This window comes from Microbispora sp. H10836, from assembly GCF_012999525.1.
Lineage (GTDB): Bacteria > Actinomycetota > Actinomycetes > Streptosporangiales > Streptosporangiaceae > Microbispora.
The window spans coordinates 513,228-626,434 of record NZ_JABBWU010000001.1; the positions used below are offsets into that span (position 1 = coordinate 513,228).

Annotated in this window: 102 protein-coding genes, 1 tRNA gene and 1 riboswitch (2 of these 104 cut by a window edge); of the genes, 51 read left to right on the top strand and 52 right to left on the bottom strand. The window is 71.2% G+C overall.

The genetic code is table 11. The features are described 5' to 3' along the window. Positions 1-1,137 carry the 5' portion of a PLP-dependent aspartate aminotransferase family protein gene (locus tag HHX30_RS02385; protein WP_169978844.1) on the bottom strand. Its footprint begins 42 nt before the window's first position, so only the first 1,137 of its 1,179 coding nucleotides appear in the window; its start codon is at positions 1,135-1,137; the stop codon falls past the left edge of the window. A 113-nt stretch (positions 1,138-1,250) separates the two neighbouring features. Between HHX30_RS02385 and HHX30_RS02390 the strand changes: the two genes are divergently transcribed. Continuing rightward, positions 1,251-1,931 carry an alpha/beta hydrolase gene (locus HHX30_RS02390; protein ID WP_169978846.1) on the top strand — a complete coding sequence of 227 codons (681 nt, stop codon included), beginning with the start codon at positions 1,251-1,253 and terminating at the stop codon, positions 1,929-1,931. A 3-nt stretch (positions 1,932-1,934) separates the two neighbouring features. Here HHX30_RS02390 and npdG read toward each other — a convergent pair whose 3' ends face one another. The 6 genes from npdG to HHX30_RS02420 all read right to left on the bottom strand — a co-directional run bounded on the left by npdG (position 1,935) and on the right by HHX30_RS02420 (position 8,356). Then, positions 1,935-2,606: an NADPH-dependent F420 reductase gene (npdG, locus tag HHX30_RS02395; protein WP_169978848.1), complete on the bottom strand. Its 672-nt coding sequence runs from the start codon at positions 2,604-2,606 to the stop codon at positions 1,935-1,937. Positions 2,607-2,738: 132 nt separating this feature from the next. Further along, complete coding sequence (locus tag HHX30_RS02400) at positions 2,739-3,527, bottom strand: twin-arginine translocation signal domain-containing protein (protein ID WP_169978850.1); 789 nt, start codon at positions 3,525-3,527, stop codon at positions 2,739-2,741. Between the two features lie 46 nt (positions 3,528-3,573). Then, positions 3,574-4,272 (bottom strand): hypothetical protein, encoded by a 699-nt coding sequence (locus HHX30_RS02405; RefSeq protein ID WP_169978852.1) that lies wholly within the window; start codon positions 4,270-4,272, stop codon positions 3,574-3,576. Beyond that, the gene (locus tag HHX30_RS02410) at positions 4,269-5,024 is read right to left on the bottom strand and encodes an ATP-binding cassette domain-containing protein (protein WP_169978854.1); all 756 of its coding nucleotides are present in this window, start codon (positions 5,022-5,024) and stop codon (positions 4,269-4,271) included. The genes HHX30_RS02405 and HHX30_RS02410 overlap by 4 nt, the downstream gene beginning before the upstream one ends. A 66-nt stretch (positions 5,025-5,090) precedes the next feature. After that, positions 5,091-8,048, bottom strand: a complete 2,958-nt coding sequence (locus tag HHX30_RS02415; RefSeq protein WP_169978856.1) for a type 2 lanthipeptide synthetase LanM family protein — start codon at positions 8,046-8,048, stop codon at positions 5,091-5,093. Between the two features lie 95 nt (positions 8,049-8,143). Beyond that, the gene (locus HHX30_RS02420; protein ID WP_169978858.1) at positions 8,144-8,356 is read right to left on the bottom strand and encodes a mersacidin/lichenicidin family type 2 lantibiotic; all 213 of its coding nucleotides are present in this window, start codon (positions 8,354-8,356) and stop codon (positions 8,144-8,146) included. Between the two features lie 310 nt (positions 8,357-8,666). On the opposite strand from HHX30_RS02420, the gene HHX30_RS02425 reads away from it, so the two are divergent. Together HHX30_RS02425 and HHX30_RS02430 are read left to right on the top strand one after the other, a co-directional pair. Next, a complete protein-coding gene (locus tag HHX30_RS02425) occupies positions 8,667-9,569 on the top strand; it encodes a hypothetical protein (protein WP_211591438.1) in 903 nt (300 codons plus the stop codon). Continuing rightward, positions 9,566-11,461 carry an ABC transporter ATP-binding protein gene (locus HHX30_RS02430; RefSeq protein WP_169978862.1) on the top strand — a complete coding sequence of 632 codons (1,896 nt, stop codon included), beginning with the start codon at positions 9,566-9,568 and terminating at the stop codon, positions 11,459-11,461. The genes HHX30_RS02425 and HHX30_RS02430 overlap by 4 nt, the downstream gene beginning before the upstream one ends. An 88-nt stretch (positions 11,462-11,549) precedes the next feature. Here HHX30_RS02430 and HHX30_RS02435 read toward each other — a convergent pair whose 3' ends face one another. The 4 genes from HHX30_RS02435 to HHX30_RS02450 form a co-directional block, all read right to left on the bottom strand. After that, positions 11,550-12,215, bottom strand: coding sequence for an LmbU family transcriptional regulator (locus HHX30_RS02435; protein ID WP_169978863.1), 666 nt, complete (start codon positions 12,213-12,215; stop codon positions 11,550-11,552). A 451-nt stretch (positions 12,216-12,666) separates the two neighbouring features. Further along, the gene (locus tag HHX30_RS02440) at positions 12,667-13,437 is read right to left on the bottom strand and encodes an ABC transporter permease (protein WP_169978865.1); all 771 of its coding nucleotides are present in this window, start codon (positions 13,435-13,437) and stop codon (positions 12,667-12,669) included. Further along, complete coding sequence (locus tag HHX30_RS02445; protein WP_169978867.1) at positions 13,434-14,198, bottom strand: ABC transporter permease; 765 nt, start codon at positions 14,196-14,198, stop codon at positions 13,434-13,436. Before HHX30_RS02445 ends, HHX30_RS02440 begins: the two co-directional genes overlap by 4 nt. Continuing rightward, positions 14,195-14,899, bottom strand: a complete 705-nt coding sequence (locus HHX30_RS02450; RefSeq protein ID WP_169978869.1) for an ABC transporter ATP-binding protein — start codon at positions 14,897-14,899, stop codon at positions 14,195-14,197. The genes HHX30_RS02445 and HHX30_RS02450 overlap by 4 nt, the downstream gene beginning before the upstream one ends. A 132-nt stretch (positions 14,900-15,031) precedes the next feature. Here HHX30_RS02450 and HHX30_RS02455 point away from each other — a divergent pair, with 132 nt between their 5' ends. Both HHX30_RS02455 and HHX30_RS02460 read left to right on the top strand, forming a co-directional pair. Continuing rightward, a complete protein-coding gene (locus HHX30_RS02455) occupies positions 15,032-15,886 on the top strand; it encodes a sensor histidine kinase (protein ID WP_169978871.1) in 855 nt (284 codons plus the stop codon). Next, complete coding sequence (locus HHX30_RS02460; protein WP_169978873.1) at positions 15,883-16,557, top strand: response regulator transcription factor; 675 nt, start codon at positions 15,883-15,885, stop codon at positions 16,555-16,557. The genes HHX30_RS02455 and HHX30_RS02460 overlap by 4 nt, the downstream gene beginning before the upstream one ends. Positions 16,558-16,618: 61 nt before the next feature. On the opposite strand, the gene HHX30_RS02465 is transcribed toward HHX30_RS02460, so the two are convergent. After that, positions 16,619-18,388 carry an ABC transporter ATP-binding protein gene (locus tag HHX30_RS02465; RefSeq protein ID WP_169978875.1) on the bottom strand — a complete coding sequence of 590 codons (1,770 nt, stop codon included), beginning with the start codon at positions 18,386-18,388 and terminating at the stop codon, positions 16,619-16,621. Between the two features lie 551 nt (positions 18,389-18,939). On the opposite strand from HHX30_RS02465, the gene HHX30_RS02470 reads away from it, so the two are divergent. The 4 genes from HHX30_RS02470 (at position 18,940) to HHX30_RS02485 (ending at position 21,688) form a co-directional block, all read left to right on the top strand. Next, positions 18,940-19,065: a keywimysin-related RiPP gene (locus HHX30_RS02470; protein WP_169978877.1), complete on the top strand. Its 126-nt coding sequence runs from the start codon at positions 18,940-18,942 to the stop codon at positions 19,063-19,065. A 102-nt stretch (positions 19,066-19,167) separates the two neighbouring features. After that, positions 19,168-20,958 carry an asparagine synthase-related protein gene (locus HHX30_RS02475; protein WP_169978879.1) on the top strand — a complete coding sequence of 597 codons (1,791 nt, stop codon included), beginning with the start codon at positions 19,168-19,170 and terminating at the stop codon, positions 20,956-20,958. A gap of 38 nt (positions 20,959-20,996) precedes the next feature. Continuing rightward, positions 20,997-21,269, top strand: a complete 273-nt coding sequence (locus tag HHX30_RS42455) for a PqqD family peptide modification chaperone (protein ID WP_169978881.1) — start codon at positions 20,997-20,999, stop codon at positions 21,267-21,269. A gap of 5 nt (positions 21,270-21,274) precedes the next feature. Further along, positions 21,275-21,688 (top strand): lasso peptide biosynthesis B2 protein, encoded by a 414-nt coding sequence (locus HHX30_RS02485; RefSeq protein WP_283246660.1) that lies wholly within the window; start codon positions 21,275-21,277, stop codon positions 21,686-21,688. A 202-nt stretch (positions 21,689-21,890) separates the two neighbouring features. On the opposite strand, the gene HHX30_RS02490 is transcribed toward HHX30_RS02485, so the two are convergent. After that, positions 21,891-23,039, bottom strand: coding sequence for a lipase family protein (locus HHX30_RS02490; protein ID WP_211591439.1), 1,149 nt, complete (start codon positions 23,037-23,039; stop codon positions 21,891-21,893). Between the two features lie 131 nt (positions 23,040-23,170). Between HHX30_RS02490 and HHX30_RS02495 the strand changes: the two genes are divergently transcribed. Further along, complete coding sequence (locus tag HHX30_RS02495; protein ID WP_169978883.1) at positions 23,171-23,749, top strand: hypothetical protein; 579 nt, start codon at positions 23,171-23,173, stop codon at positions 23,747-23,749. Between the two features lie 36 nt (positions 23,750-23,785). Here the strand turns inward: HHX30_RS02495 and HHX30_RS02500 are convergent, their stop codons facing one another. Continuing rightward, complete coding sequence (locus tag HHX30_RS02500; RefSeq protein ID WP_169978885.1) at positions 23,786-24,745, bottom strand: LysR family transcriptional regulator; 960 nt, start codon at positions 24,743-24,745, stop codon at positions 23,786-23,788. 104 nt (positions 24,746-24,849) lie between these two features. On the opposite strand from HHX30_RS02500, the gene HHX30_RS40485 reads away from it, so the two are divergent. Continuing rightward, positions 24,850-25,245, top strand: coding sequence for a hypothetical protein (locus HHX30_RS40485; protein ID WP_211591440.1), 396 nt, complete (start codon positions 24,850-24,852; stop codon positions 25,243-25,245). A 118-nt stretch (positions 25,246-25,363) separates the two neighbouring features. On the opposite strand, the gene HHX30_RS02515 is transcribed toward HHX30_RS40485, so the two are convergent. Beyond that, complete coding sequence (locus HHX30_RS02515) at positions 25,364-25,540, bottom strand: hypothetical protein (protein ID WP_169978886.1); 177 nt, start codon at positions 25,538-25,540, stop codon at positions 25,364-25,366. Between the two features lie 42 nt (positions 25,541-25,582). Between HHX30_RS02515 and map the strand changes: the two genes are divergently transcribed. Beyond that, on the top strand, positions 25,583-26,431 hold the full coding sequence (map, locus tag HHX30_RS02520) for a type I methionyl aminopeptidase (RefSeq protein ID WP_169978888.1): 849 nt from the start codon (positions 25,583-25,585) through the stop codon (positions 26,429-26,431). An 80-nt stretch (positions 26,432-26,511) separates the two neighbouring features. On the opposite strand, the gene HHX30_RS02525 is transcribed toward map, so the two are convergent. From HHX30_RS02525 to HHX30_RS02535, 3 genes are all read right to left on the bottom strand, one after another. Continuing rightward, positions 26,512-28,506, bottom strand: coding sequence for a cytochrome c oxidase assembly protein (locus HHX30_RS02525; protein ID WP_311922046.1), 1,995 nt, complete (start codon positions 28,504-28,506; stop codon positions 26,512-26,514). Beyond that, positions 28,503-29,069 (bottom strand): copper resistance CopC family protein, encoded by a 567-nt coding sequence (locus tag HHX30_RS02530; protein ID WP_169978890.1) that lies wholly within the window; start codon positions 29,067-29,069, stop codon positions 28,503-28,505. Before HHX30_RS02530 ends, HHX30_RS02525 begins: the two co-directional genes overlap by 4 nt. A gap of 185 nt (positions 29,070-29,254) precedes the next feature. Then, positions 29,255-30,547, bottom strand: coding sequence for a helix-turn-helix domain-containing protein (locus tag HHX30_RS02535; RefSeq protein WP_169978892.1), 1,293 nt, complete (start codon positions 30,545-30,547; stop codon positions 29,255-29,257). A 1,359-nt stretch (positions 30,548-31,906) separates the two neighbouring features. On the opposite strand from HHX30_RS02535, the gene HHX30_RS02540 reads away from it, so the two are divergent. Both HHX30_RS02540 and HHX30_RS02545 read left to right on the top strand, forming a co-directional pair. Next, the gene (locus HHX30_RS02540; RefSeq protein WP_169978894.1) at positions 31,907-34,792 is read left to right on the top strand and encodes an AfsR/SARP family transcriptional regulator; all 2,886 of its coding nucleotides are present in this window, start codon (positions 31,907-31,909) and stop codon (positions 34,790-34,792) included. Positions 34,793-34,818: 26 nt separating this feature from the next. Beyond that, the gene (locus HHX30_RS02545; protein ID WP_169978896.1) at positions 34,819-37,722 is read left to right on the top strand and encodes a BTAD domain-containing putative transcriptional regulator; all 2,904 of its coding nucleotides are present in this window, start codon (positions 34,819-34,821) and stop codon (positions 37,720-37,722) included. On the opposite strand, the gene HHX30_RS02550 is transcribed toward HHX30_RS02545, so the two are convergent. Beyond that, positions 37,719-39,242: a PucR family transcriptional regulator gene (locus tag HHX30_RS02550; protein WP_169978898.1), complete on the bottom strand. Its 1,524-nt coding sequence runs from the start codon at positions 39,240-39,242 to the stop codon at positions 37,719-37,721. The two genes, HHX30_RS02545 and HHX30_RS02550, sit on opposite strands and share 4 nt — an antisense overlap. Before the next feature lie 106 nt (positions 39,243-39,348). Between HHX30_RS02550 and HHX30_RS02555 the strand changes: the two genes are divergently transcribed. After that, positions 39,349-41,622 (top strand): molybdopterin cofactor-binding domain-containing protein, encoded by a 2,274-nt coding sequence (locus HHX30_RS02555; RefSeq protein ID WP_169978901.1) that lies wholly within the window; start codon positions 39,349-39,351, stop codon positions 41,620-41,622. Here the strand turns inward: HHX30_RS02555 and HHX30_RS02560 are convergent. Both HHX30_RS02560 and HHX30_RS02565 read right to left on the bottom strand, forming a co-directional pair. Continuing rightward, the gene (locus HHX30_RS02560) at positions 41,607-42,269 is read right to left on the bottom strand and encodes a hypothetical protein (protein ID WP_169978903.1); all 663 of its coding nucleotides are present in this window, start codon (positions 42,267-42,269) and stop codon (positions 41,607-41,609) included. The two genes, HHX30_RS02555 and HHX30_RS02560, sit on opposite strands and share 16 nt — an antisense overlap. 132 nt (positions 42,270-42,401) lie before the next feature. After that, positions 42,402-43,829: a SecDF P1 head subdomain-containing protein gene (locus tag HHX30_RS02565; protein WP_396703279.1), complete on the bottom strand. Its 1,428-nt coding sequence runs from the start codon at positions 43,827-43,829 to the stop codon at positions 42,402-42,404. Positions 43,830-44,005: 176 nt separating this feature from the next. Between HHX30_RS02565 and ald the strand changes: the two genes are divergently transcribed. Continuing rightward, complete coding sequence (ald, locus tag HHX30_RS02570) at positions 44,006-45,124, top strand: alanine dehydrogenase (protein ID WP_169978907.1); 1,119 nt, start codon at positions 44,006-44,008, stop codon at positions 45,122-45,124. A gap of 16 nt (positions 45,125-45,140) precedes the next feature. Here ald and HHX30_RS02575 read toward each other — a convergent pair whose 3' ends face one another. After that, positions 45,141-45,824, bottom strand: a complete 684-nt coding sequence (locus tag HHX30_RS02575) for a DUF3105 domain-containing protein (protein WP_169978909.1) — start codon at positions 45,822-45,824, stop codon at positions 45,141-45,143. 106 nt (positions 45,825-45,930) lie between these two features. Between HHX30_RS02575 and HHX30_RS02580 the strand changes: the two genes are divergently transcribed. Beyond that, positions 45,931-46,599 carry a DUF305 domain-containing protein gene (locus HHX30_RS02580; RefSeq protein ID WP_169978911.1) on the top strand — a complete coding sequence of 223 codons (669 nt, stop codon included), beginning with the start codon at positions 45,931-45,933 and terminating at the stop codon, positions 46,597-46,599. A gap of 48 nt (positions 46,600-46,647) precedes the next feature. On the opposite strand, the gene HHX30_RS02585 is transcribed toward HHX30_RS02580, so the two are convergent. Further along, positions 46,648-47,496, bottom strand: coding sequence for an alpha/beta fold hydrolase (locus tag HHX30_RS02585; RefSeq protein ID WP_169978913.1), 849 nt, complete (start codon positions 47,494-47,496; stop codon positions 46,648-46,650). A gap of 89 nt (positions 47,497-47,585) precedes the next feature. Here HHX30_RS02585 and HHX30_RS02590 point away from each other — a divergent pair, with 89 nt between their 5' ends. Next, positions 47,586-48,479: an AraC family transcriptional regulator gene (locus tag HHX30_RS02590; protein ID WP_169978915.1), complete on the top strand. Its 894-nt coding sequence runs from the start codon at positions 47,586-47,588 to the stop codon at positions 48,477-48,479. Between the two features lie 26 nt (positions 48,480-48,505). Here HHX30_RS02590 and HHX30_RS02595 read toward each other — a convergent pair whose 3' ends face one another. From HHX30_RS02595 to HHX30_RS02605, 3 genes are all read right to left on the bottom strand, one after another. Further along, the gene (locus HHX30_RS02595; RefSeq protein ID WP_311922047.1) at positions 48,506-49,579 is read right to left on the bottom strand and encodes a low specificity L-threonine aldolase; all 1,074 of its coding nucleotides are present in this window, start codon (positions 49,577-49,579) and stop codon (positions 48,506-48,508) included. Between the two features lie 78 nt (positions 49,580-49,657). Then, the gene (locus HHX30_RS02600; RefSeq protein WP_169978917.1) at positions 49,658-50,311 is read right to left on the bottom strand and encodes an SDR family NAD(P)-dependent oxidoreductase; all 654 of its coding nucleotides are present in this window, start codon (positions 50,309-50,311) and stop codon (positions 49,658-49,660) included. A gap of 23 nt (positions 50,312-50,334) precedes the next feature. Next, on the bottom strand, positions 50,335-52,425 hold the full coding sequence (locus HHX30_RS02605) for a DUF6421 family protein (RefSeq protein ID WP_169978919.1): 2,091 nt from the start codon (positions 52,423-52,425) through the stop codon (positions 50,335-50,337). A 177-nt stretch (positions 52,426-52,602) separates the two neighbouring features. Between HHX30_RS02605 and HHX30_RS02610 the strand changes: the two genes are divergently transcribed. Beyond that, a complete protein-coding gene (locus HHX30_RS02610) occupies positions 52,603-53,313 on the top strand; it encodes a hypothetical protein (protein WP_169978921.1) in 711 nt (236 codons plus the stop codon). On the opposite strand, the gene HHX30_RS02615 is transcribed toward HHX30_RS02610, so the two are convergent. After that, the gene (locus HHX30_RS02615; protein WP_169978923.1) at positions 53,253-53,915 is read right to left on the bottom strand and encodes a response regulator transcription factor; all 663 of its coding nucleotides are present in this window, start codon (positions 53,913-53,915) and stop codon (positions 53,253-53,255) included. The genes HHX30_RS02610 and HHX30_RS02615 overlap by 61 nt on opposite strands. Continuing rightward, complete coding sequence (locus HHX30_RS02620) at positions 53,912-55,096, bottom strand: sensor histidine kinase (RefSeq protein WP_169978925.1); 1,185 nt, start codon at positions 55,094-55,096, stop codon at positions 53,912-53,914. Before HHX30_RS02620 ends, HHX30_RS02615 begins: the two co-directional genes overlap by 4 nt. A 195-nt stretch (positions 55,097-55,291) precedes the next feature. Between HHX30_RS02620 and HHX30_RS02625 the strand changes: the two genes are divergently transcribed. Both HHX30_RS02625 and HHX30_RS40490 read left to right on the top strand, forming a co-directional pair. After that, positions 55,292-56,956, top strand: coding sequence for a zinc ribbon domain-containing protein (locus HHX30_RS02625; protein WP_169978927.1), 1,665 nt, complete (start codon positions 55,292-55,294; stop codon positions 56,954-56,956). Positions 56,957-56,999: 43 nt separating this feature from the next. Next, a complete protein-coding gene (locus HHX30_RS40490; RefSeq protein ID WP_211591442.1) occupies positions 57,000-58,889 on the top strand; it encodes a serine/threonine-protein kinase in 1,890 nt (629 codons plus the stop codon). Here the strand turns inward: HHX30_RS40490 and HHX30_RS02635 are convergent. From HHX30_RS02635 to HHX30_RS02650, 4 genes are read right to left on the bottom strand one after another with little or no spacing between them, the layout of a single operon-like run. After that, positions 58,882-59,664: an adenosylcobinamide amidohydrolase gene (locus HHX30_RS02635; RefSeq protein ID WP_396703127.1), complete on the bottom strand. Its 783-nt coding sequence runs from the start codon at positions 59,662-59,664 to the stop codon at positions 58,882-58,884. The genes HHX30_RS40490 and HHX30_RS02635 overlap by 8 nt on opposite strands. Then, entirely contained in the window at positions 59,661-60,482 is an 822-nt protein-coding gene (locus tag HHX30_RS02640) for an ABC transporter ATP-binding protein (RefSeq protein ID WP_311922048.1), read from the bottom strand. The genes HHX30_RS02635 and HHX30_RS02640 overlap by 4 nt, the downstream gene beginning before the upstream one ends. Next, the gene (locus HHX30_RS02645; RefSeq protein WP_169978929.1) at positions 60,479-61,519 is read right to left on the bottom strand and encodes an iron ABC transporter permease; all 1,041 of its coding nucleotides are present in this window, start codon (positions 61,517-61,519) and stop codon (positions 60,479-60,481) included. The genes HHX30_RS02640 and HHX30_RS02645 overlap by 4 nt, the downstream gene beginning before the upstream one ends. A gap of 45 nt (positions 61,520-61,564) precedes the next feature. Beyond that, positions 61,565-62,530 (bottom strand): ABC transporter substrate-binding protein, encoded by a 966-nt coding sequence (locus tag HHX30_RS02650; RefSeq protein WP_169978931.1) that lies wholly within the window; start codon positions 62,528-62,530, stop codon positions 61,565-61,567. A gap of 78 nt (positions 62,531-62,608) precedes the next feature. Continuing rightward, positions 62,609-62,745, bottom strand: a riboswitch (cobalamin riboswitch). A gap of 498 nt (positions 62,746-63,243) precedes the next feature. Between HHX30_RS02650 and HHX30_RS02655 the strand changes: the two genes are divergently transcribed. Beyond that, positions 63,244-64,539: an acyltransferase gene (locus HHX30_RS02655; RefSeq protein WP_249349524.1), complete on the top strand. Its 1,296-nt coding sequence runs from the start codon at positions 63,244-63,246 to the stop codon at positions 64,537-64,539. On the opposite strand, the gene HHX30_RS02660 is transcribed toward HHX30_RS02655, so the two are convergent. Beyond that, on the bottom strand, positions 64,502-65,374 hold the full coding sequence (locus HHX30_RS02660; protein ID WP_169978933.1) for a Gfo/Idh/MocA family protein: 873 nt from the start codon (positions 65,372-65,374) through the stop codon (positions 64,502-64,504). The genes HHX30_RS02655 and HHX30_RS02660 overlap by 38 nt on opposite strands. A 99-nt stretch (positions 65,375-65,473) precedes the next feature. On the opposite strand from HHX30_RS02660, the gene HHX30_RS02665 reads away from it, so the two are divergent. Next, on the top strand, positions 65,474-66,055 hold the full coding sequence (locus HHX30_RS02665) for a histidine phosphatase family protein (RefSeq protein WP_169978935.1): 582 nt from the start codon (positions 65,474-65,476) through the stop codon (positions 66,053-66,055). Between the two features lie 56 nt (positions 66,056-66,111). Here HHX30_RS02665 and HHX30_RS02670 read toward each other — a convergent pair whose 3' ends face one another. The 3 genes from HHX30_RS02670 to HHX30_RS02680 form a co-directional block, all read right to left on the bottom strand. Further along, positions 66,112-66,387: a hypothetical protein gene (locus HHX30_RS02670; RefSeq protein WP_169978938.1), complete on the bottom strand. Its 276-nt coding sequence runs from the start codon at positions 66,385-66,387 to the stop codon at positions 66,112-66,114. Positions 66,388-66,531: 144 nt separating this feature from the next. Continuing rightward, positions 66,532-66,765, bottom strand: coding sequence for a DUF397 domain-containing protein (locus HHX30_RS02675; protein ID WP_169978940.1), 234 nt, complete (start codon positions 66,763-66,765; stop codon positions 66,532-66,534). Further along, the gene (locus HHX30_RS02680; RefSeq protein WP_169978942.1) at positions 66,766-67,587 is read right to left on the bottom strand and encodes a helix-turn-helix transcriptional regulator; all 822 of its coding nucleotides are present in this window, start codon (positions 67,585-67,587) and stop codon (positions 66,766-66,768) included. A 200-nt stretch (positions 67,588-67,787) separates the two neighbouring features. On the opposite strand from HHX30_RS02680, the gene HHX30_RS02685 reads away from it, so the two are divergent. Both HHX30_RS02685 and HHX30_RS02690 read left to right on the top strand, forming a co-directional pair. After that, complete coding sequence (locus tag HHX30_RS02685) at positions 67,788-68,297, top strand: ATP-binding protein (protein ID WP_310741720.1); 510 nt, start codon at positions 67,788-67,790, stop codon at positions 68,295-68,297. 421 nt (positions 68,298-68,718) lie between these two features. Next, entirely contained in the window at positions 68,719-71,106 is a 2,388-nt protein-coding gene (locus HHX30_RS02690; RefSeq protein ID WP_169978946.1) for a helicase-associated domain-containing protein, read from the top strand. Between the two features lie 7 nt (positions 71,107-71,113). Here HHX30_RS02690 and HHX30_RS02695 read toward each other — a convergent pair whose 3' ends face one another. Then, positions 71,114-72,364, bottom strand: coding sequence for an ArgE/DapE family deacylase (locus tag HHX30_RS02695; protein WP_169978948.1), 1,251 nt, complete (start codon positions 72,362-72,364; stop codon positions 71,114-71,116). Positions 72,365-72,460: 96 nt separating this feature from the next. On the opposite strand from HHX30_RS02695, the gene HHX30_RS02700 reads away from it, so the two are divergent. Next, positions 72,461-73,492, top strand: a complete 1,032-nt coding sequence (locus HHX30_RS02700) for an endonuclease/exonuclease/phosphatase family protein (RefSeq protein ID WP_169978950.1) — start codon at positions 72,461-72,463, stop codon at positions 73,490-73,492. A 96-nt stretch (positions 73,493-73,588) separates the two neighbouring features. Here the strand turns inward: HHX30_RS02700 and HHX30_RS02705 are convergent, their stop codons facing one another. Beyond that, entirely contained in the window at positions 73,589-74,137 is a 549-nt protein-coding gene (locus tag HHX30_RS02705) for a DUF1349 domain-containing protein (RefSeq protein ID WP_169978952.1), read from the bottom strand. 345 nt (positions 74,138-74,482) lie between these two features. Here HHX30_RS02705 and HHX30_RS02710 point away from each other — a divergent pair, with 345 nt between their 5' ends. From HHX30_RS02710 to HHX30_RS02720, 3 genes are all read left to right on the top strand, one after another. Beyond that, positions 74,483-75,079 carry a hypothetical protein gene (locus HHX30_RS02710; RefSeq protein ID WP_169978953.1) on the top strand — a complete coding sequence of 199 codons (597 nt, stop codon included), beginning with the start codon at positions 74,483-74,485 and terminating at the stop codon, positions 75,077-75,079. A 61-nt stretch (positions 75,080-75,140) separates the two neighbouring features. Beyond that, positions 75,141-75,461: a co-chaperone GroES gene (locus HHX30_RS02715; protein ID WP_142556424.1), complete on the top strand. Its 321-nt coding sequence runs from the start codon at positions 75,141-75,143 to the stop codon at positions 75,459-75,461. A 28-nt stretch (positions 75,462-75,489) separates the two neighbouring features. Further along, positions 75,490-76,662 carry a M20 family metallopeptidase gene (locus HHX30_RS02720; protein ID WP_169978955.1) on the top strand — a complete coding sequence of 391 codons (1,173 nt, stop codon included), beginning with the start codon at positions 75,490-75,492 and terminating at the stop codon, positions 76,660-76,662. Positions 76,663-76,665: 3 nt separating this feature from the next. On the opposite strand, the gene HHX30_RS02725 is transcribed toward HHX30_RS02720, so the two are convergent. The 5 genes from HHX30_RS02725 to HHX30_RS02745 all read right to left on the bottom strand — a co-directional run bounded on the left by HHX30_RS02725 (position 76,666) and on the right by HHX30_RS02745 (position 84,247). Then, positions 76,666-77,088, bottom strand: coding sequence for a TIGR02611 family protein (locus HHX30_RS02725; RefSeq protein WP_311922049.1), 423 nt, complete (start codon positions 77,086-77,088; stop codon positions 76,666-76,668). A 63-nt stretch (positions 77,089-77,151) separates the two neighbouring features. Next, a complete protein-coding gene (locus HHX30_RS02730; protein ID WP_169978959.1) occupies positions 77,152-78,330 on the bottom strand; it encodes an acetate/propionate family kinase in 1,179 nt (392 codons plus the stop codon). A 148-nt stretch (positions 78,331-78,478) separates the two neighbouring features. Further along, entirely contained in the window at positions 78,479-80,536 is a 2,058-nt protein-coding gene (gene pta / locus HHX30_RS02735) for a phosphate acetyltransferase (RefSeq protein ID WP_169978961.1), read from the bottom strand. Between the two features lie 220 nt (positions 80,537-80,756). Next, a complete protein-coding gene (locus tag HHX30_RS02740; RefSeq protein ID WP_249349525.1) occupies positions 80,757-81,377 on the bottom strand; it encodes a hypothetical protein in 621 nt (206 codons plus the stop codon). Between the two features lie 131 nt (positions 81,378-81,508). Further along, positions 81,509-84,247, bottom strand: coding sequence for a cellulose-binding domain-containing protein (locus HHX30_RS02745; protein ID WP_169978965.1), 2,739 nt, complete (start codon positions 84,245-84,247; stop codon positions 81,509-81,511). A gap of 202 nt (positions 84,248-84,449) precedes the next feature. On the opposite strand from HHX30_RS02745, the gene HHX30_RS02750 reads away from it, so the two are divergent. Beyond that, positions 84,450-85,274, top strand: a complete 825-nt coding sequence (locus HHX30_RS02750) for a patatin-like phospholipase family protein (protein ID WP_169978967.1) — start codon at positions 84,450-84,452, stop codon at positions 85,272-85,274. A gap of 151 nt (positions 85,275-85,425) precedes the next feature. Here HHX30_RS02750 and HHX30_RS02755 read toward each other — a convergent pair whose 3' ends face one another. Then, positions 85,426-85,623 carry a DUF2795 domain-containing protein gene (locus HHX30_RS02755; protein WP_169978969.1) on the bottom strand — a complete coding sequence of 66 codons (198 nt, stop codon included), beginning with the start codon at positions 85,621-85,623 and terminating at the stop codon, positions 85,426-85,428. Between the two features lie 173 nt (positions 85,624-85,796). Then, positions 85,797-86,576: a L,D-transpeptidase gene (locus HHX30_RS02760; protein WP_311922050.1), complete on the bottom strand. Its 780-nt coding sequence runs from the start codon at positions 86,574-86,576 to the stop codon at positions 85,797-85,799. A gap of 215 nt (positions 86,577-86,791) precedes the next feature. Here HHX30_RS02760 and HHX30_RS02765 point away from each other — a divergent pair, with 215 nt between their 5' ends. The 5 genes from HHX30_RS02765 (at position 86,792) to HHX30_RS02785 (ending at position 91,493) form a co-directional block, all read left to right on the top strand. Next, positions 86,792-87,520 (top strand): hypothetical protein, encoded by a 729-nt coding sequence (locus tag HHX30_RS02765; RefSeq protein ID WP_169978973.1) that lies wholly within the window; start codon positions 86,792-86,794, stop codon positions 87,518-87,520. Between the two features lie 243 nt (positions 87,521-87,763). Further along, on the top strand, positions 87,764-89,437 hold the full coding sequence (locus tag HHX30_RS02770; RefSeq protein ID WP_311922051.1) for a sodium:solute symporter family protein: 1,674 nt from the start codon (positions 87,764-87,766) through the stop codon (positions 89,435-89,437). 9 nt (positions 89,438-89,446) lie between these two features. Beyond that, positions 89,447-89,686, top strand: a complete 240-nt coding sequence (locus HHX30_RS02775; RefSeq protein ID WP_169978975.1) for a hypothetical protein — start codon at positions 89,447-89,449, stop codon at positions 89,684-89,686. Positions 89,687-89,810: 124 nt separating this feature from the next. Continuing rightward, positions 89,811-90,710 carry an SDR family NAD(P)-dependent oxidoreductase gene (locus HHX30_RS02780; protein ID WP_169978977.1) on the top strand — a complete coding sequence of 300 codons (900 nt, stop codon included), beginning with the start codon at positions 89,811-89,813 and terminating at the stop codon, positions 90,708-90,710. A 189-nt stretch (positions 90,711-90,899) separates the two neighbouring features. Continuing rightward, on the top strand, positions 90,900-91,493 hold the full coding sequence (locus tag HHX30_RS02785) for a TetR/AcrR family transcriptional regulator (RefSeq protein ID WP_169978979.1): 594 nt from the start codon (positions 90,900-90,902) through the stop codon (positions 91,491-91,493). A gap of 168 nt (positions 91,494-91,661) precedes the next feature. Here HHX30_RS02785 and HHX30_RS02790 read toward each other — a convergent pair whose 3' ends face one another. Next, the gene (locus tag HHX30_RS02790; protein ID WP_169978981.1) at positions 91,662-92,660 is read right to left on the bottom strand and encodes a substrate-binding domain-containing protein; all 999 of its coding nucleotides are present in this window, start codon (positions 92,658-92,660) and stop codon (positions 91,662-91,664) included. 231 nt (positions 92,661-92,891) lie between these two features. On the opposite strand from HHX30_RS02790, the gene HHX30_RS02795 reads away from it, so the two are divergent. Beyond that, positions 92,892-92,968: transfer RNA gene (locus HHX30_RS02795), tRNA-Ile, on the top strand. Positions 92,969-93,174: 206 nt separating this feature from the next. Here the strand turns inward: HHX30_RS02795 and HHX30_RS02800 are convergent. After that, the gene (locus HHX30_RS02800; RefSeq protein ID WP_169978983.1) at positions 93,175-93,657 is read right to left on the bottom strand and encodes a hypothetical protein; all 483 of its coding nucleotides are present in this window, start codon (positions 93,655-93,657) and stop codon (positions 93,175-93,177) included. A gap of 249 nt (positions 93,658-93,906) precedes the next feature. Between HHX30_RS02800 and HHX30_RS02805 the strand changes: the two genes are divergently transcribed. Further along, a complete protein-coding gene (locus tag HHX30_RS02805; protein ID WP_169978985.1) occupies positions 93,907-94,851 on the top strand; it encodes an acyltransferase domain-containing protein in 945 nt (314 codons plus the stop codon). A 144-nt stretch (positions 94,852-94,995) separates the two neighbouring features. Here the strand turns inward: HHX30_RS02805 and HHX30_RS02810 are convergent, their stop codons facing one another. Then, positions 94,996-95,856, bottom strand: a complete 861-nt coding sequence (locus tag HHX30_RS02810; RefSeq protein WP_169978987.1) for a hypothetical protein — start codon at positions 95,854-95,856, stop codon at positions 94,996-94,998. Between the two features lie 157 nt (positions 95,857-96,013). Continuing rightward, positions 96,014-96,739 (bottom strand): alpha/beta hydrolase, encoded by a 726-nt coding sequence (locus tag HHX30_RS02815; RefSeq protein ID WP_211591443.1) that lies wholly within the window; start codon positions 96,737-96,739, stop codon positions 96,014-96,016. A gap of 669 nt (positions 96,740-97,408) precedes the next feature. Between HHX30_RS02815 and HHX30_RS02820 the strand changes: the two genes are divergently transcribed. After that, complete coding sequence (locus HHX30_RS02820) at positions 97,409-97,753, top strand: hypothetical protein (RefSeq protein ID WP_169978990.1); 345 nt, start codon at positions 97,409-97,411, stop codon at positions 97,751-97,753. 141 nt (positions 97,754-97,894) lie between these two features. On the opposite strand, the gene HHX30_RS02825 is transcribed toward HHX30_RS02820, so the two are convergent. Continuing rightward, positions 97,895-98,656: a class I SAM-dependent methyltransferase gene (locus HHX30_RS02825; RefSeq protein ID WP_169978992.1), complete on the bottom strand. Its 762-nt coding sequence runs from the start codon at positions 98,654-98,656 to the stop codon at positions 97,895-97,897. 138 nt (positions 98,657-98,794) lie between these two features. Here HHX30_RS02825 and HHX30_RS02830 point away from each other — a divergent pair, with 138 nt between their 5' ends. Together HHX30_RS02830 and HHX30_RS02835 are read left to right on the top strand one after the other, a co-directional pair. Then, entirely contained in the window at positions 98,795-99,118 is a 324-nt protein-coding gene (locus HHX30_RS02830; RefSeq protein WP_211591444.1) for a helix-turn-helix transcriptional regulator, read from the top strand. 102 nt (positions 99,119-99,220) lie between these two features. After that, positions 99,221-99,817, top strand: coding sequence for a TIGR03086 family metal-binding protein (locus tag HHX30_RS02835; protein WP_169978994.1), 597 nt, complete (start codon positions 99,221-99,223; stop codon positions 99,815-99,817). A gap of 108 nt (positions 99,818-99,925) precedes the next feature. Here the strand turns inward: HHX30_RS02835 and HHX30_RS02840 are convergent, their stop codons facing one another. Continuing rightward, positions 99,926-101,221 carry an MFS transporter gene (locus tag HHX30_RS02840; protein WP_211591445.1) on the bottom strand — a complete coding sequence of 432 codons (1,296 nt, stop codon included), beginning with the start codon at positions 101,219-101,221 and terminating at the stop codon, positions 99,926-99,928. A gap of 204 nt (positions 101,222-101,425) precedes the next feature. Between HHX30_RS02840 and HHX30_RS40495 the strand changes: the two genes are divergently transcribed. Beyond that, the gene (locus HHX30_RS40495) at positions 101,426-102,673 is read left to right on the top strand and encodes a hypothetical protein (RefSeq protein WP_211591446.1); all 1,248 of its coding nucleotides are present in this window, start codon (positions 101,426-101,428) and stop codon (positions 102,671-102,673) included. 163 nt (positions 102,674-102,836) lie between these two features. Beyond that, positions 102,837-104,792, top strand: coding sequence for a Xaa-Pro dipeptidyl-peptidase (locus HHX30_RS02850; RefSeq protein ID WP_169978996.1), 1,956 nt, complete (start codon positions 102,837-102,839; stop codon positions 104,790-104,792). A gap of 65 nt (positions 104,793-104,857) precedes the next feature. Here the strand turns inward: HHX30_RS02850 and HHX30_RS02855 are convergent, their stop codons facing one another. Further along, positions 104,858-106,039 carry a transcriptional regulator gene (locus HHX30_RS02855; protein WP_169978998.1) on the bottom strand — a complete coding sequence of 394 codons (1,182 nt, stop codon included), beginning with the start codon at positions 106,037-106,039 and terminating at the stop codon, positions 104,858-104,860. Positions 106,040-106,219: 180 nt separating this feature from the next. On the opposite strand from HHX30_RS02855, the gene HHX30_RS02860 reads away from it, so the two are divergent. The 9 genes from HHX30_RS02860 to HHX30_RS02900 all read left to right on the top strand — a co-directional run. Then, complete coding sequence (locus HHX30_RS02860; protein ID WP_169979001.1) at positions 106,220-106,939, top strand: FMN-dependent NADH-azoreductase; 720 nt, start codon at positions 106,220-106,222, stop codon at positions 106,937-106,939. 92 nt (positions 106,940-107,031) lie between these two features. After that, complete coding sequence (locus HHX30_RS02865; RefSeq protein ID WP_169979003.1) at positions 107,032-107,979, top strand: sigma-70 family RNA polymerase sigma factor; 948 nt, start codon at positions 107,032-107,034, stop codon at positions 107,977-107,979. Positions 107,980-108,101: 122 nt separating this feature from the next. Further along, positions 108,102-108,863, top strand: a complete 762-nt coding sequence (locus HHX30_RS02870; RefSeq protein WP_169979005.1) for a DeoR/GlpR family DNA-binding transcription regulator — start codon at positions 108,102-108,104, stop codon at positions 108,861-108,863. Next, positions 108,860-109,825: a 1-phosphofructokinase family hexose kinase gene (locus tag HHX30_RS02875; RefSeq protein ID WP_169979007.1), complete on the top strand. Its 966-nt coding sequence runs from the start codon at positions 108,860-108,862 to the stop codon at positions 109,823-109,825. The genes HHX30_RS02870 and HHX30_RS02875 overlap by 4 nt, the downstream gene beginning before the upstream one ends. Positions 109,826-110,120: 295 nt before the next feature. Continuing rightward, a complete protein-coding gene (mtlA, locus tag HHX30_RS02880; RefSeq protein ID WP_169979009.1) occupies positions 110,121-111,296 on the top strand; it encodes a PTS mannitol transporter subunit IICB in 1,176 nt (391 codons plus the stop codon). A 4-nt stretch (positions 111,297-111,300) separates the two neighbouring features. Next, positions 111,301-111,609 (top strand): PTS lactose transporter subunit IIB, encoded by a 309-nt coding sequence (locus HHX30_RS02885; protein ID WP_169979011.1) that lies wholly within the window; start codon positions 111,301-111,303, stop codon positions 111,607-111,609. Beyond that, positions 111,602-112,069, top strand: a complete 468-nt coding sequence (locus HHX30_RS02890) for a PTS sugar transporter subunit IIA (protein ID WP_169979013.1) — start codon at positions 111,602-111,604, stop codon at positions 112,067-112,069. Before HHX30_RS02885 ends, HHX30_RS02890 begins: the two co-directional genes overlap by 8 nt. Next, positions 112,066-113,106: a zinc-dependent dehydrogenase gene (locus HHX30_RS02895; protein ID WP_169979015.1), complete on the top strand. Its 1,041-nt coding sequence runs from the start codon at positions 112,066-112,068 to the stop codon at positions 113,104-113,106. Before HHX30_RS02890 ends, HHX30_RS02895 begins: the two co-directional genes overlap by 4 nt. Before the next feature lie 16 nt (positions 113,107-113,122). Further along, positions 113,123-113,207: the beginning of an HPr family phosphocarrier protein gene (locus tag HHX30_RS02900; RefSeq protein ID WP_169979017.1), read on the top strand. Its footprint extends 248 nt past the window's final position; the window shows 85 of its 333 coding nt (coding positions 1-85); it begins with the start codon at positions 113,123-113,125; its stop codon lies beyond the right edge, outside the window.

Here is a 113,207-nt window from a genome sequence, read left to right on the forward strand (position 1 = left end):
CTCGGCGTGCTCGATGCCCACGGCCACCCGGACCGTCCCCTCACCGATGCCCGCGGCGGCCAGGCCCGCGGCGCTCACCGTACGGTGCGACGTCGTGGCCGGGTGGAGGATCAGCGTCTCCACGCCGCCGAGCGAGGGCGCGAGCAGCGCGAGCCGGACGTTGCGCATGAACGCCTCACCTGCCTGACGTCCTCCGGCGAGATCGAAGGAGAACACGCCGCCGAAGTCGGGCAGGAGCTTGGCGGCCAGCTCGTGCGACGGGTGGGACGGCAGGCCCGGCCAGTGGACGGCGGCCACGGCCGGGTGCCCGGCGAGCCGCGTCGCGAGCACGCGGGCGTTGGCGCAGTGGCGCTCCATCCGCAGTGGCAGCGTCTGCATCCCCCGCAGGGTCAGCCACGCGGCGAACGGGTCGGCCGTGGCGCCGAGCTCCACCGCGTACGACCACACCCTGCGATGCAGGTCCTCCGAGGCGAACACGGCGATCCCGCCGACGACGTCGGTGTGCCCGGACAGGTACTTGGTCACCGAATGCACCACGATGTCCGCGCCGTGCTCGATGGGGCGGCACAGAATCGGCGAGGCGAAGGTGTTGTCGACCACGGTGAGGATCCCGGCCTCGCGCGCCGCCGCGCACATCCCCGGCAGGTCGGCCACCTGCGTCATCGGGTTGGCGATGGTTTCGAGGTACAGCAGCTTCGTCGTGGGCCGCACGGCGCCCCGTACGGCGGCGGGGTCGTCCTGCGGCACGTGGGTGACCTCGACGCCGAAGCGCTCCGCGAGGCCGTTCAGCGCCTGCGCGGTGGCGCCGTACAGCGCCGACTGGGCGATCACGTGGTCGCCCGACCGCAGCAGGCCGAGCAGCACGGCGTTGATCGCGCCCATGCCCGAACCGGTGGCCACGGCGGCCACGCCGCCCTCCAGCCCGGCGACCGCCTCCTCCATCGCACGGACGGTGGGATTGGAGAGCCGGCCGTACACGTACGCCCCGTCGGGCCGCCCCATGCCGTCGGCGAAGACGGCCGGGTCGTCGAACACGAACCCCGAGGTCTGGTAGATCGGCATGGCGATCGGCCTGCTGCCCTCCGGCGTGGGCCGGGGCAGGTGGACGACGCGCGTTTCCGGATGCAGGGAGCTCATGCCGTCCAGAATGACCCAGAAAAGCCGCTCTTGTCAGATTGGTCGACTGGCGATCGGTTACGCGGCGAGCGGAGGAGGGTTCCGTCTCCGCCGCGCAGGGTGAGGATGAGGAGGTGGATGTCAGCTTCCTCCTCGTGCACAGTCCCTCCGTCGGCCCCTCGACCTGGACCCCGGTCGCCGAGACCCTGCGGGCGCGCGGGCACACCGCCGTGGTGCCCCCGCTGACCGACGTGACGACGGGCCCGCCGCCGTACTGGCCGAGGGTGGTGAGCGAGGTGGCGGCGAGCGCGCCGCGCGGGCCACTGGCCGTCGTGGCGCACAGCAACGCCGGGCTGTTCGTGCCGCTGATCGCGCAGGCCCTCGCCGGGCAGGTCGCCGCCTGCCTGTTCGTCGACGCCGCCCTGCCGCCCCGCACGGGCGCCTGCCGCGCGGCCGAGCCGGAGCACCTCGCCTTCCTGCGCGGCCTCGCCGACGACTCGGGCGTCCTGCCCCGCTGGACCGACTGGTGGCCCGAGGACGACGTCGCCGCCCTCCTGCCCGACCCGGTGGTCCGGCAGGTGGTCGTCGCCGAGCAGGCGCGGCTGCCCCTCGCGTACTACCTGGAGGACATCCCGGTGCCGGCCCGATGGGACCATCTCAAGGGCGGCTACCTGTGGTTCGCGGACGCGTACGCCGCCCTGGCCCACGAGGCCGGGGAGCGGGGCTGGCCGGTCGCCCGCGTCCCCGGCGAGCACCTGCACCAGCTCGTCGCTCCCGACGTGGTGGCCGACTGGCTCATCGCCACCGCCGTGTGAGGCTCAGACGTCGGTGACCCGGATGCCCGCGTGGGCCTTGTAGCGGCGGTTGATCGAGATGAGATTCGCCGTCAGCGCCTCGACCTGGTGCGCGTTGCGCAGCCGGCCCGCGTAGACGCCGCGCGCGCCGGGGATGCGGCCGGCGAGCGCGCGCACCACGTCGGTGGCCTCGCGGTCGTCGCCGAGCACGAGCACGTCGAGGTCGATCTCCGCCACCGAGGGGTCGAGCAGCAGCACCGCCGACACGTGGTGGAAGGCCGCGACCACCCGGCTGCCGGTCAGCACCGCCGCCGCCTGCTGCGCCGCGCTCCCCTCCTCCACGGGCAGCGCGTACGCCCCCTGCTTGTCGAAGCCGAGCGGGTTGACGCAGTCCACCACGATCTTGCCGGTGAGCGGCTCGCGCAGGGACTCCAGCAGGGCCTTGTGCCCCTCCCAGGGCACCGCGACGATCACGATGTCCGCCTCGGCCGCCACCTCGGCGTTGGCGGCCCCGCGTACGCCGATCTCACGCGCCGCGTCCTGGGCGCGCTCGGCGCTGCGCGAGCCGATCAGCACGGTGTGCCCGGCCAGCGAGAACCGGCGGGCCAGCCCTTTGCCCTGGTCGCCGGTCCCGCCCAGGATGCCGATGGTCAGCGCGGAGACGTCGGGGAGATCTACGGTGGTGTGCTCAGCCATGGCTCAGATCATGCCAGGTCGCCACCGAGAGCCGCCCGGGGAGTCCCGCCGGGGACGCGAACTGTCAGCCGCAGTCCCGCGCGGCCTTCACCCGCCCGCGGACGGGTGAAGGGCCCACGCCCGGCGCCGGTGTCAGGAGACGCCCGGGGGGTAGGGGAAGTTGTCGAACATGTCGTCCATCCTCGCCGGGGGCATGTGGCGCCACGTCTTCACCACGTTGTGGACGCTCTTCTTGTCCAGGTAGGGATTGTCGGCCCCGGCGCGCGGCTTGGTGATGGACTGGATCGTCCAGCCGATCCCGACGAGGCGGTTGAGCTCGATCCATCGCATGACGTCGATCCCGAGGAACACCGTGGCCCTGATGATCGGGTGCCACGCATGCCAGTTCTGCGGCGGCTCGCCGGGCTTGACGTTCATCATGTGAGTACGCGATCCGTACGGCATGCGCGGATCGAAAAGGACTCCCTCGCCGAACCAGACGAACGCCGCCGTCAATCCATTCCTGTCATGCCGGTAGAAGCGGTCGTAGATGTCGAGCTGTAAGCGAGAGAGATATTCGAGCGCGTCCTTGGCCGGAGCCATCTGGGCGATGAATCCGTGGGGATAGGTGCCCGCCTGGCGGTGCTGCTGATAGAGGGGATAGAGCCGCTCGGGCGATCCGCCCGCGACCGCGCCGATGGCGGTGTAGGCGTCGATTATCTCGGCGGTCGCCTGATACTGGAAGACATTCTCGTAGGTGTACCACAGCTCGTTCGCCCGCCGGTCCCCGCGCATTCCCTCGACGTCCGGAAATTCCGGGTCCTGCGGGGCGGGATTGTAGTCGGCGGCGAACGCGGGACCGCTTAACGGAATTCCCGCTCCGATCGCTCCGAGCGTCACCACGGAAGCCTTCAGGACGCTACGACGGCTGGGCTGGCGCATGGGGGACCTCATTCTCCACTGGAAGGACAGGAACCGGCGACGACTGTCACTCGCGGCGCCTCCGCAAAAACGCGTACACGGCGATTCCGGTGGCCGTCCACGCCAGGGCGCGCGACGCCACGCCGGGCAGGGCTGCGAGCAGGGCGTCCAGCCCTTCGTTGGCCGCACCGACCCCCGACACGATCGGCGGGCCCGGCCAGAACCCGGTGCGGGCGTCCAGGAGCGCGGCCACGAGGAGCCCTCCCAGGAACAACAGGGTGGATCCGCCGGTGGACGGGACCAGTGCGCGACTGGTCAGGATGCCGAAGACGAGAGCGACAGCCGGTTCGACCACCAGGAGCACCGCCCCGGAGAGCAGCGCCCGCATGCCCGCCCCCGACTGCACGGTCATCCACAGGGGCGGCAGCAGGGCGATCGCTGAAAGCACCAGACTCACCGCGTAGCAGGCCAGCAGACGCCCGGTCAGCAGCCTGGGACGGGAGCTCACCATCGTGGCCGACACGAGCCGATGGGTGTCCGGTTCTGTGTCGAGGACCTGGCGAGACGCCCACGCCCACACCGGAATCATGAAAACACTGAGGTACCCCAGCGTCTCCAGCACCGCGGCCTGGGCCGCGCCCGGCGTGCCCGGCGGCGCGCCGGAAAGGATCGCCAGCAGCACCAGCGTGGGGACGAGCGGCTGGATGAACCGATAGGAGTTTCCGTATGCCTTGATGTAGAACCAGCTCAGGGCCGCGACGTTCACTTCCGGACCTCCGCCGGGCCGCCGATCTCCACGTCATAGCCCAGCTCGCGCAGGTGCTCGACGGCGACGCCCGCGCTGCGTTCCTCCACCCGCACGCGCAGGACCACGGTCTGCTTCTCCTCCCGCGGCTTGGGCGAGGCGGGCAGCACGGACACCGTGCCCCCGCCGACTTCCCACCGCTGTCGCAGGTCGACGTCGCCGAGGTAGTTCTGGTGGTCGCTCACGACGACGCTGCCGCCGTGCGCCGCCACCTCGCCCACGGCGGCGGAGACGGCGTTCATGGCCGCCACGTCGAGCCCGGCGAAAGGCTCATCGAGCACGAGAAGTTCCGGCTTGGCCAGGAACGCCTGGATCAGCCCGACCTTCTGGGCACTGCCCTTGGAGAGATCACGGATTCGGGTCGCGGCCAGGTGCCGGCACCGCAGCCTCTCCGTCCAATGGCCGATCACGGCCTGCCGGTCGGCCCCGCGCACCCCGCGGATACGACATACGTGCTCAAGATATTCCTGCACCGTGAAGGGAAGGGCGGAGGGAAAACGCTCGGGCGCATATCCCACGATTCGCGGCCGGTGCTCGACGTGACCCGCCGACGGCCGGGCCAGTCCTGCGACGAGCCGCAGCAGCGTCGATTTACCGGCACCATTCGCTCCGGTCACCTCGGTTATCCGGCCCGGCGCCACCTCGACGTCGACGCCACGAAGAACCCAGGGACCTTTGCGCCGGTAACGATAGGAGACGTTCCGGAGGCGCACTCGCCGCCCTCCCTCTGCGATAGGTTTCCAGCCGAATCTGTGATCGTATCCTCGATGCGGGCCATATCACGGGTTACCGGCCGGAGCGTCGAGTGTGAGAAGGCAGGGCACCCGGGCGGGATCGGCGATGCGCAGATAGCCGAGCCCTATACCGGCAAGTCCGAGCATTGCACCGGGAGTACGAAGCCCGCGCGGCACCCCGCAGATCCAACCATAATCCCCCTGCGCGGCCAGCACAGCCGTCGTGAGGTTTTCCGCCAGGCGGAGCAGGTCACCCTCGCCTGCCCTGCGGGCGGCCGACCAGAGAAAATCCAGGTTCCCCAGCTCGCCGTGGCAAAGCGATAGATTGCGTACCGGATAATGTTCCTTTGCCGCTTCGTAATAGTCGGCGGTCATGCGCGCCGCGAGCTCGATGTCGGCGGCCAGGAACGTGTCGTCGCCGAGCGTTTCCGCCAGTGCCAGCCGGGCGAGACCGGCTCCCGGCGCGCCGTGACACCAGGCGATCATCGTCTCCCAGGGAACGTTCGGCCGCAGGTCCGGCCAGGCTTCGCCGTTTTCGCCGTGCAGCGATCTCTCGAAGCGCAGCGCGGCCCTGGCGGTCTCGAGGTGCGCGTCGTCGCCGGTCACCCGCGCCGCCCTGGCCAGGGCCAGCGCCATGCCGGACGCGCCATGCGCGAATCCGCCCAGCGCCAGCCCGTCGAACTGCGCGGCCGGCCAGCTGATCTGGTCGCCGGTGCGGACCCCGCGTGCGGTCAGGTGCGTGCTCATCTTCCCGATCAGCCCCACGAGCCCGTCGGACGGGACGACCCGCCAGGCCGCGCAGAGAGCGAGGACGTGACCGGCGGCGCCGCCGACGACATCGAGGGTCTCGTCCGCGTCACAGATCTCCTCCATCCCCGGCGCGATGTCGTCGATCAACCGGGCGAGTGGAACGGTGTCCGCGGTGAGGGCCGCCCAGTGCGTCAGAAAGTAGACGGCGCCCGTCAAGCCGCCCGACATGCCGAGGGCCAGAAGTGCGTTCTGCCGGCCCTCTCGACGCCAGAACGAGATCGCGCGTTCCATCCGGCGCACGACGCCGTACGAGATGTCCCGTGCCAGCTCATGAAACCTGTCCTGGCCGGACACTCGAGCCAGGTAGGCGAGGAACAGGCCGATGCCGCTGTTGCCGGAGTAGAGGTCCAGCCCGGTCGGTAGGAGTTGCCACCCTCCTCCGCCCACCGAGGCCAGGCCGAGCCAGCCGACCTCCCCCTCGTGGCGTAGCGCGGACCGAATCAGCTCGTCCCCGATCTCGACGGCGTGACCGACGACAGTCAGGGCGTCGGGAGCCTCCTTCGAGCCGGACCGCCGGTGCACCGGCCTGTCGTCCCTGGGCACCCGGAAGACCGGTGCGCCGTCGAGATCCGCAGCAACGGCCGTGGCCGCGGCGGACTCCACCATCCACCGCTGACGCCGAAGATCGTCGTCACCGAATGCCGCGATCCGCTCACGCACGGCGCTCAGCCCGTCCCGAACCAGCGCGCCGGGGATCACCCGTCCGTCTCCGCCGACAAGGCAGGTGCCGTCCGCCTCCGCAGTGAAGAGAGGAATGTCGCCGGTGGCGAGCTGCGCGCGTTCGCTGGCCGAGATCTCCGCCCCCAGCGCGAGTCCCCTGTGACGGGACAGCGCACGGTCGAGGTACTTGTCGCGTTGCTCGGCCGCACCCAGGAGGTGCGGGTGGCAGCTCGCCCAGAGGAAGGCGTTGTACGTCTGCGTCGCCCCGAGGATGTGACGGGCCCGGGCGCCTCGGAAGGTCTCCAGGAGGCCGCCTTCGGCGAGCAGCTCGCCGGCGTGCGCCCGGATGAGCTCGTACATGCGCTCGAACCCCGCCAGGAAGACGTCCCGGTACTCGTCGAACCGTCGCACCTCGCCACCGAGGCGCGGCAGATTCGCCGACGCGGGGAGGGGTGCCCGGGCATGCTCCAGCCGCATCGTGTCCGTGCCCGCGTCCACCCATCGGGGCAGCGCGTCCGCGCTCAACCGCGTGTCGCCGCCGCCGTTGAGCCCGCTGACGTCGCCGCTCGCCTGCCTGCCCGCCGCGTCCGTCCGCGGCCGGGAGAAGGGCAGCATCCCCACGGCGAGCACGGTCGAGTCGAACAGGCCGCGCATCAGGGCCTCGTCTCCGGCGGAGTCGGCCTGCGAGGGGTTCAACTCTCCGGTGAACAGGCATTCGAGATCGACGAGGAAGGGGTGCTCACCGGCCGCGATGACGTTGTCCATGTGCAGGTCCCGCGCCCGGAGCGCGTGAAGCAGAGCCAGATGGCCGCCCTGCCGCCGGTAGAACCGCTCGACGGCGGCGGAGGTGTCGCACTCGCCGCCGCGGACGTGCTCCAGCCATCCGTGGTCGCCGCGGTCGAGGACGCGCACGGTGCGCAACCGCGGCTCGAACCCCTTGGCGTTCGCCCAGTCCACCAGCGCCTGGAACCGCGCCTCCATCGACACCGCTCTGGGCTTGTACACGACGCTCTGCCCGCGGCCGAGATGGACGATCACCACAGACCGGCCGCCTTCGTGGCTGTCGCCGGCGTCGAAGGAGATCTCGTCGATCTCCCGTAGGTCCGCGTGGACGCCGAGCCCGCGCAGCAGCTCGAGGTCGGCCGCCAGGTGCTCGGCGAACGCACAGCGCGCACTCACCCAGTGGGCGAGCAGCCGGCGGCACTCCGCGAGCATCAGCGGATAGTCACGCCATATTCGCCGCGCGAAGTCCGGGTCCGACAACCGCCCGGAAAAGAAGTCGAAGCGCTCGGCGGGCGTGGCGCCGCGCAAGAGGCCTTCGACCCGCTGCACGTTGAGTTCCAGTACGAGAATCCTGAGAACGATCCTGGCGAGCCCGGCGCGGGGCGGCGCCGCTGTCAGGTGATGGAGAAGCGACTCGGCCGCGAGCGATCCGAGGCGTTCCCTCACTCTCTCGGTGAGATCAGCGGCGGCGGCGTCGACGATGGGCTTCGAGAATTGGAGCAGTGAATCGATTGCGTGCTCAGGCGCCATTCTGACCCCGTATTTCGACGACTCGGCTCGGCAGCGACACGGGGGTGCGGGCGCCCGCGCGGAGCGGACGCCCGACCTCCTCTCGCCACGCCACGTCAGTAGGCGCAGCACTCCGTGTCGCTGCTCCAGGTGACCCAGCACGGGAGCCAGGACATCATGATCGGCTGGACCTCGCTCTCGACGGCGAAGTCGGCGATGTCGACGAGGTCGCCGGCCGGGTTCGCGGGGAGCGCGGACAGCTGGTCGGCGCTGAGGGTGGCGCTGAAAGCGGGATCCTTCCACGCCTTGGTCAGATCTGTCATCTGCATTCTTTTCTCCTCTCCGAAGCGGTCGTTTCGGAATATCACACCGGACCGGAACTCCCGACAATGTGAGCAATCTCTCACCGGACCAGGCTTCCGGAGAGAACGTTTTTCTATTAGGACGTGACGCGGTTGACCGGGCGAGGTCGCCGAAGTATCCTCCGGCATTTTCGCGCCAAGTTCCATGTGCCTTTCAGTCCGGCGCGGGCCGTGGTATTGCTGTAAGGCGGTATGAGGAGGGAAATTCATGGCCCGTGCTCCAAGAGTCGTCGTGGTGTCGCCTCCCAAAGCGGGCACTCACCTCGTCAAGGAATTGATGCTCGCTCTCGGATACGGCCTCCAGGGAGAGGTGAAGACGTCACCGGGCGAACGCGTGACTCTTGACGAGGACGCCTCGTGGAACCTCGTCTCACAGGTCTACGACCACGACGAGCTGCTCCGGATGCGGGTCGCGGACGACCCCGAGCGCTTCGCGCGGCTGGTCGACGTGGCCCGGACCGCGGTGATGTGGGCCTGGCTCCACCGATTGGGCGTCCCGCTGGCCTCCCGGTATCCGCACGAGACGATGCGGAGCGAACTCGTCCAGAAAGCCCTGTGGCGCACCGCCACCGGCACCTTCTCCGACACTCCCGCGAACACCTGCTGGTTCGTGCACGAGATGGACCTCGCGCAGGTGTACGGCAAGTTCATCCACGAATGGCGCACGGGCGGTGAGCCACGCATTCTGTTCCTGCACCGCGACCCGCGCGACAGCCTTCTGTCGATGGTGCGTTTCCTCACCGACACGCGGCCGCAGGGCATCGGCAAGCTGGTCCGCTTCGGCCTCTACAGCGACATACTCCGTTCCCTTGCCCACCTCGACGAACAAATCGCCTACGCCCTGGAGGACGAGCAGTTCCCCGGGCTCTCGGAACTGCGGAGCAGTCGCTGGCTGGCCGCGCATCCGGCCGTGTGCAGGGTCTCCTTCGAGGAACTGGTAGGCCCCGACGGGGGCGGAACCCTCGAGCTCCAGGAGGCGGCGGTCGAGCGGGTCGTCGCGTTCCTGGGCGCCGAGGCGGATCCGGCGACGCTGGCGAAGTCGCTGTTCAACCGAGCGTCCTTCACCTTCCGTGACGGCCGGTCGGGCGCTTGGCGGGCCGCGTTCTCCGAGGCCGCCGTCCGCGCCTTCGAGCACCGCCACGGGCACCTGCTGGACCTGCTCGGGTACGAACGCCGATGAAGGGCTCTCCAGCGAGCCCCGCGGAGCAGGGGGAGACCGCCGGCCCGGCGATGAAGGAGGCGATGAGCCGTTCCGGCACCGCCGCCACCGTCATGGCCGCCCTCAGGCTGAGCAGGCAGGCGGACGCGACGCTGTTCTGGACAGGGGTGATCCTCCTGCCTGCCGTCGAGGGGCTGCTCGGCGTCGGTCTGCTGCTGCTGTTCCGCGGCAGCGTAGGGGTCTTCCTCGAGTCCTCCGACGGCCCCGCGCAGGCGACCAGGACGCTCATCCCGTGGCTTGCGGGAGCGGTCCTGCTCACCCTGGTCACGCTCATTCTCGGCAACCTGCGTCATACGCTGAACGAGCTGCTCGTGGACCGGGTGCGTCAGTTCAGCAGCCGCCGCATGCACGCCGCCATCGCGAAGCTCGACCTCGCCGACTTCGACTACGCGGTCGTGCACGACCGGATCAGCCGGGCGGAGGAGACCGCCGACGGCAAACCGCGGCAGGTGGTAAGGGGCGTCAACGGCCTGCTGGCCTCCGCCTTCCAGGTAGCCGCTTTCACCGTGCTGCTCATCGTGCTGGAGCCATGGCTGCTGCCGGTGATGGCGCTCACCGCGGCCCCGATCGCGGTCGTCAGCTCCAAGCTCGCCGGCGACCGATTCGCCTTCTTCACCAGGATGACCCCGCTTGAGCGGATGCGCAGGTACGTCGGCATGCTGATCACCGGCCGGCAGGCCGCCGCGGAAGTGCGCTCCTTCCGGCTGTCGGAGCACTTCGCCGAGAGATACGACCTCCTGACCCGCAGGCGGTACGCGGAACTGCGCGAAACCCTGCGCGGGCAGTGGCGCAGGCAGTTGCTGGGAGTGCTGGCGTTCGGCCTGATCCTGTGCGTGGTCGTGACCGTGCTCACCTGGTTCTACGCCGTCGGGGCCATGGACACCTCGACGGTGCTCACCACCGTGCTCAGCTTGAGCAGGCTGGCGACGGCGATGGCCGGTCTGGGCGGTCCGCTGGCCGAGTTGTCCGAGGCGGGGCTGTTCCTCGACGACCAGCACGCCTTCTACGCTCAGCTCATGCGAAGGAGCCTGGTCAGCCGTCAGGGCGCGCAGCCGGGACCGCTGCGCGAGCTGTGCGTGCGCGACCTCACCTTCGTCTATCCCGAAGCCGCCCGGCCGGCGCTGCGCAACGTCGACCTGACCATCCGAGCCGGCCAGATAGTCGCGTTCGTCGGCCAGAACGGCTCGGGCAAGACCACACTGGCGAAGATCCTGGCCTTCCTGTACGAGCCCTCGTCGGGCGCCGTGCTCTGGAACGGTGCGGACACTGCCGAGCTCTCCCGTGAGGGGTTGCGCGACCAGGTGACGACCGTCTTCCAGGACCACATGACCTACCACTTCTCCGTCGCCGAGAACGTGGCACTTGGGGACACGACGCGGCCGGACGGGCAGACGGCCGTCCGCACGGCCGTCGACGAGGCGGGCGCGCGGGAATTCGTCGACAGATTGCCGGGCGGGTACGAGACCCCGCTCGGCCCCGAGTTCGGCGGCGGCACCGCGCTGTCCGGAGGCGAGCGACAGCGCCTGGCCATCGCCCGCGCCTTCTACCGGGGCCGGGACCTGGTGATCATGGACGAGCCGACGTCGGCGTTGGACGCGCAGGCCGACCACGCGCTGCTGGAGAACCTGCGGAAGCTGTTGCGCGGTCGCACCGCGATCGTCATCTCACACCGTTTCTCCAACGTCCGGCACGCCGACAAGATCTTCGTGCTCAAGGATGGGCGCATCCTGGAGCGCGGGACGCACGACAGCCTCATGGCGGACAACGGTTTGTACGCCGAGATGTACACGCTCCAGGCTGCCGCCTACATGACTTCCGGCTCCCCGAGCGCGACGGCGCAGAGCCCGGGTTGAACGCGACTGGAACCACCGGAGGATCGGACCGGCCGGCGACGGGTATCGGGAGCCACGTCCTCGTTCACCCGTCGCCGGCTGCCGAGAGCTATCTCGTATCGCGGTCCCGAACAGCGGCTCGGTCGAGTGTCGCGGCGATCCACTCGGGCAAGGGGACGGACGCGACCTGCGCCGCCGCCTTCCATCGCTCCTCCTGCTCCGACGAGACCTCGACGGAGATGGTCACCGTCACCGTGTCCGCGTCCTGGCCGCGGCCACGGCTTGCTTGTATCTCCTTGCGCAGCCTGCTCAGCGGCCAGCCTTCCTTCTCCGCCCGCGTGAGCCACGACTCCTGCTCGTCTTCGGGGAGGGCGGCCACCTCCGCGTGGTGCTGGAGGCTCAGTGTGTCCCGTCGACGGGACATTGGGAACTTACGGGCCACCCATGCATAGTTACGGAGGGTCTTGTACGACAAGGACGTCTCTGCGATAGCCATCCGGTACCGGTCACTGAAGAACTCCTCACCGTAGACAAGCCAGTCGCCCAGCCACCAGGTGGAGGAGTTCGCGATGACGCATAACTGATTGCCGATCCTCTGCCAGGACTCGAATGTCAGGTCCGCTGGAAGACGCAGCCCAAGCCTCCCCGCTCGCACTGACGCGTCGAGCCCCAGCCTCTCCTGTTGAGAATGCCTTCTCGTGTCGCTGACTCCCCGGCGGGCAGTCCCGCGCTCTTCTTCCTTCTTCGGGACAGGATCGAGAAGTGGCATCGCCATTGGGCATCATCCCCTGGTTTTGAAACCCCGTAGAGAGCCAAGGCGGTTCTGGCCTCGACTCCGCCTCTGATGCATGAGGGCCGGTTTTCCCCGGCCGGCTCCTCAATCTCAGGGTGCGAGAGAGCGGTACCTCCCTTACCCATGTCGTCATGGAGCTGGTCGGCCGCACTCCTCGGCAGCGATTTGTGCGAAGCAAGGAGGAACGCGGACACGCGGCAGCACCCCTGAGCACGCTTTCCGCTAATGAAGGCCGCCGAGAACATCTGCATGATTTCCGCCATTGTCTTGCAATGTCAACCACGCTGTTGACACGGGGGGCGCGATGGGCGACTCCCCCAACTCCGCGGTGCCCGGATCATCCCCAGCGCCTTTGCACTCCAGCCGCGAATCGTGATCACGCTCGTCGGCGGCACCGACCGGCCACCTGACCAGTGGTTCTGAGGACTGCGCTTCACATATCCCAGCGGCGATACCCGAATACGACGACGACGATCAGGGCGACAGTCCAAGCCGTGAGGAGCAGGGCGCCTTGCGCCGGTGTCACCGCACTCGCGTCGTCCGCTACCGGGAACCACATGGCGAATCCGGCACTGTCCGGGAGGTACTTCGCCGCAGGGGTGTGATCACGCAGGAGCGGTCCGACGATGAAGAAGTACCCCAGCAGGACGACGACTGCCGCAAGAGTCCGGCGCACGAGCGCACCGACGGCGGCGCTGATCAACGCTGTGAGCGCGAGATACGCGGTCACACCGCTCAGCGCCCCCGCGACGCGACCTGAGGTCACCGGCGCAGCGGTGTCGCCGAGCACACCAGCCGTGAGCGCGACTCCGGACGCAGCGGTGATCGCCGCTGCGGGAAACACGACTATCGCCAACGCGAGGTGCTTGGCGGTGAACTGAAGGGCGCGGCGGGGCATCGCGGTCAGCGTGGTGCGGATCTGCCCGCCGGTGTACTCGGAGCAGGCTGCCAGGACGCCGAGGATGACGAAGCCGGCTTGCGCGTAGCTGATCGAAGCCAGTCCGATGTCGATGGCGCTCTTGGTGCCGGTGGAACCCTGGAGGCCGGCGATCGTGAACGCGATCGCGAGGATCAGATTCACCACCAGAGTGCCTCCGAGCGTCAGCCAGGTCGCCGGAAGAGACACGAGTTTCGACATTTCCGCCGCGAGCGCCTGAGCGGCTTCCCGGCCACGGGTGCGAGTCGCCGTCGTAGGGGCGGTCATGCGTCCCTCCGCGTGAACGCGACGGCGGCGATCACGAGCAGCACCGCCACCCAGGCGGTCATCACCAGTCCTCCGGTGAGCGGGCTGATCTCGACGGTGTTGTCGGCGAGCCTCCGGATGAACATGCGGACCCCGGCCATGTCGGGCAGGTAATTCGCCAGCGGAGTGATCTTGGTCAGCAGATAGGTGACGGTGACGACCGAGGTGTTCGCGATGAGCACCGCGAGCGGAATGACCCCGTGGCGGGTGAGCACGGTGATCCCGAAGGCGAGGAGCGCGGTGTACACCCAGTAGCAGACGACACCGGCCAGCCGCGGAACGTCGTCCGCTCCCATTGCCGGGGCGTGCTCGCCGAGCACCACGTGGATGACGCCCATGGTGGTCCCTGACGCGATGATCGCGAGTACCGCGCCGGTGATCGCGACCGCGGAGATTTTCGCGAGCAGGAACCGGAGGCGGGCGGGAACGGCGGTCAGGCTGGTGGTGATCTGACGCCCGCCTCCGGATTCCGCGCTCTCCGTGAAGTACTCGCTGCTGATGGCGACGACACCGAGGATGATCGCACCAACCACGCCGAATGCCAGTTCCTGATATCCGGTGTCGGCCCCGGCGATGGTCGCGGCGCCGCGGGTGATCGCGCCGCGGGTCGACGACGCGGTGATCGCGGCGATCACGCTCGGCACGAGCACCCCGGTGGCCATCGCGATCCACACCGTCGGCAACGAGGCGAGCTTCGACGCCTCCGCCGCGAGCGCCCTCATGGCGCACCACCCGTGGTGAGGGCGAAGAACGCGTCCTCGAGAGTGCGGTAAGAGCCGGTGATCTCGTCGAGGGTGCCATCCGCCACGACCTTGCCCTCGTTGATGACCACGACGTCATCCACTGTTTCCGCGAGCTCCCCCATGAGGTGGCTGGAGAGCAGCACGGTACGGCCGGACGCGGCGTGTTCGCGGAGGAAGGTCCTGATCCACCGGATCCCGTCCGGGTCCAGCCCGTTCACCGGCTCGTCCAGGATCAGGATCTCCGGGTCTCCGAGCAGCGCCGCCGCCAGCCCGAGGCGACGCCCCATGCCCAGGGAGTAGCTGCCGACCCGCTTCGATGCGGCGTTCGCCAGGCCCACGATGTCAAGCACCTCGTCGACGCGCGCACGCGGCAGTCCCGCGGAGCGAGCCACCCACCGCAGGTGTGCCCGGCCCGTCCGCGCCCGATGCGCGCCGGAGCCGTCCAGCATGGCCCCGACCGTGGCAAGCGGATCACGAAGCTGTACGAACGGGACAGAACCAATGAGTGCCGTGCCGGAGGTCGCTCGATCCAGGCCCAGCAGAATCCGCAGCGTGGAGCTCTTGCCCGCTCCATTAGGGCCGAGGAAACCGGTCACTCTTCCGGGGCGGGCCTGGAAGCTGATGCCGCTCAGAATTTCCTTGGAACCGCGCCGCTTGACGAGGCTGTCGATCGTAATCATGTTCACATGTGAACCCGGAGCATGACCTCCAGTCATCGGGCCGAAGACCGGACATCGTCTCGCGGCTCGGACCTGGGCCCCTCGGACCCAGGACTGATGCTTCATCCACAAGCGAGTCCTTAGACTTGGGGGATGGGGCCGGGTCAGGCACTTCCGAAACGCAGTCGGCGAGTCTGGCCACTGGCCATCGCCGTCCACGTCGTGCTCCTGCTTGCTCTTCTCGCGGTCGGCCGCGGAGGTACCGCCGCGGTCGTCCTCCCGGTCGTCATCGCCGCGCTGGCGTTGACGGTCACCGTGTGGGCGCTGTTTCAGGCACGCCGGCAGCGGATCGCGTACGAAGCGCGCCTGACAGCATGGGCCGGCGAACGCGCGGCACAGGCCGAACGACTCCGCATCGCTCGCGAGTTGCACGACATCGTCTCCCACGGCCTTGGCCTGATCACTGTCCGGGCGAGCGCGGCACGCTATCCCGGCGCGGGGGATGACAGCTCCGCGGCGCTGTCGGACATCGAGCGCATCGGACGGCAGACCACGACGGAGCTACGCCGGATGCTCAACGTGCTGCGTGACTCGACCGGCACGACCGCACCTCTGCGGCCCGCGGAATCCCTTCACGACCTGCCGGCCATCATCGAGGATGCCGAGAGGGCGGGCCCAACCGTCACTCTCAGGCTCGGCGAGATCGATGACATCAGCTCCGGGGCACAACTCACGGTCTGCTCCATCGTGCGTGAGGCCCTGACGAACACCGCTCGGCATGCCGGACCCACGAGCGCGAACGTGCACGTGCGTCGCGACGGCGACTGGGTCGTCACGAGCGTATGGGACGAAGGCCCTGTGGACGGATGGACACCTCACCCGGGAGCCGGGCATGGGATCGAGGGGCTCAGGGAGCGCGTCGCCGCCATCGGCGGGACCTTTCGAGCCGAGCACGTCGAGAACGGGTTTCGCGTCACCGCCCGTATACCCGAGGCTCGGACGTCATGAGTGACCGCGAGACCCCGATTCGCGTCGTCATCGCCGATGACCAGCCGTTGCTGCGTCACAGCCTAGCCGTCGTGATCAACGCCAATCATGACATGACGGTGGTCGGCGAGGCGGGCACAGGCGATGAGGTGGTCGAGTTCACCGCTGAGCTCCATCCCGACGTCGTGCTGATGGACATCCGAATGCCGGGCACTGATGGAATCGCAGCCACCCGCCGCATAATGGCCGACCCGGGCACTGAATCGGTGAAGGTCATCGTTCTCACGATGTTCGAGCTCGACGAGTACGTCCGCGCCGCCCTGCAAGCCGGCGCCAGCGGCTTTCTCCTCAAGGATTCCCACCCGGACGAACTCCTCGACGCGATCCGCCGAACGCACCGGGGCGAGTCACTGTTCGCCCCGAGAGTCCTTACACGCCTTATCGAGGCCTACATCGCCCAGCCGGCAGTCGCGAAGCCGGGGAGCCTGGACGGTCTCACCGAACGGGAGACCGAGGTCCTCACCCTGGTCGGCCACGGGCTCTCCAACGACGAGATCGCGGCGAGGCTCACGATCTCGATCAAAACCGTCAAGACCCACATCGGCAACCTGCTGAGCAAGCTCCAGGCACGAGATCGCGCGCACCTCGTCATCGCGGCCTACGAGAGCAACCTCGTCCAGTCGACACGTTGAATCCGCGCCTGGGCCTCTTGTGATCGAACACGTGCGGCGACCAGCGACCCGGCGCACGCGTTCAGTCGACAAGGAGCTGGTTATGCGCGAGCTCCCGGTACAGCGGGCTCTCCTTCATCAGGTCGTCATGGCTGCCTTGCGCCGACACACGGCCCTCGTCCAAGACGATGATGGAATCAGCGTCTCGCACGGTCGCGAGGCGGTGAGCCACGATCACGAGAGTGCAGTTGTCCGCCGCCGACGCGATCGCCCGGCGGACGAGCATCTCGGTTCGTCCGTCGAGATTCGCCGTCGACTCGTCGAGGAGGAGGAGCCGGGGCCGTGCGAGAAGCGCGCGTCCGACGGCAAGCCGTTGACGCTCTCCACCCGACAGGGTCGCGCCGAACTCCCCGACCGGAGTGTCCAATCTCGTGGTCGAGACCCGAATCCTCTCCCCGAGCTCCAGGGCGTCCAGGACACTCCAGCAGTCGGCGTCCGTCGCCTTCGGCGCGATGAGCGTGAGATTCTCGCGAATCGTCCCCGGTAATACGGGCGAGTCCTGCTCGACGTACGCAACGCGGTCACGCACGAGTTCGTGAGGAAGACCTGCGATGTCCACGCCGTCGATGAGGATTTGACCGGAGGTCGCGTCGTAGAAGCGCACGATCAAGCTGAGGGCGGTGGTCTTGCCCGCTCCCGAAGGGCCGACCAGAGCGACTCGCTGACCGGGATCGATATGAAAGGACACATCCGAGAGCGCGCCCCGCCGCGAGGAGCCGTTCAAGGCCGCGGCCCGATAATCGAAGGTGACGTTCCTGAACGTGACGCTCGCCGCTCCTGCGCGCCCCTTGGACGTGCACGTGACCCGGTGATCGCCGGACTCGCTCGGCAGCTCGGTGATCTCCCGAATGCGATCGATCGCACCTATCGAGGAGCCGAGGGACCCCAAGGCGGAAAAGATCTGTCCAAGCGGGGCGATCAGCAGGAAAACGTACATGAGAAACGACACCATGTCGCCGATGGCGAGTTGACCGGCCGCGACCCTGAGGCCGCCGACTCCCAGCACCATCAGGACGGCGGCCTGCATGGTCAGAAGCGACATCGGTTCCAGGAGCGCTGTGATCCTTGCGACCTTCAGCCCCGCCTTGCGCGCGTCATCTGCGGTGCGGATGATGGCCCGCTCTTCGGAACCGGTCACATTCCCGGCACGAATCGTCCTGATACCGACAATCGCCCTGCTCAGCGCCGATGTGAGCTGACCGACGCTTTCCTGCAGTTCGCGGCTCGCCTTCTTGACGCCCAGCGACATCCCAGTCGTGAGTATCGCGAAAACCGCGGCTATGCCCAGCGTCAGCCCGAAGAGTAAGGCATCGAGCAGCAGCAGTGCGGCCAGCGCTCCTACCATGGTGACGATTCCGCCGGCACTCGCGAGAACGCCTTGGGTCAATGCCAGGCGAATGACTGTCGTGTCGTTGGAGACGCGAGACACCAAGTCGCCGCTTCGGCGCTCGTCAAACTCACGGATCGGCAGCCGCAGCAACGAACGGATCAGCTTCCGCCGGGCGTTGAAAACAATGCCCTCCCCCATGCGGTAGAGGAGATACTGCTGTAGCGCGCTGAGAAGTCCTACGGTCAGGAGGAGTGCGCAGGCCAGCAGAACATGCGGGATCAGAGACGTCCCGCCGGCGCCGCCGACCTCCTTCACCAGGCGGTTCACGACAACGGGAAGCAGCAACGACGCGGCTGCTCCCAGCAGGCTGACGACGATCCCGGCTGCGAGAAGTCCGCCATTGCCCCTCAGCAGGCCCAGCAGCGCACGGAGCGACGAACGGGCTCCATCGCCACGTCGCATGTCACACCATCCAATCACGATTCAATGTCCGAGCGGAAGAACAAGATCACGGGCGGTCGCGCGACATTCGGAGGTCTACAACCTCGATCTTTCGGCCCGATCGCATGGAAGACCCAGCATGACATGAGGCGCCAAGAGGCCGGCGGAAGAGCGATTTCGGACTATCACAGGGAGTCTGCCGCAGACAATGTGACCGATCTCTCATCGCCAGGCGGATCGAGAAAGACACATACCGTTATCAGAACCGCCGTCGCATCATGCCGATAAGCGCTCCGCTCCGAGTCAAAGGGGATGACAGATAGTGAAGCGCATGGTATTCGCGCACACATCCTCATTCTTCGAGGGCCCGGTCCGTCGAAATCAGAGAAATATCGAGGCCGTCATCGGACATCTCAACGCGAATCTGGCCGCTCCTCCGCCGGCGTGTTAGCGTGACCTCACGGCCCGCAAGCTTGGGGCAGAGAACAACAACTGCCGCCTATTGCGGGGGTCAGTAGGCGCTGACGCGCCTATCTATTGGTACCCGTTCCATTAGGAAGGAGGTGAGAGACATGGCTAAGCAGGCTTACGTCGCTCCGGTCCTGGAGAAGATTGGCGGGTTCCGTGAAGTGACAAACGGCTACCCCTGGTGGGACTACCGCGACATCTTCGGTGGGCGCACGTTCATCTCACCGTGAGTCCGGTGTGCGGGTGAGGTGATTCATTTCCCCTCACCCGCACATTTGCTTGGCCGACTCGCCGACGACGCAACTGGAACTCCAATGGTTGGGTGACGTCACGTGAAGTTTCTGGCTTTACCGGACCGAGATCTCGATCACCGCATCGCCGGCCGTCTCGGCTGGGATGTCGAGCCGGGGGTCGTCCGGCATCCTTCGGGAAGGCCCTGGATCCTCACGGACGATCTGCCGGACTGGGCGGTCCGGGACCTGGCGGACGGGACGAGGATCGCCGTTCCCGGAGCGAACAGCGACCCTGTCGTCGCGGCCGAGGTCGACGACCTCTCGACGAGCGCACGCGTCGACGACATCGCGAAGAGCCTCACCCTACACAGCTTCCTCCTTGTCTCGGCCAACGGGCAGCAGCGTCTGCAAGGCTCGTTGAGCACGCAGAGGCAGCTGTTCTGGGGCATCGTTCACGGTGTCGCGCTCGCCTCGAACAGCCCGCGTGTGCTGAGGGAGATGACACAGCCCCAGGTCGATGAGACGTGGCTTGCACTCTCCCTGGTGAAGGCACTGCCCATCCACGCGTTCGCTCCGCGGACACCGTGGCTTGGTCTGTGCTCGCTGGGCATCGGCGAGTGGTTGCGGATCGACGCGCGGGGGTCGGCTCGGCCAGTTCGATGGTGGGCTCCTCCGGCTTCGGGCGAAGACTTCGCGTCATCGGCCGACGCTGTGCGCGCGTCCCTGCGTGAAGTGGTCGGCGGAGCGATCCACAGCGGCGCCAGGCGCGTCAGTGCGGACCTGTCCGGCGGCCTGGACTCGACGAGCCTGTGTTTCCTGCTCGCGGACCTGGGCGCGGAATTCACGACCTACAGAACGTCGTCCATGAGCCCATGGAATGACGAGACGACCCGTGCCCGCGAGGTTGCCCGAGACCTCCGGCTGCCCCTGCACGAGTTCCCGCCGCTGGCCGAACAGAGCACGGCGTTCGACCTGGATCCCGACCCGAGTCCGGCCTCCGTCGCCGAAGGTCCTCTTGTCTGGGCCGCCTCCCGCGGCTACCTCGACCTCCTGGCGGACGAGGTCTGCCGGACCGGGGCTCACATTCACTTCACCGGCCTCGGTGGCGACGAGCTCTTCGACGTGGTTCCTGGCTTGTTCCGGGCTCTGTGGCGCGAGAATCCCGTGGCAGCCTTACGGCGTATGCGCAGATTCCAACTCACGCAGAAGCAGCGTCTTGTTCCGCTTCTCAGGGGCGCGTCATCCCAGGAGAGCTATCAGAGCTATTTTCTGCGTGTCGCTGCCTCGATCGGGCGCGATGTCCCCTCACGGCCCGAGGACGCGTACTCCTGGTTTCCGCCGGTGGTTCTCCCCCGTTGGATCACGACCAAGGCGAGAAACCTTATCGTTCAGGCGTTCTCCGATGCGGCCACGTCGATGCCGGAGCCCCTGGGCCGCGACCCGCTCGCACACCAGACCGTGGAGTCGGTCGCTTTTCAAGGCAAGATACTCCGGCAGTTCTCCGAGGTGTACCGCCAGTACGACATTCGCTGGTGCGCGCCCTTCACCGACAGCCGCGTCGTGCGCGCGGTGCTCCGCGCTCCGGCATCCGCCCGGATCAGCGACTCTGTCGACAAGCCATTGCTGGCGGCCACGATGAATGGAATCGCGCCAAGCGGATTCTACGACAAGAGAGGCCGGGGAGACTTCACCTCGGATATTTACGCCGAGCATCGAGCCCGCCGGGACAAGCTCCTCGTCGAGTTCAAGGACAGCCGTCTGGTGGAGCGCGACCTCGTTCAGCGAGATTTGATCGAGCCGATTCTGGCTGAACCAGCGGCATCCGACATCGGGCTACTTGAACTTGAGAAGTTGGTCACCGCGGAGCGATGGCTGCGTGGAGTCGATTGATCACCCGTCTCCATCTTCACGACAAATAAGGAAATATCGTGGCTATCCAATTGAACAAGGGCATTGTGCTCCAGGAAGTCGACGGGCAAGCGGTCCTGGTCGGGACCGGACGTAAAGCCGCGTACTGGCGCATCAACGGCACCGCACTCTTGATGCTGAAACGCCTGCTCGACGGCGACACAGCCACCGAAGTGGTCGAGTCGATCGCTCAAACTCATGACATCGATCGCGTGCGGGTGAAGGCCGACATCGACCAGTTGGTCGCGGCTCTTGTCGAGGCGCGCCTCATTCGCACCGACTCTCCGGACTGATCACGTTGGCAACGGTCTATCCGGTCAAGTACCGGGCTCAAGCGCGCCTGGCCATCACCGTCGCACGGGTGTTGATCCTGCTTTCCCCAGATCGTCTTGCCGCCGTGCTGACGCGCCTTTGCCGAGGCGTCGCTCACGCGTCGGCGACGGACGCCGGCGAAGCGCGGAACGTGGTGTGCGCGCTGAGCCCGCGCTGCGCCGGACAGGGATGCCTCCAGCGTTCTGTGGCCGTCGTGATCTTGTGCCGCCTCCGGGGAAGCGCCCCCGATTGGCGTGCCGGATTCGCGATGCACCCGTTCACCGCGCACGCCTGGGTGGAGGTGGATGGCCGGCCGGTGGGCGAGCCTGAGAAGGTATCGGCCTACACGGTCGTTCACGCGTCCCGCGTCCGGCCTCGTCAGGCGAGGTCCCGGTCGTGACGTGAGGGGCCAGGACATCCTCGACGCTCCGGCTCAGGGTCTCCCTGACGACTCATGACCGTGCCCACGATCGGACCCGCCGGCGCCGGCATCGCGACGGCCGGGCTGCGCGCCGGCGTCGTCGTCCCCGGCGGCCGTCGGGCTTGGCCGCCGGGGACGACGAGCACCACGCTCGGCCGGCTCGCGTCGCTTCCCGTCGTCGTCAGCAGTTCGGGATCGCGGGGAGACCGGCGACGCGGGTGGCGAGCCAGGCGACCGCCAGCGGGCCGCCCTCGACCGCGCCGAGCACGTGGCTGCCGGCCGGCAGGCCGGTCCACAGGACGTTCACGCCCCGCGCGCAGTACTCCTTGCGCAGGGTCCTGCCCACCTCGTACGGGATGATCTCGTCGCCCTTGGCGTGGTAGAGGAACAGCGGCACCCGCGGCGCGGACGCGCCGAGGCGGTTCTCGGCGAGGCGGGCCCGCCAGTCCGGCAGGTTCATGACGTCGGCGGTGGTGAAGTCCGCCAGGCGCCGTCCGTCGAACCTGGCGCGCAGGTCGCTCACGCAGTCGTCGCGCGCGTCCCCGAACAGGGCCGCGCCCTCGGGGGTCAGGTAGCTCTCGAGGTTCAGCCCCGGGTAGGCGGCGTCGAGCCCGATGCCGGCGGCCGCGGCGAGCCCGAAGTCGCCCGTGCCGTCCAGGTGATCGGCCACCGCCCGCAGGTCGGCGGGGACGCCGCCCGCCGCGACGCCCTTGAGCCGCAGCTCGGGCGCGTACGACGGCTGGAGCTGGGCGGCCCAGGCCGCCGACGACCCGCCCTGCGAATAGCCCATGACCACGACGGGGGCCGTGGCGGACAGGTTCGCGTCCGGCACCCGCGCCGCCGCCCTGATGGAGTCGAGCACGGCGCGCCCCTGGGACAGGCCCGCCATGTACGTGTGGTCGCCGGGCATGCCGAGCCCCTCGTAGTCGGTCACCGCGACGGCCCAGCCCTTGAGCAGCATCAGGCTCATGATGGCGAGCTCGGCCTCGGTGCCGTTCGCCATGGCGGCCGACGGCGCGCACCGGTCGCCCATGCCGTGCGTCCCGACGGCGTACCCGGCGATGGGCCGCTTGCCGAGGAGATACGGGGCGTCGGGGACGAGCAGGGTGCCCGAGACGACGTTCGGCTCCCCGGTGGCAGACGTGGACCGGTAGCGGAGATGCCATGCCTTCACCGGCACCTCCAGCAGCTTGCCGGGCACGAGATACACGGTCGTGCGGCCGGCTTCGACGACGTCCCCGGCGGAGGTCGCGCGTGCGGTGCCGGTGAGCGCGGGCAGCAGGAGGAGAGCCCCGATCATGGACAGGGTGGCGCGAACGCGAAGGTTCATAGAGCCGCCTTCCGGCTGTTGGATCACATTCCAAAATCGGCGCCGTGGGCTGATCGTTACCCGGCGGTAACGGTGTGTCAAGGACCCAATTGGCGGGACTTCACGCGCTTGTGTCAGGCACCATGGCGGTCATGGACGCCGCATCGGTGAACCTGCTGCGCGAAGTGCTCGCCTCCACCGGATGGGTCGAACGCACCCGGGAGCTCGGCCTGGCCCTGCGGGCCACCCGGTCGGCCGGGGGGCTCCTCGTCGTCGGCACCCCCGAGGACGAGCCGTGGCACGTCACCGCCCATCTCGCGGACGAGGCCCGGCTGTCGGGGCTCGCCCAGCTCTCCCCCACGCTCGTCCGCTGGGCGCCGCCGCCCGGCGCGCCCGCCCACCTGCGGGTCGGGATGGAGCGCCTGCGCGGCACCGGCAGGGGCGAGACGCTCTTCGTGGTCGCCGAGCAACGGGCGCCCGTGCCCCTGCTGGAGCGGGTGGACGACGCCCGCCGCAGCGGCGCCACGATTCTCGCCGTCGACGGCGGCGACCCCGAGCTGGAGTCGCTGGCCCACGACGCGATCGCCGTACCGGCCGGGGAGGCCGTCCTGAGTTTCGACGCGGCGCAGCACCTGGTGAGCAGCGCCGCCGGAGAGCTGCGGCGGCTCGGCCTGCGGGAGCGCCTCGCCCGCCTGGCCGACCGGATCACCGGCCCCCAGGTGAGCGACTGAGGTGAGCGACTGAGGTGCCCGGCGCCCGGCGGCGGGTCAGGACGCGGGCGGACCGAGCGGGGCACGGCTGAGCTCGCCCACCCGCCGGTCCACCGCCTCGGCCGCCTCGCGCAGCACCTCGATCACCACGGCCTGCATGGGGTCGGGCTCCCCCGACGTCGTGCGGCTCACCCTGGTCAGCGCCTCGATCCTGCGGCTGCCCACGCCGCGGATGCCGGTGACGACCACCTCGCCCGGTGGCACGTCGAGCAGCGCCAGCGACGGCACGATCGCCACGCCGTGCCCCGCCGAGACCAGCCCGAGCACGGGCGGGAACTCCGCGATCAGGTGCACGCGGCGCGGGACGAACCCGTGGAGTTGGGCGAGCCGTTCGAGCGCCTGCCCGCACGCCTGGTCGGGCACGCCGGCGACCCACGGCAGGTCGACGAGGTCGGCGACCGTGGCGGGCACCCTGTCCCACGACGGCGGGGCGACGATGCGGTACTCGTCGTCGTGGAGGCGGTGCCGGGACATCGACTGCAGGGACGCGGCGGGCTGGCTCATGTCCCGTTCCGTCACCACCAGGTCCACGCCGCCGAGGCGTAGCTCCTGCACCGCGCCCGGCCCGAACAACTCGTGGATCACGGGGGTGATCCGCGGGTGCCGTACGGCCAGCTCGCGCAGGGCGGGGACGAGCAGATGCCGGATCACGGTGGGGAACGCCGCGATCGTGACCGGCCCGGACAGCCTCTCGGCGAAGCGGTTGAGCTCATGCCTGGCCTCGGCGAGCTGCTCCTCGATGCGTTCGGCGTACGCCGCCAGCACCCGGCCCGCGGGAGTCAGCGTGACCCTGCGCTGTGATCGGTCGAACAGCGCGAGGCCGACCTCCCGTTCCAGCTGGGCGAGCTGCTGGGAGACGGCCGAGGGCGTGAGGTGCAGCGCCTGGGCGGCCTTCATGACGCCGCCCCTGCGGGACACCTCGTGCAGGATCCGCAGCCGCCGCGGGTCGATATCCATACAGCGGATCTTATGTGTGGATTAAGAATCCTTCACTTGCTCTTCACTCTTCATGGGCAGGATCATCGCAGCATGACCACTTCCGTGGACGGCGAGCCGTCCTGATGTCCACGTTCATCACGATCATCGGCACCGCGGGCGCCGTCGTCCTGCTGCTCGCGTACGCGATGGTGTCGTCCGGCAGGATGTCCGGGGACGGCCTGCCCTACCAGCTGCTCAACTTCGGCGGGGCGGTCACCCTGATGATCAACAGCGCGTACCACTCCGCCTGGCCCTCGGCGATCCTCAACCTGGTGTGGAGCGGCATCGGCGTGTGGACCCTCGGCCGGTTCGTCGCCCGCCGAGCGGCAGCCCGCCGGCACGCGGCCGAGTCCGCAGGCGCCGCGACACCGGCCGCAGGCACTGCGACACCGGCCGCAGGCGCCTGGGCCGCCGCCCAGGAGGGCACGACGGACGGCACCGGCCGGCCCGGCGAGCACGGCATAGCCGCGATCGGCTGAGCCCCCGGTCACGCCTCACAGGCGCCGCGCGCGTCCCCGGCCCGGCCCCGGGAGACAGAGCGGATCGGAGCCGGGGAGAAGACGACGGAAGCGCCGGTCCGGGGAGGGGGTCAGGGGATCAGTCGTCCCATTCCTTGTCCTGCTCGCTCCAGCGCTTGTTGCGCTCGGCCGCCGTCTGCAGGGCCTGGGCGGCGGCGTCGCGGGAGTCGTAGGGGCCGAGCCGGTCCTTGTTCGGGCAGCCCTTCTCGGGCTCGACGGTCATGTGCTTCAGGCAGAACCACCATTGATCGCTCACGCCATAATCGTGCCCCCCTGACGCGCAACTAGACTTGGCGGCATGACCACGCTGCTCCGCCCCGGGCGGATCTCGCCCACCCGTAAGGTTCCCGCCCACATCCCCCGCCCCGAGTACGTGGGGAAGGCCGAGCCCAAGAAGGGCGACAGCGACGTCAAAACCCCCGAGACCATCGAGAAGATGCGGATCGCGGGCCGGATCGCCGCGCAGGCGCTGGAGGAGGTCGGCAAGCACGTCGCCCCCGGCGTGACCACCGACGAACTCGACCGGATCGGCCACGAGTTCCTCTGCGACCACGCCGCCTACCCCTCGACGCTCGGCTACCGCGGCTACCCGAAGTCGCTGTGCACGTCGATCAACGAGGTGATCTGTCACGGGATCCCGGACGACACCGTGCTGCGCGACGGTGACATCGTCAACGTGGACATCACCGCCTACATCGGCGGCGTGCACGGCGACACCGACGCCACCTTCCTGGTCGGGGAGGTCGACGAGGAGTCCCGCCTGCTGGTCGAGCGGACCCGCGAGGCGATGATGCGGGCGATCAAGGCGGTCGTGCCGGGCCGGCAGCTCAACATCGTCGGCCGGGTCATCGAGGCGTACGCCAAGCGCTTCGGCTACGGCGTCGTCCGCGACTTCACCGGCCACGGCATCGGGACCTCGTTCCACTCCGGGCTCATCGTCCCCCACTACGACGATCCCTCGCTGTCGGTGACCCTCGTGCCGGGGATGACGTTCACGATCGAGCCCATGCTCACGCTCGGCACGATCGACTACGAGATCTGGCCGGACAGGTGGACCGCGGTGACCAAGGACCGCAAGCGCACCGCCCAGTTCGAGCACACGATCGTGGTGACCGAGACGGGGCACGAGATCCTGACCCTGCCCTAGCGTGGCGGCGCCTCGCCTGTCCCGGCGTGGCGCCGCGCGGCTCATCGCGCACCGATCGCCGCCGGCGGAGCCGGCGGGGCCTACTCCGCGGCCCTGTCCCGCTTGTTCAGCTTCGCCAGATAGTCGTTGTAGGCGTCCAGCTCCGAGTCCCCGGTGCCGCCGGACTTGGCCGCGGCGGCGTCGGCGCGGCGGTCCGTCCGGCGCGCGACGCGCTCGTCGTCGCGCCACCACTGGTAGCCGAGCGCGAGCAGCACGATCAGCGTGGGGATCTCACCGAACGCCCAGGCGATCGCGCCGCCGGACTGCTGGTCCGTCAGCGAGGAGGCGCCCCAGGTGCGCCCGAGCTGGTCGTAGTAGGACGACGCGAGCACCGTGCCCATGCTCATCAGGGCGATCCCGAAGAACGCGTGGAACGGCATGGTCACCATGAGCAGCAGCAGCCGCCCGTAGTGGGGCAGCTTGTGCGGCGCGGGGTCCACCCCGATGATCACCCAGAAGAACAGGGAGCCGCTGAGCAGGAAGTGCACGGTCATCGCGATGTGACCGAGGTGCTCCTCCATCGCGGCGGCGAACAGCGGGGTGAAGTACAGGGCGAACGTCGACACCACGAAGATCGCGGTGGCGATCGCGGGATGGCTGACGAACTTCACGACCCTGCTGTGCAGGATCACCGTGATCCACTCGCGCGGTCCCCGGTCGCCCCGGCGGGCGGCGGGCTTGAGCGCGCGCAGCGCCAGCGTCACCGGCGCGCCGAGCACCAGGAAGATCGGGACCAGCATCGACAGGACCATGTGCTCGGTCATGTGCACGCTGAACAGCACCGGCGCGTAGCGCGCCACACCGGTCTGCGTGCTGAGCACGAGGATGACCACGCCGAGATACCAGCTGACCGTGCGGCCCACGGGCCACCGGTCGCCCCGGCGGGCCAGCCGGACGACCCCCGCGCCGTACAGACCGGCCATGACGGCGGCGAGGACGGCGAAGAACAGGTCGAACCACCACAGCGTCACCAGGTTGCCGAGCGAGATCGGCGGCGGCACGAGGTAACCGAGCAGCTCGAACGCACGGTCGACCGGGGTGTCGACTGGCGGCGGGGCGGTCCGGGACAGCGCCACGGCGAGGCCGATCGTCGCCCCCATCAGCACTACCTCGCCGAGGGCGAGGCGGAGGAAGGCGTGCGGCTCCCCCGCCGACAGCCGCGGCAGCGTACGGCCGCGGTGGCGCCAGCCGAAGAACCCGAGCACGGCGAACGCGACGATCTTGGCCAGCAGGAGCAGGCCGTAGTTCGAGGTGAACAGCTCGCCGACCGAGGTGAGGCGCGAGGCGGCGGCGGCGAGCCCGGAGACGCCGACCCCGGCGAAGCACCACAGAGCCATGCGGGAGAAGCGCGCGGCGGCGACGTCCAGGAGCGGCTGCCGGCGCAGCGCGTGGATGCAGACCACCCCGAGGCCGCCCACCCACAGCGCCAGGAAGAGCAGGTGCATCGCCACCGAAGTGGTGGCCAGCCCGTGGTTGGGCGAGGAGGAGGAGTGCCCGGTGAGCGCGGGCGGCAGCAGCGTCGCCAGCGCGAAGACCAGCAGCCCCGCGGCGGCACCGGCGGTGATCGCGCCGCGGGCGAACAACGCGATGGCGACGGCGAACAGCACGACCAGGGTCAGCGCGATGCCCTGCGGCACCTGGCTGGCGTAGCTGGTGAGCTCGTTCCCGGCGAGGACCTCCCCCACCGGCATGCCGAGCGTCTCCGACAGGCTGAAGACCAGCGCCACCGCCGCGGCCACCGCCCAGGCCAGCGCGGACCACGACGCGCCCTTGACGTAGCTCTGCGCGGACTTGCCGAGCAGGCCCTTGTCGCTGGGCAGGAACGCCGCGGCCGCGGCGAGCAGCCCGACGGTCAGCACGCCGGAGACGTCCATCGCGAGCTTGGACAGCGGCAGCATCCAGCGGGTGAGGGTACCCTCGTCGGGCAGGCCGGGGATGATCCGCGGCGTCGCGGCGCCGCCGAGCACCATGGCGATGACGAGCGCGCCCACGGCCGCGCAGAGCGCGGCGGCGGTCAGGCGCACCGCCCTGCTCACGGCTTCTTCCGCAGGCTCAGGAACATCCCTATGCCGACGCCGGCGATCCCGAAGATCACCGCCCAGATCCAGCCGGGCACACCCGTCCGCCCGGCGCTTCCGGCCTCGGTGGCCCGCGCCGTCGCGGCCGTGGAGGGCGCCGCCGCGGAGGCGGGCTCCCCGGGAGCGGCGGCCGAGGTCGCCGTGCCGAGCGACTGGTCGCCGATCACGGTGAACGGGATCTCGCCCTCCAGCGGGTGGCCGTCGGGCGAGACCACTCGCCACGCGATCGTGTAGCGGCCAGGGGGCACGGGCTCGGTCACCGCCTGGGCGACCTTGGGCCCGTCCACGGCCGGCGCGCCTTGCTCGTAGCGCCTGCCGTCCTCGCCGCGGACGACCACGACCGGGAACTGAACGGAGTCCGCGAATTCGAGCGTGACCTTCTGCAAGGTCTTGACCTGGGCGTTCTTCTGCGGGTCGCTACTCTTGAGCGAGGTGTGCGCCTGAGCCGGCAGGACCGGCGCGGCACACAGCAGGAGAGCCGCCAAGAGCGCGGCGAAGGCGGCGAGGAAGGGTCTCTTCATGACACCCCCAGGCTACCGACGCGGGGCTCCGGTCCGTACCCCAGACCTCCGGTACAGCACGATCACGGACCGAGGGGAACCCCGGCGGCCGTGGGGCTCGGGAGAACGCCGGTCTTCCGCGAGCCCGCGGGGAGGCGGCCCGGCCGCGCCTCCCCCGGCTCCGGTACGAGCGGGCGCGATCGCGCCTACAGCCCGGCGCAGGCGAGGGCGCGCTGATAGGCGGCCACGCTCTGCGAGTCATCGCCGATGCGCCGCCGCATCTCCGCCACGTTCATCCAGTCCTCGGCGGCCTTCAGGGTCTGCGGCGCATCCTCCAGCCAACCGGTGACCAGGTCGAGCGCCGCGGCGGCGTCCCCGTCCTGGTGGAGCAGGAAGTGCGCCTGGCCGAGCAGAAGGTTGGCGCCGGCCAGGAGGCCGCTCTTGGTGTGCTGCACGTGCGCCAGCGCGTCCCTGAGGTGGTCGACGGCCCCGTCCGGGCGGTCGAGGACGATCTCCGCCCAGGCGAGGACGCAGGCGGTCCGCGCCCGGTCGAAGGCGCTGGTGGCGGAGGCCTCGTGCTCCCGCTGTGCCCGCAGGAGCAGCTCCCGTGCCCGCTCCGCCTCCTCGGGACGCACCCGCAGCATCATGGAGGCGTAGGCTTGGCGCAGCCGGGCGAGGTTGCGGGGTTCGCCGTTCTCGGACTGGAAGGCGAGCGCTCGTTCGAGGAGCGTCATGCCCTCCTCGCCCCTGCCGATCTTCTCCAGCACCTGCGCCGCGTTCCAGGACGACGCCACCGTCGCCCGGGACGTGCCGAGGGTCTCGGCGGCCGCCAGCAGTTCGTTCGCGAAGTGGCCCGCGCGCAGCATGTCCCCGCGCACCATGTACGCCAGCAGGAGGGTGGCGCCGAGCTCGACCAGTTCGTCGGTCCAGCCGCTGCGCGCGAAGGCGGCGAGCGTCTGCTCGCCCACGTGCACGGCGGCGGAGAAGTCACCCCGCTCACGGTGGCACCGGCACAGCGCCAACGCCACGGCGATCTTGCGCTCCTGCGGCATCGCCTCCGCCTCGGAGCCGTTGAGCTCGTTGAGGACCGAGATCGCCTCGCCGAGCTCGCCGCACGCCTCCAGGGCCAGGGCGTACCCGTAGCGGGCCTCCACCCGGAGCGCGGTAAGACCCAGCAGGTTGTTGTCCGCGAGCAGTTCGGCGTACCTGCGGCGGGCCTCGGCGACCTCGCCGTTCTCGAGCGCCATCCGCGCGAAGCTGAGACCGACCTCGAGGTCCTCCATCTGCTCGGCCGTCACGCCGTTGACGAGGTAGGTGAGCGAGCAGTCGAGCTTCTGCGCGAGCAGTTCGAGAACGGCCGGCGTCGGCGTCCTCTTGCCGCTCTCGATGAGTGATACGTAACTGTCGGAAAGTTCAGGATGGGCCAACTGCGCTTGCGAGAGCCCGCGCTGCCGCCGTATCGCCTTGATGCGCTGTCCGACCAGATCTTGCGCGGCCATTGGCAACTCCTGAAATATTGTAGGCCTGGCAGTCCGAGTTGATGGGAGATCCACCGTGCGCCGCCCAACCTCGTATCTACTTACCGCCCTGATTTTGGCCCTTGTGACCGTTGGTGGCAATGCTACGGCCAACAGTGCCGCCCCGTCTCCTCTGCAGCGATACGCGTTCGACAACGGCTGCTGCTGAACCACGTAGCTGCTGCTTGAGCGGGACGGGCCGTCCCCGGCGGACGACCCTGCCGCCGGGGAACTACTGTCCACCCGGTCGCCCGGCGGCGGACGATTGATCAGCGGGGAACCGAGCCGGCGTTCTTGACAGGCTCCGCTCACAGTCCGGGTCAGAATTTCCGACAAGGGCGGCCCCCGAAGTCGAATCCCGTAACGACATCGGCACCTTTCCTGTTTCGGAGGAAATTCGCTCAACGGCTGCGATTTCAAACGTCCGATCCAGGCGGGGCGCCGATCAGAAGGAATCCGTTGACTTTTATCGGCCACCGTGATTCCCATGTGCGGCTGCCTTGTGAAAGCCGCGCAACGAGCGCGAATGTCCGCGGGGACGCGCGCCCGGATCGCGCAGAGGGCGTGATGCCGCGGCGCGTGCCCGGCCTCTCCCGCGCCGGCCTTCACGAGAACAGTGGAGGCGGCCGCCGGCCCAATCTTCGACGGCGTTCGGCAGGCCGGTCCGCGATCCCCGAGAAAGCATCCCTACACGTCAGCCCCTCACAGGGGCCGCCTGTGCGGAGCCCTCCGCCCGCGCTCGCGTCCGTACGACCGGCGGCGTCCGTCCCGCGACCGGCGGGCACGACGAACGACCGGCCGGTCCGGAACAGAGGCAGGTCAGCGCCGGATCCGGGCACCTGGGGCGGCATTCGACGCGGCGAATGCGATCTACGGCGGGACGGCCTTCGCCGGTGTCACTCGCCACGGCACCGGGCCTCCCCGCACCGCCACCTGTAAGCCTCCGGACATCCGGGCAGGTCAAAAGGATGCGACAGGCGGGCTTACCCGCGAGTAGGAAATTCCGGGCCAACTGGAACCCGCGGATTATCCGGCGCGTCTAGACAATATCTAGATGGGAGATGGCATATTTGATGCTCTGCCGGAACAGGCCCGACGGCGTGCCCGATGACCGGCGAACACGGGGATGCCATCGCGAAGCCGCCGTTTTGGGGGGAACCGCCGGGGTGCAGTTGCGACGAGTGCAGCGGCGACTCATGGCGTGTACCGGGCACGGGAGCGGCATTTCGCCCGATCGCGGTCATCCACAGGTTGCATCTACGCCGTTACCAGGTGGAGTTCATACGTATGGATAGCGCGAATGAGCGTAAAACGTCCGCGTACTCACCCTGCCGCCTGCGGATGCTCGGGCCCCTGGCCGCGTGGCGCGACGAACGGAGCGTCGACCTCGGACCTCCTCTGCAGCGCGCGGCCCTGTGCGTGCTCGCCGCGCAGATGGGGCAGGTCGTGACCAAGGAGGCCCTGATCGGCGGGCTCTGGGGGGAGCGCCCGCCGAACACCGCCGAGCAGAGCGTCTACACCTATGTCGCCGGGCTGCGGCGGGTACTGGAGCCGAAGGGGGGCCGGCGAGGTTCCTACTCGGTCCTGCTGTCCCGGTCGGGCGGCTACGTCCTGGCCCGCGGGCCGGTCGAGGTGGACGTCGAGGACTTCGGGCGCCGTCTGGCCGAGGCCCGCCGGTTGGACGGCGACGGCGACCTGCGCGGCTGCCTTCGCGCGCTGGACGCCGCCGTGGGGTGCTGGTCGGGCCCCGCCCTGTGCGGCGTACCGGGTCCGTTCGCCGAGGCGGAGCGGGCACGCCTCGAGGAGTTGCGCCTGGCGGCGCGGGAGGATCGCGCCGACGCGCTGCTCCGCCTGAACCTGCACCAGGAGGCGGCGGCCGCCCTGACCGAACTGGTCGGCGAGGCTCCCCTTCGGGAGCGCGCCCGTGACCTGCTCATGCTCGCGCTCTACCGGTGCGGCAGGCAGGCGGACGCCCTGCACACGTACATGGACGTCAAGCGGCTCCTGGCGGAGCGGCTCGGGGTCGATCCCGGCGAGACGCTGCGGGAACGGTACGAGCTGATCCTGCGGGCCGATCCCTCGCTCAGGCAGGCGGGTCCCTCGCCCACGCCGGCGGGCGAGCGGGCGGCCGGCGCCGATGCCCCGCCCCCGCGCCCTCCGCGCCAATTGCCCCGCGCGGTGAACTGCTTCGTCGGCCGGCCGGAGGAGAGGGTGCGCCTGCGATCGCTGCTCGCCCCCTGGGACGGCGCGCCCCCGCAGGCGGTGGTCGCCGTCACCGGCGCCCCGGGAGCGGGAAAGTCCGCCCTGGCGGTCCACGCCGCGCACGCCGCCGTCGACGCGTTCCCGGACGGCCAGCTCTATGTGAATCTCCTGGGGTCGACTCCAGGTGTGGAGCGGCTCAAGCCGATCGACGTGCTCGGCAGGCTCCTGCGCGCCCTGGGACTGCCCGGCGAGGCCGTACCGTCCGATGTGGACGAGGCCGCCGCCATGCTGCGCGACCGGTTGGAGGGCCGCAGGACCCTCATCCTGCTCGACGACGCGGCGGGGCCCGAGCAGGTACGCGCTCTCCTGGGTCTACCGGCCGGCACCAGCGTGCTGATCACGAGCCGGGAGTCGTTCGCGGTGACCGACGACTGCGTCCAGCTCGTCCTCGGCAGCATGCTGCGGTCGGAGGCCGTCACCATGCTCGCGAAGCTCGTGGGGGCCGAGCGGATCGCGGCCGACCCGGCTGCGGGCCGGCTGGCCGACCTGTGCGGCGGGCTGCCGCTGGCTCTCCGCCTGGCCGCCGCACGGCTCGTGGACCGGCCGGAGTGGACGCCCGCGGAGCTGGTCGACCGGCTTGAGGACCGGCGGCGGACACTGCACGAACTGGAGGCGGGCAAGACCGCCGTGCGCTCCAGCCTCGAACTCAGCTACGAGAGCCTCGCCCACGGCAAGGCCGTCCTCGACCGGCTGGCGGCGCGGGTCCTGTGCCATCTCGGCCTTCTCCATGTGGCGGATGTGACGGCGCACGTCGTGGCCGCCCTCGTGGACGAGCCCGCCGACGCCGCGGAGCGCGCGCTCGACCGCCTGGTACGCGCGCATCTGCTGGAGGCCGCGGGCACCGGCCGGTTCCGCATGCACGACCTCGTGCGCCTCTACACGATCGAGCTGGCGGAAACCCGCCTCGCGCCCGAGGCCCGCGCGGGCGCCCTCCTGCGAGCGCTTGGGTTCTACGGCGCGACAGCATGGCGGGCCAGCACCGTGCTGGACCCGCACCGCGTGCAGCTCCCCTGGCCCGCCGTGCCGCAGCGCCCCCTCGCGCTCGCCTCTCCCGGCGAGGCCAGGAACTGGCTGGAGGAGGAGCTGGCGAACGCCGTGGCGGCCGCGTCGCAGGCGCTGGTGAGCGAGGACGACGACATCGCGCGCAGGGGGGCTTACGTCGGGTTCGCCCTGTACTGGCAGCTGTCGAGGAGCGCGTACCGCCGAGAGCACCTCGACCTGAGCAGACAGGCGCTGGCTGTGGGCGAGCGAGTCGGCGACCTGGAGTTGATGTCCCTGGCGCACGGTCAGCTCGCCGCCGCCCTGCTTCACACCGGCCAGGCCTCCGACGCCATGCCGCACCAGTGGGCCGAGCTGGAACTGAGACGCATGCTGATGGACCGGTTCGGCGAGATGCGAGCGCTGGGCAACCTGGCTGTCACTTACCTGACTCTCAAGCAGTACGCGCAGGCACGCGAGTGCACCGAGACACAGCGGACGATCGCCAGGGAGATCGGCTCCGACGTCGGTGAGCGTCATTCGCTGCTGATCGGAGGAAGGGCCTGCGAGGAGCTGGGGGACTCGGCCGAGGCCATGGACCTGATCGGCGAAGGGCTCGCGCTCGCCCACGCCGCAGGGGATCGCTACCAGGAGAGCGCGGCTCTGGTGATGCTCGCCAAGCTGCACCTGGACCGCGACGACGCACTCACGGCGAGGTCCCACCTGGAGCGCGGCCTGCGATGTGCGATCGAGATCGGCCACCGGGTCTACGAGTGCCGGTCCCTCACCCTGCTCGCCAGAGCACACCGCCTCCTCGGCGAACCGGAGCAGGCCCTGGCCTGCACCCGGAAGGCGCTGCCGATCGCACAGTCATCCGGGGACGAGGAACTCCGTGAGGTGGAGGCCGAACTGCGGGCCATCCGTGCGGCCTTCCCCCGTTCGGACTCCGCCCAGCCCCCTCCGGCTCACCTCACGTCGATCCGCTGACGCCACGCCACGAAGGAGGGACGCTCATGGCGAGAGACGGATTCGGTGCGCGGCAGGCCGGTCTCCGCCTCCGGGTCCTCGGACCGGTGGTCGCGTGGCTGGACGACCGGCAGGTGAACCTGGGGCCGCCGTTGCAGCGGGCCGCCCTGTGCGTGCTCGCCGCCAGGGCCGGGCGGATCGTCCCGAAGGAACAGCTCATCGACGATCTGTGGGGCGGCGCCGCCCCGAAGACGGCCGAGCAGAGCGTCTACACGTACGTGGCCGGGCTGAGGAGGCTACTCGAACCGGACCAAGGCAGGCGTGGGCCGTTCAGGCTGCTCACCCACTCCGCGAGCGGCTACAGCCTGGCACGCTCCGCGTGCCGTACCGACGCCGAGGAGTTCGAGCAGCGCCTAGCGGAGGCTCGCCGCTACCAGGGCAAGGAGGACCTCGGCGATTGGCTGCGCGAACTGCAGGCCGCGCTGGGACTGTGGGCGGGCCCCGCCCTGGGCGGCCTTCCCGGCCCTTTCTGCGAGGCGGAGCAGGCCCGGCTGGAGGGCATGCGGCTGACGGCCCGGGAGGACCAGGCCGACGCGCTGCTGCGGCTGGGCCGGCGCCAGGAGTCGCTCGACGCTCTCGTCGGGCTGACCGCGGAGGCCCCGCTGCGGGAGCGGGCCCGGGAACTGCAGATGCTCGCGCTCTACCGCTGCGGACGGCAGGCGGAGTCGCTGGAGGTCTTCCACGACGCCAGGCGTCTGCTCGCCGAACGGCTCGGCGTCGATCCGGGCGAGTCCCTGCGGCGGGCGTACGAGCTGATTCTGCGCGCGGACCCCTCTCTCGATGCGTCGCCGTCCCCCACGCCTGTCGCCGCTCCCGCGGAGGTCGTCCGGCCGCGTCAGCTCCCGCGCGATCCGCAGGTCTTCGTGGGGCGGACGGACACGGTGGTGCGCCTGCGCGCGCTGCTCGCGCCCTGGGACGGAAGCGACCCGCAGGCGGTGGTGGCCGTCACCGGCACGGCGGGAGCGGGGAAGTCGACCCTCGCCGTACGCGCCGCCCACACGGTGAGCGATCACTATCCGGACGGCCAGCTGTACCTGAACATGCTCGGGGCGACGCCGGGAGTCGTACGGCTCAACCCCCTCGACCTGCTCGGGAGGCTGCTGCGGAGCCTCGGCGTGCACCCGGAGGCGGTCCCGTCCGACCCGGACGAGGCCGCGACCATGCTCAGGGACCGCCTGGTGGGCCGGCACACGCTGATCGTGCTGGACGACGCGTCCGGCCCGGAGCAGGTCCGCCCTCTGCTGGGCCTGCCGGCCGGGAACGCCCTGCTCGTCACGAGCCGGGAGTCGTTCGCTGTGGCCGACGACTGTGTGCAGCTCGTCCTCGGCAGGATGCAGAGGTCGGAGTCGGTCGCCATGCTGGCGAAACTGATCGGCGCCGAGCGGGTCGCCGCCGACCCTGCCGCCGCCACCGAGCTCGTGGACCTCTGCGGCGGGCTGCCCCTCGCCCTCCGCCTGGCGGCCGCGCGCCTCTCGGAGAGCCGCTACACGCCTGTGTCCGATCTCAACTCGCGGCTGCGGGACGAACGGCGGGCGCTGCACGAGCTGGAGTCGGGCGACCTCGCCGTGCGCGCCAGCCTCCAGCTCAGTCACGACGTGCTGGCGGGGAGCGGGCACGAGCTCGACCGGGCGGCGGCCGCGGCCCTGTGTCATCTGGGCGTCCTGCGCACACCGGACGCCACAGCCGAGGTCGTGGCGGCCCTTCTCGACACGCCGCGGGACGCGGCGGAGCGAGCCGTGGCCCGCCTGATGCGGGCGAATCTGGCCGAACCCGGTGAGCAGGGCCGGTTCCGCCTCCATGACCTGGTGCGGCTCTTCGCCATGGAACTGGCCGAGCGGCGCCTGAGCGAGCGTGACCGTGACGACGCGCTCGACCGCGTGCTCGGCCTGTACGGCACGACCGCGCGCCTCACGATGAAACTGATCGACCCTCATCGGGTGCATCCCCCGCACGAGTTCGCCGAGCGTGAGCCGTTCGCTCTGACCGACGGCGCGGACGCGTCCGCGTGGCTGGAGCGTGAACGCCCCAACATCCTCGCCGTGGCGGCCCAGGCGACGGCGTCGCGCAATCCCTCCCTCGCGCGCTCCGGCGCCCATCTCGGCTTCTCCTGTCAATGGCCCTTCACCTTCATCGGACACCGCAACGACATCCAGCCCCTCGGCCGTCAGGCACTCGAAGTAGGTGAGCGCCTCGCGGACCCGGAGATCTCGGCCCTCGCGCACGGATACATCGCCATGGGGCTGGGCCCGGCGGGACGCAACGAGGAGGCGCTCGTCCACCAGCGTGCCGAGGTGGACCTTCGCCGCACCGCCGGGGATTCCTTCGCGCGCATGAGGGCCCTGGGCAATCTCTGTGTGGTGCTCAACGCACTGCACCGGTACGAAGAAGCCCTGGCGTCGGCGTGGGAGCAGCTTCGCATCGCCAGGAAGATCGGGGCGGCGGTGGGCGAACGGCATGCTCTCACGGGCATCGGCACGGCGCAGCTCGGTCTCGGCCACGTGGCGGAGGCCAGAGCGACGTGGCGCGAGCTCGATGGCCTCGCGAAACAGGCAGGGGACCCCATGCACATGGGAGAGGCGCTGCTCGGCCTGGCCGAGGTGCACGAGAAGCAGAACGACCCCTGGTCCGCGGCGATCGTCTACCGGAAGGCTCTCACCCTGAGCAGGGAGAGACATCACCGCGTCATGGAGCTGCGGTGCCTGGCCCCCTTGGGGCGCGCCGAGCGGCTCAAAGGCGCCTTCGACAAGGCCCGCGAGTACCTGCTGGAGGCCCTCGCCGTGGCGGAGAAGTATGGCGCCGCCTACACGATGGGCTTCGCCCGCGAGGAGCTGGCCCTGCTCGACGCGGGCACGCCGCCGCCGGAGACGGCTGACCTGGGCGGGAGTGGCTAGCCGGCGCGCAGGGCGAGGAACAGGTCGACCCGATCGGCCATGGACGACAGGTCCTTGCCCGTCAGCTCCTCCACGCGCCTGATCCGGTAGCGCACCGTGTTGACGTGGACGTGCAGCCGTTCCGCGCAGGCGTTCCACGAACCTGTGCAGTCGAGGAAGGCGCCGAGCGTGCGCACCAGCTCGGCGCCGTGCCGCCGGTCGTAGTCGAACAGCGGTCCCAGCAGCCGCCCGGCGAACGAGGAGCGCACGTCGCCGGGCACGGTCGCCAGCAGCAGCGCGTGCGTGTAGATCTCGTCGCTGGTGACCACTCCCCCGCCGCGCGCCTCGGCCATCCGCAGGGCGTGGCCCGCCTCATCCACCCCGCCCCGGATGGCCTGCGGCCCGGTCAGCGCGCCGCTCACCCCGGCCGACACCCGGATTCCCGGCAGCCCGCCGGCGAGCACCGCCGTACGGGCGCGCAGCAGCGCCGCGAGCGCGTCGCGGTCGCCCCAGAGGGTGTCGTCGCGCAGCGGGACCAGCGCCACCGACGCGTCGGCGCCCGCCGCGGCCACCACCCGGCGGTCCAGCAGTTCCTCCGTCACCTGCCCGCCCAGCAGGGCGGGGTCCGGGCCGTCCGTCGCCCCGCGCCTGCTCGCCGTGACGGTCACCACGGCGTACGGCTCGGCCGGGTCGATGCCGCAGGTCCGCAGCCGGGCCGACAGCTCGGCGAGGTCGCCGCCCGCGCAGGCCAGCGCGATGAGCTGCTCGGCCAGCCGGCGCTCCACCCGGCGGCCCTCCTCCGCCCGGGTCCGCTCCATGGCGACGCACGCCGCCAGCTCGTAGCCGATCTCCACGTCGATCTCGCCCCGGCAGACCAGGGCCCAGCCGGCGGCCCGGTGCGAGCGGTCCACGGCGAACACCGTGAACGGCCCGCCGCGGTCGACGACGACGGGCAGGCGGACGGCGGCCAGGTAGTCGCGCGCCAGCCGTACGGCCCGCTCCTCGGGCAGGGCGCCCGCGACGACGGTGCCGCAGGCGGAGACGACGGCGGCCGTGACGCCGAGCTCGGCCTCGACCAAGGCGAACAGCTCGCCGAGCCCGGCCCCTTCGGCCACGGCCGCGACGATCCTGCGGTGCCGCCCGAGCGCGCCCCGCAGGTCACCCGCCTGGGCGGCGGCGACGCGCCTGCCGACGAGCTCGGTGACCGCCCCGAACGACACCTCGACGGGCACTGCGAACAGCGGCAGCCCGTGCGCGCGGCAGGCGTCCACCAAGTCGTCCGGCACCATGCCGAGCCGCGCGTCGCCGGCGCCGAGCGCGGCCACTCCGGCCTCGGCCAGGGCCTCCACGAACCGGGCGGAGTCGGCGGGCGACTGGCGCCACATCAGGCCGGTCAGCACCAGCTCGCCGCCCGACAGGTACCGCCGGGGATCGGGCAGGTCGGTGATGAGCACGCCCTTGATCTCGCGGTCCAGCCGCTCGTCGCCCGTGAGCAGGGCGAGCCGCAGTTCCGGGGCGGCGAGCAGATCTTGCAACAGCACGACAGAAGCGTATTTGGAGATATATACAAGCATCGACCCCGGCCGTCGCCGGGTTTCATCGCCGCGCCGATAGGCCCCGCCCGTGCCCGGTTGCTGTACTACGACGATGGAGCGGCGCGCGACGACTGAGACGGCGACGGGGAGCGGGCGGCTTTCGGGCCTCGGCGAGAGCGTGCCGCGCCCCGACGGCACGCTGAAAGTGGCCGGAGAGTTCGCCTACTCCTCGGACCTGTGGCTGGAGGGCATGCTCTGGGGCGCGACGCTGCGCAGCCCGCACCCGTCCGCGGTGATCCGCTCGATCGACACCGGCCCCGCGCTCGCGATGCCCGGCGTCTTCGCCGTGCTGACCCACGAGGACGTGCCCGGCGAGAAGTTCTACGGGCTGGAGCTCCGCGACCAGCCGGTGCTCGCCGTCGACCAGGTCCGCTACCAGGGCGAGCCCGTGGCGATCGTGGCCGCCGACCATCCGGAGACCGCCCGCCGCGCCGCCGCCGCGATCGTCGTGGACTACGAGGAGCGCGAAGCGGTGACCGATCCCCGCCGGGCCGCCTTCGACCCCTCCTGCCCCGCCGTCCATCCGGGTGGCAACCTCGTACGGCACCAGCCGGTCAGGGTGGGGGGCACCTTCGAGGCCGAGGTGGTCGTCACCGGCGAGTACGAGGTCGGCATGCAGGACCAGGCGTTCCTCGGGCCCGAGTCGGGCCTTGCCGTGCCCGCCGAGGACGGCGGCGTGGACCTGTTCGTCGCCACCCAGTGGCTGCACGTCGACCAGGACCAGGTGGCGCCGTGCCTGGGCCTGCCGAAGGACAAGGTGCGGCTGACTCTCGCCGGGGTCGGCGGCGCGTTCGGCGCCAGGGAGGATCTGTCTATGCAGGTCCACGCCTCGATGCTGGCGCTGCGGACGGGCCGCCCGGTCAAGATGGTGTACGGCCGGGAGGAGTCGTTCTTCGGCCACGTCCACCGGCATCCCGCCCGCATGCGCTACGAGCACGGCGCGACGGCCGACGGACGGCTCGTCTACGTGAAGGCCGAGATCCTGCTCGACGGCGGCGCCTACTGCTCGACCACCCCCGCCGTGGTCGGCAACGCCGCCTCGCTGGGCGTCGGGCCGTACGAGGTGGGCAACGTGTGGATCGACGCGTACGGCGTCTACACGAACAACCCGCCCTGCGGGGCGATGCGAGGGTTCGGGGCGGTGCAGGCCTGCTACGCCTACGAGTCCCAGATGGACCGCCTGGCCGCGGCCTGCGGGCTGTCGCCGGTCGAGATCCGCGTCCGCAACGCGGTGTCGCAGGGGTCGCGCCTGGCCACCGGGCAGGTCGTCGACAGCCCGGCGCCGCTGGCGGACATGCTCGCGGAACTGGCCGCGATGCCCCTGCCCGCGGGCCCGCGCGGCGAGCCCGACCTGCGCCTCCTGCCGGGCGGCGTCGCGCAGACGACGCACGGCGAGGGCGTGCGGCGCGGCGTGGGCTACGGCGTCGGCATCAAGAACATCTGTTTCTCCGAGGGTTTCGACGACTACTCGACGGCACGGGTGCGCGTCGAGCTCGCCGGGGACGAGCCGCACGTGCTCGTGCACACCGCCGCCGCCGAGGTGGGCCAGGGGCTCGTCACCGTCCAGGCCCAGATCGCGCGTACGGAGCTCGGGATCGGCAGGGTCACGGTCGCCCCGGCCGACACCGCGGTCGGCTCCGCCGGGTCCTCCTCGGCATCCCGCCAGTCGTACGTCACCGGCGGGGCGGTCAAGACGGCGTGCGAGGCGGTGCGGGCGCGGCTCGACGCACTGCGGGCGGCCCATCCGGACCTGTCCCTGGAGGAGGTGCTGGAGCGGTTCGGGCCGGTCGAGGAGACACGGGAGTACCGTCACCGGCCCACGTTCCCGATGGACCCGGTCACGGGCCAGGGCGACTCCCACACGCAGCTCGCGCTGTGCGTGCACCGGGCGGTGGTCGATGTCGACGCCGAGCTGGGCCTGGTCAAGGTCGTCGAGCTGGCCGCCGTGCAGGACGTCGGGAAGATCCTCAACCCCCTGGCCCTGGAGGGGCAGATCCACGGCGGCTCCGCGCAGGGCCTGGGCCTGGCGCTGATGGAGGAGATCCAGGTCAGGGACGGGCGGGTGCTCAACCCCTCGTTCACCGACTATCTGATCCCCACCATCCTCGACATGCCGCCGATGCGCTTGTCGGTCCTGGAGAACCCCGACCCCCACGCGCCGTACGGCCTGCGGGGCGCGGGCGAGCCGCCCACGCTCTCGTCGACCCCCGCGGTGGCCGCGGCGGTCAGGGCCGCGACCGGGCTGGATCTCCCCCGTGTCCCGATCCGGCCCGAGGACATCGCGCTCGCGCCGACCGCCGCGGCCGGCGCTCAGTCGGCGACGTAGCCGATGGAGGTCACCTCGTAGCCGCGGCTCTTCGAGCCGCGTACGTGCATGAACATGGCGCCGCCCTCGTAGGAGTAGGCGCAGCTGTGGCCCTTGGGCTCCGAGCTGCAGCCCTGGAAGAAGTACTTCACGCCCTTCGGGTCGTACTTGGCCCGGAAGAGCGTCCTGACGGCCGTGGTCGAGGCGATCTCCAGGCCTCGGTTGCGGTCGTGCTTGCGCCAGGCGTCGAACAGGTACCCGGCGGCGGCTGACGGCTTCACGAGGTGGCGCGACTCGTACACCTTCGTGACCTTCGCGCCGGACACGATCATCAGGAGGCCGCCGAGCCCGCCCGGTACGCGCACGCTGGTGTGGACGAACCGGCAGGAGTTGCCCGAACAGCCCGCGAACTCGTCCGGGGCCCGGTAGGGATAGGAGAAGAGCGTGGAGACCGCGCCAGCGGTGGCGACCCGGGAGGCCGCGTGGCGGTCGGCGCGCAGCCAGGCGCGGAACAACTGCTTGGCGACCGTCGCCGGTGCGGGCTTGGCCTGGGTGGGGGCCTGGGCGCCGTGCGCGAGCGCCGGGGCCGCGGCGAGCAGGGAGGCGGGGAGCAGGAACGCGGCGGTCACGGCCGTGGCGGCCGCGCCTCGCAACCATGGTGCTGACACACGCCGTACGTTAGAGGAATCTCCTTGCACCCGGATTGCCCCCTGCTTGCACGCGGGCTTCCACTCCGGCTTCCGCTCCGGCTGGTCGCCCGAAGCGCCGCCCCCGGGGGAGCCGGTCCCCCAGGGGTGAACTCACTGGAACTGCTCGATGCTGGGCTGGCCCCCGCCCTGCTGCGTGCCACCGGGCTGCGTGCCGCCCTGCTGGGTGCCATCCGGCTGGGTCCCGCCCTGCTGGGTGCCATCCGGTTGGGTCCCGCCACCGGGCTGCGTACCGCCCTGCTGGGTGCCGTCCGGCTGTGTGCCACCCGGCTGCCCGGCGTCGGCGGCGGAGGGCGAGGCGGCCGGGTTCGGCTGCTGTCCCGCGGGGGCGGAGCCGGTCAGCAGCGCCATGATCGCGTCGGCCTGCGCCTTGTCGAAGCCCGAGATGCCGAGGCTGTCCTGGGTGATCTCCTGGGCGACCCGCGGGGCGGCCACCACCTTCTCCCCCACCACGACGGCGAGTTGCTGCTTGACCGTCTCGCGGGTGAGCGCGGCGATCTGCTCCTGGCTGGAGGGGGACAGCACGAGCCGGATCGAGTAGGTGCCGTCGTTCTCCGGCACCTCCTCGATCTTCTGCACGGTCGTGACCGTGACCCCCGGGTCGAGCTGGTAGCAGGAACCGCCCTTGTCGTCCGGGATCGCGTCCGTCCCGGTGCACGGCGCAGGACCCACCCCGGTGACCGGAGCGAAGTGCACGGGCGTCAGCAGGGTGCGTACGGATGTCTGCTTGAGCGGCGGGGCGTCCGGGTTGCGGGTCATCATCACGGCGACGGCGCCGAGGGCGCCGGACATGACGACCACCAGCACGAGGGCGACGACGAGGGCGATCGTGGTCCCCCTGGCCGCCCTCGGCTCCGCAGGGCCGGCCGGGGCGGGAGGCACGTCAACCGCCCCGTCAACCGGCCCTTCCGTCCCGTCCACGGCCGGGGCGCCGGGCACTCCGGGCATGTCGGGCGCGACAGGCTCCACCGGCTCACCGGCCAGAGCGGGAGCGGGCGGGGCCCCGGGAACGCCATCGGGTCCGGGCAGGCCGAGCGGGTCGTCGAACCGGCCGGCGCCGTCAGGCTCACCCGGCACACCTCCGGGCCCGGGCAGCGGGTGACGAAGCGGGTCATCGGGCACGCCGAGGGGATTGACCGGCTCGACGGGCACACCGCCCACGCCCAGGGGATCGACGGACTCATAAGGCACAGGAGGCACGCCGAGCGGGTCGTCGAACCGGCCGGCGCCACTAGGGTCACCCGGCACACCTCCGGCCCCGGGCAGCGGGTCACGGAGCGGGTCACCGGGCACGCGGACGGGCCCGGTCAGCGTGTCGTCCTGTCCCCCACCATCGGCGGCGGGCAGGACGGACGTCTCTCCCGTGGCCCCGGGGCCGCCGAACCAGTCGTACTCGCCGGGCGCGCCGCCGCGGGCCTCGGGGCCGACCGGCTTCGGCATGGGTGCCGTCTCGGCTCCCGATGTCAGGCCGCCGGGCCACGGGCCGGGCTCCTCGTTCCCCGGCACGGGCGCGTTGTGCATTCCCACCTCGATCCCTTACACCGCTCGCAGAGCCTACCGAGGTCTGTCAACCGCGGGTAACCGACCGGCCGTGGAACGCTAAACCCGCTCTCTTACTGACAATTTGTCACCAATACCCGCCAAATGGTTGCCCGTTGCCCGATGCCATGCGAAGGCCGAGAGCAGACAGTGAAGACATGAAGGTGGGAGTTCCCCGAGAGATCAAGACGCACGAATACCGGGTCGCGCTCACACCCGCGGGGGTCAACGAGTTCGTCCGCAAGGGTCACCGGGTCTTCGTCGAGAAGGGCGCGGGACAGGGGTCGGCGATCCCCGACGAGGACTTCGCCGCCGCCGGGGCCGTCATCCTCGGCACGGCGGACGAGGTGTGGGGCGAGGGCGACCTGATCCTGAAGGTCAAGGAACCGGTGCAGGACGAGTATCACCGGATGCGCAAGGGCCAGGTGCTGTTCACCTATCTCCACCTGGCCGCCTCGGAGCCGTGCACCCGGGCCATGCTGGACTCGGGCGTGACCGGCATCGCGTACGAGACGGTGCAGAAACCCGACCGCACGCTGCCGCTGCTCGCTCCCATGTCGGAGGTCGCCGGACGGCTCGCGCCGCAGGTGGGCGCCTACCATCTCATGCGCCAGGGCGGCGGCCGCGGAGTGCTGATGAGCGGCGTCCCCGGCACCTACCCGGCCAAGGTGGCGGTGATCGGCGCCGGCGTGTCGGGCATGAACGCCGCCGCGGTCGCCATGGGCATGCGGGCCCAGGTGCTGCTGCTGGACCGCGACGTCGACCGGTTGCGCCACGCCGACCTCCTCTACCGGGGCGGCTGCCAGACCGTGGCGTCCAACGCGTACGAGATCGAGCGGGCGGTGGTGGACGCGGACATGGTGATCGGCGCGGTGCTCGTGCCGGGCGCCAAGGCGCCGACCCTGGTGAGCAACGACCTCGTCTCCCGGATGAAGCCGGGGTCGGTGCTCGTGGACATCTCCATCGACCAGGGCGGCTGCTTCGAGGACTCACGCCCGACCACGCACGCCGACCCGGTCTACCGCGTGCACGGCTCGGTGTTCTACTGCGTGGCCAACATGCCGGGGGCGGTGCCGCACACCTCGACGTACGCGCTGACCAACGTCACCCTGCCGTACGCGCTGGCGATCGCGGACATGGGCTGGCGCGAGGCGCTGACCGCCGACCCCGCGCTCGCCCTCGGGCTGAGCACTCACCAGGGCCATCTCACGAGCCGTCCGGTGGCCGAGGCCCACGGGCTTGAAGCCGTGCCCGTGGACCGCGTGCTGGTCCCCTGACGTCTGCCGGGGGACCTCAGTTGGAAGGCGCCGCGCTCGGCATCGGCTCCTGCGGGTTGCCCGACGCCGACGGCTCCGGCGGGAGCGGCTGCTCCGAGGTGGTGCCGATGCCGCCCGTGCAGGACGCGCCGTACTCGGGGGTGCTGGTCGGGTTCTGCTTGTACTTCTTCACGAACTGCGTGAGGCGGGGGTCGTCCGCGGAGTCCAGCGTGACCTGGTGGTTCCAGGAGCTGGCCGCGATCTTGGACGGCAGGCCCGGGTAGGGGCTCAGCAGCATGTAGTCCGCGGAGGCGATGGTCTTCAGCTTGTCCACCTCGGCCTTGGGCAGGTCGGGGCTGTAGGTGATCCACACCGCGCCGTGCTCCAGGGAGTGGACACCATGCTCGTTGTGGATCGGCTTGTCGTAGATGCCGCAGTTCTGCCAGTAGTAGTTGTGCGGGCCGCCGACGGGCGGGTTCTCCTTGTAGGAGACCTTGGTCCACGAGTGGTCGGAACCCTTGTAGGTGTAGGTCTTCACCGCGTCGAGCGACTTGGCCGAGCGGTCCTTGACCACGTACACGGCGACGAGGGCGACAAGGACGACGATCACGAGGCCGCCTATACCCCACATGAGAAGCGCGGCGCGCCGCTCCTTGCGCTTCTGCTCGGCGCGCATACGGGCGAGGTGCTCACGCCTCGCCTGCGTCTTCTCCTTGGTCATCGCTCCTCCATCCGCAGATCACTTACACCCCCGCTGCGTATGGAGAATAGTGGCTAAAGGTATCGCTTCGGGCAGAGCGAGGGCGGCGGCGAGTAGCCTGTGGGCGATGAGCACTGACATCGACGCTCCGGTGGAGACCGCTCCCCCGGTCCGGCGTTCCCTTTCCGCCCTCGGGCTGGTCGCCGTCCTCCTCGCGGTGGCGGCGCTCGTGGTGTTCCTCACCAGGTCCGGAACGCCGGGGGACACCTCCCCCGAGGCCGGTTTCGCCAGGGACATGGGAGTCCACCACGCCCAGGCGGTGGAGATGTCCTTCGTCCTCAGGGACAAGACCTCCGACGAGCCGCTGCGCAGCCTGGCGTACGACATCATCACGACGCAGAGCACGCAGCGTGGAATTTTCATGGGCTGGCTCCAGCAGTGGGACCTGGACCAGAGCTCCGGCCGCCCCGCGATGGCCTGGATGGCCGGCCACGGGCACGGCGGGGCGGCCTCCTCCGCCACCACGCCGGCCGGGACGATGCCCGGCATGGCGACGGAGGAGGAGATGAACCGGCTCCGCCAGGCCACGGGCAGGGACGCCGAGGTCCTCTTCCTCCAGCTCATGATCCGCCACCACCAGGGCGGCGTGGAGATGGCCGAGGGCCTGCTCAGGTTGTCGGACCGCGACGAGGTGCGCGCGCTCGCCCAGCACGTCGTGGACGGCCAGAACGCCGAGATCCGCACGATGAAGGACCTGCTGGCCAAGCGGGGAGCCCAGCCGCTCCCCGCGCCGTGACCCTCCGCGTCCGGTCCGCCGTCGGCGGGGGTGACGAAGACCGGGTTGTCAGTCCCGCGCGGCGTGGATCGCGGTGAAGGCCAGCAGGCAGGCCGCGGTCCGCGGCGGGTCCTCGAGTATGGGCGAGTGCCCGAGACCGGGCAGCATCTCGATCTTCGCACCCGGAACCGTACGGTAGTCGGCGGCGGACGAGGATCGCCATCTGCGGTCGTCCTCACCGAAGATCACCAGTAGCGGCTTGCCGAGGGCCTTCAGCCGATCCGGGAGCGCCTGTCGCTCCAGGTAGTCGCGGGTGGCCCCCATCGTCGCGGTGAGCGTGTGGTAGGTCATGAGGCGCACCTCGTCCAGAAGCTCCTGTGGGATCTCGTAGCCCTCGCGGCTGAAGCCGGAGCTCGCGAACCGGCGGATCCGCTCGTCGTCCGGCGGCCATTGCGACGGTGCGATCGCGGCTGACTCCGGTGCGATGAAGGCGTCCATGCCGGGTCCGGTGTTGATGAGCGCGAGCGCGGTCACCAGGTCGGGCCGCTGCTCGGCGACAGCGGTGGCGACCGCGCCCCCGCTGGAATGACCGGCCACGATCGCGCGCTCGACGCCGAGCCGGTCCAGTGCCACGCCGACCCGGCGCCCCTGGTCCGGGAGCGCGTAGCTCGGGCCGGCCGGTTTGGCCGACCGGCCGTGCCCGAGCAGGTCGATCCGGATGACGCGATGCGATCCGGTCAGCAGCGGGACCAAAGAGTCCCACGAGCGGGTCGAGGAGGCGGACCCGTGGATCAGCAGGAGTGCCGGGGCGTGGCGGGGGCCGTCCTGGCACACATGGATGTCGCCGTCGTCCAGGGACAGCGTCGAACTCGCGGTGGTCTCGTCTTCCACATGCCGGTTGCCGTCGGAAACAGTCATGCGCCACTGTCGCCGCCGCCGGACGCCGGCGTCTTGGACGAATGTTCCCCGCCCGCATATCGGTTCGGTGCTCGCATAGCCTGGCGGCCGTGTCGACATTCGTGCACGGTGAGGCCGTGTGGGACGTCGCCTGCCCGCGACGGCCCAGCCGGGTGGCCGGTGTCACCATGGCCGGGTTCCGCGTCGGCGACCTGGACGCGCTCCGGATGGTCCCGCACCCCGCCGTGACGCTGCTGCTGGAGTTCGGCGCCGGTTCGCCCGTCGTGGACTACGCCGGCGGGCGGCGGCAGCGGGGAAGTCTCGTCGCCGGGCCCGGACTCGGGTCAGGAGGCGCGGCCTGGGCACGGGGTGAGAACGTCGAGTGCGTGCAGGTGCGCCTGTCTCCGGTCATCGCACGCGCGATTTTGGGCATCTCCCCCGGTGACCTCGACGGCGCCGTGGTGGCCCTCGGCGACCTGTGGGGCCGGGAGGCGGCACAGATCCGTGAGCGGCTGGCCGATGTCTCCTCCTGGGAGGACCGCTTCGCGTTGACCGGCGCGCTGCTCGCCCGCTGGCATGCGGCGGGGCCGCCGGCGGACCCGGAGGTGGCCTGGGCCTGGAGCCGAATCGTCGCAGGCCGCGGCCTGGTCCGGGTGGACCGGCTGGCCGCTGAACTCGGCTGGAGCCGTAAGCGCCTGTGGTCCCGATTCCACTCGCAGATCGGCCTGCCGCCCAAGCGCGCGGCGAAGCTGGTCCGCTTCGACCACGCCGCCCACCGCCTGGTCGGGGGTGGCAGCGCGGCCCGAGTCGCGGTGGAGGCCGGCTACGCCGACCAGTCCCACCTGCATCGAGACGTCATGGAGTTCATCGGGGTGACCCCGGGATGCGTGGCGGGCGAGCCGTTTCTCGCGGTCGACGACATCGCATGGCCCGGCAGGGAGGCTCCCTCCGGGAAGCAGCACAGGGTGCGGCCGCCGTCGATCACCGTGAGTCGTCCGGGCTGACGACGGGACGACGGCCGCGGGTCGAGCTAGGCGCGCAGTTCCTCGGCCAGCGCCGCGGCGAACGCGTCCACGTCGGCCTCGGTGGTGTCGAAGGCGCACATCCACCGAACCTCGACCATTCCCCCGCCGACCTGCTCGTTCCAGTTGTAGAACCGGAACCGCTTGCGCAGCCGGTCGGCCACGTCGGCCGGCAGGACCGCGAAGACCGCGTTGGCCTCGACCGGGCGGGGCACGCTCACCCCGGGCAGGTCCCGTACGGCGTCCGCGAGCCGCCGGGCCATGGCGTTGGCCTGGCGGGCGTTGCGCAGCCACAGGTCGCCCCCGAGCAGGGCCTCGAACTGCACCGACACGAAGCGCATCTTGGAGGCGAGCTGCATGCTCGTCTTGCGCAGGTACGGCAGGCCCCGCGACGCCGCCGGGTTCAGCACGACGACGGCCTCGCCCAGCAGCAGCCCGATCTTGGTGCCGCCGAACGACAGCACGTCGACCCCCGCGTCCGTGGTCAGGGCGCGCAGCGGCACGTCGAGCGCGGCGGCGGCGTTGGTGATCCGCGACCCGTCGAGGTGGACGAACATCCCCAGCTCGTGGGCGTGGTCGCAGATCGCCCTGATCTCGGCCGGCGTGTACAGCGTGCCGAGCTCGGTCGCGTTGGAGATCGACACCACCCGCGGCTGCGCGCGGTGCACGTCGCCGAAGCCCCAGGCCTGCCGGTCGATCAGGTCCGGCGTGAGCTTGCCGTCCGGGGTGGCGACCGGCAGCAGCTTCAGGCCGCCGGTGACCTCGGGGGCGCCGCCCTCGTCGGTGTTGATGTGCGCGGTCTCGGGGCAGACCACGGCCTCCCAGTGGGCGCACATCGAGCGCAGCGACACGACGTTGGCCGCCGTGCCGTTGAACACGGGGAAGATCTCGGCCTGCTCGCCGAAGTGCCCGCGGAAGACGCCACGGACCGCCTCGGTGTAGACGTCGTCGCCGTAGGAAATCTGGTGTCCCCCGTTGGCGAGGGCGATCGCCTCCAGGATCTCGGGGTGCACCCCCGCGTAGTTGTCGCTGGCGAACGTCCGGCTCGCCGGGTCATGCCGCCGTACGGCATCGGTTGTCACGAGATGTCTCCCCAGTCGCGGTTCGGACCCGCGGCCGGCTCCACAGGGCCGGCCGCGGGTCCGGATCAGCAGCGTAGATCAGGGTGTGAGGTCGATCCTGCGGCCGTTGACCGCCGCCGGCTCCTCATCCCACAGGCCCGCGACCGCCGCCGCCAGGTCCTTCACGTCGGTGAAGGTCCGGTATGGCTTGTCGGGGTTCGCGGCCCTCATCTCATCGTGCACCAGCGCGTTGACCACCAGGACCACCGCGGCGGCGGAGGTGTCCTTCAGCGCGTCGGCCAGCGACAGCGTCCACGCCTCGGCGGCGGCCTTGGCGGCGGCGTACGCCGCGCCGCCCTGCGTGGGCCTCTGGGCCGCCCGCGCCGAGACGATCACGAAGCGCCCGTTCCCGCTCGCCCGCAGCAGCGGCTCGAACTCCAGCGACACGTTCTGCAGGGTCCTGATCAGCAGGTCGTGCAGCAGGTCCCAGTCGCCGAGCGAGGTGTCGGCGAAGGTCTTCGACCCCCGCCAGCCGCCGACCAGGTGGACGACGCCGTCCACCCGGCCGTGCTCGGCCCGCACCCGCTCGGCCAGGCCGCGCACCGCGTCCCGGTCGAGCAGGTCGACGGCCAGACACCCCTCGGCGCCGGACTTGTCCACGCCGATGACCGTGTCCCCGAGCTCGGCGAACTTCCCGGCGACGGCGCGGCCGGCCGGGCCGCCCGCCCCCGTGACCACGATCACCCTGCTCATCGCACGTCCCTCCAGATCCGCGCTCACGCCCGGATGCCCCGGGTCGACTCCACCACGTCGGTGAGCTTACGGCGCAGGGCCTCGTAGAACATGCTCAGGGGGAACTCGTCGGGCAGCACGGCGTCGACCATGGCCTTCTGCTCCGTGGGCAGCGCCTGGACGCCCTGCTTCCACGCCGAAGCCGGGTCGGGCTCGACGTAGGTCGCGACCAGCTCGTGCGCGGCGAGCCAGTGCGCGCGCTTGGACCGGTCGATGCCGTCGCGGTAGAGCTTCTCCACCTCGCCGCGCAGGTCGGCGACGCCGTCGGCGACCCGCGACCAGTCGATCGTGAGCCGGTTGTCGGTCCACCGCACGATGCCCTGCCGGTGCAGGTAGGCGAACAGCAGCTGGCCGCCGAGCCCGTCGTAGTTGCGCACCCGGTCACCGGTGATCGGGAAGCGGAACAGGCGGTCGAACAGGATGGCGTACTGCACGTACCGCGCGTGCGGCACGCCCGCCGCCTCCAGCTTCACGGCCTCGCCGTACGCCGTGAGGTCGCAGCGCAGCTCCTCCAGGCTGTAGAGCCAGTACGGCATGCGCTGCTTGATCATGAACGGGTCGAACGGCAGGTCGCCGTGGCTGTGCGTGCGGTCGTGGACGAGGTCCCACAGCACGAACGTGTCCTGGGCGAGGTCCTGGGACGCCAGCAGCCGCGCGGCGTCCGGCGGGAGCTCCAGCTTCAGCGTGGCCGCGGCGGCCTCGCTGACCCGGCGGAACCGGGCCGCCTCGCGGTCGCAGAAGATGCCGCCCCAGGTGAAGCGCGGCGGGGTCTGGCGGACGACCACGGTCTCGGGGAACAGCACGGCCGAGTTGGTGTCGTAGCCGGAGGTGAAGTCGACGAACGTGATCGGCACGAACATCGGGTTGTCGTAGCCGCCCGCCTCCAGCGCGGCGAGCCACTCGGGCCACACGACCCGGATCCAGACCGCCTCGACGTTGCGGTCGGGGTTGCCGTTCTGCGTGTACATCGGGAAGACGACCAGGTGCTCCAGTCCGTCGATCCGCTGGGCGTCGGGGTGGAAGACGTTCAGCGAGTCGAGGAAGTCCGGCTTGCCGAGCCCGGCCGCCACCCACGCGCGGAAATCCCTCATGACCGCGTCGAGATACTCGGCGTCGTGCGGGAAGTGCGGCGCGAGCCGGGCGATGCCGTCGACGATCTCGCTGATGCACGCCACGGCCTCGTCGTGGTCGCCGGTGACGGAGCCGTCCTTGGCCTGGAGCGGGCGCAGCCGCTCGACGGCGGCCTTCAGCCGGGCGAACTCCTCCGCCACCTCGGGGCGGGACGCCTGGGCGGCGCCGGACGCCTCGGGCACGCGGGCGGCCCAGGTGACCAGGTTGCCCCACAGCTTCTCGTGGTCGTAGTCGCGGATCGAGTCGTCGCCGAACAGGTCGGAGTCGGCCAGGACGACCACGCGCCCCCTGCCGTGCCGTACGGCGGCGACGAGCGGGGCGGACGCGGGGTCGGCGGACGCGGAGGTCTCGAACAGGACGCTCGCCCCGGCCGGCACGCCGAGCGCGCCCGCGCGGTAGAAACACGCCCGGCGCACCTGCGCCAGCAGGTCCTGGGCCACGCCGCCCTGCCCGGGCACGGCCTGCGCCGAGGGGACGCCGAGGACCCAAGTGGCCACCGTGTTGTGGCAGTTTCCCGGGTCCTGCACGGTGGTGTGCTCCACCGTGACCCCGAACCGGGCGAGCAGGCCGGCCAGGTTGCTGCCGTACTTGTCCTGCTCGTGCTCGGCCAGCACGATCAGCCCGCCGCCGTCCGCGACGTACGCCTCGACGGCGTCGATCTCCTCGGCGGTGAAGACGGGGCTGCCGACCCCGGTGGTGCGCTCCCAGCGCCCGGCCGAGGGGTGCGCGATCACGAAGACGTCACACCCGGCCAGCACGTCCGGGGTGACCGGGCCCTCGGTGTGCGCGCGCACCGTGTGACCGAGCCGCCGCAGCGCCTCGGCCGCCTCGGCGTAGCTGTTGTCGTCGGGATGGGCGGGATTCATGGCCTCGGCGACCTCTCGCCGGATCGTCCACGCCTCGCTGTGCGCCTCGTCGAACAAGACCGCCGGGAACGCCTTCATGAAAAATCTCCCGTAGTGTTAGCCATCTTCAGGAAAATATACACATACCTCGCTCTGTGGCGATAAGTCGCCCTAGCGGATGACGAGACATCACCCGAGCGGAGGACGAGTCCCCGCGGGTCGCCCACCTACCGTCACCGGCCGTAGGGAGACAGACCCGAGCAAGGGGAAAGATCGATGTTCAAACTGTCCGACTCGGTGGCCTTCCGGCGAAGCGTCACCGGAGTCCTGCTGTTCGTCGCGCCGCTGCTGCAGTTCGTCGCGCTCCTCGTCGACCCCGGCACCTGGGGCGACGACCGCGAGATTCTCAGCTACAGCGACAACCCGGCCCTGGCCCAGCTGGAGTCGGCGCTCTACCACTGGAGCTGGCTGCTCGTCCCGATCGCGGCCTTCGGCCTGCTGCACCTGGTGCGCAAGAGGTCCGTCGTCCTCGGGCACATCGCCGGCGGCATGACCATCGTCGGCTACATCAGCCAGTCGGCGCTGCTCATGATGGACCCCGTGGAGTGGTGGTTCGGGCAGCACTACCCGGTCGAGCAGGGCCAGAAGATGTTCGACGAGGTGTTCAACCTGCCCGGCACCATCTTCGGCTTCGTGATGCCGTGGCTCTACCTCGGCATGGTCGGCCTGCCGCTGCTCCTGCTGGCCGTCTGGCGCACCGGCTTCGTCCACTGGTGGGTGCCGGTCGTCGTCGCCGCCGGCTACCTGGGCTCGCTCGCGGTGCCGTACAGCCCGGTGATGATCCCGTTCTGGGGCGCCCCGGTCATCGCCCTGGGCTACCTCGGCCTCAAGGTGCTGCGCATGACGAACGCCGAATGGGCGTCGTACTACCCGAGCGCCGACCCCGGCGTCACCACGCCCGACTCGTACGCGAACACGACCGCCTGAGCGCGGTCGCGCAGGTTCAGCTTCATGAGCACGCGGGCGACGTGGGTCTTGACCGTGGCCTCGCCGACGAAGAGCTCCTTGGCGATCTCGGCGTTGGTGAGGCCGCGGGCGAGCATCCGCAGCACCTCGAGCTCACGCGGGGTGAGCTCGGCGAGCTGCGGCGGCCGCACCGGCTCGTGCCGGCCGGCGAAGGAGGCGATCACCCGCGTGGTGACGGCGGGGTCGAGCAGGCCGTCACCCGCGGCGACGACCCTGATCGCCTCCACGAGCTGCTCCGGCGGCGACACCTTCAGCAGGAAGCCGCTGGTCCCCGCGCGCAGCGCGGCGTACAGGTTCTCGTCGGTGTCGAACGTCGTCAGCATGACGACCTTCGGCGGATGCGGCGCGTCGAGCAGCTGCCGGGCCGCGGTGAGGCCGTCCATGCGCGGCATCGAGATGTCCATCAGCACGACGTCGGGCTGGACCCGGCGGGCCAGGGCGACCGCCTCCACGCCGTCGGCGGCCTCGCCCACGATCTCCATGCCGGGCTCGCTCTCGACCACCATGCGCAGACCGGCCCGGATCATCGCCTGGTCGTCCGCGAGGACGATGCGGATCGTCAATTCGTCGCCTCGCTCATCGGCACTCCCTGGGAGATCGGCAGCGTCGCGCGGACCCGGAAGCCCCCCTCCGGCAGCGGCCCCGCGTCGAGGGAGCCGCCGAACAGCTCGGCCCGCTCGCGCATGCCGATGAGCCCGTTGCCGGTGGACAGCGCCGGTCCTGCGCCCCCGCCATTATCGGCGACCTCCAGCTCCAGCCGGTCACGGCGGTAGGCGAGCCGGATCCGGACGTCGGCGTTCCCGGCGTACTTCACCGCGTTGGTGAGGGCCTCCTGCACGATCCGGTAGGCCGACAGGTCGAGACCCGGCGCGAGGTGAACGGGCTCGCCCTCCGTCTCCAGCGTGACGCGAAGCCCCGAGGACCCGACGGTGGAGATGAGGTTGGGCACCATGTCGAGCCCCGGCTGGGGCAGCGCCTCGTCCTGCGGCATCCGCAGCGCGCCGAGCATGATCCGCAGTTCCTCGACCGCCTCCCGGCCCGCCTGCTCGATGCCGGACAGGATCGTGGTCTCCGGGGAGTGCTCGCCCTCCTGCGACGCGCCCATCCGGCGGCGCAGCGCGCCGGCCTGCATGACCATCATGCTGACGCTGTGGGCCACCACGTCGTGCAGTTCCCTGGCGATCCGGCTCCGCTCCGCGGCGACGGCCTCGGCGGCCCGGCGTTCCCGCTCCATCTCCAGTCGCGCCGCCCGCTCGCTCATCCGGTGCGCGCGCAGCAGGTAGCCGCGCAGGGCCAGGCCCGTGGCGTACGCCGAGCCGAACATCACCGTCAGGTAGATGACCTCCTCGAACGGCAGGAAGCGGTGGTCGACGGCCCCCGAGTCGAAGATCAGGATGCCCGCGAGCGCCCAGGCGCCGCCGTGCTTCATGCGCAGGTGGGCGCCGATCGTGTGGAAGACGATGAGCAGCGCGGCGAGCTGCCAGACCGGGCACTGCTCGTGGCCCTGCCGGTGCCAGGCGTACTGTGCGAGGATCATCAGGATGAACACCGCCACCGGCGCCTTGCGGCGATACCAGACCAGCACTCCGGTGACCAGCGCCTGCCCGACCCACCACAGCTGGGGATTGCGGGCCGCGCCGTACTCGGTGGCGACCGTGAACGCCTCGAGGGTGCCCAGCGCCATGATGGCCAGGCCGATCAGAAGGTCGACGCGGGGAACCGAGCGGAGGGGGGACACGCGCATGACGCGCAGAGTAACCCCTATCCGGCAGAGCGCGCAGCAGGGAACAGGCGTCCCGCAATCAGCCTGCAAGTCATCGTCAAGTGACCGCGCGATCATCGCCCTGTATCAAGTGGGTGTCGGTCACGATACTCATCTTGTCGAGCACTGTCCGCGCTGAGACGCTTGAAGCGATCCGAACACGCCTAGGAGACGCAGATGCCCCGCCTGCACTCCCTCATAGCGGGGCTGGGCGCGTTCGCCGCGTTCGCGGCGCCCATGCTCCACCCGCACCCCAGCGGCTCCACCGACCGCGTCACTCCCGGCGGCGTACGTGTGGAGTCCTCCTCGCACGTCCGCATCACGCTGCTGGACGACCGCGGCGTGATCAAACAGATGATCCGCGACTACGACGTCGACCTGGCGAAGGGCAGCGGCTTCACGGTCACGCCCGACGGTGTGGTCGTGACCGCGACCCAGGTCGTGCAGGCCGCCGACGACCCCCGGGTGTACGCCGCCAACCGGGTCTTCGCCGAGTACTTCAAGGTGAAGATCCCGGCCGACTTCAAGCGGCACTCGCTGGACGACCCCGACCTCGACCGGCGGCTCAAGGCGTGCTACCCGCCGCAGCAGACCGACTCGACCTGCATCGCGGACGTCACGACGAACGTCACCGTGCACCCCTACCTCGACCCGCCGCCGCCCGGGGGCCTGCCCGCGCAGATCCTGACCACCGGCGCGTCCCCGGCGGCCCCGGCCGTGCTCAAGGTCACCAAGGGCGGCGAGAAGCAGACGCTGCCCACGGTGCCGCTGGGCACGGTGATCGGCGGCGCGGTCGAGTCGCTCGACGTGATGACGCTGACCGGCAGGCCCTCGGCGAAGGTGGCGCCCAAGCTCGACACCGCGCACCTCGACCCCCCGGGCAGCCGGACCTTCAAGGAGCGCGACAAGGTCCGCAAGCTGCTCGACGACGGCGCGGCCGGAGCGGCCCTCATCGACGACGGCAAGAGCGAGGTGATCGGGTTCATCTCCGGCGGCGGTGACCAGCCCATGGCCATCACCCCCGCCGACGAGATCCGCAGCGCGCTGGTCGCCGCCGGCGTCACCCCGCGCCGCGGCCCGGTCGACGTCGTGTACGAGAACGCGCTCGCCTCCTACCACAACAAGCTCTACACCGGCGCGATACCCGCGCTGCAGCAGGTGCTCAACCTGCGGCCCGACCACGTGGTCGCGGCCGACCACCTGCGGGACGCCCGGGCCAAGGCCGGCACGGCCGTGGACACCGGCAACCGGCCGGTGGCCCGTCCCGCACAGGCGGAGCAGCCCAAGTCCGGGGTGCCGCCCTACGTGTGGGTGGCCGGCGGCGTCGTGGTCCTCGCCCTGCTGGCCGGGGGCGTCGTGCTGCTGCGCCGCAGGAGCGCCGCGGGAGCGCAGGACGGCGACGGCCCGGCCGGCGACGCCTACCTCGGCGGCGTCCACACGGACCCGGGCGCGGCCGAGGCCGGGGCCGTCCACTCCGGGGAGACCTCCTGGCCGCCGTACGCCGTCACGCGGGTGTTCGGGGCCGAGGCCGCCCGGTCTCCGGAGGTCATGGGGCCGGCTCCGGTTCCGCCGGGTCCCGTGTCCGCCGGTGCCGTGTCCGCCGGTCCCGGGCCGGCGGACCCGTCCCCGCCGGGCGGGCGGTCGTACCCCGCGGACCTGTCGCCGCCGCACGGGCACGCGCAGCCGGGCGATCCCGCACCGCCGCGCGGGCCTTCGTATCCGCCGAACCCGTCGTCGCCTCCGCAGGGACAGGCACAGCTGAAGTTCTGCACGCAGTGCGGCATGCGCCTGGGCCAGGGACACCGTTTCTGCGGCTTCTGCGGGAATCCAGTCGATTCGTGAGCAATGTGCTCATAAGCAATAGAACATTCAAGGGGGAGGCCGCATGACAGAGGGGCCGGTGATGCCGCCGCTCGTCGGGCGGCGGCTCGGCGACTACACCATCGAGGCGGTCGTCGGACGGGGTGGCATGGCGACGGTCTACCGGGCGCGCGACCAGCGGCTCGGCCGGGCCGTGGCGTTGAAGGTGCTCGCGCCGCAACTCGCGCACGACGACCGCTTCCGCGACCGGTTCGTGCGGGAGTCGCGGATGGTGGCGAGCATCGACCACCCCAACATCATCCCGGTGTACGAGGCCGGCGAGCGCGACGAGCTGTTGTTCATCGCCATGCGCTACGTCGAGGGCAGCGACATGCGCAAGCTGGTGCAGTCGGAGGGCCCGCTGCCCGTCGGGCGGGCCAACCCGCTGTTCGCGCAGATCGCCTCCGCCCTGGACTCCGCGCACGCCCACGGGCTGGTGCACCGCGACGTGAAACCGGCCAACATCCTGGTCACCCAGTCCGACCACGTCTACCTGACCGACTTCGGGCTGACCAAGAGCTCCGCGGCCGAGGCCGGGCTGACCAGCCACGGCCACTTCATGGGCACCCCGCGCTACGTCGCTCCCGAACAGATCCGCGGCCTGCCGGTCGACGGCCGCAGCGACCTGTACGCCTTCGCCTGCGTGGTGTACGAGGCGCTCGCCGGGCAGCCGCCGTTCCAGCGGGACACCGAACTCGCGCTGCTCTACGCCCACGTCTCGCACGACCCGCCGCCGCTCACGCCGTACCGGCCCGACCTGCCGCACGCGGCGAACGCCGTGATCACGCGGGCGCTGGCCAAGGCGCCGGCCGAGCGGTTCCCGACCTGTCAGGCCTTCGTGTCCGCGCTGCGCGACGCGATCAGCGGCGGCGCGGGCGACCCGGCGGGGCCGGTCTCCCCGTCCTATCCCCCGGTCTCCTCCTCCTATCCCCCGGGCTCTCAGGCGTCTCCCGGGCCCTCGGTGCCCCCGGTGTCCGCCGGGTCGTACCCGCAGGAGTCCTACCCGCAGGGGTCGTACCCGCAGGAGTCCTACCCGCAGGGGTCGTACCCTCAGGGGTCCTATCCGCAGGCGACGCCCTCCTCGTTCCCGCCCGGCACCCGGCCGCCCGTCTCCCACGCCCCGGGCTCGGTGCCGCCGCAGTCGGTGCCCTCGGCGTCCCGCCCGCCCGTCAGCCACCCGCCGGGCGCCGGGGCCTCCGGTCACAGGCAGGCCCAGGGGCACGGCTCTTACCCTCCCGAGTCGTCGCACGCGCAGGCGACGGTCGCGTCGGCGGCCTCGCCGGGCCGCCGGCGGGGACTGCCGCTCGGGCCGCTGATCGGCGGTCTGGCGGTCCTGGTGTCCATCGCCGTCGCCGCCGCGCTGCTGCTCACCCGTGGCGGCGACGCCGCCGCCACGTGGAACACCTACCCTGGCAGCACCGCCGCGCCGTTCACCATGGCCTACCCCGCGACCTGGGGCGAGGCCAGGACCAACGCCGACCAGTGGATGATCGCCTCACCGGCCGTGGACGAGTTCGACGCGTTGTTCGCGGTGCCGGGCAACACCGACTGGTCGAAGGTGAACTCCGTCATCACGGCCCATCCGGACCGGGCCACAGGGGTGTTCGCCCAGGTCAGCAACACCCTGAGCACCTCGGACTCGCCGTTGGAGCTGCAGGAGAGCCTGGGCCCCGCGCTCCCCGGCGTGACCACCTACTACGGCGTGCCGACTCCCACCACCGTCGGGGCCAAGCCCGCGTTCCGGATCGAGGGCGTGCTCAGCGACCCCCAGCAGACCGGGCGCCTGGACTTCTCCGCCTACGTCGTCCGTCAGAGCGACGCCGGCACGACCGTCCTGATCGCGTTCTTCTGCCCGGCCGGCCGGTGCGACCGCCCGCTCATCGACCACATGGTGAACACGATCACTTTCAAGTAGCCCGCCAGTCCCGCCAGTCCCGCGCGCCGTCGAGGACGGCCCGGTGGACCGCGCGGGCGATCCGCGCGCCCCAGACCGAGCGCGGGCCGCCGAACGCCTCCACCGGGCCCTCCTCCCGTACGGCGACGCAGACGGCGTCCGACGCGGTCCCCGTGCAGGGGAAGCCCGCCTCGATCAGCGCCTGCGTCTTCGCCTCGGTCACCGTCATCACGGCGTTGACCAGTGCCGGGTCGGAGAACGCGACCGGGACGGCCACCAGGATGTTGATCGTCCCCGGGCGCGGCACGCTCGCCCCCGCGTCTCCCGCGCCGACGGCCTCCCGCGCCGTCTCGGAAGCGGCCGCTCCCGCGGCCTCCCCCACACGCTCCCGCACGGACTCCCGCGCGGGCTCTTCGCCCGGCTCCGCGGCGGCCGGCACGCCGGGGTCGGGCACGCCCTCGGGCGAGGCCGCCCAGGTCGGCACGCCGAGCCCCACCGTGGCGACGGCCTCCGCTCCCCCGTCCGACGCGGCGGCGTAGCGCTCCACCAGCGCCGCCGTCATCATGCCGACTCCGGGACCGCCGGGGCCGAGCGCGTCCATGTGCTCCACCGGGTCCATGCGTGAGTAACCGGCCGCCACCTGCGCGTTCAGCACCCACTCGCGGCGGCCGACGCCGCCGCCCAGCATGGCGGAGGAGATCATCCGCCAGCCGGGCCCGAACCGCCACAGCAGCGCGCCGAGCCGCAGGCCGTCCTCCACGCGGTACGTCAGGGACGGCCGCGCCAGGCCCGTCACGTTCCCTCCACGGGAGTCATCCGGGAGGTCAGCGGCCGGACCAGGTGGACGAGCGGGCGCCCGTCGGGGCCGGGCTCCACCCGCACGCTGGCGCCGAAGTGCTCGGTCAGCAGCGGCTCCGCCAGCACCCGCTCGGGCGGCCCGGCCGCGACCGCGCGCCCGGCGGCGAGCAGCACGAGCTCGTCGGCGTACTGCCCGGCGAGGCTGAGGTCGTGCAGCGTCGTCACGACGGTGAGGCCGTCGGCCAGGCGCAGCCGGTCGACGAGTTCGAGCACCTGCTGCTGATGGCCCAGGTCGAGCGCCGTCGTCGGCTCGTCCAGCAGGAGCACCGGCGCCTGCTGCACCAGCGCCCGGGCGAGCACGACCCGCTGCCGCTCGCCGCCGGACAGGTGCCCGAGCGGCCGGGACGCGAAGCCGTCCAGGTCGAGCCGTTCCAGCACCGACCGCGTCACCTCGCGGTCCCGCGGGCTCTCGCTGCCGAGATAGGGGATGTACGGCGTGCGGCCCAGCAGCGCGTAGTCGTACACCTTCATGTCGGGCGGCAGCGCGGGACTCTGCGGGGCGTAGGCGATCAGCCGGGCCCGGCGGCGTGGGCGCAGGTCGTCCACGGCCGTCCCGTCGACGAGCACCTCGCCCTCCCTCGGGACCAGCCCGGCGACGGCCCGCAGGAGCGTGGACTTGCCCGCGCCGTTCGGCCCGATGACCGCCAGCCACCCGCCGCGCGCGGCCGACAGCGTGACGTCCGTGAGCACCCGCCGCCCGCCGAGGGTGACACCCACGCCGCGCGCCTCGATCGCCGGGTGCCCGTCGCCGCTCACGTCTCCACCCGCCGGGTCACGCGCAGGACGGTGACGAAGAAGGGCGCGCCGACGAACGCCGTCACCACCCCGATCGGCAGCTCGGCCGGCGCGAGCACCGTACGCGCGATCGTGTCGGCCAGCACGAGGAACGCGGCGCCGCCGAGGAACGACAGCGGCAGCACGATCCGGTACGACCAGCCGGCGAGCCGCCGGACCACGTGCGGCACGACGATCCCGACGAACGCGATCAGCCCGCTGACCGCGACCGCCGCCGCGGTGGCGAGCGAGGCGGCCAGCAGCACGGCGAAACGCACGCGCGCCGCGTGCAGGCCGAGACTGACCGCCTCCTCGTCGCCGACCGACAGCACGTCGAGCAGCCGCCCGTGCAGCAGCATGACGACGGTCGACACCACGGCGTACGGCGCGATCATGCGGACCTGGTCCCAGCCGCCGCCGACGTCGCCGAGGATCCAGGCGTAGATCCGCTGCAGTTCCTCCACCTTGAGCTGCTGCACGAAGGTCTGGATCGCGGTGAGGAACGAGGTGACCGCCACCCCGGCGAGCACGAGCGTCGCGGTGCCGCCGCCCCGGCCCGCCGTGTGGCCCAGCGCGTACGCGAGGAACACCCCGCCGACGGCCCCGGCGAAGGCGGCGACCGGCACCGCGGTCACCCCGGCGTCGCCGCCCAGGAAGACCACGACGAGCGTGACCGTGAGACCGGCCCCGGCCGCCGCGCCGAGCAGGTACGGATCGGCCAGCGGGTTGCGGAACACGCCCTGGTAACCCGCCCCGGCCGTGGCGAGCAGCCCGCCCACGACGGCGGCGAGCAGCACCCGCGGCACCCGGAGCTGGAACAGCAGCCCCTCCTCGACCGGCGCGAGCCCCGAGTGCAGGGACACCAGCGGCAGCCGGTCGAGCAGCGCGAGCGCGATGGCGCGGGGCGAGATGCCCGCCGCGCCCGCCACCAGGCCGACGGCGAGGCTGGCCGCAAGCACGGCGGACGCGACGAGCAGCGCCCGGCCGCGCCGGGCCGGGGTCACGGCGTCACCACGCATTCACCGGCCACGCATTCACCGGCCACGCGTCACACCACCACGGGCTCAGCTCGCCGCCTTCTGGACGGCGTCGCCGACGGCCTGGGCGAGATCGGCGACCCGCGGCCCCCAGCGGGAGGCGATGTCGTCGTCCAGCTCCACCACGCGGCCCTTCTTCACCGCGGACAGGCCGGACCAGCCGGGCCGCTTGGCCAGCGCGGCGGCGTTCTGGCCGCAGCACTTGGTGTCGCCCAGGAAGATCAGGTCAGGGTCGGCCTTGGCGATGAACTCCGCCGACAGCTTGGGGTACCCGCCCGCCGCGTCGGGCGCCTCGTCGGCGATGTTCTTCAGCCCGAACAGGTTGTAGACCTGCCCGAGGAAGGTGCTCGACGTCGCCGCGTAGGGCGTGCTGTCCAGCTCGTGGTAGTACGTCAGGTTCTTGCCCTTCGGCGCCGCCGCCGCGAGGGCGTCGAGCTTCTCCTTGACGCCGTTCGCCACCTCTTCGGCCTTGGCCGTGTTGCCGGTGACCGCGCCGAGGTCCCTGATCTGGTCGTAGGTCTCGTCCAGCTTGGTCGCGGCGGGTTCGAGCAGCACCGGCACGCCGACCTTCCCCAGACCGGCCACGACGCCTTCCAGGTCGTTGGCGAGCACGACGAGGTCGGGCTTGGCGGCCACGATCGCCTCGACGTTGGGCTTGAACCCCGACAGCGAGGTCTTCGGCGCCTCCGGCGGGTAGTTCGACTGGTCGTCCACCGCCGACACCTGCGCGCCCGCGCCGATCGCGAACAGGATCTCGGTGGCCGTGGGCGAGAGCGACACGATGTGCTCGGGGCGCTTGGCGATGGTCACCGCGCCGTTTCCGGCCTGCACGGTGACGGGGAAGGCGGCCTGCCCCGTGCTGTTCGAGGCGGCGGTGTCCGAGACTGCGGGGGTGGTGGCCGCGGACGTGGCGGCGTCGTCGGTCTGGCCGCAGCCGGCCAGTCCGAGCACGCCCAGCACCACACCCGCGACGGCCGTGCGTACGGGCCTCACGAGGGTCCTCCATCAGGGGGAATGCCGGGAATCGAGGGACCCGCTGGAAGCGACGGATCACCCTTTTCCACGAGGGTCGATAGCGTCGGCGCACAGCGCAGGCGACCTGGCTCGTCCCCGGGGGCGGGGAACCACAGTTGCGGGACAGCGCCGGATTCTCACCGGACTTCGCTGCGCGGCGCGCGTCGGACGCAACGGTACCAATCCCCTGTCCGGCGTCCACCCCCGGCCCGCCCGCGCATGGGAGTCGACGCGGGGTCTCACCCGGCGGTCCGAGGCCGGGCGCGAGCGCGCGGACCGCGTCCGTGACGGACAGCCGGGGCCGGAGGGCTCCCGCCGCCACCGGCCGGGCGAGGCGCTCGACCCGGACGGCCGGGGCGCCTGCCTGGGCGTACGCGGGGATGGTAGGGCTGGCCCTACCCCGGCGGTAGGGGGGCGCCCATGATCGGAAGTAGGGACCGCGTCGCTGCGCCGGCCGGGGCCGCGGCGGGACGCTTGGAGTGTTCGACGGGCCGGAACTCCGAGGTGGTCTCAGCGCCTCGGAGACCCGGGCTTCAAGGACCCCGGCCCCGAAGACCCCCAGTCCTGAAGACTCCCAGCCCCGAAAACTCCGAGCGCACGGGACTCGCGCGCTCGGAGGTCCCAAGCCCGTGACCCCCGCCGCTCAAGGGTCGACCACCCCCGGCGGCCCGACACAGCGAAGGCGTCCCCCCATGTCCCTGACCATGCTCCCCCCCGCTCCGGAAAGGGCCCCGGCCGCGCCCGCGCCACGGGACCGCTTCATCGACGTCCTGCGCGTCTTCGGGATGGTCCTCGTGGTCGTCCAGCACTGGACGATGCCGGTCCTGTCGTACGCCCAGGGACGGCTGACCACGGGCAACGCCCTGGCGGCGGTTCCGTACGTCACCTGGATCTCGCAGGTCATGCCGCTGGTCTTCTTCGCCGGGGGCGCGGCCAACGCGATCAGCTTCCGGTCCGCGGCGCGCCGTGCGGGGCGCCCGGAGGCGCGGTCCGGCGTGGCGCGGGCGTGGACGGCGCGGCGGGTGCGCCGCCTGGCCTGGCCGGTCGTGCCGCTCGCGGTCGTGTGGCTGCCGCTCCCCCATCTCCTGGTCGCGCTCGGGGTGCCCGCGCAGCCGGTGGAGGTGGCCGCGCGTACGGTCGGCCAGTTGCTCTGGTTCCTGGCGGTCTACCTGCTGGCCGTGGTGGCCACGCCGCACCTGATGCGGGTGCGGGCCGGGGTCGCCCTGCCGGTGCTGGCGGGCGGTGCGGTGCTGATGGACGTGGTGCGCTTCTCCGGCCTGGAGGCGGCCGGCTACCTCAACGTCGCGTTCGTCTGGCTGGCGGTCCACCAGGTCGGGTTCCGGTACGCCGAGGGCGGCCTGGAGTGGCTGACGGGACGGCGGGCCGCCGGGCTCGCGGTGTCCGGGTTCGCGATGGTGGCGGCCCTCGTGGCGACCGGGCCCTACCCCGCCAGCATGATCGGGATGCCGGGGATGATCTCGAACATGGCCCCGCCGAGCGCCTGCCTGCTCGCGTTGTTCGCCGGCCAGCTCGGCCTGGCGATGCTGCTGCGCCCCGCCCTGAACACGCTGGCCGCCCGGCCGAGGGCCGAGGCGGTGCTCACCGCGCTCGCGCCGCGCATGATGACCGTCTACCTGTGGCACATGACCGCGCTCGTCGCCGTCGCCGGTGTGGCGACCGTCGGGTTCGGGCTGGCGACCCCGGACACCGGCTCGGCGACCTGGTGGAGCGCAGTCCCGCTGTGGCTGGCCGCCCTGGCGCTGGTCCTGGTCGCGCTCACCGCGATGCTCGGCCGATTCGAGGACCCCGTGGGGGCCGCCGCCCACCGGCTCGTGCCCGCGGCCGCCCCGCTCGTCGGCGGCGCGCTGCTCACCCTCACGATCACCGGTTTCGCGCCCGGCCCCGCGCCGGTTATCGCGTCCGCCGCCCTGGTCGCGGGGCTGGCCCTGGTCAGCCGGCCCGCAGCTGCCGCTCCACGTCGTCGATGATCTCCTGCAGGCGCAGGCCGTGGCGGGCGTCGAGCGGATGCCCGCCGCCGTCGCGCACCGTGCCCGCGAACTGCCTGACCACCTCGGGGACGACGTCGCCGAGTTCGGAGCCGAGCAGCGAGGCGCTGCCACGCCGGCCGTACACGTCGATCCGGCTGGGCGGGGTCTCGCCCTCGGCGGCCATGCACAGCGACGCCTCGCTGACCGCGCCGCCCTCGTGCTCCAGCAGCAGGCCGACCCAGCCGAGCGGATCGCCGTGTGCCCTGACCGCGACCACCCGGCCGAGCGCGGCGTCGAGCAGGTCGATCGTGTGCGGGCCCACGTCGAGCACCGCCCCGCGCTCCAGCCGCCAAGGGGTGGCGAAAGGGCCGCCGCGCAGGCTGCCGGAGATGTTGGCGGCGTGCCCGCCGAAGGGCTCGATGAGCCGGGCGCGGTCCAGGAACTCGACGGTCGCCGCCGAGTATCGGAAGGTGAAGAGCATCTGGGAGGCCACTCCCGCCTCCTCGATCGCCCCGGCCAGGCGCCGGGCGCCGTCGAGGTCGGCCGCGAGCGGCTTCTCCAGCAGCAGTGCCCTGCCCGCCCGGGCCGCGAGCACGCCCAGCTCGGCCTGCACGGCGGGCGGCACGCAGAAGGCGACCGCCTCGGACGCCGCGAACAGGTCCTCCAGCCGCTCGAAGGCGGGCGCGCCGTGGGCGTCCGCGAGCTCGCGCGCCGCCTCGGGCCTGCGTGCCCAGACCCCGGAGAGCGTCGTGTGCGGCCCCGCCGCGAGGGCGGGCGCATGGACCATCTCCGCCCACGGTCCCGCACCGACGAGTCCCACCCGCACCGGCTCCATGGCGTCCCCTCTCCGCGGGGACCCTACTGCAGGCCGCCGCCGCGCGGTCAAGGGGGCCGCCGCGCGTGGAACCGGCCGTACGGGCAAGATGGAGCCCTTATGAACGTCATCCTGCTGAGGCACGGCGAGACCGAATGGAGCAGGGCCGGGCGGCACACGGGCCGCACCGACCTGCCGCTGACCCCGCACGGCGAGGAGGAGGCGCGCGCCCTGTCCCCCCTGGTGGCGGACCGGTCGTTCGCGCTGGTCCTCGTCAGTCCCGCGCAGCGGGCCCGCCGTACGGCCGAACTGGCCGGGGCCGGGCCGTACGAGGTGGACCCGGACCTGTGGGAGTGGGACTACGGCGGCTACGAGGGCGTCTCCACCGCCGACATCCGCACGTCACGTCCCGGCTGGTTCGTCTGGCGGGACGGGGTCGTCCCGGGAGACGAGGCGCACCCGGGTGAGACCGTCGAGCACGTGGGACAGCGGGCGGACAAGGTCCTCGCCCGGATCCGCTCGGCGGACGGCGACGTGCTGGTGGTGGCGCACGCGCACATGCTGCGCGTGCTGGCGGCCCGCTGGCTCGGGCTGCCACCCGACCACGGCAGGTACTTCCGCCTCGACACCGGGACGTACTCCGTCCTCGGGCACGAGCACGGCGACGAGCCCGTCCTGCTGCGCTGGAACGCGCCCGCCTGAACGATCACGAACGATCACGCCGTGACGATCACGCCGTGACGATCAGAACGTGACGATCACGCATGGGCGACCGGCTGGGGTTGCGGCCCTCGGCCGGTCAGCCACTCCAGGACCTTGCGGTGGCCGCGCCGGGCGTCCTCGAAGTGCCCCCACCGCCAGTACCTGGGCTGCTCCCGCACCCCGGTGACCCACGTCCGGTAGGCCACCGACCTGGGCCGCCCGTCCGCCGGGTCCACCGGCGAGGCGACGCCGTAGGTGCGGATCACCACACGGCCTCCGGGCGCGAACAGCACGTCGTCGGCCACCGGGTAAAGAGTCATCTGGTCCAGCACGGGGTCCCCCTTGTGAGCTTTCCTGGGACTCACTGTGCCGGATCCGTGTTACGCCTCCCGCGTCGCGTTGTTACGCCCGTGAGAAGCGGGTGAACACGGGTTACACCAGAAAGGCCGGTCACACCGTCCGGTCACACCGTCCGATCACACCAGGAGGCCGTCGAACTCGCCGTCCTTGACCCCGAGCACCAGGGCCCGTATCTCGTCTCGGGTGTAGATGAGTGCCGGCCCCTCGGGATAGCGGGAGTTCCGGACGGCCACGCTGCCGTCGGGAAGCTCGGCCAGCTCCACGCAGTTGCCGGTCGAGTTGCTGTGGGCACTCTTCCGCCAGGTCACCCCGGCGATGTCGGTTGCGGGCATCCCGTTATATGTCTGCATTCATGTCTCTCTGAGAAGTTCGCCGAGGATCTCGGCAGTGCCGCCGGGCGTGGTGCTCTCCACGCACAGCTGCTCCATGGCCGTGAGGTAGGGATCGATGTCCTCACGTTTGTCCAGGTAGAGCGCACCCCAGAGCTGCTCGACGTAGACCACGTCCGAAAGGTCGGACTCCGGGAAGCGGAGGATGGTGAACGCGCCTCCCTCGGCCGCGTGCATCCCGTAGCGAAGGGGCATCACCTGAAGGGTGATGTTGGGCAGCGTGGACACCTCCAGCAGATGCTGGAGCTGTTCGCGCATCGTCGCACTCCCTCCGATGGGCCGCTTGAGCGCGGCCTCGTCGATGACGGCCCACAACCGGGGACCGTCCTTACGCGTGAGCCGTTCCTGCCGCTGCATCCGCAGATGGACGCGCTGTTCGAGCTCGTCCTCCGGGGCGTCCGGATGACCGAGCCGGATCACCGACTGGGCGTACTTCGCCGTCTGCAGCAGGCCGGGCACGAACTGCACCTCGTAGGTGCGGATCACGCTGGCGGCCTCCTCCAGGCCGACGTAGGTGACGAACCAGTTCGGCAGCACCTCGCCGAACTTGTGCCACCACCCGGGCGTGTTCGCCTCGCGGACCATCTCCAGCAGGCCACGCCGCTCGTCGTCGTCGTGGACGCCGTACAGCGTGAGGAGGTCTTCGACGTCACGTGTCTTGAATCCGACCCGGCCGAGCTCCATCCGGCTGATCTTCGACTCTGAGGCACGGATGTGGAATCCGGCGACCTCACGGGTCAACCCCCGCTGCTCGCGCAGCCGGCGAAGGCTCGCACCGAGCATGATGCGTCGAACGGTGGAACCGGATCCGGGCGGATCTATGGACACGTGCTATTCCTCCGCTTTGTGGACTGGTTCACAGTCTGTCAAAGATCGCCCCCTTCGTCCCAGTGGTGTTCGGGGGTAACCGTAGCGCTTGCACAACGCGCTTGCACGTGCATTCGCTCTTGCACATGCACAGGAGTGTCCTTCATCATGATCCCGTGCAGTCCACGAACCTGACTCGTGGCCAGAACCAGTGGTCGGCGCTCGACTGGTGGCCCCCTATCGGCTGGTGGCCGGAGCCCGCACGCGATCTCCTCGACCCCGGGTCGGCCACCGCCAGCGCCACCTTCGTCCTGCCGCCCCGCGCGGAGTCGGTCCACTCGGCGCGCAGCTTCGCCGCCGGGACGCTCGCGGGCTGGCAGTTGGCGGACCTGCTCGACGGGATGGAACTGGTCGTCTCCGAACTGGTCACCAACGCCCTGCGGCACGGCATGACGATCGCCGACACCCGCGCGCGGGAGGCCATGCGGCTGTCGCTGATCCGGCGGGGCGCCCACGTGACCTGCGCGATCACCGATCCCGGATCGGCCGCGCCGGTGCTGCGGGACCCCACCCCCTTCGAGCCGGGCGGCCTCGGGCTGCACATCGTGGAGTCGCTGAGCGTGCACTGGGGATGGTGCCCGCTCGTCCCGCAGGGCAAGGCGGTGTGGGCCGTACTGGCGGCCTGAACACCGGCCGGCGGCCGGACGGCGGGGCCACTCGCTTCGCCGGGGCTCTCCGCCGCCTGAGTAAGGGGATGGCCGCTCTTCCGTCAGGGGCGCCGGAAAACCTAACCCGACCGCCAGATCTGCCTGTCCCCGATCACGGTCCGCAGGCCGAAGAGCGCTCCCGTGCAGCCCGGAATGCATGGGAGCGCCCTTCGGCCGGCGGCCCGGATTCCCCGGAACACGCCCCGAATCCGGGCGGGACAGGCGATGATGTGCTGAGATCGGGCCGTGACGGCCCGGCGGTGTGCTCGTTCCCCATCGATCGGCGGAGAAATATCGTGATCTCGGGATCCGTGACTTTGCGCTCTTCGGCCGCCCACGGACTCCGCCGAGACCCCGATCTGCACTACGGTGGCTTCCTTGGACTCCCGAGAGACCTACGATGGACGATCACCTAATCGGCTGGCTGACCGGTCTTGACGAAGACAGGCTGGCCCGTGTGCTGGCCAACCGGCCGGACGCGATCGCCGCGCCGTGGCCCCGGCGCCTGGACGCCCTCGCGCAGCGGCTGACCGACACCTTCGCCGTCATGGAGGTCATGCGCGGCCTCCCCCTCCCCCCGTTGGAGCTCCTTCAGGCGTGCCTGGTCATCGGTGGCCGTCCGACGGAGGACGAGCTGGCCCGCTTCCTCGGAGTGAGCACCTCCGCGGTGATCCCCTGGCTCGACCATCTCTACGAGCACGCCGTCGCCTGGCCCGGCCGCGACGGCAGGATCACGGTGGCCGAGGCCGTCGCCCGCTGGTGGACCGCGCCCTGCGGCCTGGGCGAGCCGCTCGGCGCGTACCTCGACTCCTGGAAGCTCAGCACCGACGCGCTGCGCCGGATGTGCCACGCGCTCGACCTGCCTTCCCACGGCGGCAGGCGGCAGGTGGTCGCCCGGATCACCGCGCTGCTCGGCGACTGCGAGCGTCTGGGGACGCTTCTCGACGACGCCCCCGACGGCACGCTCGGCATGCTCGACGACTTCGCGTGGGACGGGCCGGTCCGCAGCGTGAACGGCAACCGGTTCATCACCCCGGGGACGCCGGAGAAGTGGGCCCTCGACCGCGGCCTGCTCTTCCGCGCCCAGTGGGACCTGGCCGAGATGCCCCGCGAGGTCGCGCTGGCGCTGCGCGGCCCCGACTACCGCGGGCCGTTCACGCCCTACCCGCCGGACCTGGCCACGACGGCGGGGGACCCCGACGCCGCCGAGCACGCGATGTGCCTGGCCGCGCCGCACGTGCTCGACCGGGCCACGGCGCTGCTGGAGAACGTCGACAAGACGCCGCTGCCGCTGCTCAAGAACGGCGGGGTCGGGGTGCGGGAGATCAAGCGGCTGGCCAGGGAGACCGGCTGCATGGAGGACGAGACCCGGCTGCTGCTGGAGATCTGCGCGGTCGCCCGGCTGATCGCGATCGACGAGGAGGCGGGCGGGCTGACCCCGGCCCGCCGGTACGACGCCTGGCGGCTGGAGGAGGCGCCCGTTCGGCTGCGCGTCCTGCTCGCCGCCTGGTGGCGCATGGAGCGCTCGTCCCTGCGCCGGGTGGAGGGCCGCCACCCGGCCGCGCTCGGCGACGACCCCGCCGGCGAGACGATCGCCAGGATCCGGTGGGCGCTGTTCGCGGCGCTCGCCGAGATCCCTGGAGACAGGGGCTTCGCGACGCTGCGCGAGCTGGTGCAGCGGGTGCACTGGCGCGCCCCGCTGCTCGACCGGGAACTGCTGGACGGCTGCGCGGCGGCCGTGCTGGAGGAGGCGCGCCTGCTCGGGCTCGTGGCCTGCGACGCGCTCACCGGTCTCGGCCGGGCGCTCGCCCCGCTGGCCGGCGTGGCCGGGGACGAGAGCCGCGAGTGCGTGCCCGAGGTCGAGCACGACCCCGCGCTGGCGAAGGCCGCCACACACGCCATGGCGAGCGCGCGGCGCACGGCTCTGTTCGGCGCCGACCTCACCGCGGTGGTGACCGGCCCGCCGTCGGTCGAGCTCGCCGCGCTCCTGGACCGCGCCGCCGACCGCGAGTCGCAGGGCACGGCCTCGGTGTGGCGGTTCAGCTCCGCGAGCGTACGGCGGGCCCTTGACGGCGGGGACACGGCCGACACGCTCATCGCCGACCTGTCGGAGGCCGGCACGCTCCCCCAGCCACTGACCTACCTGATCAGGGACGTGGCACGGCGGCACGGCGAGGTCACGGTGTCGTCGGTCGGCTGCATCGTGCAGGGCTCGGACACCGCGCTGCTCGCCGAGATCGCCGCGCACCGGAAACTGGCCAAGCTGGGCCTGCGGCTGCTGGCGCCGACCGTGCTCGCCGGCGCGGCGCCCGCCGAGACGACGCTGGCCGCGCTCCGGGAGGCGGGCTACGCGCCGGTGCCGGTGGACGACACCGGGGAGATCACCATCCGGCGCGAGCCGCAGGGCGGGCGGCTGATCCTCCTGCCCGGCGGGCGGGTCGCCGAGCTCGAGCCCCCCGGCCCCCTGCTGGAGCCCCCGCCGGACCCGCGCGAGCACGCCCGGCGGCTGCTGGTCAGCGGCGGGCCGGTGGCCGCCGCGGCGCAGCCCCGCCAGACGTGGGCCGTCATCGGGCGCATGGCGACCAGGCTTCCCGCGGCACAGCAGTCGCTGCTGGGCTTCGTGGTGGACCGCGACGTCCGCGCGATGATCACACTGGCCGACGGGGTCACCGCCACGGTCAGCCACGGCGAACTGCGCAGCGGCGTGCTCGACGCGTGGTGCGAGGAAGCCGGCGACTACCTGGAGTTCCCGCTGAACGAGATCGCCTCGGTCACCGCCGACTGCTGACGCATCTCTATCGCACGCCGCAGCGGCGCAGGACGAGCAGGGTCAGGGCGCGGGTGACGTCGCGGACCTCCCGCAGGTCGACCTGCTCCCGCGGGGCATGGGCGAAGCGGACGTCGCCCGGCCCGTAGTGCAGGGTCGGCACGCCCGCCGCCGCGTACAGGCGCAGGTCGCTCCCGTACGGCGCCGCGGTGCGGCCCGGCGGCGTCCCGGTCACGTCGGCCACCGCCCGGGCCGCCTCCTCCGCCAGCGGGTGCCCCTCGGGCAGGCGGCCGCTGGCGAACCGCCCTCCCGGCCAGGTGACGCGTACGGGGTTGTCCCGCAGCCAGGGGTCGTCCAGTTCGGCGAGCGCGTTCTCCAGCGCGGCGCGGGCGTCGGCCGGGTCCTCGCCGAGCCGGACGCCTAGCCGCCCCTCGGCCACGAGCAGGTCGGGCACCGTGCTCGCCCAGTCGCCCGCGCGCACGGTGCCGATCTCGATCGGGTACGGCATCGGGTTGCCCTCGAAGAGAGGGCCGGGGGCGGCGTTGCGCTCGCGTTCGAGCCGCCGGACGGCCTGGAGCACGGGCACGAACGCCTCGACGGCGTTGACCCCCTCGTAGCGGGTGGCGCCGTGCGCGGCCCGGCCGGCGACCTCCAGGCGGAAGGTCAGCGCGCCGGCGTTGGCGGTGATCAGCTTCCCGCTCGTCGGCTCGGTGATCACGGCCGCCTCCCCCGTGTGGCCCCTGGCCAGGGTGGCGAACGCGCCGAGGCCGCCGTCCTCCTCGCTGACCACGCAGTGCACCGCCAGGGGACGCGCCAGCCGTACGCCGGCCACGCGCAGCGCCCGCACGACGGCGAGGTTGGCGGCGAGACCGGCCTTCATGTCGCAGGCGCCCCGGCCGTGCAGGGTGGTCGCGGTGAGGCGGGCGCCGAACGGGTCCTGCCCCTCCCACTTGCCCGGATCGCCGATCGGCACGACGTCGGCGTGCCCCTGCAGGATCAGTGCGGGCGTGCCCTCGCCCTCGGTGACGCCGACGACGCCGTATCCCTCGGCGCGCTCCGCCTCCATGCCGGGAAACCCCTCGCGGGAGCGCAGGTCGTCGAGGTCGAGCTTCCACATGTCGACGTCGAGGTCCCATTCGGTGAGCATGCGGGCGCACCGGTCCTGCAGGTCCGACTCGGCGTCGGTGCCGGTGACGCTCGGCACCCGGACCAGGTCGGCCAGCAGGTTCACGGTCTCCGCCTCGTCGACGGCGTCCAGGACTCTCGCTTCGACATCCATGCCGCAGACTGTACGACAGTTCCCCGGACCGGCGTGGAGCCCCGAATGCACGTGCAGACGCGTCGTACAGTGGATCTTTCACGAAGGAGTCCGAGGATGGCGAGACTGACAGCCGGCTGGGTGGGTCGCCCGGGAAGATGGCGCGGTCTGCTCGCGTGGCTCGCGGTCGCACCGTTCGCGCTGTGGGCCCTGCTGCGGCTGGTGCCCGGCGACGTCCACTTCCGGTGGGTGCAACTGGTCGCCTTCACGCCGTACGTCGCCCTCGCCTCGGTCGTCGCACCGCTGGTCGCGCTGCTCGTGCGGCGCCGGGCGGCGCTGGTCGCGGGACTGGCGGTCACCGCGACGCTGGCGGCCTGCGTGCTGCCCCGCGCGCTGTCCGACCCGTTCCCGCACGACCCGGCCGCCGCGGGCGTGCGTGCGGCCGGCGCCACCGGCCCCGTCCTGCGGGTCCTGTCGGCCAACCTGCTCTACGGCTCCGTCCCGCCCGCCGCGCTGGTGGATCTGGTGCGGCGGCTGCGCCCCGACGTCCTGACACTGCAGGAGCTGACCCCCCAGGCCTCGGCGGGCCTGCGTGCGGCGGGCCTGACCACGCTCCTGCCGTACACGGACGACCGGGCCCAGGAGGGCTCGGGCGGCTCCGGGCTCTTCACGCGGTTCCCCCTCCGGCCGGAGGATCTCTCGGCCTTCGACGGCCGCCGGCAGGCGGCGGGCATCGTCGAGGTGCCCGGCGCCGGGCCCGTCGCCGTCGTGTCCGTGCACCCGTGCGCGCCCCGCTACGCGTTCCGGTTCAGGTGCTGGTCGAGGTCGCTCGCCGCGCTGCCCGATCCCGGCGGGCCCGTACGGATCCTGTCCGGGGACTTCAACGCGACGCTCGACCACGCCAGGGTCCGGCGCCTGCTCGACGCGGGCTATCGGGACGCGGCCGACGCGACCGGCAACGGCCTGGCCGGCACCTGGCCGTACCGGAGGTCGTCGGATTTCCGGGGCCTGCCCGTGCCGCCCGTCACGATCGACCACGTCCTGGTGGACCCGCGCGTCGCCGTGCGGGCTTTCGGCGTCCACGGGCTGCCGGTGACCGACCACCGGGCGATCTTCGCCGAGCTGGTCCTGCCCGCGACGGGCACCTGATCAGGATCGCGGCGTCCGGTCGAGGCTTGCCCGGTCGCGCCCAGGACCGGTTCGCGGCGCGGGAACGCGGGCGGTAGCGCGGGAACGCGGGCGGCGCTACGCCAGCGACACGCGGGTGAAGCGGGTCTCGAAGCCCTTGCCCACCGGTGCGGCGCACATGACGCCCGCGAGGGCCGGCGCCTGCGGCGGGAAATAGGCCAGGCGCAGCATGTGCTCCGGCTCCGCGCCGTTCACGCCGTACCGGACGGTCACGGCGTCGCCGGCCCGTTCGAAGTCGAACGTCGCGGAGACGAGGCCGGCGGGCGCGGGGGTGACGGACCAGTCGGAGAAGCCGCGGGTGACGACGACGCTGAGCTGGTGACCGCCGTCGACGAACTCGACCCCCGCCTTGATCCAGTTCTCCTCGTCGATCCGCAGCACTGCTCCGGCCTGGTCGTACTGCTCGGCGTAGCCGGCCTCGAACGTCACGGTCAGCCGGGCGTCCCCGGCGACCTGGCGGCCGAACATGTGCGCCGTGTCGTACGAGTAGCCGTAGTGCGTCGTCTGCCACAGGTCGGTCTGGGCGCCGGCGACGGCACGCAGTCCCTCTTCGGTCCGGGACCACTCGGCGGGCTCGTTGATCCACGTGAAGCCCTCGAACGCCATGCCGCCCCCTTGCCCTCGCTTTGACCGATCTTGCCATGAGAGCGGTTTCCACAGCGCTTCGTCAAGGACGATCTACTCTTTCTTTAGATCGATTTGTCCGCTTTACTCCCTCTTTCCCTATACTCGTGCCTCACATCACCTTTTGCCACATAAATCCCACAACTCGCACAAGCGTCGCATCCCCTGCCCCAGGGGACCGCGTGGCCCGCATCCGGAGCCTTCCCTTTTCGAGGGCCGCTCCGCCCATGCCCGGGTGCGCACGGAGCCCGCCGAGCCGGGACTCCTCGACGACGCCAGGCCCTTTCCCCGAGGGCCGCCCTTCGCGAGCGAGACGAAAGGAAGCTCATGCAGAAGCGAGCCCGTCAGGCGATCACCATGGCGATGACCGCGACCACGCTCGTCGCAGGCGCGGCCACCGCCGCGCAGGCCTCGGTGATCCCGCAGGCTCCCTCCTCCGCGCCGCTCTCCCCGGCGGCCGCCGACCGCCCGGCCCCGGCCGAGGCCGCCTCCCTGAACCTGCCGTCCCTGGTCGAGGCGTTCAACGCGGCCCTCCGCACGGCGTACAAGGACATGAAGAAGGCCGCCTCCCTGCCCTCCGGCGTCTCCACCGCCACGTCCTTCTGGGACGCCCAGACCGCGTCCGGCAAGCCGATGCGGTACAGGACGCTCGCCAGCCCCTACTGGCCCCTCGGCACCAAGGTGCGGATCACCTACAAGGGGAAGAGCGCGGTCGGCGTCGTCGAGGACTTCGGCCCGGCCGAGTGGGCCGTGGCCCAGCACGACATCCCGGCGATCGTCGACCTGTCCGAGAAGATGATGGCCGACCTGACGGGCGTCGCCTCCAACACCGTCCACGTACGGTTCCAGGTGCTGGAGTGGGGCAAGGGCGGCGTCTACCGCCGCTCCGGGACGGGCTACGACCTGGCCATGGGCCGCCGGTGAGACGCCGCCGCCGGTGAACTCCGATGACGGTGCCCGGGGCCGCTCCGCGTACACTTCGAGCGTGGCTGACCCGAAGTTCGAGATCCAGATGCTCCATGACCGCGTGATGGTCAAGGTCGAGCGGGAGCTTGAGGAACGGCGCAGCAGCGCGGGCATCGTCATCCCGGCCACGGTCAAGATGGCCAACCGGCTCGTCTGGGGCGAGGTCAGCGGCGCCGGCGCCAACGTCAGGTCGGTCAAGACCGGCGACAAGGTCCTGTTCAACCCCGAGGACCAGTACGAGGTGGAGGTCCAGGGCCAGCTCTACCTCGTGCTGCGCGAGCGCGACCTCCACGCGGTGGCGACGCAGCAGACCGACCACGGCACCGGCCTCTACCTCTGACCTCCCGACCTCGCGGCGAAGGTGGACCATGACCCTCCAGGACGACCTCGTCGAGCTGCGCCGCGCGCTGCACCGGGAGCCCGAGATCGGTCTCGACCTGCCCCGCACGCAGGAGAAGGTGCTCGCGGCGCTCGACGGCCTGCCTCTGGAGATCGCCACCGGCGAGCGCCTGTCGTCGGTGACGGCCGTTCTGCGCGGCGGCCGCCCCGGTCCCGCCGTGCTGCTGCGCGCCGACATGGACGCGCTGCCCGTGCAGGAGAAGACCGGCCTGCCCTACCGGTCGCGCTTCGACGGCCGCATGCACGCCTGCGGCCACGACCTGCACACGGCCATGCTGGTGGGAGCCGCCCGTCTGCTCAGCGAGCGGCGCGCCGACCTCGCCGGTGACGTGGTGCTGATGTTCCAGCCCGGCGAGGAGGGCCAGGAGGGCGCCCGCCTGATGATCGAGGAAGGCGTGCTCGACGCGGCGGGGGCCAGACCCGTCGCCGCCTACGGGATGCACGTCTTCTCCACGACGATCCCGCGCGGGCTGTTCCTGACCAAGGGCGGGCCCGTGCTGGCCGCGGCCGACACGTTGACCGTGACCGTGCGCGGCAGAGGCGGCCACGGGTCCTCCCCGCACCGCGCGCTCGACCCGATCCCCGCGGCCTGCGAGATCGTGACGGCCCTGCAGACCCACGTCACCCGCGGGTACGACGTGTTCGACCCGGTCGTGGTCACCGTGGGCAGCTTCCACGCCGGCACCACCGACAACGTGATCCCCGACGAGGCCACGTTCGCCGCCACCGTCCGCACGTTCTCGGCCGGATCGCGCGACCGCGTCAGGGAGGGCCTGGTCCGGCTCGCCCAGGGCATCGGCGAGGCGCACGGCCTGTCCGTCGACTGCTCCTTCGGCATCGGCTATCCCGTCACGGTCAACGACGACGCCGAGGCGGAGTTCGCCGCCCGGACCGTGCGCGAGGCCCTCGGCGAGGACCGCTACTTCCCGCTGCCCACCCCGGCGACCGGCTCGGAGGACTTCTCGTACGTGCTGGAGCAGGTGCCGGGGGCCTTCCTCGTGGTCGGCGCCTGCCCGCCCGGCCGGGATCTCGCCACGGCCCCGGCCAACCACTCGGCGGAGGCGGAGTTCGACGACGCCATCCTGTCCGACGGCGCGGCGCTGCTGAGCGAGCTGGCCATCCGGAGGCTGGCCCGCGTCTGACGGTCAGCCCAGCAGGTCGCGGGCCTCCTGGATCAGGTCGACGCCGAGGGTCAGCCGGACCGACACCCAGACGATGGCCCCGGCGCAGAGCAGGGTGAGCGCGCTCGCGACGATGCGGACGAACCAGTTCTGCCGCTTGAGCCAGTCCGTCGCCGCCCTGACCCTGTCCTTGGCGAACTCCAGGAGCCGGGACGCCCAGGCGAACTCGGTGGCCAGCACGGCGAGCCCGGCGAAGACCACCAGCCAGCCCGGCCCCGGGAAGGGCACCATAATCAGGCCGGTGACGACCAGGGCGGCGCCGATCACCCCGATGACGATCCGCAGCGTCAGCCGGCCCGCCGGAGTCGCGCGGATCCGGTCGAGCGGGCCCGGCGGATCGGAAGCCTCCCGTTCATCGCCCGTACGACTGTCCTCAGCCGTCGCCACACGGCTCACCCCCATTCGCTGCCCACAATAGCCAGCGGCGGACCGCGGCGACGATCGGAGCGTTCACGCGTCGCCGAGGCAGGCGGCCGTCTGCTCGGCGATCTCCAGTTCCTCGTCGGTGGGCACCACCAGCACCGTCACCTCGGCGCCCTCCGGGGAGATCACCCGGGCCTGCGCCGACTCGGCGTCGTTGCGCCCCGGGTCGATCTCGATGCCGAGCCGGGCGAGCCCGGTCGCCGCCAGCGCGCGGACACGGGGACTGTTCTGCCCCACGCCGCCGGTGAAGACGAGGGCGTCCACGTGGCCGAGCGCCGCGTAGTAGGCGCCGATGTAGGTGCGCACGCGATAGCCGTACACGTCGAGGGCGAGCCGGGCGTCCTCGTCCCCCGCGTCGGCCAGCCGCCAGACCTCGCGCATGTCGTTGGCCCCGCACATGCCGAGCAGGCCGCTCTCCTTGTTCAGCGCGGCGTCGACGCCGGCGAGGTCCATGCCCGCGACCCGGCCGAGGTAGGCGCCCAGAGCCGGGTCGACGTCCCCGGAACGGGTGCCCATCACCAGCCCGGCGAGCGGTGTGATGCCCATCGAGGTGTCCACGCTGCGCCCGGCCCGCACCGCCGTCGCGCTCGCGCCGTTGCCGAGGTGCAGCACGATCGAGTTCACCTCGTCGTACGGCCGGCCCAGCAGAGCGGCCGCCCGGCGGGAGACGTACGCCGTGGAGGTGCCGTGGAAGCCGTAGCGGCGCACACCGAGCTTGCGGGTCCACTCGCGGGGGACGGCGTAGGTGTGCGCGTGCGGCGGGATCGTGCCGTGGAAGGCGGTGTCGAAGACGGCGACGTGCGGCAGGGCGGGGAAGGCCCGCCGGGCCACCCGGATGCCCTCCAGGTTGGCCGGGTTGTGCAGCGGCGCCAGGGGCGCCATCTCCTCGATGGCCCGCTCGACCGCGTCGTCGATCAGCACGGGCGTCACGAACCGGCTGCCGCCGTGGACGACCCGGTGGCCCACGGCGGTCACGCCGTCCAGCGGCGGCCCGTGCTCGGCGAAGGCCGCCAGCACCGCCTTCAGCCCCTCCTCGTGGTCGGCCACCCGGCGCTCACTCCGTACGCCGTCGTGGGTGAGCACGCTCTCGTCCTCGCCGATGCGCTCGATCAGCCCGCCGGCCACCGCCCGGCGCGTCCCCATGTCGATGAGGCGGTACTTGATGGACGACGACCCCGTGTTCAGGACGAGGACCTGCCCGCTCACTGCGTCTCCTCCCGCGCCTGCGCGCTCACCCTGTCTCCTCCCGCGCCTGCGCGCTCACTGTGCTCTTCGTCGCGCCTGCGCGCTCACTGTGCTCTTCATCGCGCCTGCGCGCTCACTGTGCTCTTCATCGCGCCTGCGCGCTCAGCGCTCACTGTGTCTCCCCGTGCGCCTGCGCCTGGATGGCCGTGATCGCGACGGTGTTGACGATGTCGCCCACGGTCGCGCCGCGGGACAGGTCGTTGACCGGCTTGCGCAGGCCCTGCAGGACCGGCCCGATCGCGACCGCGCCCGCGCTGCGCTGCACGGCCTTGTAGAGGTTGTTGCCCGTGTTGAGGTCGGGCACCACGAACACCGTGGCCCGCCCGGCCACCGCGCTGCCGGGCATCTTGGTCCGCGCCACGCTCGGCTCGGCCGCCGCGTCGTACTGGATGGGTCCCTCGACCGGCAGGTCCGGCCGCAGCTCGCGGACCCGCGCGGTGGCCTCGCGCACCTTGTCCACCTCGGGCCCCGCGCCGGACTCGCCGGTCGAGTACGACAGCATGGCCACGCGCGGCTCGACCCCGAACCTGGCGGCCGTGGCGGCCGACGAGATCGCGATGTCGGCGAGCTGGGCGGCCGTGGGGTCGGGCACGACGGCGCAGTCGCCGTAGACGAGGACGCGGTCGGCCAGGCACATGAAGAAGACGCTGGACACGACGCCGACGCCCGGCGAGGTCTTGATGACCTCGAACGACGGCCTGATCGTGTGGGCGGTGGTGTGGGCCGCGCCGGAGACCATGCCGTCCGCCAGCCCGAGATGGACCATCATCGTGCCGAAGTAGGAGACGTCGGTGACGATGTCGCGGGCCTGCCCGGCGGTCACGCCCTTGTGCGCGCGCAACCGGGCGTACTCCTCGGCGAACAGCTCGCGCAGCTCCGGGTCGAACGGGCTGACCACGCGGGCGCCGTCGACGGCCAGGCCCATCGTGGCCGCCGCCAGCCGGATCTCCCGCTCGTCGCCCAGCAGGGTCAGCTCGGCGACGCCCCGGCGCAGCAGGCTGTCGGCCGCGCGCAGGATCCGCGGCTCGGCGCCCTCCGGCAGCACGATGTGCCTGCGGTCGGCGCGGGCGCGGTCCAGCAGGTCGTACTCGAACATGAGCGGCGTGATCGCGGCGGCCTTGGTGACCCGCAGGCTGCGCAGCAGCGCCCCGGCGTCGACGTGCTCGGCGAAGACCCCGAGCGCGGTGTCGATCTTGCCCTTGGCGTCCGGGCTGAACCGGCCCTCGGCCCTCGACAGCTTGGTCGCGGTCTCGAACGTACCGCCGCCGGTCGTGACGATCGGCAGCCGGATGTCCATGCCCTTGAGCAGGCGGACGACCGCGTCGGGCAGCTCCAGCCCGCCGTTGAGGATGATCGCCGACAGGGCCGGGAACGTGGGGGCCTTGTGCGCGGCCAGCAGCCCCGGCACCAGCGCCGCGGCCCGGTCGGCGGGGACGACGACCGCCAGGCCCTCGGTGAGGCGCTCCAGGATGTTCGGCAGCGACATCGCGCCGATCATCAGCCCGCCCGTCTCCCGGCCGAGCTGGTCGGCGTCGCCCATGAACAGCTCGCCGTCGCAGGCGGCCATCAGGTCGCTGACCGTCGGCGCGGACAGCCGCCGCACCTCCGGCAGGACGTACGCGGGGACGCGGGTGGCGACCTCGTCGACCAGGTCGGGAGCGACCCGCGTGACGACCGTGGCCAGCTCGGTGGCGTGCCGCTCGGCCAGCTCCTTGCGCGACATCTCGACCGCCGCGGCGATCTCGTCGGAGGTGCGGTCGAGCCCGGTCACCACGTTCATCACCGGCGTGCCCAGATTGGCGGCGAGCTCGGCGTTGAACACGAACTCGGTCGGCGCGCCCACGTCGGTGTAGTCGGTGCCGATCACCACGACCGCGTCGCACCGCCCGGCGAGCGCCCGGTAGCGGGCCAGGATCTCCCCGGCCGCACGCTCCTCGTCGGCGTGCACCTCCTCATAGGTGACGCCCGTGCACATCCCGTAGGGCAGGCCGATCGCGAAACGGCTGCGCGCGGCGTTGACGAGGCTGTCCTCGCGGCCGGCCCGGACGACCGGCCGGAACACGCCCACCGTGCCCACCTGGCGGGTCAGCAGCTCGATCATGCCCAGGGCGATCGTGCCCTTGTTGCTCCTCGCGTCGCCGGCCGCGACGTAAACTCCGATCGCCATCGCGCAGTCACCCCTGTCCAGGCGCGGCCCGACGGCCCGCCCCGAAAAGGCTACGCGAAGGACCCCACGGAGATACCAGTCGAACGTCCCGTCCGTAGGGCCTTTTCTCACCAGTCGTGTGCTCTCACAGGCCCCGCGGGAAGTCCGCCTCGCGATCCCGCGGTGAGAACCCCGCGGTCCCCCGCCTGCCGGGCGAGCGCCTTCGAGGTGAGGCGGGCCGTCAACTCCGGCGGTCCGAGGCCAACGAGTCGAGTTCGTCCGCTCGCCGGAGGTCCTTGGGGCGGCCTATGGCGCGACGCATCCGGATGAGGTCTTCCCGGGAGACGTAGTGAACCTCCAGGCCGCCCGGACCGGCCGCGGTGATCGCCCTGTCGAGGATCTCCCGGACTCGGAGATCGCCCCAGGCAAGCGCGGGAGTGCAGCAGTCGCCGCCGGCTCCGGGTGCGGTGAACTGCACCTTGGGGCGGAGCAAGGCATCCGGATGAGTCGCCATGGGGGTGCCCGTTTCGTCGGCGAGTTGGGCGTCGACGGACATGAAGGCGGCCGCCAGGGCCGGGGCGTGGGCCGGTGCGCCATCCCAGAGCAGATCCAGATCGCCGGTGAGTTCGGTGGATCCGTGCATGATGCCGGCGACCTGCCCGATCACCGCGGCTCGGACGCCATGGCGGTGGAGGGCTTCGAGCAGAGGAAACGGATCGAAACCGAGGGCGCCGTCCGTGCCGATCGTGCCGACGTCGTCGTCGGCCTCCTCGTGGCCCAGGCCGGTGCCCGCCCGGTTGAGGGCGAGTTCACGCGTGCGCCGGGCGGCGGCGCGCAGTCGTTCCAGCGGTTCGTCGATCATCCGACTCATGCAACACCCGGCCGCGCTCAGGGCGCACGCGATTTTCCCTGAGTGCCGTGGCGTGGCAGTGGGACGGGCCGTACGGATGTGCCGCCCGCGCGGCACATCCGTACGGCCGTTGTCGTGCTATCTCACGAGGCGGTGCAGGTCACCGGCGACGGGACGGCATTGGTGCCGTTCCAGCTCGCCTGGAACCCGAACGTGGTGGACGCCCCGGAGCCGACCGAGCCGTTGTAGCTCACGTTCGTCACCGTGACGTTCGCCCCGGACTGGCTGACCGTGCCGTTCCAGAGCTGGCTGATCGACTGGCCGTTGGCGAAGGCCCACTTGACGCTCCAGCCGCTGATCGGGACGCTGCCGGTGTTCTTCACCGTGACCTCGCCCTGGAAGCCGCCCGGCCACTGGTTGGCCACCTTGTAGGTCGCCGAGCACGCCTTGCCGCCGCCACCCGACGGGCTCGCCGAAGGCGAGGCGGACGGGCTGGCCGAGGGCGAGGCGGACGGCGACGCCGACGGAGAAGCCGACGGGGACGCGGACGGGGAGGCCGAAGGCGACGTGGACGGGGACGCCGACGGCGAGGGGGACGGCGAGGTTCCGCCGTTGCGGTCGCCGTAGATGATGCCCCGGCCGTTGGTGCCGAGGTAGACCCGGCCGTAGATCCGCGGGTCGCCGGTCAGGGCCTCGCCCGCGTTGCCGTACTGGTGCTGGTCGTCGTTGATGCGCACCCAGCTCGCGCCGGTGTCGTCGGACCGGAACAGGCCCTGCACGCCGTCCACCGTGCCCATGAGGTAGAGGGCCTGGTACGTCTTGCCGGGCGCCGCCTTGCCGAAACCGATGTTGATCGAGCTGCTGACGTTCGACAGCTTGGTGAACGAGGCGCCCGAGTTGGTGGAGTGCCACAGGCCGCCCTCGCCGGCCAGCCAGACTTCGCCCTCCTTGCCGGGCAGTGCCTTGAAGTGCACACCGGTCGTCGGCAGCCCGGTCGCGGCGGTGGCGCTGAAGCTCGCGCCGCCGTTGGTGCTCACGTAGAACTTGCCGCCGGAGAAGGCGTAGAACTTCTGCGCGTTCACCCGGTCGGACTCGACGATCGCGCCGGCCGGAACGCCGCTGGAGGCGGTCCAGCTGTTGCCGTAGCCGACGGAGTAGACGACCTGGATGCCGGGGTCGCCCGGCGCCCACACGAAACGGCTGCCGTCGGCCGCCGCGGCGACCGTGCCGCCGCTGTTGATCCCGCCCGGTTCGCTGCCCTGGAACCAGTTGGCCCCGCCGTCGGTCGAGAACGCCACGTGGCTGTCGTTCGGCCGGTCGGAGTCGGTGAAGTTGCCGGCCCGCACCATCACGCTCGGGTTGGTCTCGGCGTAGTCGAGCGAGGTCGTGGAGGTGAAGACAGGCTGGGTGAACATCATGGACGGCACGGCGTCGAGGTTGGTGTGCCGGAAGCCGCCGATGTCACCGAGCGCGCTGACCAGCGGGGCGCCGCTCGGCGGGCTGATCAGATCGAGGACGGCGGTCTCCTCCAGGCCCTTCACCATCGGCTTGATCGTGAACTGGCCGCCCGAGTCCCACTTGGTGAGGTCGGTGGTGCCGTAGATCGTCGCGCCGGTGCCGTACATCATCCGGTCGGAGTTGAACGGGTCGATCTCCACCGACTCGTTCATCCAGCCCAGCTTGGGCGTGACCTCCGGTGGCTGGGGGTTGGTCCCGAAGGTCAGCCACGGCGCGGCGGAGATGTCCATCTTGTAGCGGAAGCTGCGGTCCGGGTAGGACGTCCAGTCCCAGATGCGGGTCCAGGTCGCGCCGCTGTCGGTGCTCCTGAAGAAGATCGCGTCGGGCCACCAGGAGACCTGGGTGGCGACCATGATGGTCTTCGGGTTCTGCCGGTCGATGGTCAGGCCGCTGTAGCCGAAGTAGTCGTCGCCGCTGCTGGACGGGATCGGGCTGATCTGGGTCCAGGTGCCGGTGGCGGTGGCGTAGCGCCACACGTCGCCCTTGCCGCCGTCGTACGGGCCGCCGGTGTCGCTGGTGGCGAGGTAGAGGTAGCCGTTGGCCGTGTCGAGCACGCCCTTGTGGGCGATGTAGCCGGTGGGCTGCCCGGCGACCCGCTCCCACGAGGTGCCGCCGTTGGTGGTGCGGTAGACGGTGTTGCCCTTGTCGGCCACGCCCACGTAGATGGTCTGGGTGGCGTTGCCCGACGTGCCGGTGCGCTTGTCGAAGGTCACCCAGACGACGCCCTGGTTGTCACCGTTGTAGGCGTCCCCGGGGCTGGCGACGTAGTTGCCGACGTTGGGGAAGTTGGTCACCTTCGACCAGGTGGCGCCGGAGTCGGTGCTCCGCCACAGGCCGTTGCCGCTGGGCGCGCCGAAGTACAGGACGCTGTTCTTGTTCGGGTCCACGGCGAGGCGCTCGCCCATGCCGCGGCCCGGCATGTTGCCGCCCAGCTTGAACGGCAGCGGGGTCACCTGCCAGGTGTCGCCCTTGTTCGACGAGCGTAGGATCGCGCCGTTGTTGGGGTCCCAGCTGTTGGTGTACATGCCGACGGCGGCGTACACCTTGTTGGCGTCCACCGGGTCGGCGGCGATGCTGGCGACGCCGTTGTAGCCCCAGTTGGACCAACCGGCCCAGTCGAGCAGCGGCGTCCAGGTCTGGGACGACTGGTTCCACCGGTACGCGCCGCCGATGTCGGTACGGGCGTAGATCAGGTCCTTCTGGGCCTGGCTGAACACGATGCCGGGGACGAAGCCGCCCCCGGCGATCTGCACGTTCTTGAACGTGTACGGGTCGGCGGCGACGGCCGACACCGGGGACATTCTGATCACGGCCGTGACCAGGGCCACGGCGGCGACCACGAGCATGGATGCGAATCTTCGCATGGACGGTTTCCCTCCGAGCACGGACAACCGGCCATGCACGACCAGGCGGGGACCCTGACCGTCCTTCTCCCACGTGCATGGAAAATCTGCAAGGAAGATTCACACACCGGCGGAAGCGCCGTCAATAGTTTGGCGTCCAGACAAATCTCAACCGGTTTCATCCGGGGCGGAGCATCCCGATTCGTGGAACATAATTCTGGACATGACTACAGCTCTCGTGCTCGGCGGCGGAGGAGTCGCCGGCATCGCCTGGGAGGCGGGGGTCGTCACCGGCCTGCGCCGCCTCGGCGTGGACCTGGGGACGGCGGACCGGATCGTCGGCACCTCGGCCGGCTCGGTCGTCGGCACGCTCGTGGCCACGGGCGCCGACCTGGAGGAGGCCGTCGCCCACCAGGCGAAGGTGGACACCGGCCCGCCCCCGGCCGTCGACATGAACGAGGTCATGCAGGCGTTCGCCGTCATGTTCGACCCGAACCTCGACCGGCGGGAGGCTCGGCGCAGGGTCGGCCAGATGGCCCTGGCGGCGAAGGTGGACCACGCGGCGGAGCGGCTCGCCGCGGTCGGCGAGCGGCTGCCCGTGAAGGAGTGGCCCGAGCGCGAGCTGCTCATCACGAGCGTCGACGCGACCACCGGCGAGTTCGTCGTGTGGGACCGGTCCTCGGGCGCGCCGCTGGTGCTCGCCGTCGCGTCGAGCTGCGCCGTGCCGATGGTCTTCCCGCCCGTGGAGATCAACGGCCGCAGGTACGTGGACGGCGGGGTCCGCTCGGCGACCAACGCCGACCTCGCGGCCGGCGCCCGCGCCCTTGTGGTGCTCGAACCGCTCGGCAACCTGACCCCCCGGGCCGTCCTCGACGCCGAGATGGCGAAGGCCGGCGCGGCCGCCTCGTACGTCGTCCACCCCGACACGGCCTCGGTCGCGGTGTTCGGCGAGAACGTCCTCGACCCCGGCCTGTGGGGACCGGCCTTCAGGGCGGGGCTCGACCAGGCCGCCACCCTCGCCGAGCCGGTCGCCACCGTCTGGTCCTGACCACGCGGACATCAGCGCCGGCGCGGCAGACCCCGCACGCGGACATCAGCGGGCGGCCGGCGCGGGAACTCCTCGCGCCGGCCGCCCGACGTCGCGTCATGTGCCAGGATCATGTGCTCCGGGAGCACGTCCCCAGGTTGGGCCGTCCGGTCTACCCGGCGTCGGAAACCGCCTTGCTGACCGCGTTGGGGCCGTCGTACTGCCGGTCCGGGATGCGTTCCAGCGCATCGATGACGTTGTCGTCCGCGCCGTGGTCGCGGGCCGTGCGGATCAGGTCCGACTTGCCGGCCGGGTAGTCGACGCCCTTCAGGTGCTTCTGCAGCTGGATCGGGTTCGGTGCGTCGGCCATGACGCTCCTCCCTTCCGTCGGCGTTCTCCTGCTCTCCCTCGCCTACCCGGTTATTCCTCGGCGAGTCCGCCATCCCAAGCAGCGAGTCACGCTTCCGCATACGACTGGGGCCGCGGGAGCGCCTGGAAGCAGGCACTCGCCGTCGGCCGCCCTCATCCTCAGGGGGCGGTTACTCAGGGGGCGATCAGAACCGGAGTCCCCAGGGGCAGCCCTGCCAGCACCTTGAGCGCGCGAGCAGGCACCCTGACGCAGCCGTGGGTGACCGCCTTGCCGAACACCTTCCGGTCCGGCCATCCGTGGAAGGCGACCGTGCCGGGACCGCCGCCGAAAGTGTCGAGCGTCGCCGAGTGCGTGCCGAGCGGCAGGATCAGCGGGCTGTAGGTCTTCTTCTTCGGCGACATCAAGGCCAGCATGAAGGTCCTGCCCACCGGGGTGGGCGTCTCGGGGCCGCCTACGGCCACCGTCCAGGTGCCGAGCTTCTTGCTCGCGTTCATCACGGTCAGGCGCCTGGTGCCCAGCGTCACGATGGCGCGGTAGCGGCTGCGCGCCTTTTTCAGGCCCTTGGCCTTGATCCAGCCGGTCACGTGGTTGGGCTTGCTGGGCAGGAGCACGCGGTACCAGCCCTTGCGTGTCTCCACCACCGGCACCCAGGTGGGACTGCCGAGCTGTTTCGCCGGGAGGGTGGCCGCGGGCTTTCCGCCGGGCTGGGCGAAGACGGCCACGGTGCGCGCGGGGTGGACCACGATGCCGCTCAGCTTGCCGTACATGTCGGTGTCCTGTGGGAGACCGCTCAACTCCGTGAACGTGGTGGCCGCGGGGAGCGCCGTCGCCGTCACCGACGCGCCGGCTGCGAGCGCGGCGGGCGACGCGGCGGCGCCGGTGGGGGTCGCGGCGACGAGGCTCATGGCGACGAGCGCGGCGCCGATGAGTCGGCGGGGGACATCGAGCGGCACGATCGGCTCCTGAGATATACGACCACTACGACACGAGCACGTAACCACCTGGCCTCGATCCATATCTTTTTGGACCGTTTGAATACTCTTGGCCAGCGGGTGTGACATTTTTACATAGATGAGCCCAGAGAGGCTCAAGCTCTCATATATCTAGAGGTGCGTTCGTGACAGCCCCCAGACTCTCTTCAGCCCGTCGCTGGATCACAGCGGCATTGATGCTCGCAGTGGCGGCGCTCGGGGCGCTCGCCATCTCCAATACGGCCTCGGCGGGAGCGGTCCAGAAGACGGCGCCCGGCGACAACGGCGACGTCAAGATCCACAAGTGGACGACGCCAGAGGACGACCAGCGCGACGAGCCACACGTCTGCGTGTTCTATCTGGTCGGGTTCAACTTCGACGCGGTCGAGCAGGTGAGCTGGGAGATCAAGTCCTGGCCCCCCACGGGCGACAAGACCACGGTGAAGAGCGGGACCCTCGTGCTCGACCAGAGCGGGCATGGCCGTACGGTCGACATGACCCTGCCGAACGGGCACTACAAGCTGTTCTGGACCTTCGCGGGGAAGAAGGGCGCGCCCAAGCAGAAGGTGTTCTGGGTCGAGTGTGAGTCCACGCCCAGCCCCACGCCCACCCCGACGGTGACGTCCTCCCAGACGCCCTCGCCGTCGCAGACGCCCTCGCCGTCGCAGACGCCCTCCCAGAGCCCCACGGCGTCCCAAACGCCGACGGTCAGTCCGACTCCGACTGCGACGCCCACTCCCACGCGGACGCCCACGCGGACGCCCACTCCCACGCGGACGCCCACCTCGAAGCCGACGCCGGGCAACCCGCCGATCGACGTGTGGATCGAGTGGGACGAGGACGTCACGCAGACGCAGGGCGAGCCCAAGCCCAAGCCCGCGCCCACTCCGACGCCGGTGAAGACCAACATCCCGGTCACCGGCTGACCCGCGACACCGAACGACTGAGGGCCCGGATCGGATTGATCCGGGCCCTCAGTCGTCTGCGCAGGACCTGCCGAGCGGCGGGAGGGGGTCGCGGCCGAGCGGATCCCGGCGTGGGACCTCCGGGACTTCGCCGCGCGCCTCACACCGCGGCCTTTACGAAGCCCTCACCTGGAATTTTGTGACGATTGCATATACGGGGGTCGCGTTTGTGAAAGGACGAGACGTACGGGTAGCTGGCGTTGCGTGCCTGATGCCCAATTGCTGGCCGCACAGGATCTGCGGCTCGACGTCAACGTCCTGGACTACGTGATCCTCGCCCTGTACTTCCTCGTGGTGCTGGGAATCGGCTTCGCCGCCAAGCGGGCCGTACGGACGAGTCTGGACTTCTTCCTCTCGGGCCGCGCACTCCCCGCCTGGATCACCGGCCTGGCCTTCATGTCCGCCAACCTCGGCGCCACCGAGATCCTCGGCATGGCCGCCAACGGCGCGCAGTACGGCGTGATGACCGTGCACTACTACTGGCTCGGCGCGGTTCCCGCCATGGTGTTCCTCGGCATCGTGATGATGCCCTTCTACTACCGGTCGAAGGTGCACAGCGTCCCGGAGTTCATGCGCCGCCGGTTCAACGGCGCGACCCAGCTGTTCAACGCCTCGACGTTCGCCCTCGCGCAGATCCTCATCTCCGGGATCAACCTGTACGCGCTGGCGCTCGTCATGGACGCGCTGCTCGGCTGGCCGCTGTGGCTGTCCATCCTCGTGTCGGCCGCGATCGTGCTCGCGTACATCACGCTCGGCGGCCTGTCCTCGGCGATCTACAACGAGGTCATGCAGTTCTTCGTGATCGTCGCCGGGCTCGTGCCGATCGTGATCATCGGCCTGACCCGCGTCGGCGGGTTCTCCGGGCTCGGGGAGAAGGTCAAGCAGAGCGTGCTCGGCGAGGGAGGCCTGCACACCTGGGCGCACACCGCCGGCACCGACAACCCGCTCCAGGCCAACTGGATCGGCCTGGTCCTCGGACTCGGCTTCGTGCTGTCCTTCGGCTACTGGACCACGAACTTCGCCGAGGTCCAGCGCGCGCTGTCGGCCCGCAACACCAACGCCGCCCGGCTGACCCCCATCGTCGCGGCCTACCCGAAGCTCGTGATCCCGATCGTCACCGTGATCCCCGGCCTGGTCGCGCTGGTGCTGTTCGGCGACCTCGGCAAGGACGGCGGGCCGACGTACAACGAGGCGATCCCGCTGCTGATGGACGAGTTCCTGCCGAACGGCGTGCTCGGCATCGCGGTGACCGGCCTGCTCGCCTCGTTCATGGCCGGCATGGCCGCCAACATCAGCGGTTTCAACACGGTCTTCACCTACGACATCTGGAAGTCGCACATCAACGGCGACCACCCGGACGAGTGGTACGTGCGGCTCGGCCGGATCGCGACCATCGGCGGCGTCATCGGGGGGATCGGCGCGGCGTTCATCGCGGCCGGGTTCAGCAACATCATGAACTACCTGCAGTCGCTGTTCTCGTTCTTCAACGCCCCGCTGTTCGCGACGTTCATCATCGGCCTGTTCTGGAAGCGGATGACCCCGTGGGCGGGTTTCTGGGGCCTGCTGAGCGGCACCGTGTGCGCCTTCGGCTCGTACATGCTCTACAAGGCGGGCGTGTTCGACTTCGGCACCGAGCTGAACGCGAGCTTCTGGGGCGCGGGCATCGCCTTCGCGGTCGACGCGATCGTCTCGGTCGTGGTCACGCTCGTCACCACCCCCAAGCCGGAAAGCGAGCTGCGCGGGCTCGTCTACGGCCTGAGCGACGCGTCCGTCGCCGACGACGCGCTGTCGGGAGACCACGCCTGGTACCGCTCCCCCGTGGTCCTCGGCGCCGGGGCGGTCGTCCTCGCCGCGGCGTTCTACCTGCCCTTCCTGTAGGAGGTTTGCATGGCCGCCCCGCAACGGCTCTTCGACATCCGCCGCGTGATCGGTGGTCTGTTCCTGGTGTACGGAGTGATCCTCACCGTCACCGGGCTGTTCGACAGCGCCCAGGAGGTGCAGAAGGCGGAGGGCATCCGCATCAACCTCTGGACGGGCATCGCGATGCTCGTCGTCGGCGCCGCGTTCCTGCTCTGGGAGCGCCTGCGCCCGACCGACGCCCCCGCCCCCTCCGACGAAGAGGAATGACCCCTTTCCCCGCCGTGGTCACATCGCCGATGTGACCACGGCTCTTTGATCCGGATAGTTCATCTGATTGTGCTACCGTCCAGCCTACCGGATGAACTATCCGGTTATCTGGATGAAGGGGCTCATGATGAAGACAGCTGTGGTCACGGCCGGCACGGGGGGCATCGGCTTGGAGACCGCGCTGGGGCTGGCGGCCGCCGGGCTCGCGGTCACTGTGGTCGGGCGCGACGCCGAACGGGGAGCCAGGGCGGTTGAGCGGATCAACGCGACACGACCCGCGCACCCCGGCCGGTTCCTGTCCGCCGACCTCGCCTCACTCGACCAGGTCCGCGCGCTGGCCGCCCGCATCGCCGCCGAGCACGCCGCGTCGGGGGAACCCCTGACGGTGCTGGTCAACAACGTTGGGGCGATGTTCGCCGAGCGCGCGGACCTGGGCGGCATCGAGGCGTCGTTCGTCGTCAACCACCTCTCGCCGTACCTGCTGACCGAACTGCTGCTGCCCACGCTCACCGCCGGGGCGCCGAGCAGGATCGTGAACGTGACCTCGGGCGCGGTCGGCGCCGCCAATCGGGTCTTCGACGCCGTCGAGCCGCCGGGCGGCTACTACGGCTTCCACTGGTACGGCCGCGCCAAGCTCGCCAACCTCGCCTACACGCTGGACCTGGCGAGGCGGCTGGACGGCACGGGCGTGTCAGTCTTCGCCGCCGATCCCGGAGGCGCCGCGACCGACATGACCCGCGGCACCCTGATTGACCCGAAGATTGTCTCTCCTGCCCTGCGGCTGCTGTGGCCGCTGGTACGCCGCAAGTTCGAACGCTCCACCTCCGGTCCGGCGTCCGTGGCGGCCAGGTCCTCGATCACCGCCGCCACCGACCACGCGCTGACCGGCCGGACCGGTCTCGTCATCGGGCCCCAGGCACGCCCCGTCGCCCCGTTCCGTGCGGCGGCCGACCGCCGCATCGCCGAGGCCGTACGCCTGCTCAGCGAAACCCACGCACCTGTGGCGGCCAGAGCGGACGCATGACCACCCGCAGGTGCGTCGCCGGGCGCACGCCGGTCACATGATCAGCACCGGCCCTCTCTCGTCGCTCTCCCGCAAAACACGTCGAACTCCCGCCGCTCCCCGCTCTACAGCCCGGTCCCCTGGGAAACGCCCGCGTATGATCGGACGACGAGCCCGTGAACCAAGACGAGCAACCCGGATTCTCCCCACATGACGAGCACACAGCTGCGCAAAGACGCCGCCCGCAACTGGGAGCGGATCGTCGCCGTCGCCCGAGACCTGGTCGACCAGGGCACGGCATTGCAGCTCAACGACATCGCACGCCGGGCAGGCCTCGGCGTCGCCACGGTCTACCGGCACTTCGCCACCCCCGAGGCACTGCTGGAGACCGTCGCCGCTCCCTGCCTGGAAGCCCTGGCCGCGCACGGCGAGCAGGCTTTGGCCGACACCGACCCACGGCGTGCGCTGGAGGGCTTCCTGTACCGCATCGTGGAAGCACAGGTCACCGACGCCGCCCTGCCCCCGGTCGCCGCGGCGACCACGGACACCCTGCCGCGCACCACGGAACTCAAGAACTCACTGGCGTCCGCCGGCACCACACTGCTCGAGCGGGCCCGCGATGCCAGAGCCATCCGCCCCGATTTCGCCGCCGCCGACCTCGTCCCGCTCATGTGCGGTATCGCCCACGCCGTGACCGTCCACGGCGGCACCCCCACCGACCGGGTCGACACCGCCCGCCGTTACCTCGCCACCCTGCTCGAAGGCATGCGCCCCACACCGCCGAACACGTCCGCCCTGACCTGATCACTCCCACCGGCAGGCGCAAGGACCGGAACCCGGGGCTGGCCACCATTCGCGAGCAGGGCCGATCACTCCCAGGGCGCCGTTCACGAGCGGCGAACGAAGTGGCGTGCGGCTGAGCGGATGCGGTGCGGACGCGTGTCTGGTACATGCCTGCTGAGCAGGGACGTATCAGCGCGGGGGCGCGCCCTGTTTGCGGGCGGTCCGGCGATCGGGGGCTTTGGGATCCCCGGCCTTCGTGACGACGGCGGGCGGGACCAGCACCGCCGGGATCGAGACCGTCGTCCCGTTGGACACGACGGCCGTGCCGTACACGGTCCTGCCGCCCGCGACCTCGACCGCCAGCCTGGCGGCGGCCGCCGCCTGAGCCGCGACGTCGGTGCGCACGGTCGCCGTCCGCGTGCCGGTGCCCGGCCGGCCGTCATATCGGATCAACGGCACCCCGGCCAATCCCGACTTCGCCATCTCGGCCGCGACGGCCTCCGCCGCCGCTTCGCTCGCGCAGCACACGCCCGCCACCTTCGCCGTCCCGCCGAGCGCGGCGACTGCCGCGGCCACCTCGCGCCCCGCCTCGCCGGGCGCCGTCAGGTCCCGCTCCCAGCCGATCGCCACCCGGCCGTCGAGCACGGCGTGCAGGCCCCGTTTCACCGCCGCGGCGTACGGATCCGAGGCGGGCCCGTTGAGGAGCAGCACCGGCCCCGCCACCCTCATGGCGCGGAGCAGGGCCAGCGCCTGCTCCCGCCCGACGCGCGCCGGGTCCGTCGCCACGTAGGCGTCCACCGGTCCGTTGGCCAGCCGGTCGTAGGCGATCACCTTCGCCCCGGACAGCTTGGCCCTGGCCACCCAGGGAGCGGCGGCCCCGGGGTCCACCGCGCCGAGGACCAGCACCCGCACGCCGTCGGCCAGCATCCGGCCGACCTGCCGCGCCTGCCTGGTACGGTCGCCCGCGGCATTCGCGTACCGGACGTCGCAGCGCGGGCAGAGGGACGCCAGGGCACGGGTGAACAGAGGCCTGTCCGGTCCTTCGGCGGGGAGCAGCAGTCCGACGGTGAAGCCATCCCGCACATCGCCGACCACTCCAAGCTCCGTTCCCCGTTCCTGCCCGTCCGGGCCGCAGGCGGGAAGGGACATCAGGAGCAGCACGCAGACGCCCGCCAGTCGTCTCCCCACGGGGCACCCCCGATTCGTTGCGGAGCCACGTTTCGCAGAGCCGTCTTGTGGAGCGGTGTCGCCTCAGGAGTCACATACCCCGACATACGCCGCATAACTCCCAAAAGGTCAGCCCCTGGCCCAGGGGGGGACGATCACCGGCACGGTGATCGGCGGGGATTACGCCCAGGGCCGAAGGCCGCCGCTCGCCGACCCCCTCAGCCGCTAAGTTGTGAGAGACTCCACCATTGCGGGGCGGTAGCTCAGCCGGTCAGAGCATCGGACTCATAATCCGTGGGTCGTGGGTTCAAGTCCCACCCGCCCTACCACGTTGATCAGCGAAACGCTGCCTGAGCTGTGGCTTGTTCATGGATCATGCCTGCCTGGCGTGCAGCCGTAGGCCATATGCGGGATGAGACCGACCCCGGAAACGCCGAAGGGTCCCCGTTGAGCCAGAGGGACACGGCCGCGTGGCGCGGGTCGTACGGCCGGACCGCGAGGGTCGATGGGTGGCTTGCCGTCCGGTGGGCGGCGATCAGTGGCAACGGATGTCCCATCCGGGACCGGTGCTGTCGAGGATCTCGATGATGAAATCGACAGGCCAGCCGCCATCGAACCGGCTCAGGCGCTTGGGGAAGTAGATCCTCACGTAGGCGTGGCCCCCGTCGACGCCAGGGATGTTCGCCTGCTCGTAATAGCGCGCGATCTCCTCCTCCGAGAGTTCGGTGCTGAGCGCGAACCTGACGAGGTAGTCGCAGTGATTTCCGTTCCCTCGAAGTGCCACCGAACCTTGCGCGCTGTCCTCGACCCTCGTCATAGGAGGAAGCGGGTAGTCATAGAAGCGCTGGGTGAAGTCGTTCAACTTCCCGTTGTGAACCCATATGGGGATCACGACAGCCAGGACCAGCGCGATCACCGGCAGCAGGAGCACCGCCGCGAGACAGCCGCACCCACACGCTTTCAACGACCGCTTCTTGCGAGGAAACGACTCGTCGCCTGCGGGAGTGACAATCTCCACGGCACCATCCAAGCTGGTTTCGTCATGGGACAGACATCTTCCAACTCATGAAGATCATCAAGCAAGGCCACGCTCATCACGAGGAGCACCGTCCCCCGGGCCGGGCACAGTGGCCGGCACGCCGACGGCGTGATCGTCGGCAGGTGGTCGATGCGTTCTGCCGGGTGCAGAGGACCGGGTCGTCGTGGCGGGATTCGCCAGAGCGGTAGGGACTGTGGAAGGCGCCCACCGGCCGGTAGGGTCGTCCGCGTGGATCTTGACGATATCGCCGCCCGGCTCGGGGTACCCGTCGAGGACGTCGACCGCGTGCACCGGCTCGCCGGCGACCGGCCGTCGGCTCCGCTGCCCGCGAAGGCCGACGCGCCCGCGATCCTCACCCGGCTCGCGGTGCGGCCGGACGACGCGGCCGAGATCATGGAGGGCTGGCCCGACCCCGACTCTTCACTGTGGACTCCGGAGCTGCGCTGGCTGCTCGACCGCTCGATCGCCCTGGTCCGTGCCGATCTCGGGGGCCATGGCTGGCTCCCGCCCGGTCCGGAGCTGCCGCGCGAACGGGGCCCGGCCTGGCGGCATCTCTACGTCTACGCGTACCTGGCCCTGGTCGACGTCGTAGGGGGGTACCACCGCGACCACGGCATCGCCGATGCCGTGTCGTGGGCGACCCTCGCGGATCTGGGCCGCAACCTCGCGGTCGACCGGCGGATGCGCGGCGAGGGCTGGCCGGTCATGCAGAGCTGGCTGACGCTGCACGCGCGCGGCGGCGTCTACGAGCTGGGCCGGTTACAGCACCAGCGCGGCGACACCGCCATCGGCCTGCACATCCCCGAGACGGGGCCGCTGACCCAGGAGGCGATCGATGCGTCGCTCGACGAGGCCCGCGCGTTCTTCCCGCGCCACTTCCCCGACGAGCGCTACACGTCGTTCTCCTGCGGCTCGTGGCTGCTCGACCCGCAGTTGCTGGAGTACCTGCCCGAGGACTCCAACATCGCCCGCTTCCAGCGGAGGTTCGAGCTGGAGCCCTACGAGGAGCCGGAAGGAATCGACGCCGACGTCGAGGTGCTGCGGTTCGTGTTCCGCACCCTGACCACTCCGCTCGACCAACTGCCGCGCCGCACCGTGCTCCAGCGCGCGGTCGTCGACCACCTGAAGGCCGGCCGCCACTGGCGCTGGCGCAGCGGCCACTTCCCGATCTAGTCGCACTCCCAGGGGTTTCGTCGAGACATCCCGCCACATCCTGCTGAGCGTGCCGGGCCGGGCCGATCGCCCTGCCCCGCACAGGTTGTCCACGTCAGGGCTTTCGCTCCGCACGCAGCGGAAGGCCTTGGCGGAGCAATGCGGTCAGTCCGGCCAGGTCTCCTCGGAGCAGAGCACCCGAGCGGCCTCGTGGGGTTCGGCGTCGCGGACGAGGTAGCACCTGTCATCCCTGCCGAGCAGGGTCACGATGCCCGAGGCGAGGACACGGCGGCCGTGGGGGTCACGCAGGTGCACGATCCTGCCGGCCAGAAGGTTGCCGTCCTCCGGATCGCCGTCGGGGGTCTCCCTCTCCCAGCGCCACATCCGGTAGGTGCCGCCCGTGGCCTTGTCCCGGAGGTCATGCTCCTCATGGGGAATTCGAAAGGTGGGCGCATTATCGGGGTTCAAAGCGCAGGAGGTTGGATCCCCGTTGACCAGTCCCGGAAGCAGCATGGCCACCAACTGCGTGCTACCAGGGAGTCGGAACTTCTCCGGCCGCATCGCCGCCCACTGTCCGGCCGTCGTGACGGGGACAGGCACCCGGCATGGCTCCTGCGGTGGCGCGGATCCGATCGGTGCCCTCGGTTTCATGTGGACGAGTGGGTCGAAGACATCGCGGATCGGCCAGAACCGGAACAACCACCTGGTGTCGTCCACGTCCACGTGCGCGGTCAGGCCGTACTCGAAAAGAGGAGGGCCGATCAGGAAGTCACGACCGCTGTCGTCCATCACGCCCATCTGGATCACTCCGGTGTCGGCAGTGAAGGTCAGCTGCTCGATCGGCCTCCACGAGGGCCCCGCGTCGGGTGGTTCGGCGTCCCATGCCTCCAACTGGAGGGTGGCGGTGTAGTGAAGGGCCTCCAACTCGTCGTCGCGGAACTCCGGGCATTCGGTGCCGCCGTAGACACAGAGCCCGCCGTACTGCACGTAGAGCTCCTCGTCGAGATGCCGGATCATGCGGGCCACTGGTGTCCTTCCGGTCGTCGCGATAACCGGAGGCAGCATGCCCTACGGCACCGACAGAACTCCGTTCACGCAGCCGCCCCGTTCTCGTTGATCGCAAGGAGCGCACTTGGTTCCTTCCGGTGAGCGCGGGTCGGGCCAGCCCCTGCCTCGAGGGCGGCTAGAAGGCCAGTGCAGCGTCGGCGAGGACGTGAGCGGTGCGGCGGCCGGCTTCGATGGCGTGCCGCACGCGGGCAGGCGTGCAGCGCCCCCGCTCGGGGTCGTACTCGGTCATCACGATGCCGGCGTGATCCGTCTCCGCTTCGATCAGAGTCGCCCGCCAGCCGCGCTCTCGCAGGGCCTTCGCGAACCTGTGGGACTTCTCCACGTCCACGATGGCGTCCCGGGTCCCGTGCACCAGCCAGAACGGAATGGGCTCGATCTGCGTCACCGCCACGTCGTCGAGGGGGACGCGGCCCGTCGAAGGCGCGGGAGCATCGAACCCGGAGGCGATCGCGACCACTCCAGAAGGCCTCCAGCGCCCGAGGCCGGCACCGTCGACGCCGATGCCCGCGGCGGCCTTCCCTCCGAGGGACCACCCGGCCAGGACGATGCGTGCGGCGTCACCGCCGAAATCACCGGCGTTGTGCCGAACGAAGACGATCGACTCCCACAGGTGGGCTCGCCCACCGTCCGGCGCGTCGGATCGCCAGTCGGGGACGAACACCACGACGCCCCGCTCCGCGACCGCGCGTGCCAGCGGTTCGAGCACGTCCCGCTCGTCGGGTCCTCTGCCATGCCAGAGCAACACGACCGGCCGAAGCGCGGAACCGTCACATCGGTAGACGTCGAGACCCTTGCCGCTCGGTCCGTAGACGACGTCGCGTTCCACCCGAACATCCGCCACCGTTGCCCCCACAGTCCATGTCTCGCGGATTTGTGTCCCGCCCTCGGACACGTACCTACGAAGTCGTGTCACCATCGGCGGCTGTCGCGCAACCTGGCTGACAACCGCCTCGCTGCCTCGACGGCGGTCACGGCAACCTCGAGAACGCGCGCGATTTCCGTCAGCAGTTCACCGTAATACGCCGGACGGGGCCGGGGACCAGCTCCGGCCGAGCACACGCGTCCGCAACCAGTGCGCCTCAATGATGTGGAAGGCATTCGCCGACCGGCGTAAAGGGATGGTCGTCGCAGGGAAATGGCCCGACAATCCCTTTGAGTTAGGTGTGTTTTCTGTTGGGGAAAGCGGTTGTTTGCGCATTGCTGGGTGACTGTGTCTTTTGTTACCTCTAGCGTGAGAATCAGGGTCTGGATCCAAGGTTCGATGGATCGATTCGCGCTCCGTGTATCGGGATTCCCGATGACAGTCACGGAGTCGACGGAGTGATACTCATGCTCAAGGAAGCACTGGCTGCTGGCGTAATCACAGCGTCGGCCCTCATCGTCCCGGCGATGATGCAGACGCAGCCGGTCAATGCCGCCGGCAACACCACGCAAATCACGCAGAGTCCGACACAGCCCTGCCCTGGAGGTAAATGCCGGGGCAGGGAGCGCCACCGGCAGTACGGCCAGTATGGCCCTCAACGCGAACGTGAACGCGGACGAATCGAAGAGCGCGGACGCGAACGCGGACGAATCGAAGAGCGCGGACGCGAACGCGGACGCATGGAAGAACGCGCACGCGAACGCGGCCGTGAACGCGGGCGCATGGAAGAACGCGCACGCGAACGCGGCCGTGAACGCGGACGCATGGAAGAACGCGCACGCGAACGCGGCCGTGAACGCGGACGAATCGAAGAGCGCGCACGCGAACGCGGACGCATGGAAGAACGCGCACGCGAACGCGGCCGTGAGCGTGGACGATTCGAGGAACGCGGACGCTGACCGTGGTAGCGGCATCAGCAAGCGGGGAGAGTGAGGCAGCAAGAGCAGCAAGGACCGGATAACCGTACATTGAACCTGCCGGACCCGCCTGCCCCACGAGGTAGCAGCCTCGCGGGGCTCTCCCTTCTCCGCTGAAGCCGGCGCGGCCTGCTCGTCCGCGATTTCGCGGTGGCTTTTACGGCTGCGTCTCAATCACCGGCGATGACGTCCTGCGGTAGACGGACACGTGCGAACGCGACTCGGCGGTGAATTCGGTTCCCGTCCAGTCCGCATGCCTGGACTCCAGCTCGAACCCGGCCAGTTGGCCCATGAGGTCGAGTTCGGCCGGCCAGATGTAACGATGAGGGCTGCGGAACAGCCGGGCCTGCTCGCTCTCGTCGAAGTGAAAGTGGTGCGACACGATGTGTTGCCGCAGCACGTCGTAGGTGTCGAGACCGATGTAGCCGGCTTCGCCATGCCACACCACGGCCTGCTGTCCCGGCGGAAGCTTGCGCAGCTCGGGCACCCAGAGCTCGATCACGAAGCAGCCCCCGGGTGTCAGGTGCCGGGCGGCGTTGCGAAAGCACGCCACCTGCTCGGCCTGGGTGAGCAGATTGGAGATCGTGTTGTAGACGAGGTAGACGAGCGTGTACTCCCCCGGAGCGACGGCGGTCGCCATGTCCCCGACGACGACCGGGATCGTCGCGTCGTCCACCTTCGTACGCAACTGATCGATCATCGGACGTGACAGCTCGATGCCGGTGACGGGCACTCCACGTTCGGCGAGCGGTACGGCCACGCGACCGGTTCCGATGGCGAACTCCAGCGCCCGCCCGTCGCCCGCGAGTTCGGCGAGGCGATCGACGGCCGGCCCGAGGACCTCGGGCGCGAACATCCCGGTGCCCGGCGTGTCATAGCGCCGAGCGGTGTCGGCGTCCCAGATTTCCTCCTGTCGCATGCCCCTAACGATCGCCACCGGCGTACGGGCGTGTCCAAGGGTTTTCCGGCACGGAAGGTTCGACCGTCTGGTTGTGCGTCCGCGATGGCGGCCATTAACGTCAGCCATGTGGTCGAAGATCGTCCGGCGTAGGACGAGGTGTTCCACGCCCTGGCTCACGACGCGCGGCGCATCATGCTGCCCCGGCTCGCCACCGGCGTGCTGACCGTCGGGAAGCTCGCCGAACCGCTGCGGATGTCGCCGGTGGCGGCGTCCAAGCACGTGAAGGTGCTCGAGAACGCCGGACCGGTGCAACGCACGGTCGTGGGACGCCGGCACGTGTGCCGGCTGCGGCCGGGCCTTCTCGCGAGCGCCGGCGGATGGCTGCGCTCGCACGAGCGGTTCCGGGATGACCGCCTGGGCGCGCCGCGGCAGGTCCTCGACCGTCCACCCCCACCCACGAGGAGGCGTCATGATCGCTGAGTCCGCGACCTGCCCCGCCGTACGGCGCGAGCGGACGCCGGCCGCACCCCCGGATACCGTCCAGCACGATCGGCTCGACGGGCTCACCGTGGAGGTGACGCGGTGACGGCCGACCTGAGGCCCGCGGCGGACAGGCTCGCGGCGATCATCCGTGACGTGTCCGACGACCGGCTCACCGGGCCGACACCGTGCGAGGGCATCACGGTCGGCGAGCTGCTCGATCACATCGACGGCCTTTCCGTCGCGTTCGCCGCGGCCGCGCGGAAGATCCCGCTGGAAGGCGGCGGCCGGCCCCCGGTGCCGGACGCGTCCAGGCTGGGCGAGGACTGGCGCGACCGCATCCCGGCCCGCCTCGCCGAGCTGGCCGAGGCGTGGCGGGACCCGTCCGCGTGGACCGGCACGGCCGAGATAGGCGGCGGCGTGCTGCCGGCCGAGGTCGCCGGGACGTCCGCACTCGACGAGATCATCGTGCACGGCTGGGACCTCGCCGTCGCCACCGGCGCCGCCTACCCCGCCGACGACCCCGCCCTCGACGCGGCCGTGCACCGGGTGCACCAGTGGGTCGGCGCCGTCGTCGCCGAGCACCCGCAGGGGAGCCCCGGCCTGTTCGGACCGCCGGTGCCGGTGCCCGCCGACGCTTCGCCGCTGGAGCGGCTACTCGGGCTCACCGGCCGCGACCCCGCCTGGAAGCCCCGGTGAGACGCGTCCGCTGAATCCGGTTCCGGGCGCCCGCCGCGCGGGGCACGCGGCGGGCGCCCGACGGGAGGTCCGGGAGGAACACCCCGGAGGGGGCCGGCGACCGGAGCGTCAGGAGATCTGCCGGTCGCGGCCCGCGAAGAACCCGGCGACGATCTGCGGCAGCATGAGGCACACCACGAAGGCCAGCGGCGCCCGCCAGCCGCCGGTGTGCTGGTAGAGCGCTCCGACCAGGATGGGCCCGGGAATCGACAGCAGGTAGCCGGCGCTCTGCGCGAAGGCGGACAACCGGATCACCGTCGCGCCGTCCCGGCCGCGCATCGCGATCATCGTGAGGGCCAGCGGGAAGGAGCAGTTGGCCACGCCGAGCAGCACCGCCCACAACCAGGGCGCGGCGGCGGGAGCCGCCCACAGTCCGGCGTACCCGACGAGCCCGAACGCGCCGAGCAGGACGGCGATGCCGCTCTGGTTCCGCAGCCGTCCGGCGGCGGCGGCCAGGACGAACGACAGCGGCACCCCGAGCACCGAGGTGAGGGCGAACAGCAGGCCGGCGGTCTCCGCGGACAGCCCGGAGTCGCGGAAGATCTGGGGCAGCCAGCCCATGATGACGTAGGCGGAGGTGGCCTGCAGGCCGAAATACACGGCGAGCGCCCAGGCCGTGGGATTGCGGGCGACCCGTATGTGCGTCCCGCCCCTCGCGGCGGCGTCCCCACTCCCCGGCTGCGCGACCGGCCGCCCGAGCTGCTGCACGCGCTGCTGCACGCGCTCCTGCGCGACCGGCTGCACGGGCTCCTGCGCGGCCGGCCGCCGGCCGTCACGGGTGAGGGCGAGCCAGGGCGGCACGGCGACGGCGGCGAGGACGGCCCAGACGCCGAGACCGGCACGCCAGTCACCGCCGAACGCGCCGGCGAGCGGGACGGTGACGGCCGCGGCGGTCGAGGCGCCGAGGTTGAGCGCCATGGAATACAGGCCGGTCATCACGCCGACCCTGTCCGGGAAGCGCTGCTTCACCACGACCGGCAGCAGCACGTTGGCGACCGCGATCCCGGCCAGCGCGAGACCGCTCAGCGTGAGGAAGACAGGCGTGTTCGCGACGAACGGGCGCAGCGCGAGTCCGGCCGTGACCGCCGCCATCCCGGCGAGGACGACGCCGTCCGGTCCGTGCCGGCGGGCCAGGCGGGGGGCGGCCGAGCCGACCAGCGCGAAGCACACGGCCGGCACGGACGTGAGCAGTCCGGCGAGGGTGGCGCTCATCCCGAGGGCCGCGCGGGCCTCTTCGAGTACGGGTCCGAGACTGGTGACGGCGGGCCGGAGGTTGAGCGCGGCCAGCACCAGGGCGGCGAGCGCCAGCCGGTGGGTCCACGTGGTGGACCGGGTGCGGCCCTGCGACTTCATCCTCACAACCACCGGGTCATCCTAGGATGATCCGGTCATTCCACCTGCGCCGGGTCGTCCCAGAAGCCACGGCTCGTGCCACGTCGGCGTCTCATTCGGCACATCGTCCTAAATGGGGGCTTGACACCCCTTTTGTCACCGGAAAAAACTCGCTTCACAGCACGACACCCCCCGGACTGCGGCGCGTGAGCGCTCACGCGCCGCGAAGGAGACAGAATGAGGCGACTGTTCGCCGTTTTCGCGCTGGTCGCGGGCTTCCTGCTGGTGCCCGCGGGTGCCGACGCCGCCGTCGCGAACGTGGCCCCCTCGGCCACCGCCTCCGCCTCCTACACCTCTCCCTGGGAAAGTGTGGCCGCGATCAACGACGGCATCGCCCCGGATCGGTCCGGCGACACACGGAACCGCCGCTGGGGCACCTGGCCCCACGCTGGGGAACAGTGGGCCCTGCTGACCTGGCCGTCCGCCCAGACGATCTCCTCGGTACAGGTCTACTTCTTCGACGACGGAGGCGGCGTACGGCTGCCGGCCTCGTGGCAGCTCCAGCGCTGGGACGGCGGCGCCTACGTGGACATCCCCGCCACCTATCCCACGATGGCCGACACCTACAACACCGTCACGTTCCCCGCCGTCACCACCACCCGCCTGCGCGTCGTCCTGCGCAGCGGCCAGGCCTCGGTCGGACTGCTGGAGATCAGGGCGCTCGCCGACACCGCCGGCCGGCAGAGCGGCTGGAGCCCGCCCGCCGCCCTGGTCGCGCCGCTCGACGAGGTCTGGCGGCACGTCGAGTCCACGGGCACCGGCCCGTACGACTTCCGCAACTACGGCTGGGACCAGATCATGGCCAACGGAGGCAGCGTCAACTACTGCGTCCGCTGGGACTCCACCGCCCCGGTGTCGGCGGAGCTGCGCGACGGGATCCACGCAGCGCTGGCCCGTTCGTTCAAGAAGTGGATGGACGTCATGGCCGGCCACAACGGCTGGCCGTACGCCGAGGTGCCCGTGAAGGTGGTCGGCTGGGCCGTACGCGACCGCGCCCTCCTGCAGTGGAGCGACGACTCGGTGGACGTGTACGTCGGCGACATGCGCGAGGACGCGCCGCAGTGCGCCGAGCCGTGCGCCCGCCTGTTCAACCAGTCGGGCGCCTACCCCGACTGCCCCGGCGGCGCCTCCCACCACTACGACATGTCGCTGTGGCTCACCGAGGGCATGCAGGGCGGCATGGGAGGCGACTGGGGGCAGCGCGTCGGCAGCGAATACCTGGTCGGCAACCTCGGCAGCGACGACATCCACATCCTCCTGCACGAGATCGGACACAGTTTCGGTCTCAACGACTTCTACGACTGGACCCCGTCCGGCCAGTGCTGCTTCCTCATGAAGGCGGGCTCGGCCACCTCGATCACCGAGTTCGACGCGTGGATGCTGCGCGACGTCTGGCGGCATCTGAAGAGCCGCTACGGCTACTGACGCACGCGCCCGGCCGGCCGGACTTCGACATCTGTCGAAAACAGCCGTGATCAAGACAGAACGGACGTCCGAAGACATTCCACACGACCTGCCCCTAGCATCGCCGCCTGCGGGCCGATTCTCCCCGGCCCGAGTTCCCCCCGATCGTTTGGAGAGTTCGCTGATGTCCTCATCGCGCCGGGTGACGCCTGGTCTCGTCCCGCCCGCCACGTCACGCCGTACGGGAGCCGCACGCCGGGGCGCGGCGGCGCTGGGCCTCGCCGTCGCCACGACCGTCACGGGGGTCGCCGTTAACACGGCCTCCGCGGGCGCGGCCGTCCCCGCCGAACCGGTGTTTCAGAACGGCATGGCTCAGCCGGTGTTCTCGTCGAACCGCAATGACTGGATCCGCGAGGAGGTGTGGGTCGAGACCCCGGTCGACAGCGACGGCGACGGACGGGGCGACCGGGTGCACGCCGAGGTCACCCGCCTGCGGGAGACCGAGACGGCCGGCCTGAAGTCGCCCGTGGTCTACGAGGTCAGCCCCTACTACGCCGGCGGCAACCCCATCACCAACCACGATGTGGACCACGAGCTCCACGAGGCGCTGCGCCCGGGCAAGGGCTGGCAGAACCGCGGCGGCAGGCTGCTCGACCCGGCGGCCGACGAGCGCCTGGCCGCGGCGGCCGCCGGCGATGCCGGCGGCGCGGACGCGGCCGTCGCGGGCGCGCAGACCGGCCCGCAGCCGGCCATCAGCACCAGCCACGAGTCCAACTGGCTGCCGCGCGGCTTCGCGGTGGTCCACGCCGAGTCGCTGGGCAGCGGCAAGTCAGACGGCTGCCCGACCACCGGCGGGCGCAACGAGACCATCGGCGCCAGGTCGGTCGTCGACTGGCTGAACGGCCGCGCGAAGGCGTACGACGCCTCCGGGCGGGAGGTCAGGGCGACGTGGACGACCGGCAAGGTCGGCATGATCGGCACCTCGTACAACGGCACCCTGCCCAACGCGGTCGCGAGCACCGGCGTCGAGGGCCTGGAGGCCATCGTGCCGATCTCGGCGATCTCCAGCTGGTACGACTACTACCGCGCGAACGGCGCCGTCGTGGCCCCCGGCGGCTACCAGGGCGAGGACACCGACGTGCTCGCGGAGTACGTCTACACGCGCGCGGACAAGCAGGTCTGCCGGAGCGTCATCGAGGAGCTCGCGAAGGCGCAGGACCGCGTCACCGGCGACTACAACGCCTTCTGGGACGAGCGCAACTACATGAACGACGTCGGCAACGTCCACGCGGCGGTGCTGGTCGCGCACGGCCTCAACGACTGGAACGTCAAGACCAAGCACGCCGCGCAGTGGTACGAGGCGCTCAGGGTGCGCGGGGTGCCGCACAAGATCTACCTGCACCAGGGCGGGCACGGCGGCTCCCCCAGCGTCGACGTGCTCAACCGCTGGTTCACCCGCTACCTGTGGGGCTACGAGAACGGCGTGGAGAGCGACCCCCGCGCCCTGGTCCAGCGCGAGGACAGGACGCTGGTGCAGTACGCCGAGTGGCCCGACCCGGGCGCCGCGGACACCGAGCTCAACCTGGCCCCCGGCGCCGGCGGCGCGGCCGGCGCGCTCACCCTCGACAGGACCCGGGTGGGCAATCCGGTGACCGAGACGATCGTCGACGACGCCACCAAGCGGGCGCAGACCCTCGCCGACGCCGCCACCTCGCCCAGCCGCCTGGCGTACGTGTCGGAGTCGCTGACCGCGCCCGCCAGGCTCAGCGGCACCCCCCGGGTGTCGCTGCGGATGTCCTTCGGCCAGCCGGCCGCGAACGTCACGGCGCTGCTCGTCGACTACGACCAGAACGGCAAGGCGAAGATCATCACCCGGGGCTGGACGGACCCGCAGAACCGCAAGTCGATCTCGCGGACCGAGCCGGTCAAGCCGGGCACGCCCTACCGCCTCGACTTCGACCTGCAGCCGCACGACTACGTCTTCACCGCCGGGCACCGGATCGGGATCGTGCTGCTGTCGAGCGACTACGAGTACACCATCCGGCCCGCCCCCGGCGCGCGGCTGCACCTCGACACGACGAAGAGCACGGTGACGCTGCCGATCGTGGGCGGCGCCGGCGCGCTCACCCCCGAGAGCTGACCGTCCTCCTCGCGACACGCCGTCCCCCTCGGCCTGATCGGCCGGCGGGGACGGCGTGCGTGTGACTACAGCAGAGCCGCGCGGTGCCGCCAGGCGAGCTCCAGCACGGCCGCGCCCGCCGCCTGCATCGGCTCGTCGCGGACGTACCGCCGCACCGTCTCCGCGTCGAACGGGACGCGGCCGACGACCTGGCCCTCGCTGTTGGACGCGGCGACCTCGCCGAAGACGGCGTCGAACGTCTCCGCCTCCAGCATGGTCACCGTGAGGAAGTCGGTCGCGAAGGTCAGCGGGTCGACCCCCACGCCCAGCACCAGGGAGCGCACCCGCCCGTCCTCGCGGGCGTCGGTCAGCGATCGGTAGAGCGGCCAGCTCTCGTAGTCGAAGCCGTCGCCGTACTCCTCCCCCCGCCCGAGGAACTCCTCGGCGTACTCGCGGACCACACACTTCCACAGGTCGAGGTCGGCCCTCTCCGCGGTTGCGGACTCCTGCGCGGGCTGGAACACGCCGACCGGCATGACCTGGTACAGCCCGCCGCCGTGCGCCACCCGGGCCGGGTCGCGCCAGTGCAGGACGAACGACGTCTCCCCCGTACGGCGGTCGTGGCGCAGCGTCAGGGTCGAGACCGCGCAGAGCGCGGGCCGCCTGCGCAGGTCGGTGGGGTCGCCCACGAGCGCGCGGAACGGCAGCGGCCGCCCGCCCTCGCATCCGGAGAACTCACATCCGGCGAACGCGCGCGCGGCGGGCTCTCGGCCCGTGAACTCGTGAGCGGCGAGCTCTCGGCCCGTGAACTCGTGAGCGGCGAGCTCTCGGCCCGTGAACTCGTGAGCGGCGAGCTCTCGGCCCGTGAACTCGTGAGCGGCGAGCTCATGGGCGGCCCCCTCGCCCACGCTCACGCCGTCGAAGTAGCGCGCCCGGGTGAAGGTCAGCTCCGGCCAGGCGACCTCCAGCAGCCGGTAGCAGACGCGGTCCTCGAAGAGCCGGGGCCGGGCGAGGCTCCCCAGCGCGTCGGGGTAGGCGCCGGCGCCTTCCGGCAGCAGGGCCGCCGCCTCCGGCTCGCGGCCCGTGACGGCCGGGGCGGGAGCCTCCTCCACCCAGCCGAGCCGCACCTCGCGCAGGTCGAGGGGCGTGACCGGGATCCAGTCGTCCCGGACGAGCAGGCGGGTCGATCCGGCCCTCGCCACCCCGGGATAGAGCGTGCCGGCGGCGCGCGCCAGCTCGTGCCTGTTCCCGTTCAGGCGATCGCGCACCTCGGTCCATTCGGGTCCCGTCGGACGCCCGCGCGCCCTCGAATGCGATGTCACGGGCTCAGCACCCTACTCTCGGAGGCCGGCACGACGGCCCCGCACGGAGCGGAGGGCCGCTCGGTCACCTCCGGCGGCCGCGCGACGTCATATCCGGTGACGGAAGCATCCGGAGAGGAGCTCACGATGCACTCGCATCGACAGGGGACGTCGCTGCTGCACCTGGACGCCAGCGCCAGCGGCCGCGGCGACTCGGTCACCAGGCGGTTGACGGCGCGCTACGCGGACATCTGGCGGGGTCTCCACGGGCCCGCCGGGTACCGGTACCGCGATCTCGCCGCCCAACCGGTCCCGCTGGTGTCCCCGGCCTTCGTCTCGCTCGGCATACGGGTGGAGAGGCACGGCACCGTCCCGCTGCCGAAGGTGGCGGAGTTGGCCGAGGGGCCCGCCGAGGAGCACGAGTGGGCGCTGACCCTGCCGCTGATCACGGAGCTGCGCGCCGCGGGAACGGTGCTGATGGGTGTCCCGATGTACAACTTCTCCGTGCCCGCGTCCCTCAAGGCGTGGATCGACCGCGTGACCTTCCCCGGGGCGTTCCTCGACGACGGCACCGGAGACCGCCTGCTCCGGCGGACGAAGGTGGTGGTGGTCACCGCCCGCGGCGGCTGCTACGCGCCGGGCACGCCCCGCGAGGACTTCGACTTCCAGACGCCCTACCTCCGGGCGTACTTCACCGATCTCGGCGTGGCTCCGGGGAACCTGCACTTCGTCCACGCCGAGATGACCCGGGCCGCGGACGTGCCCGCCCTGGCCCGCTTCACGCCCTTGGCGGCGGACTCCCTGGCCGCGGCGCGGACCGCCGTGTCCGATCTGGCCGGCGAGCGGGCGGGCCGGACACCCCGGTGACGATAATCACCGGGGGCCGCCGGCGTCTCCTTCCCGAACGTGCGTTGTTCCTCTCCCGTCACGGGACGAACCGCGCCGGTGAGAGGTGACCGATGAACGACCAGGCTCGATTGGCCGAGCACTTCGCCCGATCCCGCGGGCATCTGCGAGGGGTCGCGTTCCGCATGCTGGGCAGCGCGGACGAGGCGGACGACGCGGTGCAGGAGACCTGGTTGCGCGCCTGCCGCGCCGACTCCGGTTCCGTCGAGAATCCGGCCGCCTGGCTGACGACGATCACCGGACGGGTCTGTCTCGACATGCTGCGCTCACGCGGCCGGCGGCGTGAGGACGTGACCGACCTGACCGAACTCGACATGCCGGCCCCTCACGGGGAGACCTCAGACCCGGCGGAGGAGGCGGTGCTCGCCGACTCCGTCGGTCTCGCGCTGCTCGTGGTCCTCGACACGCTCGGGCCCGCCGAACGCGCCGCCTTCGTGCTGCACGACCTGTTCGCCGTGCCGTTCGACGAGATCGCCGTGATCGTGCGACGCTCGCCCGCGGCCGCGAAGAAGCTGGCGAGCCGCGCGCGGAGCCGGGTGCGCGGCGGAGCCGGCGTCCCCTCCTCCGGCCTGGCCAGGCAGCGTGCGGTGGTGGACGCCTTCCTGGCCGCCTCCCGGACCGGCGACCTCGACGGCCTGCTGGCGGTGCTCGCTCCCGACGTCGTACGCCGGGCCGATCCCTTCGCGCTGCGCGGGCAGGCCGCGGCTCCGGCGCAGGTGCGGGGCGCGCGGGCCGTCGCGGAGGAGACGCGCGCCAACATCCGCATGGCCCGCTTCGCCCGGATCGCTCTCGTCAACGGCTCCATGGGAGCGGTGGTCGCCCCACGCGGACGCCTGCTGTTCGTCCTCGAAATCGCCGTCACCGGCGACCGCGTCACGTCCATCGACGTCATCGGTGATCCCGCCCGCCTGGCAGGGGTCCGGCTCGGCCTCCCCGACGTCCCGTCGGAGGCGGTGAGCACGGCGTCCGGGCCGCGGCGCCTTCCCTTCCCGGGCGTCTGAGGCCGGATAGGCAGGAAGAATCCCCCGGCTTCCGTTTCGTGATGTCCGCCGCTCTTGACCCTGCAACAGAGACGGGTATAAACACATACGAAACAACATCGAAACGGCGGTGAACCAACACGATGTACGCCGAGGAGCGGCAGCAGGAGATCCTGCGGATGGCCCGCGACGCCGGACGGGTCGACGTGGTGAGGCTCGCCGAGCGGTTCGGCGTCACCACGGAGACCATCCGCCGCGACCTCACCGCCCTGGAGCGGGCGGGCGTCCTGCGGCGCGTGCACGGCGGCGCCATCCCGGTCGAGCGCCTGGGGTTCGAACCCGCCCTGGCCGCCAGGGACGAGGTGATGACGGCCGAGAAGGAGCGCATCGCCAAAGCCGCCCTGGCCGAGCTCCCGCAGGACGGCGCCGTGGTCATCGACGCGGGCTCCACGACGAGCCGGCTCGTGCAGGCGCTGCCGCCGGACCGCGAGCTCACCGTCGTCGTGAACTCGCCGCCGCTGGCCACGACGCTGGCGACCCGCCCCAACCTGACCGTGCTCATGCTGGGCGGCCGGGTGCGCGGCCGGACGCTGGCGACCGTGGAGGACTGGGCCATCCAGCAGCTGTCGCAGCTCAACGTGGACGTCGCCTTCATGGCCACCAACGGCTGCTCGGTGGCCAAGGGCCTGACGACCCCGGACCCCGCCGAGGCGGCGATCAAGCGGGCGATGATCGCCTGCGCCGACCGCGCCGTCCTGCTGGCCGACCACACGAAGTTCTCCGGCACCTATCTGGCGCGCTTCGCGACGCTCGGCGAGATCGACGTCGTGATCACCGACACAGGACTCGACGCCGACCAGGCGGCCGTGCTGGCCGCCGCGGGACCGGAGGTGGTCCGCGCATGATCCTCACGCTGACCCTCAACCCCAGCCTCGACCGCACCATCGAGGTCGGCGCGCTCACCCGCGGCGCCGTCATCCGGGCGGCCGCCACGCACCTCGACCCCGGCGGCAAGGGCGTCAACGTCTCACGCGCCCTGCTGGCCAACGACGTCAGGTCGTGCGCCGTCATCCCGTACGGCGGCAGCGAGGGACGCCGGCTCCTCGACCTGCTCTCGGCGGAGGGCATCGACATGATCCCCGTGCCGGTCAACGGTCCGACCAGGTCGAACGTCGCGATCGCCGAGCCGGACGGAACGGTCACCAAGGTGAACGAGCCGGGCACCGCGCTGACCCCCGCCGAGCTGGACACACTGGCGGGCGCCGTGCTCGACGCCGCCCGGTCGGCCGACTGGGTGGTCGCCTCGGGCAGCCTTCCGCCCGGCGTCCCGGTGGACGTCTACGCCGGGTTGTGCCGCCGCTTCGCCGACGCCGGCATCAACCTCGCCGTCGACACGAGCGGCCCCGCCCTCGTGTCCGCCGTGAACGCCGGTCCCGCCCTGATCAAACCCAACCGCGACGAACTCGCCGAGGCCACCGGCACCTCGATCGCCTGTGTCGGCGACGCGCTCGACGCGGTCGGCAAGCTGCGCGCCATGGGCGCGCGGTCGGTCCTGACCAGCCTCGGCGCCGACGGCGCGCTGCTGGCCGAAGACGACGGACAGGTCTGGTACGGCGAATGCGCGGTCGAGGAGCCGCGCAGCAGCGTGGGCGCGGGCGACGCCCTGCTGGCGGGCTTCCTCGCCGCCGGAGCCCGTGGCGGGACCGCCCTCGCCGAGGGCCTGGCCTGGGCCGGCGCGGCCGTACGGCTGCCCGGCAGCCGGATGCCCTGCCCCGCCGACATTGACCGCACACACGTCCGGATCGGTCCCCCCGACCCGGCCCGGCCGCTCACCCCACCCCCTCGCCCGGCGCCCGGGGGGGCGTGAGCACGACCCACCACCCTCGTCGAGCCCCCGCCCCTGCCGACTCAGCCGCTTCGCCCGCTTCACACCCCCGATCCACTCGCTTCACCCGCTTCACACCCCCCTGCATCACTCGCTTCAACCGCTTCACCCCCCGATTCACTCGCTTCAACCGCTTCACACCCCCCTGCATCACTCGCTTCGCCCGCTTCGCACCCCCTGATTCACTCGCTTCGCTCGCTCATGCCCGGGGGATGGCAGCGACCCGAGAACCCCCCAGCCGGCCAGCCAGGCCGGTCGCCCCGGAAGGAGCACCCCAATGGCCACGCCCTACACCCCCACCGTGCACGGCACCGGTGTGCGGGCCACGATCCAGCGCTTCGGCGGCCATCTCGCCGGGATGATCATGCCCAACATCGGCGCCTTCATCGCCTGGGGCCTCATCACGGCCCTGTTCATCCCGACCGGGTGGGTGCCGAACAAGACACTCGCCGAACTCGTCGGCCCGATCATCAATGTCCTGCTCCCGGTGCTCATCGGCTACACCGGCGGCCGGATGGTCCACGCCCAGCGCGGCGCGGTGGTCGGCGCCGTCGCCACGATGGGCGTGGTCGTCGGAGCCGACGTCCCGATGTTCCTCGGCGCGATGATCATCGGCCCGCTGGCCGCGCTGATCCTCAAGTACGTCGACCGGTTCACCGCCGAGCGGACCAGGGCCGGCTTCGAGATGCTGGTCGACAACTTCACCGCCGGCATCGTCGGCGCGGCGACGGCGATCGCCGGCGTCCTCGCCATCGGCCCGGTCGTGGAGAAGGTCACGGAGGTCGCGGGCGACGGCGTCGCCTGGCTCGTCTCCCACTCGCTCCTGCCGATCGCGTCGGTCATCATCGAGCCCGCCAAGGTGCTGTTCCTCAACAACGCGATCAACCACGGGGTGCTCGGGCCGCTGGGCGTCGCCGAGTCGGTCAAGCACGGCAAGTCGATCCTGTTCATGCTGGAGTCCAACCCCGGCCCGGGCCTCGGCCTGCTGATCGCCTACCTGCTGTTCGGCCCGAGGTCCCTGCGCCCCAGCACCCCCGCCGCTATGATCATCCACTTCTTCGGCGGCATCCACGAGATCTACTTCCCGTACGTGCTGATGAAGCCGCGCCTGATCCTCGCGGTGATCGCCGGCGGCGCATCGGGCGTGCTCACCTTCCTGGTCACCGGGGCGGGCCTGGTCGCGACGCCGTCGCCGGGCAGCATCTTCGCCTACATGGCGGTGACCCCGAAGGGCGGCTGGTTCGGGGTGATCGCCGGGATCGTGATCGCCACGGCCGTGTCCTTCGCCGTGGCCGCGGCGCTGCTGGGCTTCGGCCGCGCCAACGGCGACCAGCCGGAGGAACCGGCACAGGACGGCGTCCCGGGCGACACCGTCGGCACGAACGACACCCATGACGACAAGCGCGACAACGAGACGGCGGCCGAGAGCGTGCCCGCCACCAAGGAGGCGTAGAACCGTGTCCAGCATCGAGGGCAAGGACGTCCGCAAGCTCATCGTGGCCTGCGACGCGGGCATGGGCAGCAGCGTCATGCTGGCGAGCACGCTGCGCAAGCAACTCAAGGGCACCGCGGTCAGCGTGGAGCACACCCCGGTCAACTCGATCCCCGCGGACGCCGACGTGATCGTCTGCCACACCGGGCTGGCCGACCGCGCCAGGGCGAGCGCCCCCGGCGTCGTGCTCGTGCCGTTCCAGGTCTTCATCGGCGACCCGGCCGTGACCCGGGTCGTCGCCGCCATCAAGAACGGGGGCACGATCGATGGCTGACCGGGCCGGCACGGCCCCGCTCCCCCTCGACCCCCGCGCCGTACGGACGGCCGCGACCGCCGCGGACCTCGAGGACGCCATCCGGCAGTGCGGCGCGGTCCTCCAGGAGGTCGGCGCGGTGGACGGGACCTACGCCGAGGCCATGCTCGAACGCGAACGGTCGATCTCCACGTACGTGGGAGAGGGCGTGGCCATCCCGCACGGCACGCTGACGTCGAAGGAGGCGGTCCGTCACGACGCCATCTGCGTGCTGCGCTTCCCCGAGGGCGTCGACTGGCACGGTGAGCGGGTGACGGTGTGCGTCGGCATCGCGGCGCGCGGCGACGGCCACATGCGGTTGCTGTCGCGGCTCGCCCAGATCCTGCTCGACCCGGACCGCGCCGCGGCCCTGCGGGCCGCCGCCGAGGTCGACGAGGTCATCCACCTGCTGCAGCCGGACGGAGAGGAAGAATCCGAGTGAAAGTCGCCCGTTTCCACGCTCCCGGGGACATCCGCCTGGAGGAGGTGCCCGAGCCCGTCGCCCGCCCCGGCGAGGTCAAGATCCGCGTACGCAACTGCTCGACGTGCGGCACGGACGTGAAGATCTACCGGTTCGGGCACCACCACATCAGGCCGCCCCGGGTGATGGGCCACGAGATCGCCGGGGAGGTCGTGGAGGCCGGCGAGGGCGTCACCGGCTGGAGCCCGGGCGACCGGGTGCAGGTGATCGCCGCGATCCCCTGCGGCGAGTGCGAGGAGTGCCGGCGGGGCCACCTCACGGTCTGCCCCAATCAGGAGTCGATGGGCTACCACTACGACGGCGGCTTCGCGCAGTACATGGTCGTGCCGGCGAAGGTGCTCGCCGTGGACGGCCTCAACCGGATTCCCGACGGGGTCGGGTTCGCCGAGGCGTCCCTCGCCGAGCCGCTCGCCTGCGTGCTCAACGGGCAGGAGCTGGCCCGTGTCGGCGAGGGCGACGACGTGGTCGTCGTCGGCTCGGGCCCGATCGGCTGCCTGCACGTGCGGCTGGCCCGTTCGCGCGGCGCGGCCCGGGTGTTCCTCGCCGACCTGAACGCCGAGCGCCTCACCATGGCCGCCGACCTCGTACGGCCGGACGCGGCGATCTGCTCGGGCGAGACCGACCTCGTGGACGAGGTGCTCAAGCTGACCGGGGGCCGGGGCGCCGACGTGGTGATCACGGCGGCGGCCTCCGGGGCGGCCCAGCAGCAGGCGTTGCAGATGGCCGCGCGGCAGGGCCGGATCAGCTTCTTCGGCGGGTTGCCGAAGGACGACCCGATCATCGCCTGCGACTCCAACCTCGTGCACTACCGGGAGCTGACCATCGTTGGCGCCAACGGGTCGAGCCCGGCCCACAACGCCCGCGCCCTGCGGCTCATCGCCGAGGGAGCGGTGCCGGTCGCCGACCTGATCACCCACCGCCTCGGCCTGGACGAGGTCATGGACGCCGTCGACGTCGTCGCTCGCGGCGCCGCCATCAAGGTCACCATCGAGCCCTGACGTCTGAGAGGTAGCGATGCCGGAAAGGACAGTGGCGGTCGCCTCGCGCTCCGGCCTGCACGCCCGCCCCGCCAAGATCTTCGTCGAGGCGGCGGCGCGGC

Coding starts and splice junctions, on each gene's coding strand:
- HHX30_RS02690 (WP_169978946.1), top strand. CDS start 68,719: ATGGACGATCACCTAATCGGCTGGCTGACCGGTCTTGACGAAGACAGG.
- HHX30_RS02860 (WP_169979001.1), top strand. CDS start 106,220: ATGCACTCGCATCGACAGGGGACGTCGCTGCTGCACCTGGACGCCAGC.
- HHX30_RS02825 (WP_169978992.1), bottom strand. CDS start 98,656: ATGCGACAGGAGGAAATCTGGGACGCCGACACCGCTCGGCGCTATGAC.
- HHX30_RS02820 (WP_169978990.1), top strand. CDS start 97,409: ATGGCCCTCAACGCGAACGTGAACGCGGACGAATCGAAGAGCGCGGAC.
- HHX30_RS02745 (WP_169978965.1), bottom strand. CDS start 84,247: ATGCGAAGATTCGCATCCATGCTCGTGGTCGCCGCCGTGGCCCTGGTC.
- HHX30_RS02705 (WP_169978952.1), bottom strand. CDS start 74,137: ATGGCGTTCGAGGGCTTCACGTGGATCAACGAGCCCGCCGAGTGGTCC.
- HHX30_RS02545 (WP_169978896.1), top strand. CDS start 34,819: ATGGCGAGAGACGGATTCGGTGCGCGGCAGGCCGGTCTCCGCCTCCGG.
- HHX30_RS02765 (WP_169978973.1), top strand. CDS start 86,792: ATGCTCGCAGTGGCGGCGCTCGGGGCGCTCGCCATCTCCAATACGGCC.
- HHX30_RS02430 (WP_169978862.1), top strand. CDS start 9,566: ATGAAGGGCTCTCCAGCGAGCCCCGCGGAGCAGGGGGAGACCGCCGGC.
- HHX30_RS02865 (WP_169979003.1), top strand. CDS start 107,032: ATGAACGACCAGGCTCGATTGGCCGAGCACTTCGCCCGATCCCGCGGG.
- HHX30_RS02610 (WP_169978921.1), top strand. CDS start 52,603: ATGTTCAAACTGTCCGACTCGGTGGCCTTCCGGCGAAGCGTCACCGGA.
- HHX30_RS02535 (WP_169978892.1), bottom strand. CDS start 30,547: ATGGCCGCGCAAGATCTGGTCGGACAGCGCATCAAGGCGATACGGCGG.
- HHX30_RS02605 (WP_169978919.1), bottom strand. CDS start 52,425: ATGAAGGCGTTCCCGGCGGTCTTGTTCGACGAGGCGCACAGCGAGGCG.
- HHX30_RS02680 (WP_169978942.1), bottom strand. CDS start 67,587: ATGCTCGGTGCGAGCCTTCGCCGGCTGCGCGAGCAGCGGGGGTTGACC.
- HHX30_RS02625 (WP_169978927.1), top strand. CDS start 55,292: ATGCCCCGCCTGCACTCCCTCATAGCGGGGCTGGGCGCGTTCGCCGCG.
- pta (WP_169978961.1), bottom strand. CDS start 80,536: ATGGCGATCGGAGTTTACGTCGCGGCCGGCGACGCGAGGAGCAACAAG.
- HHX30_RS40495 (WP_211591446.1), top strand. CDS start 101,426: ATGAGGCGACTGTTCGCCGTTTTCGCGCTGGTCGCGGGCTTCCTGCTG.
- HHX30_RS02580 (WP_169978911.1), top strand. CDS start 45,931: ATGAGCACTGACATCGACGCTCCGGTGGAGACCGCTCCCCCGGTCCGG.
- HHX30_RS02415 (WP_169978856.1), bottom strand. CDS start 8,048: ATGGCGCCTGAGCACGCAATCGATTCACTGCTCCAATTCTCGAAGCCC.
- HHX30_RS02890 (WP_169979013.1), top strand. CDS start 111,602: ATGGCTGACCGGGCCGGCACGGCCCCGCTCCCCCTCGACCCCCGCGCC.
- HHX30_RS40485 (WP_211591440.1), top strand. CDS start 24,850: ATGTCCACGTTCATCACGATCATCGGCACCGCGGGCGCCGTCGTCCTG.
- npdG (WP_169978848.1), bottom strand. CDS start 2,606: ATGGCTGAGCACACCACCGTAGATCTCCCCGACGTCTCCGCGCTGACC.
- HHX30_RS02660 (WP_169978933.1), bottom strand. CDS start 65,374: ATGGAGCCGGTGCGGGTGGGACTCGTCGGTGCGGGACCGTGGGCGGAG.
- HHX30_RS02575 (WP_169978909.1), bottom strand. CDS start 45,824: ATGACCAAGGAGAAGACGCAGGCGAGGCGTGAGCACCTCGCCCGTATG.
- HHX30_RS40490 (WP_211591442.1), top strand. CDS start 57,000: ATGACAGAGGGGCCGGTGATGCCGCCGCTCGTCGGGCGGCGGCTCGGC.
- HHX30_RS02540 (WP_169978894.1), top strand. CDS start 31,907: ATGCTCGGGCCCCTGGCCGCGTGGCGCGACGAACGGAGCGTCGACCTC.
- HHX30_RS02555 (WP_169978901.1), top strand. CDS start 39,349: ATGGAGCGGCGCGCGACGACTGAGACGGCGACGGGGAGCGGGCGGCTT.
- HHX30_RS02740 (WP_249349525.1), bottom strand. CDS start 81,377: ATGATCGACGAACCGCTGGAACGACTGCGCGCCGCCGCCCGGCGCACG.
- HHX30_RS02435 (WP_169978863.1), bottom strand. CDS start 12,215: ATGGCGATGCCACTTCTCGATCCTGTCCCGAAGAAGGAAGAAGAGCGC.
- HHX30_RS02465 (WP_169978875.1), bottom strand. CDS start 18,388: ATGCGACGTGGCGATGGAGCCCGTTCGTCGCTCCGTGCGCTGCTGGGC.
- HHX30_RS02600 (WP_169978917.1), bottom strand. CDS start 50,311: ATGAGCAGGGTGATCGTGGTCACGGGGGCGGGCGGCCCGGCCGGCCGC.
- map (WP_169978888.1), top strand. CDS start 25,583: ATGACCACGCTGCTCCGCCCCGGGCGGATCTCGCCCACCCGTAAGGTT.
- HHX30_RS02645 (WP_169978929.1), bottom strand. CDS start 61,519: ATGCGTGGTGACGCCGTGACCCCGGCCCGGCGCGGCCGGGCGCTGCTC.
- HHX30_RS02870 (WP_169979005.1), top strand. CDS start 108,102: ATGTACGCCGAGGAGCGGCAGCAGGAGATCCTGCGGATGGCCCGCGAC.
- HHX30_RS02665 (WP_169978935.1), top strand. CDS start 65,474: ATGAACGTCATCCTGCTGAGGCACGGCGAGACCGAATGGAGCAGGGCC.
- HHX30_RS02460 (WP_169978873.1), top strand. CDS start 15,883: ATGAGTGACCGCGAGACCCCGATTCGCGTCGTCATCGCCGATGACCAG.
- ald (WP_169978907.1), top strand. CDS start 44,006: ATGAAGGTGGGAGTTCCCCGAGAGATCAAGACGCACGAATACCGGGTC.
- HHX30_RS02655 (WP_249349524.1), top strand. CDS start 63,244: ATGTCCCTGACCATGCTCCCCCCCGCTCCGGAAAGGGCCCCGGCCGCG.
- HHX30_RS02695 (WP_169978948.1), bottom strand. CDS start 72,364: ATGGATGTCGAAGCGAGAGTCCTGGACGCCGTCGACGAGGCGGAGACC.
- HHX30_RS02450 (WP_169978869.1), bottom strand. CDS start 14,899: ATGATTACGATCGACAGCCTCGTCAAGCGGCGCGGTTCCAAGGAAATT.
- HHX30_RS02585 (WP_169978913.1), bottom strand. CDS start 47,496: ATGACTGTTTCCGACGGCAACCGGCATGTGGAAGACGAGACCACCGCG.
- HHX30_RS02470 (WP_169978877.1), top strand. CDS start 18,940: ATGGCTAAGCAGGCTTACGTCGCTCCGGTCCTGGAGAAGATTGGCGGG.
- HHX30_RS02530 (WP_169978890.1), bottom strand. CDS start 29,069: ATGAAGAGACCCTTCCTCGCCGCCTTCGCCGCGCTCTTGGCGGCTCTC.
- HHX30_RS02750 (WP_169978967.1), top strand. CDS start 84,450: ATGACTACAGCTCTCGTGCTCGGCGGCGGAGGAGTCGCCGGCATCGCC.
- HHX30_RS02565 (WP_396703279.1), bottom strand. CDS start 43,829: ATGCACAACGCGCCCGTGCCGGGGAACGAGGAGCCCGGCCCGTGGCCC.
- mtlA (WP_169979009.1), top strand. CDS start 110,121: ATGGCCACGCCCTACACCCCCACCGTGCACGGCACCGGTGTGCGGGCC.
- HHX30_RS02500 (WP_169978885.1), bottom strand. CDS start 24,745: ATGGATATCGACCCGCGGCGGCTGCGGATCCTGCACGAGGTGTCCCGC.
- HHX30_RS02440 (WP_169978865.1), bottom strand. CDS start 13,437: ATGACCGCCCCTACGACGGCGACTCGCACCCGTGGCCGGGAAGCCGCT.
- HHX30_RS02755 (WP_169978969.1), bottom strand. CDS start 85,623: ATGGCCGACGCACCGAACCCGATCCAGCTGCAGAAGCACCTGAAGGGC.
- HHX30_RS02775 (WP_169978975.1), top strand. CDS start 89,447: ATGGCCGCCCCGCAACGGCTCTTCGACATCCGCCGCGTGATCGGTGGT.
- HHX30_RS02400 (WP_169978850.1), bottom strand. CDS start 3,527: ATGCGCCAGCCCAGCCGTCGTAGCGTCCTGAAGGCTTCCGTGGTGACG.
- HHX30_RS02495 (WP_169978883.1), top strand. CDS start 23,171: ATGGACGCCGCATCGGTGAACCTGCTGCGCGAAGTGCTCGCCTCCACC.
- HHX30_RS02700 (WP_169978950.1), top strand. CDS start 72,461: ATGGCGAGACTGACAGCCGGCTGGGTGGGTCGCCCGGGAAGATGGCGC.
- HHX30_RS02720 (WP_169978955.1), top strand. CDS start 75,490: ATGACCCTCCAGGACGACCTCGTCGAGCTGCGCCGCGCGCTGCACCGG.
- HHX30_RS02710 (WP_169978953.1), top strand. CDS start 74,483: ATGCAGAAGCGAGCCCGTCAGGCGATCACCATGGCGATGACCGCGACC.
- HHX30_RS02420 (WP_169978858.1), bottom strand. CDS start 8,356: ATGCAGATGACAGATCTGACCAAGGCGTGGAAGGATCCCGCTTTCAGC.
- HHX30_RS02675 (WP_169978940.1), bottom strand. CDS start 66,765: ATGCAGACATATAACGGGATGCCCGCAACCGACATCGCCGGGGTGACC.
- HHX30_RS02425 (WP_211591438.1), top strand. CDS start 8,667: ATGCTCGCTCTCGGATACGGCCTCCAGGGAGAGGTGAAGACGTCACCG.
- HHX30_RS02785 (WP_169978979.1), top strand. CDS start 90,900: ATGACGAGCACACAGCTGCGCAAAGACGCCGCCCGCAACTGGGAGCGG.
- HHX30_RS02445 (WP_169978867.1), bottom strand. CDS start 14,198: ATGAGGGCGCTCGCGGCGGAGGCGTCGAAGCTCGCCTCGTTGCCGACG.
- HHX30_RS02455 (WP_169978871.1), top strand. CDS start 15,032: ATGGGGCCGGGTCAGGCACTTCCGAAACGCAGTCGGCGAGTCTGGCCA.
- HHX30_RS02490 (WP_211591439.1), bottom strand. CDS start 23,039: ATGAACCTTCGCGTTCGCGCCACCCTGTCCATGATCGGGGCTCTCCTC.
- HHX30_RS02875 (WP_169979007.1), top strand. CDS start 108,860: ATGATCCTCACGCTGACCCTCAACCCCAGCCTCGACCGCACCATCGAG.
- HHX30_RS02620 (WP_169978925.1), bottom strand. CDS start 55,096: ATGCGCGTGTCCCCCCTCCGCTCGGTTCCCCGCGTCGACCTTCTGATC.
- HHX30_RS02850 (WP_169978996.1), top strand. CDS start 102,837: ATGTCCTCATCGCGCCGGGTGACGCCTGGTCTCGTCCCGCCCGCCACG.
- HHX30_RS02780 (WP_169978977.1), top strand. CDS start 89,811: ATGATGAAGACAGCTGTGGTCACGGCCGGCACGGGGGGCATCGGCTTG.